Below are 113,042 nucleotides of genomic sequence, written 5' to 3' on the forward strand. Positions count from 1 at the left end.
CGCCGCAGGGTTCGGCCAGGCTCGAGGCCAAGTCGAGAATCCGGTCATTGAGCCCTTGGGTCAGTTCTTCCAGATGGGACAAATCGATGGTCGCCAGTATGCTCAACGGCTTGGGATTTGTGGCATCGATGACCAGGTGCAAGGGCGCTGGACAGTCGCGCAGCAACTGCCAGTCCAGCGGACGATGGAAGGCGCGATCGAGGGCTGATACGCGGTGGGTGTCCTTGATCACCAGGTCTGCATGAAAGTCATTCACGTACTCCAGCAGATGCGCCAGGGTTGGTCTGGCCCACACCACTTCAGTGCTCACTTGCACGCCTTCGCGTCGTTGAAACCGGGCTTGCTGCTCCAGCCATTGACGATGTACCTGCAAGTAACCCTCCCGCGCCTGGGCCATGGCGTCGTGGTCAAACAGGCCGGCCGCCGCCAGCGCCTGGACATAATCGAAAGCGACAATGTGCAGCATCGCACCGGTTGCACAGGCCAGGGCCCGCGCCCGATCGAACGCCGGGGTGCGGACCATTTCGGTCGGGGCAATCAATAGCAAACGTTGAATTTTCACCCTCACCCACCTCATCTGGATAGCTTCAGGTTGTGGCTCAAGTATCGGGGGGCTCTCGCCATGCGGCTCTGATTTTTATCAACTAATGGCCGGCCAGCGATCGGCTTACCGCGCGACGCTCGAACCCGGCTGCCTGACTGCCAGAATGCTGCCCGGTACCGAGTACAACGCCCGCTCGGTGTTGCTGCCAATCAACCGGTCGATCCCCACGCGATGGACAGTGCCCATCACCACCACATCCGCCAGGTATTGCTCGACAAACTCGCTGATCACCGGCACCGGCAGGCCCATGACAAAGTGCCGACGCTCGGGAGGAACACCGTAGCGATCCGCCAGGGTGATAAACGCCCGGTGCAGGGATTCGCGCAACTCCTCGACGAAGTCCATGCCCCAGCCACCGGCGATCAGCGGCGCATCACCATTGAACGCCGGCGACAAGTCATAGGCGTACAGCAGGTGCAGCGGTGCATCGCATTGCAGCGCCAGTGCGTTGGCCGTCTGGATGATGGTGTCGTTCAGGCCACTGATTTGCGTCGCCGGATCGAACGGGTCCACGGCGGCCACGACCCGGTGCGGCAACCCGTAACGGACCTGATTGACCAGGTGCACGGGGATCGTGCATTCGCGCAGCAGATGGCAATCGAGCGGAGTGATGAACACCCGTTTGAGCGCCGGTTCCAGGGTGACATCCTTGATCAGCAGGTCGGGCTTGAGGTCTTCGACTGCCTTCAAAATGTCCAGCAACGGATGGGTGGTGAAGACCGCTTCAACCGTCACGTCCACGCCCTGCCCGCTGAGCCGCTCGACCTCGTCGGCCACCCAACGATGACAGTGGCGCAGATAACGCTGATACCCCGCCTCGTCGATTTTTTCTTCCCATAAATGAACAATCGGTGCCGGATCGACAAAGGCCCGCACATCCAGCGCGGCCCCGCTCGCCTTGGCCAGCGCGACGGCCCGGAGCAAGGCAGGAGACTGATGCAGGGTCCGGTCGGCGATCAGTAACAAACGTTGATATTGCCCCATCTCACACCTCCGCTCGAAACCGGTCCCTTACCCGCCGGCATGGGCCAAGACTGCGCCCGTTGCCCCCTCCCCGAGGTTGATTTACATCAAATACCCGCAAATGAATGCCCTCGTGACGGGTGTCTGATCCAGATCAGATTCAAGGGCTGCCAGTGGCGTAGAAAGGAATCAACCGCGTGATGGGTGAATACGCACCGACCTTTCAAACAAGATGGAGGATCATCCATGCTCACTGTCAAAGACCATAATGATCGGGCCGCGGCCGCCTATGCCGCAGTCCCCGGAAAATACTGGATCGAAGCGCTCAAGGACGGCCGCCATGTGCTGATCCGGCCACTGCTGGAAAAGGACCGCGAACTTGAATACGCCTTCATCAAGCGCCTGTCGCCCGAGTCCCGGCACATGCGTTTTCTCGCGCAGATCAACGAGCCCGGCGCCGCCATGCTCGATCAGTTGATGGACACCGATAACAAACAGCGCATGGCTTACATTGCGCTGGTTCACGAAAACGGCAAATTGATCGAAATCGGCATCAGCCGCTACGCCGCCACGTCGGAACATGAGTGTGAGTGCGCGGTGACAGTCGCCGATGAATGGCAGCATCTGGGCCTCGGCACCGCCTTGATGGAGCATCTGATCAAGGCCGCCCGCAGAAACGGCTTTAATCAGATGTATTCGATCGATGCTGCAAGCAATACCCCCATGCGCGACCTGGCCAAAGCCATGGGTTTCGAGCGGCACAATGACCCCAACGACAGTCGTCAGGTCATCCATCGTCTGTACATGTCATAAAAGCCGATTGCCCCACGACGTACCGGCCAACGGTCCGCCGTGGGGCAAGTCTACGTTCAGGGTTACAACGACCTGTCGGGTTTGATCGCCAGCACACTGCAAGGGGCCCGGTGCAAGAGCTGTTCGGCAGTGGTCCCCAATAGCTTGTTCAACCCCGAGTGCTGCACCGTCCCCATCACAATGACATCGGTGTGATGGTCCTCGACGAACTTGCAAATACTCGGCACTGGCGCACCTTCGATGAAGTGCCGACGCTGCGACGGCACGCCGTGACGCTCGGCCAGTGCCGTGAACGCCTGGTGTTGCGCCGTGCCCATGGCTTCATAAAGACCGGAGGCCAACGGGAGTGCGCCAACGCCCATGTCCAGGGCATACACGGCTGTCCAGTCATACGCATGCACCAACTCGATCTGCGCCTCACACTGTTCAGCCAGCTTGGTGGCGGCGTCGATAATCTGGTCATTGAACACCAGGTCCTGCTCTTCGCTGCGCAGCACATCGACGATGGCCAGCACGTTACGTGGCCGCGCGTTCCGGGCGTTGGTCACCAGATGCACCGGCACCGGGCAATCGCGCAACAACTGCCAATCCAGCGGGGTGAAAAACACCCGTTTCAACGCCGACTCTTCCTGGGCATCCTTGATGATCAGACTCAGCGACATCTCGTTGACGAATTGCAGGATCTCCTCGTAAGGGTGCTGTACCCACACCACCTCGCTGGTGACCTCGACGCCGTGTTTGCTTATCAAATGGGCTTGCTCGGCAAGCCATTGCCGATGGGTTTGCAAATAGCCTTCCCGGGCCTGGGCAATTTGCTCGGGGGCGAACAGGCCGGCGACGGCCAAGGCCTGCAAGTAATCGAATGCCACGATGTGCAGCGGCGATTGCATCGCGCGGGCCAACGCGGCGGCCCGGTCGAACGCCGGAGTACGGGTCATGGAATGGGGGGCGATCAACAGTAAACGCTGAGTCTGCGACATGGGACACCTCGGCACGCGGCCATCTCGATGCAATGAGTAGAACCCTAGAGTGATCGCGGCAGATTCGGGCGACTTGATCTTTGTCAGCTACAGCGCTCGGATGCCCGTTAATGCAGCAACATGCCCACCCACATCGCCAACGTCAGCAAGACCTGGCCGGGAATGACATACGCGGCGAACCGTCGCCCACCGCTGACCCAGGCCACCAGGCATTTGCTCAGGGAGTTACTGCTGATGGCAACCAGCGTGGGCCCGGCAATGGCGTCGAACGGCAACAGTCCGGCCTTGGCCAGGGCGCCAATGGACGCCGTCGAAGAATGGGCATCGGCGAAACCGGTGAGCGTCGTCGTGACCATCACGCCCACTTCGCCAAAGTGATTGAGCACCATCGAAGACACAAAGGTAACGCCGGTCATGGTCAGTGCGATGACCAACGCCAGCTTGAGGTTGAACGCACCGCCGACCTTGACCGGCTGATTGTCGCCACTCGCAGGTTTGGGCAACATCAGGCTCAAGCCATACAGCGCCGTGGCGGCGGCACCCAACAACAGCGGCCCCCACATGTAGCGCAATAGACCGATGTCGACCGCCCCCAGGATCAGACCGACCTGAATGATGGTCGCCAGGTTGGACAGCATCGCTGCCGCACTCAAGACTTTGATGTTGCCCGGCTCCTTGGCGACAAGGTGCCCCATCGCGGCGATGGTCGCGATGCTGGAAGCAAACCCGGAGGCGATGGCGCTGACCACATAGCCGTAACGGGCACCCAGGGTACGAACGGCAATATGCCCGACCGCCCCGACGGCCATCAGCAACACCGTCAGGGTGCAAATGGTGCGCAGATTGATGGCGGCATAGGGGCCGATAAAGCGATCCGGCGCCAATGGCAACACCACCAGGGCAGCGACCAACAGCACCAGACCGTCGCGCATCTCCCTTTCAGTCAATTGGCTGCGCGCAAAATGATGCAGTTTCTGGCGATACGTCAGCAGCCCCGCCACCACCACGCCGATGGCGATGGCCAGTTCGGGCGCGCTGTTACACAACGCCCCCAGTGCCAATACCGTGAATAACGCCACTTCACTGGTGACACCAGGGTCAGTGCCCAGGCTTCGCCAGTAAGCCACAGTGACCAGCAAGGCCACCGAAACCGCCATGATGCCCACCAGCAAACCACCACCGATTTGCATCGCCACATAACCCAGCAACGCGGTGATCGCGAACGTACGCAATCCGGCACAGGCGCGACTGTCCCCCCGCCCCTTGTGCCGTTCACGTTCAAGGCCGACGAGCATGCCGATCCCCAGCGCAGCTGCCGCCCCTGTCAGGCCCAAGGTTTCGTTCATATGACTCCTGTCCGGGTATAAGCCACAACCCCAAGACTGCACCGGCATGACGCAGGAGAGATTGATAGTGGTCAATGTTTTATAGATGGACCTGGCGCCCCCCGCCACACGTCGGGCAGCAAGCTGGATCACTCGCCAGATTGATAAAGATCAATCCCGGCCCCCCGGTCAGCGGCAGGATAAAAGCCAGAGGACCACTGCCCAAACGCAGGGGTGCCAGTGAGTACAGGAATATCTACGATTATTGACGGGAGTTTGGTCATGTCTGAGCAATCACGCTTCATGCTGGTCGTCTCGCCCCTGATGGAAAACAGCCCCGCGTTCGACCGCGCCGCTGCATTGGCCAAGGCCTCGGGCGCGGCCCTGCATATCGTCGCCTTCGATTACCTGCAAGGGCTGGCAACGGCGAGCATGGTCAACGAACAAGCGCTGGAGGAGATGCGGCTGGGGTATGTCGAGCGCCATCGGCAATGGCTCGAAGAACAGGCCCGCCCCTTGCGTAAAATCGGGGTGCCCGTCACCACGGAGGTGATCTGGGTTGAACGACCTTTGCAGGAAATCCTCATTCATCTCAAAGAACAGCCGATGGCGGTACTGATCAAGGCACTGGAATACGAGTCGCTGCTGTCACGCATCATGTTCACGCCCCTGGATATCCATTTGCTGCGCGAATGCCCGGTACCGCTGCATTTTGTCAGCCACGTGAAGCACGCGCTGCCGCGCAAAATCGTCGCCGCGGTCGATCCCTTCCATAGCAATACCCAGTACAAGGATTTCAACGACAGGATTTTGCGCGAGGCCTCGAAACTGGCCAGCACCTGTAACGCTCAGCTCGACGTGATCTACGCCCACGATCTTTCATCCCTCAGTGCGGACGAGTTCGATTTCGACAGTAGCTCAGCGCTGTTTTCCCCAGGCAAAGCCAAGACACTGTTTGATGCTCAGGCCGATGCCTTCCGTGAACTGGCCGAGCGCAATGGTATTGCGCCAGAGCAACAGCACATGATCATGGGCAACCCGACCAAGGTTCTTACCCAATACGCCGATGCCTACGACATCGACGTGCTTGTCATGGGCCGGGTCGGCCACCGGGGCGTGGGTCGACTGGTGGGCAGCACGGTGGAGCATCTGCTGTACAAAATGCCGTGCAGTGTCTGGGTGGTTTCACCTGAGGAACTGTAGAGGGCTGTTTCGCACCTGGCCTACCAACCTTTCAGACAAAGGACATCACCATGAACGACTTGAGTCTGCGTCAGAGCATTATGGATGAGCTTGAATTCCAGCCTGAGATCGATGCCGCCAACATCGGTGTGACCGTGGACAATGGCGTCGTCACGCTCACCGGGCACGTTAAGAGCTACGCGCAAAAAGTCAGCGCGGAACGCGCGGTAAAAAGCATAAAAGGGGTACGGGCCGTGGCCGAAGAAATTCAGGTCAGGCCGATGAAAAGCGCGGGCACGGCGGACGACGCCATTGCCTCCCGCGCCTTGAATATCCTCACCTGGAGCTCCGACATTCCTGAGCAGGACATCAAAGTCATCGTGCAGAAAGGGTGGATCACCCTTGAAGGCGAAGTGGACTGGCAGTACCAGAAAGAAACCGCCGAGATGGCTGTGCGCAAGCTGTCGGGGGTGGTAGGCGTGGACAATCGGCTCGTCCTTCGTCCGCAAGTGAACGTGGAGGATATCCAGCGTCGTATCGAAGAAGCCCTCAAGCGCAATGCCGAAGTCGATGCCAAGGCAATTCACGTCAAGGTCGAAGGCGATGTGGTGAAGCTGGAAGGCAAGGTTCATTTGTGGCGTGAGCGTCAGATCGCCGAACGTGCCGCCTGGTCAGTACCGGGGGTGAGGCAAGTGGATGATCATCTGCGCATTGCCTGAGTCAATGAGCCCGGGGAACCTGTAATTCCCCGGGATACCAGGAGCTGCCGGCACGGCAACACAACCTGAACAGGTTTCTAAGCCGTGAAATCGTCCGCGATCACGATCTGCTGATGATGTTGGGCAACATGAACTCGGATGAGCGTCTGGCCGCCTTTCTGCTGAACCTGTCGCTACGCTTGAGCATGCGTGGCTACTCATCCAGCGAATTCATACTCAAGATGCGGCGCGACGAAATAGGCTCCTACCTGGGGTTGCGCCTGGAAACCATCTGCCGGGGTATCGCCCATCTGCGGGAACAGGAGCTGGTGGAAATAGCCGGTCGTGAGGTCAAGATCCTGAACCTGCACGGGCTCAAGCAGTTGGTCGCCGGTTGCCATTCGGTGGCCCTCCACTGACGCTGTATGGCTTTTCAACGCTTATCAAGGTAACGAAACAACTCTTCCTCCTGATCGAAGTGCAGCCGCACGAGGGTATCCAGGCGGATCAACTGATGCTGGATCTCATCGACAGAAGCTGTTGCAGGGTCGGCACTGAAATCCGTGCTCATGCGCGCCAGCAAATGGATCAGGCGAAAGATCTCGCGGTGGACGTGGCTCATCGCCGACATGGGGTCCTCGCCGGGCAGGCTTTGCGTCAACAGCGGATACAGGTTTTTTTCGTCGTCCCGTTCATGGCGGGCCAGTGATTCCTGCAGGTTTTTTACCAGCGCCAGCAAGTCGCTCTGCGCTTGCTCGAGTGGGCGCTGGGCGAAGTCGCTTGCCAGTTGATGCAGATCGCTGAGTACCGAAGCGAGCTGGTCGTGTTCGTCCTGCAGGTGATCGATATGCTCGGCGGCCAGCTTGCGTTGGCGCAAACCCGGTAACGGCCCCAATGCACGCAAGGCATTGAAGATGATCACCACGTCGATACCCTCCTGCACCACGGCACCGACCAGCGGTGGCAAGTAGCCGAAGGCGGCTACCCCCATGGCCAGCACAGACATGCCCATGCCGGCCAATACGCCTTGACGGGCGATGTGGCGAGTCTGACGGGCGATGTCCAGCGCCTCGACCAGACGGTCCAGACGATCCACCAGCAGCACCACGCCCGCCGCTTGCGCGGACGCCGTGGCACCGCTCGCCCCCATGGCCACCCCGACATTGGCCGCCGCCAGGGCGGGGGCATCGTTGATGCCATCACCGACCATCAGTGTGCTGGCATGCTGGCAGGCATCCTGTACCGCACGCACCTTGTCCCCAGGACTCAACCCGGCGCGCAACTCGTCGATCCCGGCCGACAGTGCAATCATCTCGGCGGTTTCCACGCGATCGCCCGTGAGCATGACGATCCGCTCGATGCCTCTGTTGCGCAGTCGGCGCAGGGTCAGCGGGGTTTCCCGACGCAGCTTGTCGGAGAAGATCAGCAGGCCCGCGAGAGCCCCATCCACTTCAACGAAGCTGCCGCTGCACGCCAGGTAATCCATGCGGCGCAACATGGTGGCGGCCCAGTCGCCAACCGGTGATTCATTCTGAACAAAGGACAACGTGCCGAAACGCACCCGCAGACCATCGATCAACCCGCAAAGACCGGAGCCCGGACTTTCCTCGACCGCCTGCGGCACGCTGAGCGGCAATCCACGCTGACAGGCCGCCTCGACAATGGCTTGGGAGATGGGGTGCGTCGAGGCCTGTGCCAGCGAAGCGGCGAGACACAGCAGACGCTGTGGATCGAGCGCTCCGTTGGTCTCGATCGATTGCAGACGGGCGTGGCCGCTGGTCAACGTGCCGGTCTTGTCGAGAAACACTTGCTTGACCTCGGCCAGCGCTTCCAGGGTGACGCCGTCCTTGATCAGGATCCCGCGCCGCGCTGCCCTGGAAATACCTGACATGATCGAAATCGGCACGGCCAGAATCAACGGGCAAGGCGTGGCCACCACCATAACCGCCAGCGCGCGCAACGAGTCGCCACTCAGGTACCAGGCGATGCCGGCAATCAGCAATGTCAGCGGTATGAAGAACAACGCGTAACGGTCGGCCAAACGCACAAAAGGCGCGCGCGATTGCCGTGCGGCTTCAGCCAGGCGCACGACCCCGGCGTAGGTGCTCTGCGCTGCGGTTCGAGTGGCTGTCAGCAGCATTGGCGTACCGACATTGGTCACCCCGCTGGGCAGTAGCTCTCCTTCCAGGCGGGTGACCGGCAATGACTCGCCGGTGAGCGCCGACTCGTCAAGAATCGCCGTGGGGCTGAGTAGACGGCCATCGACCGGTACCACTTCCCCCAGGCGCACAAGCAGCGTCTGATGCGGCTGGATCTGCTCGACCGGAATCTGCCGTAAATTGCCGTTCTCCTGCAGCCAGGCAACGCGTGGCGCCCGGTCGACCAGCGCACGCAGTTCGCGTTCGGCGCGCTGTTGGGTGAAGAACTCCAGGATGCGCCCCGACGCCAGCATCAAGGCAATCACCGCCGCCACCAGCGTCTGCTGAAAAAACAACGCGGCGGCAATCGACAGCAGAGCGATAAGGTCCACACCCGCTTCGCGCCGGGCCAGGCGCCTGACAATCTCGACGAGCAGCACCAGGGCCATCACCAGACTGCCCGCGGCCCAGCAAATCGAGGCCCAGTCAGACTTGTGAGCAAGCTGCGCAATGCCCCCGGCCAGCAGGGTCAGGGTGGTGAGCAGCAATAAAACCGGGTCCAGCCACTTACTGAACATCGATGTGGGTTCCTCAAGAAACGCTGCGCAGCCCTCGTTGTACAAATGCCTGCGGCTCATCGCCGTCATGGGTAGAGCTTAGGTCTGGAATGCCCGGCATGTTCGCTGCGCGCTATCAATTGAAGCCTCGTCTGGCGTTAGCGCAATGGCCGCTGCGGGACAAAATCGCTGTGTGCTTTCTTTCTGATTTAAATCAAACAGCCAGGGGCCGTTCACGTAGACATTTAGAGTCAGCGTTCACACCGCCGTGTCTGCGGTCAGCGCTCATTCTTTCGTTTCGTGGAGGCCTGACATGGCGACTCATCTGCACGGCACGCAACCGATTCTCCCGCCGACTGCCCCCCAACCCCTGGCCGGCAGTTGGCGACAACTGGAGCCTAAGCGCCTGTCCCTGAGCCTGCTGACGGCTCTGGTGATCGGCTCGATGATCGGCAGCGGCATTTTCAGCCTGCCGCAAAACATGGCCGCCAGTGCGGGTGCCGGTGCCATCCTGATTGGCTGGCTGATCACCGGCGTCGGCATGCTGTCGCTGGCACTGGTCTATCAAACCTTGTCCAGCCGTCAGCCGACCCTGGACAACGGCGTGTTTGCCTATGCCCGGGCGTTGGGCGGTGAGTTCCTCGGCTTCAACTCCGCCTGGGGCTATTGGATCAGCGCCTGGGTCGGCAACGTCAGTTACATGGTGATTCTGTTTTCCGCGCTGAGTTTTTTCTTCCCGCTGTTTGGCGAAGGCAACAACAAAGCGGCGATTGTCGGGGCGTCCGTGGTGCTCTGGTCATTGCACTGGATGATCCTGCGGGGCATGCGCACCGCGGCCAAAGCCAACGCCCTGACCACACTGGCCAAAGTCGTGCCCTTGCTGCTGTTTATCGGGCTGGTGATCGCGGCCTTCCAGCGTAAAACCTTCATGGCCGACTTCTGGGGTTCTCCCGCACTGGGCAACACGCTGGATCAGGTCAAAAGCACCATGCTGGTGACCGTCTGGGTGTTCATCGGGATCGAGGGTGCCAACGTGTTTTCCGCCCGTGCGGCCGAACGCGTCAATGTCGGCCGTGCCACCGTTATCGGTTTCGTCATTACCTTGTTGCTGCTGATTGCGGTGTCCCTGTTGTCGCTGGGCATTCTCGGACAACCGGAGCTGGCGACCCTGAAAAACCCTTCGATGGCGGGCGTACTTGAGGCAGTTGTCGGGCCGTGGGGCGCGATGCTGATCAGCATCGGTTTGATCATTTCAGTCGGTGGCGCCCTGCTCGCCTGGACGCTGCTGGCAGCCGAATCGATATTCACCCCCGCCAAGGAAAAGGTCATGCCGGGTACGCTCGCCATGGAGAGCACCCGTGGCGTGCCCGCCAATGCGCTGTGGATCACCAACGGCTGCATACAACTGTTCCTGCTGCTGACGCTGTACTCGAGCGCCACTTACCTGACCCTGATTTCCCTGGCCACTTCGATGATTCTGCTGCCGTACCTGTTCAGCGGTTTGTACGCATTGAAACTGACTTTGCAGGGCCAGACCTACGCTGGCCACCGTGGCCTGCAACTGCGTGACATGGCCATTGCCTCGGTCGCCACGCTGTATTGCCTGTGGTTGCTGTATGCCGCCGGGCCTAAATACATGTTGCTCAGTGCTTTGCTCTACGCCCCCGGCTCGTTGATTTACCTGGGCACCCTGAAGGCTCGTCAGGGACAAGCGCTCAACGGCCCCGAGACGGGACTGTTGATCATTATCTGGGTGGCGGCAGCCATCGCCGGCTGGATGTTGTGGTCCGGAACACTGGCCTTGTGAGGATGTTCTTGTTTTGTCGTGGTGGGCCGCAAAACCAATGTTTCGGTTCACCTTATTCGCCAAGAGGAGAAAAGAAAATGAGCAACTCCGTGAAGAAAGTACCCGTTCATACCGAAGCGAAAACCGCTCAGCGCCCAAAGACAACTGATCTGATGCGCCCCTTCGAAAAGCTTCGGCAACAGGTCGACCATCTGTTCGAAGACTTCAGTCTTGGCTCGGGGTTGTCGCTGTTCAACCGTGGACTGTTCGATGTCGCCCCCTTGTGGGACCGGGAATTGATCGGTCAGAGCATGCCTGCGGTAGACATCGTCGAGAAAGATAAAAGCTTCGAAATCACTGCCGAGCTTCCCGGCATGGATCAGAAAGACATTGAGATCAAACTGTCCAATGGCAGCCTGATCATCAAAGGGGAAAAGCAAGAAACGAAGGAAGAAAAAAAGAAAGGCTACCATCTCAGCGAACGTAGCTATGGCTCCTTCGAACGGATGTTCAACCTGCCCAAAGAGGTGGATGCAGAGAAGATCGAAGCCAGTTACAGCAAAGGCGTACTGAGCATCTCGTTGCCGAAAAAGCCTGAAGCCCTGAAGGCTGACAAGGTCGTGCAGATCAAAGGCAACTGAGTCCCGGGCCTGCCCCTTGTCGGGAAACCGACAAGGGGTTTTTTATGGGTACCAGACAACCTCGCCCTTCATCTCCTGAACGTTGTGGTGCTCTTAACGACCAACCAATGCCTTGAGCTCGGCCAGCGAGCGGGTATTGATCACGTTATGTTTTTCCAGCCAGCCTCGGCGTGCCTGAGCGACGCCATAACGCAAGTTGGCGAAATCAGCGGCGCGGTGTGCATCCGAATTGACGCTGATCAGCACACCTTCATCCTTGGCGTACTGGCACTGCAGGTCGAACAGATCCATGCGTTGCGGTTGCGCGTTGAGTTCCAGGCAGCAACCACGCTGAGCGGCAGCCTTGATGATTGCCGGCAGGTCCAGGTTCAGCGGGTCGCGTTCGTTGATCAGGCGACACAAGGGGTGGGCCAGGATGGTGAAGTAGCGATGGTCCATGGCCCTGAGAAGGCGTTGGGTCTGTTGACGCAGCGTCAGGCCGAAATGACTGTGGACGGCGCCCACCACCAGATCCAGACGTCCCAGGATATCGTCGGGTAGGTCCAGGTGGCCGTCTTCGAGAATGTCCACCTCGATACCCTTGAGCAACGTCATGCCCTGCAAGCGGCTGTTAAGCGCATCGATTTGGTCGATTTGCTTCAACAATTGCTCGACTCCCAGCCCATGGGCCACCCTGAGGGACTGTGAATGGTCGGTGATCGCCAGGTATTCCAGCCCAGCCTCCCGGGCCGCCAGCGCCATCTCTTCCAGGCTGTTGCCTCCATCCGAAGCGCGGGTATGCGCATGAAGGTCGCCTTTGAGGTCGGTCAACTCAATCAGCCCAGGCAAATGGCCGGCCAATGCCGCAGCGACTTCGCCACGGTCTTCGCGCAGTTCCGGCGTGATCCACGGCAAGCCCAATGCCTGATAGACCGAAACCTCGGTGGTGCTGGCCAGGCGATTTTTGGCCCGGAACACGCCATATTCATTGAGCTTGAGCCCCAGCTTCTGAGCCCTCTGACGAATCGCGATGTTATGAGCCTTGCTACCGGTGAAATACACCAGTGCAGCGCCATACACCGCCGGCTCGACGACACGCACATCCACTTGCATGCCTGAGTTCAGCATGACGCTTGCACGCGTGTGCCCCTTGACCAGTACGGTGGAAATGTCCGGATGGCTGATGAACTGCGTGGTGACATCCACCGAAGGCGCTGCCGCCACCAGAATATCGATGTCGCCGACGGTGTCGCGCATGCGTCGCAGGCTTCCGGCAGTGGTTGCTTGCTCGACTCCCGGCATCTGCTGCAGGTATTCGGTCAGTCTGCGCGCCATCGGCTCAACCAAAGCCAACGGCAAACGACGATCCTTTCCGATCCCCTTCTGCGCGGCACTCAGCAGCCGCGCTTCCATCCGCTCACCGAAGCCGGGCAAATGGCGAATGCGACCCTGTTGAGCGGCCAGACAGAGTTGCTGCGCAGTTTCGATACCCAGGTCGTGATAAAGGTTTTTGACGCGCCTGGGTCCCAACCCGGCAATGGAAAGCAGCCCGACCAGCCCGGGTGGCAATGTCGAACGCAAGCGTTGGCGTAGCGAGCAATCACCGGTGGTCACGATTTCATTGATCTTGCCGGCAAGATCAACCCCGATCCCGGTCAGTTTGGGTAGCGGCTCGCCACGAGCGAGGGTTTTCGCCACGTCAAAGGTCAGCGCCCTCAGGGTCCGTGCTGCATTGCGGTAAGCCCGGATCCGGAAGGGATTGGCGTCCTCGATGTCCAGCAGGTCAGCGATTTCATCAAAAACCGCAGCGATATGATCGTTGTCGACCACCTGACCGCCGCTGGTCGGGGGCGGCAAGGCCGACGAAGGTGCCTGGAAAGGCGCGACAGCGTGCTTCATGGCATGACTCCCATCGCACAGGCTTCATGAAATCAGCATTACCGATCCAGCCTTCCCGGCATTGATATAGGTCAGACAGCAACCGAACACTCATCGGCCATTTCGTGCACCGACTATTGATAAAACTCAAATGCTCGACAGCATTCAGGCGTAGGAATGATTGAAGAGGCGGTACAGGCCCGCGACGTCGAATGGATCGAAAACAACCCCGTGCGAGCCCTGCCCTGACAGTCGACGTGATGCCGCGCCGCATCGCACGTCGGGCAATCCACCCTTATGGGGATGACGTTCATGAACACACCTTCCCAGAACATGCTGAACCAGCTGTATGGCACGCATACCCACATTGACGAGGCCTCCATCGTCCCGCTCTTGCGCCAATACGCCGAACCCCTGCCGGAACTGAGTTCATCGACCTTTGGCGAAATGTTCGACCGCTTCGCGGACGCGCGCGTGGTGATGATCGGTGAAGCCAGCCATGGCACCAGTGACTTCTATCGGACCCGGGCGGCGATTACCCAACGGCTGATCGAGCAACACGGATTCAATATCGTGGCCGTTGAAGCAGACTGGCCGGACGCGGGCCATGTAGACCGTTATGTCAGAGGGTTGGCGCGCTCGGCGTGGACGCGGCACATTTTCAGCCGGTTCCCGACCTGGATGTGGCGCAACACCGATGTGAGAGCGTTCACCCATTGGCTGCATCAATACAACCACCAACACGCACCTGAACAGCGCGTCGAGTTTCGCGGTCTGGACGTTTACAGTTTGCGCAATTCCATCCATGAGGTGCTGAGCTATCTGGACCGTGTCGACCCGCAACTGGCACACGAAGCACGGCGTCGCTATGGCTGTTTGACCCCGTGGCAGGATGATCCTGCGCTGTACGGCCACTTCGTCGAACGCGACGGCATAATGCCCTGCGAGCATGCGGTGGTCGAACAGCTCAATGCCATGCTCGCCGAGCAACTGGCCGGGGATATCAAGGACGATGAAGCGTTCTTCGATGCGACCCAGAACGCCCGGGTCATCCTGGCGGCGGAACAATATTACCGAGCGATTTATCGAGGTTCGACGGCCTCCTGGAACCTGCGTGACAGGCACATGTTCGACACGTTACGTGTGTTGCTCGAACACCGCGGTCCGCAAGCCAAGGCCGTGGTGTGGGCGCACAACTCCCATATCGGCAATGCGGCCGCGACGGAGATGGGCTGGAAAGATCAGTTCAATATCGGTCAACTGTGCCGCAATGCCTACGGGCGCGATGTGGTTCTGATCGGCATGAGCACCGACCGTGGCCAGGTGGCCGCGGCCGACGACTGGGATTGCGAGATGCTCATCAAGGACATCCGGCCCTCCCGGCCAGACAGTTGGGAGCGCAAGTTCCTCGACGCCGGCGTCCCGGCTTCATTGACCGACTGGCGGGATCCACAGCGAAAAGAGCTGCGCCGGGCCCTGTCCAAACCGCTGCTGGAACGGGCCATCGGTGTAATTTATCGACCCGCGAGCGAACGCTTCAGCCATTACTTCGAGTCAGTGTTGACCGAACAATTCGACGCCATGGTCTGGATTGAACAGACGCAACCGGTAACAGCGTTGCCCCTGCCGAAAAGCCAGGCGCTGGAACCGGAAGACGAAACCTTTCCATTCGGCATATGACAGGCATCGGACGGTGGTCGTCTGCGTGGGATGACTACCGTCGCAAATACTGCTCGAACCAGTCGCCGGCCAGTCTGGCGACTTCTTCGAGGGCTCCTGCTTCCTCAAAAAGATGTGTCGCGCCCGCCACCACTTCCAGGCGCTGCTCGCACTGCAGGGCGCGACTGCTTTGCACATTGAGGTTGAGCACCACCGGATCCCGCTCGCCGACAATCTGCAAGGTCGGCGCCTTCACGCGGGACAGCGCCTCACCCGCCAGATCGGTCCGCCCTCCCCGGCTCACCACCGCATGCACCACGTCCGCCCGCTCGGCCGCTGCCAACAGTGCCGCCGCAGCACCGGTGCTTGCGCCGAACAATCCGATCGGTAGCGGTTGCAGTTCGGCGTCCTGACCAATCCAGTCGATCACCTTCACCAGTCGGTTGGACAGCAGCGCAATATTGAAACGCAATTCCCGGGTCTGGTTATCCAGGTATTGCTCTGGCTCCGTGAGCAGATCGAACAGCAACGTACCCAACCCCCGCTCAGCCAGCGACAGCGCAACCTGTTGATTACGCGGGCTTGAACGACCACTGCCGCTGCCATGAACGAACACCACCAGGCCGCCAGCGTGCACCGGCAGACGCAAGTCGGCAGACAGCTCCACGTTCCCCAGGTCCAGCTTTCGATAGCGAAGCTCAAACATCGGAGTTCTCCTGACCGGAAGCACTCGTGCCGGATTCTCTGCGCCAGGCCCGATGCAAAAGATCGATGACTTCTTCGTCCGAGGTCTGGGAAAAATTCAAATACCAATTGCCGATCGACATCAGCCACTCGGGGGTGAGCGGGCAGATCACCTCATCGACTTCGCTAAACAGCGCCTCTACCGTCTCCGGTGGCGCCACCGGCACGGCGACGACAATCCGCGACGGTGCTTGCAGGCGCGCCGCCTGGACCGCCGCCATCATCGAGGCCCCGGTCGCCAGGCCATCGTCGACCAGAATCACCACCTGATCCTTGAGCGCCAAGGGGGCTCGCGAGCCCCGGTACAGGCGCTCGCGACGCAACAGCTCCTGGGTTTCCCGTGCCACCACGTTATCGAGCGTGCGCTGATCGATACGGTTCGCCCGCAGCGTATCGTCATTGACGATCTGGATACCGCCACTGGCAATCGCGCCCATGGCGAACTCCTGATGGAATGGCACCCCGAGCTTGCGGACCAGCATCAGGTCCAGGCGAACCTCCAGGGCCGTGGCAATTTCATAGGCCACCGGCACGCCGCCACGGGGCAAGGCGAGAACGATGACATCGGGTCGATGAGCGTATTTGAGCAACGGCTCCACCAGCCTTCGACCGGCATCAACCCGGTCACGCAGGAGGGTTTGCGTTGAGGGACTATAAATCACTTGAAAACCTCCCCAGGCGAGCACACCTGTCGGTTCGTATCACACAGCCTTGACCTCTCCACGTCCTTGCGGGATCAAGCATCAGTTTTTATTAAAAATCCTCCGCTGGAGTCTCCTTGTCGTTGATTTTTATCAAGCTCGCGCGCCAGGCCCGCCGTGGATGCGCAATGGGTTTGGCCGTTCATTTCGCCATAGTTGATCAATATCAATCGGGTTGGGGACCGATGGGTTACGTTGCCGACATTGGACAGCGGCTCTCGACGGGAGATTGCCATGCCGACCTTACTTGCGAGCCCGCGATTGCGCTTGTACGACAGCGATGAACTCGATTCGGTGTTGCAGGCAATGGCGCGCCAGGCCGCGGCACTGTTGCCGCCCACTCAAACGGCACTGATTGGCATCCAGCGCCGCGGCGAACCTCTGGCGCAGCGTTTACAGCAGCATCTGTCACATCAGACCGGCCAGCCAGGACTGCCGCTCTACCCCTTGAAGGTCAAGCGCTATGCCGATGACCTCAAAGTGCTGCATGCCCACACCGAACTGACCGAAAACCCGCAGCTGGGCGAGCTGGACCTTGCCAGCACCACCCTGCTCGTTGTCGACGATGTGCTGTTTGAAGGCCATTCGCTCCTGCGTACCTGCGCGTATCTGGCGCAACTCGGTGCTCGTCGGGTCTACACGGCCGTATTGGTCGACCGGCACGTCTGCCAGCAGCCGATCCATGCCGATATCGTCGGCGTGCATCTGCAAGTGGCCGCCACTGACATCGTCGAATGCAACGTGCCCCCTTACGAAAGGGAGTTTTGTATTGAAGTCTGGCGGCATGGCGCCGCGCGATGACGGCGCAACATGCGTAATCGAACAGTGAGTAGCGCTTACGGTTTGCTTTTTTCGTCCTGGTCGCCTTCCATCATTCGTGGTCTGAACATGTGCATCGGCATCTGCCAACGGTCATTGCCGTAGAGCCGGTGATGCACCACCGTCCAGAACAGGTCGAAAATGGTTTTCTGCTCAGCATCCAATACCCCGTAGAAAGTTTTGGTACGCACCAGCGCAGCATCCATGCGCTCCAGATGCGCCTCCATCCACTTGGTTTGTGTGCGCAAACGCTCTATCTCTCTGGCCATTCTTTCGGGGGTCGTTTCATCCGTCGACGCCCTCTTCGTGCTCGCGCTTTCATCACGTTCGGCCTTGGCCTTTTCCTGATGCTGATTGGCGTCCGCCATGACCCCCGTGGCCCATGTGTCCCAGGCAGCCATTTGCTCCGGCTTGAGATTGAGCTTGCCCTTGAGATCGTCCAGGGTTTGTTGCGTGTATTTGACCCAGTCGAAATCCTGAAAACGATGATACATACCACCTTGCGCAGCAGACGTCGGCGGGTTGGCGAAGACGCTGGTAGAGGGCACCAGCAACACGCTTGCCGCCATCAAAATGCATTGGCCGATCAGGCTTGATCTGTTCATTTCAGTTCATCTCGATACCGTGGGTTGATTCGAGAATAGGAGTCGGCCTGGGGGCGTATCTGATCCACATCAGAAAACAGGCAGACCGTCGGGCAAGTGGATAAACGGTCGAGCTGCCCCGTAAGAGGAGCGGCCAACAATCGTTATCCACGGTGCTGTCACCCAATCCAGCGGATCACGGGTTCATTCCGGGGCACGGGCGCGGGGGCAGATTTCGGGTGACCCACGATGATTGCCACTGGCGTCCACTCGGTGGGAAGGCCAAGTGCATGCTTTCCTTGCGCAGTACCGAGAAACCCCTGGGCAAAACCGATCCAGCAACTACCCAGCCCTTCAGCGTAGGCCGCGAGCATCAGGTTCTCGGCAGCCAGTGCGCAGTCTTCGACGACCCACTGACCCGGCGCGGTTCCCGAAATCAGGATGAGTACCGGCGCGTGGTAGAAGATTTGATAGTTCTCATCATCGAGCAACGTATGGAAGTGCTCGGGCTGGGCCTCGGGGGGTATCGTCGCCAACAGGTGAGCCTTCGCTTCGCGCGAGACCCGATCCAGCAGGCTCTGGTCGCGTATGACGGTAAATGTCCACGGTTGTTGGTTCATCGCGCTGGGCGCCTGCGCAGCGGCACTGATCAAACGACGAATGATGTCTTCATCAACCGCTTCTGTCGTGTACTCCCGTGTCGAGCGACGGCCCAAGATCGCCTTATTGATGTTCATGAGGGGCATACCTCAAAAGAGTGTCATATCCTTTATAAAGTCATCCGCCCACGAGGGCTTGCTGTTGATCTAAATCAAATCAAGGCACAACCGGCCTCCCGTTTTGTCTGACGACTCGCCCCCTCGGAGCGGACCACATTGCGCGAAATTGATCTGCACCAGATAGACGATGAACGCTCAATACACACTGCAAGCGTCTGGCTCGCGCAGGAGCGCTGACATGTGCGGGAAAATCATGGCGTGTATCGGTGGGAGTGTCGCGTTCCGGCTGCTGATCCGCGTCATGCTGACAAGCGTCTGCGCACTGGCCTGGAGCACGGGCGGCGCCGCACAGAGCCCCGCACAGAACGTCGAACCACGCGTCACGATCCTCGTTTACCACCGTTTCTCGGACACGGCGGACGACTCGATGACCGTGCGCATGAGCACCTTCGAAACCCAGTTGCGCGTCCTGCGCGAGCACGGTTATCACATCGTGTCGCTGCGCGAGGTGGTCGACTGGCTGCGCAATCCCGATGCGACGTTAGCGTCGAAGCCGGTGGCGATCACCGTCGACGACGGGCATCGTTCGGTCTTCGACAAACTGCTGCCCGTCATCCAGCGCGAGCGTTTTCCGGTGACCCTGTTTATCTATCCATCGGCCATCTCCAACGCGTCCTATGCGCTGACCTGGGAGCAGTTGCGAACCCTGAAACAGACCGGGCTCTTCGACATCCAGTCGCATACGTACTGGCATCCCAATTTCAACGTCGAGCGCAGGCACCGCACGCCGGCGGATTTCCAGCAATTCGTCCGAACCCAACTGCAAAAATCACGTCAACGCATCGAGTCGCAAACCGGTGCGCAGCAGGTCGACATGCTCGCGTGGCCGTTCGGTATCTATGACGACGAGTTGATCGCACTCGCCCGCGACGAGGGTTACGCAGTGGCCTTCACACTAGACGCGCGCAAGGCTGACCGGCACGCGCGACTGCTCGCCCTGCCGCGTTTTCTGATGAGTGATGCCTACGGCGCACACGCGTTCGCGCAGTTGCTCGGTGAACCGGACACTCAGCCGACAACAGGGAACCCGCGATGACCGTTATCCGCGCATTGAGGCGCTATGCGATCCCGGCGCTATTCGTCGTCACGGCCCTGCTGACCGGGCGAAGCGCACTGGCTGTCACCGGTGTCGTGCTCGACTCGAGCACGCAGAACCCGCTCGCCGACGCAATCATCACGACCTCGGCCGGCGTGATGCGTACCGACGAAAACGGGCGGTTCGAGACGGCCGAGGCGGTCGAGAGTGTCGCCGCACGCGCCCCTGGGTATTTGCGCACCGAGGCCAAAGTGAGCGACGAAACGCCCGTGACGCTCGCACTGACCCCGTTTCGCCCCAAAGCGGTCTATCTGTCGGTGTTCGGCGTGACCAGTTCGACCCTGCGCAACAACGCTGTCAGCCTTGCTGAAAACACCGAGATCAATGCATTGGTGATCGACGTCAAGGGTGACCGTGGCCTGACGCCCTATCGCAGTGCGGCGCGCGAGGCGATCGGCGCAACGGCCCACTTGACCACACGGGCACCTCAGATGCGCGACTTGCCGGCATTGCTTGCCAAGCTGCGCGCGCAACACCCGTACCTGATCGCGCGCATCGTGGTGTTCAAGGACGATCCATTGGCCAGTGCGCATCCAGAGTGGAGCGTGCACACCGCTGACGGCCAGCCGTGGCGGGATCTCGAAAAACTGCAATGGATGGATCCGTTTTCGCACGAGGTCTGGCAGCACAATCTCGATGTCGCCGAGGAGGCCGCGCAGATGGGTTTCGACGAGATCCAGTTCGACTATGTGCGTTTTCCCGACAAGAGCGGGCTACGCTTTGCCCTCCCCAACAACCGCGCCAACCGGACCGCGGCGATCATCGGTTTTCTGCAGGCCGCACGCGCACGACTCGCCCCCTACAATGTATTTGTCTCCGCGGACATCTTCGGCTACGTCTGCTGGAACCTCGACGATACGGCGATCGGCCAGCAAATCGAACTGCTGGGCGCGGAGCTCGACTACATTTCGCCAATGCTGTACCCGTCCGGTTTCACATGGGGGCTGCCGGGCTTTACCAACCCGACAGCCGACCCCGGCCAGATTGTCAGGCGTACCCTGGCGGAGGCGATGAAGCGCACCCACCTGCCGGGCGTGCGCTTTCGTCCCTGGTTGCAGGCCTTTCGTGACTATGCCTTCGATCGTCGCCCGTTTGACGCGGCCGCGATCAGTGCTCAGGTTCACGCCGCCGACGCAGCCGGCACCGATGGATGGATGTTATGGAACCCACGCAATCACTACGAGGCCGCCGATTTGCCACAGCGCTGAAGCGCTGGGCGATGCTGCTTGGCCTGGCGATGGCGGCGCACATCGCATGCGCCGCTGATCTCGATGCGACGACGCGCCTGCAAGCCGCACAAATCGTCGAGGGCCAGATCGCCGCCGGACGCGTTCCGGGGGCGGTTGTCCTGATCGGTGACGCCACAAAGGTGTTCTATCGCCAGGCCTTTGGACAACGCACGACGACGCCCCCCCGCGAGCCGATGACGCTGGACACCGAGTTCGATCTGGCATCGCTGACCAAAGTCATCGCGACGACCACGGCCATCCTGCAACTGGCCGAAACGGGCCGCATCAACCTGGACGCCCCCGTTGCCCGGTATTGGCCGGCCTTTGGGGCGCAGGACAAAGAGGCAGTGAAGGTGCGTGACCTGCTTGCACACACGTCCGGGCTGCGCCCAGATTTGCCTGGGCGGCCACCCGGTGCGGGCCGCAAAGGTGTGTTGAGCGCCATCGCGGCGCAACGGCTGCGCAACGCGCCGGGTGCCCAAGTCATTTACAGTGACCTGAATTTCGTGGTGCTCGGCGAGCTGGTCGAACGCATCACCCACAGCTCGCTCGACGCCTATTGCCAGGCTCACATCTTCGGGCCGTTGGGCATGCGCGACACGGTTTTTCTGCCGGATACCCTGCGAGCGATACGCAGCGCACCGACACTCACCACCAAGGCCGGCACGCTCCGGGGGCACGTACACGATCCGACGGCGCAATGGATGGGCGGCGTCTCCGGCAACGCCGGGCTGTTTTCCACGGCGGACGACCTTGCGCGTTTCGCGCAGATGGTGCTGAACCAGGGGCGCGCCGGCAGCCGGCAGATTCTGCGGCCGGCGAGCATCGCCGCCCTCGCGAGCGCCGCTTCGCCGCTCGACAGCGTGCCGTGGCGCGGCCTCGGCTGGGAACTGGCCGCACCGTTCGTATCGAACCATGATCGTCTACCGCCGATTGGCGTCATCGGCCATACCGGATACACCGGCACGGGGCTGTGGATTGATCTGGTGACCCGCCAATTCATCGTCATCCTGAGCAACCGGGTGTATCCCGATGACAGCGGTGACGCGCGCCCGCTTCGTGCGCAATTGCTCGCATTGATGGCCAGTCGCGGGGCGCCTGCAAGCGGCGCGCAAATCGGCCGGTTGTTGCCCTCAGCGTTGCCGGCGCTGCGTGCCGCCGATCGCCTGCCCACCTCGACGGGCCCGGTGCAGACAGGCATTGACGTGCTTGAGGCACAGCAGTTTGCCCCGCTCGCCGGCCTGCGCGTGGGCCTGATCACCAATCGCAGCGGATTCGACGCCAAAGGCCGACGTACCGTCGACGTCCTCGCCCACGCGCCAGGTGTCAGGCTGGCGGCATTGTTCTCACCGGAGCATGGGCTGAACATCGACGTGGACGAACGAGTCGGCGACACCCGCGACCCGGCGACGGGCCTCACCGTGCACAGTCTCTACGGCGCAACCCAGCGCTTCCCGGCCGGTTCGCTCAAAGGGCTGGATGCGCTGATCTTCGATATTCAGGACGCCGGCGTGCGCTTCTTCACCTATGAGACGACACTCGGCTACGCACTCGAAGCCGCTGCGGCGCAAGGCATTGCGCTGTTCGTGCTGGACCGGCCCGACCCGCTCGGCGCACAACGTTTCGGCGGCCCGGTGATGGACAGTCGCCGTGAATCGTTTACCGGCTATTTCCCTGCACCGCTGCAGCCCGGCATGACCGTCGGCGAGCTGGCGCGTCTATTCAATCGCAACAAGCACATTGGTGCGGATCTGCGCGTTGTGCCGATGCTGGGATACCGGCGCGCGATGACCTTTGCCGACACCGGGTTGGGATGGGTGCCGCTCTCACCGAACCTGCGCACGCTCTCCCAGCTGGACCTGTACCCGGATATCGGTTTACTCGAAGGCGCAAATCTGAGTGTGGGGCGTGGCACGCCGCATCCGTTCGAGTGGGTCGGCGCGCCGTGGATCGACGCGACCCGGCTCGCAAACGCACTGAATGCGTTTGACGTCGGCGCGCATTTCGAGCCGGTCGACTTCGTCCCCACCGAATCAAACTGGCACGGTCGGCTCTGTCACGGTGTGAGCATCACCCGCCTCTCAACGCCTGCGCAACGCCCTGTAGCCAGCCTGGGGCTGACCCTGCTCGCCACCTTGCACACGCTCTATCCCCACATACTCGACCTGGCGGCTACCCGTGATTCAATCGGCTCGCAAAGCGTGTGGCAGGCGATTCGCGATGGCGCGACACCTGACGCGGCGCAAGCGCTCGACGCGGTGCCGCTTGCGCGCTTCTCGCGGCTACGGCAGGAGACTTTGTTGTATTGATGGGCAGCGTCATTGGTTGCCTATCGATGGCTGTCCAGCCTATTGGGTTTTGTCGGGCCGTCCCTAGACCGCCAGGACGCTGCATGGCACCTGATACAGAATATGTTCGGTCGTGCTGCCCACCAGTTTGTTCAATCCATGGGACTGGACTCTGCCCATCACGATCACGTCCACCTGATTTTCCTCGGCAAACTCACTCAGCGCCGAGACCGGGTGCCCCAGAATGAAATGCCGGCGGTCAGAGGCCACACCGTACCGACCGGCCAGCGCCAGGAATGATTTCTCCAGTTCCCTGCGCAACTGCTTGGTCAGCTGCGACAGAGTCAGGCCGCCGCCGCCCATATCGCCCAGATAGTCTGTCGTGTCGCAGGCATACAGCAGGTGCAACTCGGCATTGCACTGCAGCGCAAGGCCATTGGCCTGCTGGATGATCCGGTCATTCAACTCTTTGTCGGCATCGGTACCCGAAGCGTCAACGGCGGCCACGATCTTGGCGGCAAGGTATGGCCACTGCCGCCAATCAGATAGACCGGCACTGGACAGTGGCGCAGCAAGTGCCAATCCAGCGGGGTGAAGAACGCGCGCTTGAGCGCCGATTCATGCTGAACCTCCTTGATCAACAGGTCGGGCTGCATTTCCGCGACGTGATCCAGAATGTCCTGCTGCAGGTCATCGGCCCAGGCCACTTCTGCCGTCACCTCGATCCCCAGGCCACGGATATTTTTTGCCTGATACTTCAACCAGTCGCGGTGGTCCTGCAAGTAGGTCTCCCGCGCCGTTTCCCGCACGCCCTCTTCAAGCAGCGACAGAATATCCAACGACTTTATCAAGGCAGCGATATGCAAACGTGCCCCGCTGGCCTTGGCCAGGGCCGCCGCATGTTGTATCGCAGGAGACTGGCGCAGGGCCGGGTTGATGATCAATAACAACCGTTGATACTGGCTCATGATCTGACTCCAGGCAGGTGGGCTTCAACGCGCCATGGCCTGTTGCGAGGGCGCGGTCGGTGCGCCCTCGCTGGACCAGGCACCAGCGTCACCCCAGACTCCTCCGTTGGAATCGCTTTGGCGTTGATATAAATCAAATACCTTCGCCGGGCAGGTTACCGGCAGCAGCCCTCCATCATGAGTCGCTCTTGTTCATGGTTTTCAACCATTCCTGGTGGGCTTGACGGTATTTGTCATCCGCCAGTTTTTTCGCTGCAGAAAATCGTTGTATCGTCTGGGTCGAAACAGGCTCGCTCAACAACGCATAGGCTTGTTTACTCAGTCGGTCGGCTTCGGAAAAGAGCACTGCGCAACGATTGATTGATTCAGAACAGGCGGCAGATTGTGGCGTTGAATCATTGACGATCATGGCCGTACTCCTCGATCCCGACCTCCTGTCATTTCTTCAAGTTTTGTAGCGTCGAGTACACCTTCCCTCCGGTTCTACTCGTTACGCGTCCAGTCGATGTTCACCCCGAACTCGTCATCGCTGTACTGATAATCGGCGTGCCCCTTGAAGGCCGCTTTCAGTGCATGACCCAGGCGGTTCGCGAGATGGATGCCCGTGGTGGTCACAACCAGCGCCCCCTCCGAATCTGTCAGACTCATGATGCGCTCCAGGGCATGCTCCGCTTTTTCCTTTTTCTCGGTGTTTGCGATCAGGTTGATGATTTCGTTTCGATGCGCGGGCAAGAAGCTGCCCGATAGCGTGAGCGTACCCGCCGGATGATTGTCATTGGTACGCTGACAGGCTGGACAGGTCACTGATTGCGCATCATGAACCACCGTATTTTCAGGAACTTTCCAGGTCCAGTTACCTGCCTGGTAAGCGGCCCCACACTGCGGGCAGACGGCAGAGCCTTCGATTTTCGGCAAGCAATAAGGATCATGGGCCGGTGTTTTGAACAGCTGGTTTTTCTGACTCTGCTGAAACTTGTCTATGGTCTTTCCTCGCAAATGAGTTGGCTAAAAATCCCACGCGAACCGTGTTTTCATATCGCCCCCCTTCCAGTCAGGTCCACTGAAAACACGGTGGATTTGAAGATTTCATTTGGGCCCGGTTTGCTACGGCGCAGGTTGATATTTGTCAATTCGGGCCAACAACCGACGGTCGATCATCCGAACGGTACGTACTGCGACTGCACGCCTGCCTGTGTGACTTTGTTGATAAAAATCAACGCTGCACGTGCCATTTCATAGAAGCTGAAACAATGCAGAACTCTTCAGGAGAACAACCTGATGGCTCACACTAAAATCCTGTTTCGTGCTGGCGCTCGCGAGAAAATCCTCAGCGGAGCCACACAATTGGCGGACGCTGTCCGGGTGACCCTGGGACCGAAATCGAAATCGGTGTTGATTCAGAATAAATGGGGTAATCCGACGGTCTGCAACGATGGCGTGACGATTGCCAAACGGATCGACCTGCTGGACCCCGAGGAGAATCTGGGTGCGCAAATGCTGCGTCAGGCGGCGGAACGCACCGGCGAGGCCGTGGGGGACGGGACCAGCACATCGACGGTCCTGGCCCATGCAATCCTGGCCGACGGCATCCGCAACGTCGTCGCCGGTGCCAGTGCGATCGACCTCAAGCGCGGTATGGACCGGGGGCTTTCTCTGGTCATGCAATCACTGCTGGCGCAATCGCGCCCGGTCAGCACGCCCAAGGAAAAGGCCCAGGTCGCCACGCTTTCGGCCCACAACGACGCGGTCATCGGTCAGCTGGTGGCCGACGCTCTGGAAAAGGTCGGCATTGAAGGTGTTGTCAGTGTCGAAGAGTCCAAGACCACCGAAACAGTGGTCGAGGTCATGGAAGGGATGCGCCTGGATCGTGGATATGTCTCGCCCTACTTCGTGACCGATACCGAGAAGATGCAGGCCGAACTCGACGATGCCTACCTGCTGCTCTGTGACCATAAGATCGGCGTGCTCAAAGACCTGCTGCCATTGCTGGAACTGATTGCCAAAAGTGGCCAGCCACTGGTCCTGATCGCCGACGACATAGAAGGTGAAGCGTTGACCACGTTGGTGGTCAACCAGATTCGGGGAGTATTGCGCGCGGTGGCGATCAAGGCGCCAGGTTTCGGTGATCGACGCAAGGAAATGCTTCAGGACATTGCCGTTCTGACCGGCGCAACCCTGATCTCCAATGAGCTGGGGATCAACCTCGAACAGGTGGAGTTGAGCCAGTTGGGCCGGGCTCATCGCGTCGTGGTGCAAAAAGACAGCACCGCGCTGATTGGCGGCGCAGGTGCACGCGAGGCTATCGAGGCGCGCCTGCAACAGATCCGCGTGCAAATGGACAACACCACCAGCGATTACGACCGGGAAAAACTTCAGGAACGCCTGGCCAGGCTGTCTGGCGGCGTGGCAGTGATCCGCGTCGGCGCGCCTTCCGAAGCGGAAATGAAATCGCGCAAGGATGCACTCGACGATGCGATTTCCGCGACCCGGGCAGCGATCGCCGAAGGCATTGTTCCAGGTGGCGGCCTGGCGCTGCTCAAGGCTGTGCCGATGATCGCAGCCGAGGAAGCCAGCCATGAGGGCGATGTCAAAACCGGCCTGCAGATTCTGCGCCGGGCTCTGGAAGCACCGGCCAGGTTCATCGCTGAAAACTCGGCGGTGGATGCCGGCGTGGTCATTGCCCGGATGCTCGCCGAACCGGGCAACGTGGGCTTCGATGCGGCAACCAATTGTTATGTGGACATGTACGAAGCCGGCATCATCGACCCGACCAAAGTGGTACGCATTGCCCTGGAAAATGCCGTGTCGGTTGCCAGTGTCCTGCTGCTCACCGAGGCGACCATGACGGATATTCCGGAAAAGGAATCGCCTGCCCAGCCACCGTTTCCTGAATGACCGGCACGAGGTGAGGTGATCTGTGCACATCATCCGGCGCCCTGCGCGAGGGAGCAGCTGAAGCAGGCTATCTTTATTAAATGGGTTGGCCGCGGGCTTACCGATATGCGTTCCCACTCTGAGCCAAGGCCATGAAAAAGAACGACCAGTGGAACCTGTCCTACTTGGCGATCGCTTTTATCGTCATGGGCCTCATGCAGGTCTTCTTTGTCGAGCGCCAGGCCGTGCAGCCCCTGCCCTACAGCCAGTTCATGCAATTGTTGAACGAGCAAAAAGTCAGTGACTTGCAGATCGACAAAGACCGGATCAGCGGCAAATTGGTGGAACCCATCGACGGACGCGACCGGTTCTCCACGGTGCGGGTCGATCCGTCGTTGGCGACCGAACTCTCCCAATCGGGCGTCGGTTTTACCGGAGTCAACGAAAACACCTTTATGAACAGCCTGTTGGGCTGGTTGTTGCCGTTCATAATGATCATGGTGTTCTGGCATTTCCTGTTCCGCGGGATGGCAGACAAACAAGGCCTTGGCGGGTTGATGAATGTCGGCAAGTCGCGGGCCAGGATCTTTGTCGAACGCGACACCGGAGTGACCTTCGCCGATGTCGCGGGCATTGACGAAGCCAAGGCCGAACTGGTGGAAATCGTCTCGTTCCTCAAGGACAAGGCCCGATACGCACGCCTGGGCGCGCACATTCCCAAGGGCACCTTGCTGGTCGGCCCGCCAGGCACCGGCAAGACCCTGGTGGCCAAAGCCATCGCCGGTGAAGCCGGTGTGCCGTTTTTCTCGATTTCGGGGTCCGAATTTGTCGAAATGTTCGTCGGGGTCGGTGCGGCCCGCGTCCGCGACCTGTTCGAACAGGCACGCCAGGCGTCGCCCTGCATCATCTTCATCGATGAACTCGACGCACTGGGCAAGATGCGTGGCGTCGGCGTGTTAGGCGGCAATGACGAAAAAGAACAGACCCTCAACCAGTTACTGGCCGAGCTGGACGGCTTCGATCCGCGTGAGGGCGTGGTTTTGCTGGCTGCGACCAACCGGCCGGAGGTCCTTGATCCGGCGCTGTTGCGCGCAGGGCGCTTCGACCGGCAGATTCTGATCGACCGTCCCGATCGCAAAGGGCGGCAGTCGATTCTTAAGGTTCATCTGAAGAAAATCACCGTGGAACCAGGCCTCGATAGCGCACGTATCGCCGAAATCACCACTGGTTTCACCGGCGCCGACCTGGCCAACCTGGTGAACGAAGCGGCCATCGTCGCCACCCGTCGCGGCGCCGAGGCGGTCAGCCTGAACGACTTCACCGCCGCAGTGGAACGCCTTATCGCGGGGCTTGAACGCAAGAGCAGCCTGCTCGATGCCGACGAGCGCCGGGTGGTGGCCTATCACGAGATGGGGCATGCCCTGGCCGCGAGCAGCCTGCCGGCCATGGACCCGGTGCATAAAGTCTCGATCGTGCCCCGGGCCATCGGCTCGCTGGGCTATACCTTGCAGCGACCGACCGAGGATCACTTCCTGATCAGTTGCCAGACACTCAAGGACCGGATTGTCGTGCTGATGGCCGGACGCGCCGCCGAGGACCTTGTCTACGGCCAGATCTCCACCGGGGCCGCCGACGATCTGGGCCGCGCGACCGATATCGCCCGGCAACTGATCACCCGCTTCGGCATGAGCCCCGAGCTCGGGCAGTCGGTGCTGGAAAAGCAAACCCCAACGTACCTGGGAGATCGCATGGCCACGATGGGCGAAAAGGATTATTCGGAACAGACAGCCCGGGAAATCGACCTGGGTATTCGCGCCCTGCTCGATGAAGCCTACCAACGGGCCAAGGCGCTGCTTCAGAGTCGTCGGGCCGACCTGGACGAGGGCGCCCGCCTGTTACTGGAAAAGGAAACCCTCACGCCCGAGGAGTTCCCGGCGCTGATGCCATTCAAGCCCACCCCGGCATTACCAGCCCCATGACGCTGCGAACAATCGCCCGCAGACGGCGCCCTGCCCCCATCGCTGAAGGCCCATCATGTTCGCAGTCACGCTAATCAACACGTTGGTGGTGGTCATCACGGTGGTGATCCACTACGAATGCCTGCTGCGTCTGAACGATTGGCTGCCCAGGCTCAAACTCTGGAGCCGCTTTCGGATCGTCGTCGGGGTATTCGGCGCGATGGTGGCCCATGCGTTAGAGGTCTGGTGTTTCGCGCTGATCTATTACCTGCTGATCCGCTCCGGTGAATGGGGCAGCCTGAGCGGTAATTTCGATGGTTCGTTCATGGACTGCGTGTACTTTTCCTTCACCACGTTCACAACCATCGGTTTCGGCGACATTTCCCCCATGGGTAACCTCAAGTACCTGACCGGGTTGGAGGCACTGACGGGGCTGGTGCTGATTTCCTGGACCGCCTCGTTCCTGTTTCTGGAGATGCAGAAATACTGGAAGAGCAAGTAACGCCCGGCGCCGCCCATCAACCCTGATTGCCCGGCGCAGGCGTCCATTGCCACTCCATCACTTCGGGCATGTCCTGCCCGTGTTCGATGAGGTAAAGCTTGTGTTTCTCCATCGTCGCCCAGTAGCGCGCCCGGGCGGTCTGGAGCTGATCGTGCAGCCGGGGCACGCGCTCGATGACATCCAGGGCCAACTGATACCGATCCAGGTTATTGAGCACCGCCATGTCGAACGGCGTGGTGGTCGCCCCCTCGTCCTTGAAGCCGCGAACATGGAAGTTTTCATGATTGGTGCGCTTGTACAGCAGCCGGTGGATCAGCGCGGGGTAGCCGTGGAAGGCAAAGATCACCGGCCGGTCGACGGTAAACAGTTCATCGAAGACGCTGTCGGGCAAACCGTGGGGATGGTGGTACGACGGCTGCAGGACCATCAGGTCAACGACATTGATCACCCGCACCCGCAAATCCGGCACGTATTCGCGCAGCAAAGTGACCGCCGCCAGGGTTTCCAGGGTCGGAACGTCGCCGGCACAGGCCATCACCACGTCCGGATCGCTGTCATCGCGGCAGGCCCAGTCCCAGCGTCCGATACCGGCCTGGCAATGACGAATGGCGGCGTCGATGTCCAGCCACTGCCACTCCGGTTGCTTGCCGGCCACGATCACGTTGATGTAGTTGCGGCTCCTGAGGCAGTGATCGGCCACTGACAGCAGGCAATTGGTATCGGGCGGCAGGTAGATCCGCACCACGTCCGCCGTTTTGTTCGCCACCAGATCGATGAACCCCGGGTCCTGATGGGAAAAACCGTTGTGGTCCTGGCGCCAGACATGGGAGGTGAGCACATAGTTGAGCGAGGCCACCGGTTTGCGCCATGGCACTTCGGCGGCGGTTTTCAGCCATTTGGCATGCTGGTTGAACATCGAGTCGACGATGTGGATGAACGCCTCGTAACAGGAAAACACCCCATGCCGGCCGGTCAGCAAATAACCTTCAAGCCAGCCTTCGCACACCTGTTCGCTCAGAATCTCCATCACCCGGCCATCGGCCGACAGATTGACGTCATCAGGCCCCAGCGGCTCCATCCACGCCTTGGCACTGACTTCATACACCGCATCCAGCCGGTTCGAGGCGGTTTCGTCCGGGCCGAACAGGCGAAAATTGCTCGACGTCAGATTGCATTTCATCACATCGCGCAAAAACCGGCCCAGCACCCGCGTGGCCTCTGCCCGCAGGCCACCGGGCGTCTCGACGTTCACCGCGTACTGGGTGAACCGTGGCAGATCCAGCGCGCGCAACAGCAGCCCACCGTTGGCGTGGGGGTTGGCGCTCATTCGCCGATGGCCGGTCGGCGCCAACGCCGCGATTTCGGGCAACAGGGTGCCATTGGCGTCAAACAATTCGTCAGGGCGGTAACTGCGGAGCCATTCCTCCAGTTGCCGCAGATGCTGCGGCTGCTGGAAGTCGGCCAAGGGCACTTGATGCGCCCGCCAGGTGCCTTCGACCCGCTGGCCATCGACAAATGTCGGCCCCGTCCAGCCCTTGGGCGTGCGCAAGATCAGCATCGGCCACAGGGGCCGCTCCAGCGTCCGGGACGACGATCGTTGACGCGCGCCCCGCTGAATGTCGCGAATCTCCTGCACGATGGTGTCCAGCGTTCTGGCCAGGGTTTGATGAACCTCTGCCGGGTCATCGCCTTCGACGAAATATGGGTCGTAGCCATAGCCGTACATCAACGCCGACAACTCCTCCTCGCTGATGCTGGAGAGCACCGTCGGGTTGGCGATTTTGTATCCGTTCAAATGCAGAATCGGCAGCACCGCCCCGTCACGCGCCGGGTTGAGGAACTTATTGGAATGCCAACTGGCCGCCAACGCCCCGGTTTCCGCCTCGCCGTCGCCAATCACACACGCCACGATCAGGTCCGGGTTGTCGAACGCGGCGCCATAGGCATGGGCCAGGCTGTAGCCCAGCTCGCCGCCTTCATGGATCGACCCCGGAATCTGCGCCGACACATGGCTGGAAATGCCATAAGGCCAGGAAAACTGCCGAAACAGTCGGGCCAGGCCATTGGTATTGCGCCCCACCGACGGGTTGCACTCGGTGTACGTGCCTTCCAGGTAGGTCTGGGCCACGACGGCCGGCCCGCCGTGCCCGGGACCGGCGATGAAGATCATGTTCAGGTCGTGGGTCGTGATCAGGCGATTGAGGTGCGTATAGATCAGGTTCAACCCCGGCGTCGTGCCCCAGTGCCCCAGTAACCGTGGCTTTACATCCGCCAGCGTCAGCGGCACCGCCATCAGCGGATTGTCCTTGAGGTAGATCTGCCCGACCGCCAGGTAATTGGACGCCCGCCAGTAGGCATCCAGCCCTTCCAGCTGCTCGGCACTCAGAAAATCGCTCATGACGTCCTCCGCCTGGGCTTCGGTTTAAACCGCAAGACATGCGTCGATTCTGGGTGCCTGCACGGCCTAAGACTTGATTTACATCAAATCTTAGGCCGTCTATCCCGGCTCAACAGGAACAAGCTTTTCCCCCGCTCATCGACTCTATCTGTAAACGCCCGATTGAAACGGGGGATCCGAACTATGCTTTAAGCTCCTGTCAGGGGGGGAACTTTTGCAATGCCTGAAACCCGGCCATATCAACATCACTATCTGAAAGCCGCGTGCTCCAATTGCAGTGTTCTGGAGTTGTGTCTGCCGATTGGCCTGACCAGCAACGAAGTCGAACGACTGGATACCCTGATCATTCAGCGTGTAAAGGTTAAAAAAGGTGCAGCCCTGTACCGGGCCGGCGATCCGTTGCGCTCGCTCTACGCGGTGCGGATCGGTTCATTCAAGACCAGCATGCTGTCGGTCGACGGCCGCGAGCAGGTCACCGGGTTTCAGATCCCCGGCGAGATGCTCGGTCTGGACGCTATCAGCGACGATCATCACACTTGCAGTGCCTTTGCCCTGGAGGACAGCGAAGTCTGCCCCTTCAACTTCGCCCAACTGGAGAAACTCGCCCTGGAGCTGCCCTCGTTGCAGCACAACATGAACAAGATCCTGAGCCGGGAAATCGTCCGGGAGCACAACCTGCTGATGATGATGGGCAACATGAACTCCGATGAACGCCTGGCCGCCTTCCTCCTGAACCTGTCGCAACGGTTGAGCATTCGGGGTTACTCGTCCAGAGACTTTGTACTGAAAATGCGTCGCGAAGAGATCGGCTCCTATCTGGGCCTGCGCCTGGAAACCATCTGTCGGGGCATCGCTCATCTACGGGACTCGGAACTGGTCGAGATTTCCGGGCGTAACGTCAAAGTGCTGAATCTGGACGGGCTCAAGCAACTGGTCGCCGGCTGCCACCGGGAATCCCCCCTGTAACGCCTTGCGGTGCATCGGCTTTTGGAGAATCGTCATGCGCGCCATGGTTCTGCATGCCCCCGGCCAGCCGCTGCAACGGGAAGAACGTCCCGTGCCGCAGCCCGGCGCGCAGCAACTGTTGATCAAGGTGTTGGCCTGTGGCGTGTGCCGCACCGACCTGCATTTAGTGGACGGTGAACTGCCGCAAGCAGTGCTGCCGCGGGTGCCGGGCCATGAAATCGTCGGTGAAGTGACAGCGGTGGGTAGCGACGTTTCGCCCGACTGGGTCGGCAAGCGCGTCGGCGTTCCCTGGCTTGGCTGGACGTGCGGTGAGTGCACGTTTTGCTGCTCGGGCCGTGAAAACCTCTGCGACCGGGCACAGTTCACCGGCTGTCATCGGGATGGCGGTTATGCCGACTACACGGTTGCCGATGCCCACTTCTGTTTCCCCCTCCCGGACGCGCTCTCGACCACCGAAGCCGCACCGCTGCTGTGTGCCGGGCTGATCGGTTTTCGCGCCTTGCAAATGGCCAAAGGCGCACGCCACCTGGGCCTCTATGGCTTCGGCGCGGCAGCGCATCTGGCGATTCAGGTGGCGCGGGGCCGAGGACAGCAGGTGTACGCCTTCACTCGACCGGGCGACAGCGAGGGCCAGGCTTATGCCAGGACGCTGGGCGCCGTGTGGGCAGGTTCCTCGGATCAGCCGCCACCGCATCCGCTCGATGCCAGCCTGATCTTCGCCCCCGTCGGTGCGCTGGTGCCGCTGGCGCTGGAGGCCAGCGTCAAGGGCGGTTGTGTGATTTGCGCCGGCATCCACATGAGCGACATCCCCAGCTTCCCCTATCGACTGTTGTGGGGCGAACGCAGCGTCCGCTCGGTGGCGAACCTGACCCGCGAAGACGGCACGGCGTTTTTTGCAGAGCTGCGTCATACGCCCGTGCACAGCGACGTCACCTGTTTTGCCCTGGACGATGCCAATCAGGCGCTGGCAAGCCTGCGGGCCGGTCAGGTCAAAGGGGCGATCGTGCTCGTCCCCTGACGCTCGCCCCTGCCGTTCGGTGTTTTTTCCGGCACCGTCCACCAACAACGCTAGGCTTACGGATGACGTGGCGATGCCTCGTCATTCTGCAGGGAGCGCAAAAAATGGAATTAATTGACCGTTGGCAGCCTCTCTCTCTCAGGACAGCCTGTATCAGGGAGGAATGCCGCCATGCAGATTTCTAATCATTACAAATGGTCTGCCTTGGCAGCCATTGCACTGACCCTCTTCAGCGTACTGATATTTTTGCTGATCAAATCCTACTCGTACGACACATCGACCTACTTCGAATCGCGCGACTTCGTGCGTCAACTCAAGCAATACGATGCCAATTGGAACGTGAAGCTCCTGCGAGCCAAAATCGGCATGAACAACAACCTGTTGCTGGCGGCGCCGCCTGAAGCGGAAGAGCGCTGGCAACAGCTCGATAGCCTCAACGCTGTCGGCCCGCTCCCGACCCTTTGGCAAACCCGACGCCAGGGTTATCTGGAGGCGGTAGAAAACAAAGCCCGGTTGGTTGAGCAATTCAAACAGCACAACACGGCCTTGCGAACAGCATTTGAGGCCCTGCCTACGCTGGAAGATGCCATTCGGGTGTTGCAGGAAGATTCCAACGACAAACTCTCGTCGGTGGATGCTCGGGCGGCGTCAGTGGTGTTCGATCTTACCTTGGACACCCTTGAATACGCCCTCTATGTCAGCAGCGAACGGGCCGAAGAAATCTCCGGGCATCTGGAATATCTGAATGAGTACATCAATCAACTGCCGCCTGAACGGCGCCCGACTTTCACTGCACTTGTAGACGCTGTGAATGCCATTGTGCGAGAGCAGCCCATCGTCAATGACCTGGTTGATCGCATCAGTGTCATTCCGGTCGCACAGCAACTGGACAGCATCAACGAGTTATTGAACGAGACACAACGGCGCACAGCCGCGACAGATCGCCAATACCACCTTTACCTGGGGATCTGCGCCGGCATCATGGCGCTACTGCTGCTGTACTTGGCCGCCCGTCTGATTCGCAGTTATGCGCTGATCAATAAGATGAACAACCAATTGCAGACAGCGAACGAGCGGCTGGAGCAACGCGTCGAGGAACGCACCCATGAACTGTTGGAAGCCGAGCGCGAACTGATCGACGCCGCGCGGATGGCCGGTATGGCAGAGATCGCGACCAACGTGCTGCACAACGTCGGTAATGTGTTGAATAGCGTTAACGTCTCCGCGGAATTGATCACCCGCAAATTGTCGACCAGCAAAACCCTCGGCCTGGGAAAAGCGGTAAAAATGATCAATGAACATGCCGAAGACCTGGGGCAGTTCATGACGCACGATGAAAAAGGCAAACTGCTGCCCCTTTACTTCAATCAACTGGTCGATTCCATCGCGACCGAGCAATCGAGCATCGTTGACGAGCTGGCGCAACTCACCAAGAGCATCGATCACATCAAGGATATTGTTGCCACCCAACAGGCCTATGCCGGCGCCGCCCGGCTGGTCGAGCCGTTGAATGTCGTCGATCTGTTCGAAGATGCGTTACGCATGAATTCCGGCGCCTTGAGCCGGCACCATGTCACCGTCATCAAAGACTACCAGGCCACACCGACCATCATCGGCGACAAACACCGACTGTTGTTGATCCTGATCAACCTGATCAGCAATGCCAAATATGCGATGTCCAGGGTCAGCGATCATCAGCGCCGTATGACGCTGGGCGTCAGGATTATCGATAACGCAACGCTGCGCTTCAGCGTAGAGGATCAGGGCGAAGGGATCGCCGCCGAGAACATGGCCCGCATCTTCAATCACGGCTTTACCACGCGCAAGGAAGGTCATGGTTTTGGCCTGCACAGTTGCGCACTCGCGGCGGTGGAAATGAACGGGCACCTTCGCGTCCATAGCGATGGACCCGGCCAGGGAGCGATTTTTACCCTGGAAATTCCGCTGGAGATGGCGCAAGTAATGCCAGCCGCCGTAAGCCTGTAGCAGCTGCCGAGCAGCGGCTGCGTTCGCTGGTAGCAGCTGTCGAGCCTGCGAGGCTGCGTTCGGCGGCGAAGCCGTCGTCAAACCAGAGCTTGCGGTGCATTAGGCAGACCGCGTCAGTCGGACTCACGACTGCTGCGCAGCCGAACGCAGCCTCGCGCTGCTCGGCAGCTGCTACAAGGTAGCCGTCACCCCACCAGCGCAATCAACTGCTGGCGCTGTGCATCCGTGAGCATCGGGCCGAAACCTGCACCGGCGTTTTCCGCCATGTAGCGTGGATTGCCGGTGCCGGGGATGACGCAGGTCACCGCCGGATGAGCCAGCAGGAACTTGAGCGCCAGTTGCGCCCAGCTGTTGATCCCCACTTGCGCAGCCCACCCCGGTAGCGGTTTGCCTTTCAATCGAGCGATCAGGCCGCCGCCACCGAAGGGCCGATTGCAGATCACCGCCACACCGCGCTCACGACACAGCGGCAGGATTCGCTTTTCGACAGCGCGGTCGTCCAGGGCATAGTTGATCTGCAAAAAATCCATCGGCTCGCCTTTCAACACCGCCTCCACTTCGTCGTAGGCCGACGCCGTGTAATGGCTGATGCCGATGTAGCGGATGCGCCCTTCTGCCTTCCATTGACGCAAGGTCGGCAAATGGGTTTTCCAGTCCAGCAGGTTGTGAATCTGCATCAGGTCGATCCGGTCGGTCTGCAACAGTTTGAACGACTGCTCCATCTGCGCGATGCCTTCTTCGCGGCCACGGGTCCAGACCTTGGTGGCCAGGAAGGCCGGCGAGCGAGGGCGATGGATCGACAGCAGCTCACCGGTGGTCTGCTCGGCGCGACCGTACATGGGCGAACTGTCGATCACCTTTCCACCCTTCTCGAACAACGCGCTGAGCACCGCCTGCAGTTGCTTGTAAGCAGCGTCGGCTGGCGTGACATCAAAACCGCGATAAGTACCCAGGCCGACGATGGGCAACGGCTCGTTGCTGGAAGGAATAGCTCGGGTCAGCATGTTCTTGCCTCCGTGTGGCGAGGGGGCTTGCCCCCGTTCGGCTGCGCAGCAGTCGTAAACCATTGCATGTGGTGTACCGCGATTGCAGGTTTTGGGGCCGCTTCGCGACCCAACGGGGGCGAGCCCCCTCGCCACAGGTGCTCGCACCCACACGGGCATTGGGCGGCGCTTCTGCACAGCTGAAATTGCTGGACTACACTCTGGCGACGCTCCAGCAATAGCTGTCTCAAGGCCCGAAGCAGTCCATGCCGTCCACTAAACTTAGCCGAATGTCGCGAACCCTGGTGTCTCTCTTCGCTTTCATTGCCGTTGCATACCTGCTGCTCTGCGTCGCGCTGTTCGTGTTTCAACGGGCCCTCATCTACTACCCGCAACCTCGCGCCATCGACACACCCGAATCGCTTCTTACCTTGTCAGTCGCCGACGCGCAGGTGCTGGTGACCGTCAGGCCGCACGACGGGCCGAAGGCGTTGATCTACTTTGGTGGCAATGCCGAGGACGTTTCCCGCAGCCTGCCCGGGTTTTCGCAAGCGTTTGCGGATCATGCGATCTACTTGCTGCATTACCGAGGCTACGGTGGCAGTACCGGGTCGCCGTCCGAGGAGGCGATTCAGCGTGACGCCATGGCCTTGTTCGACTATGTCTACAACAGCCATCCCGATATTGCAGTGATCGGACGCAGCCTGGGTTCAGGCGTTGCCGTGCGCCTGGCCAGCCAGCGCCCGGCGTCGCGGCTGATCCTGATCACGCCCTACAACAGCCTTGAAGACCTCGCCGCCCGCCAGTTTCCCTGGTTCCCGGTGAAATGGCTGTTGCAGGACAAGTTCGAATCCTGGAAATACGCCGCTCACATCACCGTCCCGACGCTGTTGGTTGCGGCCGAGCACGACGAAGTCATACCGCGCGCAAGCACAGACCGGCTCTACACCCATTTCGCCAAAGGCGTGGCCTCGCTGCAGGTCATACCGGACACGGGCCACAACTCGATCTCCGAGAGCCCCAACTACCTGAAAATGCTAGGCGCCGCGTTGTGAGCACCCTCATACCAGCACGCCTTTAAGCAGGCGGTCAGAAAAACGAAGTAATTACTTAACGTTTTTTTTACAATCCAACTGGCAGGGTATACGGCTGCCATTTCTGCGGCTCATGATGTGCACTGCACAGAACTTTACCAATACAATGGAGCAAGGCATGGAGCCAATGGTGGCAAAAAGCCCAAAAAATATACTGATCAGCGAGTACTTACAGGGGATTGTGATGCAAAAGCGCCCTTTGCGCAGAATCGGAATCAGTCACGCACAGGCGCAGGCCTCATGACGGTTCTGGTTACTGGCGCCGCCGGTTTTATTGGGTATCACACCGTCAAGCGTTTGTGTCAAGAAGGCCTTGAAGTCGTCGGTATCGACAATCTCAACGACTATTACAGCGTAGAACTCAAACACGCACGGCTCAAAGAGCTTGAATCCTTGCCGGGCTTTCGTTTCCAGGCCTTGGACATCGTCGACAAACCGGCCTTGATGGCCTTGTTCAAAGAACATGCTTTCACCGAGGTTGTGCACCTGGCCGCCCAGGCGGGTGTTCGCTATTCACTGGACAACCCGGATGTCTATGCGCAGTCCAATCTGGTGGGCTTTCTGAATGTGCTGGAAGCTTGCCGGCACCATCGCCCCGCGCATTTGATCTATGCCTCGAGCAGCTCGGTGTATGGCACCAACAGCAAAATGCCGTTCTGTGTCGAAGATGCCGTCGATCACCCCATTTCGCTGTACGCCGCCAGCAAACGCGCCAATGAACTGCTGGCGCACAGCTATTGCCACCTTTATGGCCTGAAGGCCAGCGGCCTGCGCTTTTTCACCGTTTACGGACCTTGGGGGCGCCCCGACATGGCGCTGTTCAAGTTTACCGAGGCGATCCTGAAAGGCTTGCCGATCGACATCTATAACCATGGCCAGATGTCGCGCGATTTCACCTATGTCGACGACATCGTTGAAAGCGTCGCCCGCCTGCGCTCCAAGCCACCGGTGCCGAACGAGCCGGGCGCTGGCGTAAACCGGATTTTCAACATCGGCCGTGGCCAACCCGTGCCACTGCTGGAGTTTGTCGACTGCCTGGAATCGGCGCTGGGCATCAAGGCCCAACGCAATTTCATGCCGCTACAGGCAGGCGATGTGATCAAGACCTGGGCCGACATTTCGGCGCTGGCCGAGTGGGTCGATTTCCGCCCTCAAGTGGCGGTTGAAACTGGCGTAGCGGAATTTGTGAAGTGGTATCGCCACTTCTATCAGATATAAAACGTTAGCCCTTGATAAAAATAGACCAGGGAGCAAGGGAGAGGACTCTATGAGCCAAGACATTTTTGTATCTGTATTGATTCCAGCAAAGAATGAAGCAAACAACCTCAAGCCGTTACTTGAGGAAGTCCACGCCGCATTGAACGGTGAGGCCTACGAAATCATTGTGGTGGACGATGGCAGCACCGACTCCACCCTGCATGAGCTGCGGCAGCTGAAAAACAATGGCCTGGACGCGTTGCGCATCCTGCGCCATGAGCGCTCGCTGGGGCAAAGCACCTCCCTCTACCACGCGGCAATCGCCGCCCGGGGGCAATGGCTGGCCACGCTTGATGGCGACGGTCAAAACGACCCCGCGGACATCCCCGGGATGTTGGCGCTGGTGCGCGGTGAAAAGGGTCTGGTCGACGTTCAGCTGGTAGCCGGGCACCGGGTCAACCGCCGCGATACCGCAAGCAAACGCTGGGCTTCGCGTTTTGCCAACGGGCTGCGTCGCCGCCTGCTCAATGACGATACCCCGGACACCGGCTGCGGGCTGAAGCTGATCGAACGCGCGGCGTTTCTGCGCCTGCCGTACTTCGACCACATGCATCGGTACATTCCCGCGCTGATCCAGCGTCATAACGGCCGAATGATCGTCCACCCGGTCAACCACCGGCCCCGCACCGCGGGCGTGTCCAAATACGGCAACATCGACCGCGCCCTGGTGGGTATTCTTGACCTGTTCGGTGTGTGGTGGCTGATCAAGCGCACGCGGTTGAACACCAACGCGCAGGAGATCGAAGGATGAACCTCTCCCGCGAAACCCTGTGGCTGGTGGTCGGCTTCGCTGGCCAGATCGCCTTTACCGGTCGCTTCATCCTGCAGTGGCTGTATAGCGAGTACAAAAAACGCAGCGTGATCCCGGTGAGTTTCTGGTACCTGAGCATTGTCGGCAGCGCCCTGCTGCTCGCTTATGCCATTTACCGGGCAGACCCGGTGTTCATCGCTGGCCAGGCCTTTGGTTCCATCGTCTATCTGCGCAATTTGCAATTGATTGCCCGCACCAAACACCTGAAGGACTGAGCCATGCGTAAAACCCTGTCGCCCAGCATCGAATGCCTGGGCCTGGTGCTGCTTGCCTTGCTGTTGATCGGCGCTGGCCTGGGGCTGCGTCAACCGCAAAACGTCGACGAGGAACGTTTCCTCGGCGTAGCGCTGGAGATGCTGCACAACGGGTCATGGTTCATCCCTCACCGCGCTGCGGAGATCTACGGCGATAAACCGCCGGTCTTCATGTGGATGGTGGCGTTCTTCGCGTGGCTCACCGGCCTGCCCGCCCTCGCCCTGTATATTCCGGGGATGTTGTCGGCGGCGACGGTCACGGCCGTGGTCTACGACCTGGGCCGCCGGCTGTGGAATCAGCGCATCGGTCGAATAGCCGCGCTGTTGTACCTGGCCACCTATCAGACTTACAGCATCCTGCGTACCGGCCAGATCGACAGCCTGTTGATTCTGTTCACCTCCCTGGGCCTGTACGGACTGGCGCGGCACCTGCTGCTCGGGCCAGCCTGGCGCTGGTTTTACGTGGGCTGCGCCGCCATGGGCATTGGCATAATCACCAAAGGGGTCGGCTTCGTCCCGGCCTTGATGCTGATTCCGTATGCCTACGCGGTGCGCAAAAACTGGTCCGGCGTGGTGGCCATGCCCGGCCAGAAGCGCAAATGGTTCCTGGGCTTTCTGGTGGCGCTCGGGGCTATCGCGATCTGGCTGCTGCCTCTGGCACTGTCCATTGTGCTCAATGGCACCGCGGAAGAAGTCGCCTATGCGCGAGAAATCCTGCTGCGCCAGACAGCGGGACGCTATGCCGCCGCGTGGGACCATCGCGAACCGTTCTGGTACTTCTTCGTCAACGTGATCCCGCAATACTGGCTGCCGCTGGTGCTGGCCCTGCCGTGGCTGGTTCCGGCCTGGCGCAAGCAACTGCGCAAGCACGACGGTCGAGTGCTGGTGCTGTTGAGCTGGGTCGTGCTGGTGGTGCTGTTTTTCTGCCTGAGCACCGGCAAGCGCAAGTTGTACATCTATCCAGCGTTGCCCGGTCTGGTGCTGGTGGCGGCGCCGCTGATTCCCTGGCTGCTCAAGCGCTGGTTCGGAAAGCGTCCGCGCGGTATGCGGGTATTCCAGGCGCTGGTGGTGAGCTGGTTCGTTCTGTGGTTCGCCCGCGGGTTCATCGAGCCGATCAAGGAAGGTCCCAACCCCCACGAAGCGATCATGTCGCAGGCGGCGACCATGACCCACGGTGCCGAGCTGGTGCTGGTCGACTGGCGCGAGGGCCACTGGTTATTCGCCCGGCAGCCGATCGTGCATTTCGGGATGAGCAGTTCCTCGGTCGAACAAGCGGCGCAATGGCTACGCGAACACCGTGATGCCTACGCCCTGGTCCCGGACGAAGAGCTGAGCAAGTGTTTCAATCCCGAGGCCGCTCATGAGCTCGGCGAAACGTCTCGCGCGCAATGGTCGATCGTCGGCGCCGATGCCGATAACGGCCAATGCCAGCCCGGACAACCCAAAAAGGTCTATCGCTTCAGCTGGGACAAGGACAAGTCATGAGCAAGAGAGGGAAGCTGGGGATATTGTTCATTGTTGTATTGCTTGGCGCCTACGTGGTTTCTGCACATTTCATGGTTCACCAGCAGCTGTATGCGTACTGGAAAACTCTTTGGCATGGTAATCAGGCGCCCGATAAAAATATCTGGCTGCCGGACTATAAAGCTGTGATCCAGGCCAAGCCTGTCGCGGACATCACCAATCTGTCCGGCATCGCCTATGACCCGGACCATGATCGACTGCTGGGCATCACCAATGGTGGGCCCATGCAGATTGTGGCCATGAACCGCAACGGCGATCTGCTTGAACGTTACCCGCTGATCGGCTTCCAGGACACCGAAGGCCTTGCTTACCTGGGTAACGGACGCGTAGTGATCGCCGATGAACAGTTGCAGCGACTGTACGTCATCACCTTGCCGGACAGCCCTGGCCCGATCCATGTCGAGAACGCCCCGTTCGTTGCCATCGAGATCAACCTGAGCGAACACAACAAGGGCTTTGAAGGCGTGACCTATGATGCGGCCAATGACCGTATCTTCGCGATCAAGGAACGCGATCCGCGGCAGCTGTTTACGGTCACGGGCATGCTGGCATCCATCGGCAGCCCGTTGCAGGTGCACATCCAGGACTTGACCCACTGGATTGACCGTAGCGTCTTCGGCCTGGATCTTTCCGAGGGTTACTACGACCCGCGGACCGGTCACTTGCTGTTATTGAGCGAGCAATCCAGCAACGTGACCGAACTGGACCAGGACGGCAACTTCGTCAGCTTCCGCTCCCTGCTCGGCCTGAATGACCTGAAAAAAACCATACCGCAAGCCGAAGGCATGACCATGGATACTTCCGGCGAGCTCTACATTGTGAGCGAGCCCAACCTGTTCTATCGGTTCTCCAAGTCCAAAGCTGCTGTGGCGGAGAATCAGCAGAAGCCTTAATGGGTTTTGCACCGGATGGGCCGGCCCTACCCGTAGCAGCTGCCGAGCCTGCGAGGCTGCGTTCGGCTGCTTAGCAGCCGTAAACCCGGCTGATGCGGTCTGCCTGATGCATCGCAAACTCTGGTTTACGACTGCTTCGCAGCCGAACGCAGCCTCGCAAGCTCGGCAGCTGCTACGGATCGCATCACGGCTGAACTGACCACCTATCGGACAACTTCCCGCCCCTTGCGCCATTAAGCCGATTCCGGGTCTTTAATGGTTGCAGGATTCCAAGCCAGCCCCCCCACCCCGACCAGAAATACGACGTCCAAGCGGGGCTGACACCTCGCACCCCACTGCGCACGCATCGGGAGACTCGTCATGAAAATCGTCGTGATTGGCGGTACCGGGCTGATCGGCAGGCAGCTCTGCAAAAACCTGCAAGACCTGGGGCATGAAACCCTGGCCGCGTCACCGAGCACCGGCGTCAACGTCCTCACCGGCGAGGGCTTGCAAAACGCCTTGCAAGGCGCCGATGTGGTGGTCGACGTGGCCAACTCGCCCTCCTTCAAAGATGCCGCCGTGCTCGAGTTTTTCGAAACCTCCGGGCGCAACCTGCTCGCCGCCGAGAAGGCCGCCGGGGTCAAACACCATGTCGCGCTTTCGGTGGTAGGCACCGAGCGCATGCTCGACAGCGGCTATTTCCGGGCAAAAATGGCCCAGGAACAACTCATCAAGAACTCAGGCATTCCTTACACAATCCTGCGGGCCACGCAGTTCTTCGAGTTCATCGGGGCCATTTCCCACTCGGGCGTACAGGAAGGCGACACCGTGCGCTTAACCTCCGCCGCGTTGCAGCCGATTGCCGCAACCGATGTCGCGATGGCGCTGGCGAAAGTCGCGGTGCAAGCGCCGAGCAATAACACCCTGGAAGTGGCCGGGCCTGAGCGCTGGCCGCTGGTGGAGTTCGTGCGCTTGTTTTTGCAACATACCAACGACCCGCGCCAGGCCCAACCGGACGACACGATCCCCTACTTCGGCGCGCCGATCGATGACCACTCGCTGACGCCGGGAGAGCACCCCATCGTCGGGCCGACGCGCTTCGAAACCTGGCTCAAGAGCAATAGTTGAGGGACCGTCGAGGGCCTAGGGGGCGTTCTCCATTAGTTTCCCGGCCCTTCGGGTTGTGCCTTAAAGCGAGCCAGCCTGCGTTGCAGGCCTTGGAAAGGGAACAACCATTCCCAGCAGCCTGCGCCTTGCCTGGCTCGCTTTAAGGCGACAACGCGGCGGGGAAACTAATGGAGAACGCCCCCTAGACCAACCGCTCGATCTTCTGATGCTGCCAGACCATTTTGTAGTACAGCGTCTGCAGCATCAGCATGCCCAGATACGCCACCGGAAACGCCATCCACACCCCTGGCAGCCCGAAGCGCGTATCCAGCAGATACGCCACCGGCAACTGCACCCCGACCACGCAAACGATCGACACCGCTACCGGCACCAATACCGTGCCGCTGGCGCGCATGATGCCGCCGACAATCGCCTGAAAACCAAATACCAACAGGCTCCAGAGCATGATGTGCAACAAGTGCTCGGCCATTGCCCGGGTGGAATCATCCGTAAGAAACAACCCCAGCAACCAGTGCGACAGCAGATAACCCAACAGCACCAGGCCACCGGTCAGGCACACGTTGATCAACAACCCGGTGCGCAAAATCTCCCCCATGCGCTCAAGGCGCCCTGCCCCGATCGCCTGCGCGCCAAGGATCGACGCCGTGATCGCAATCGACAGCGCCGGGAACTGCACGTAGTTGACGATCTGCGTCACCGCCCCGTACGCCGCCGTCGCCTGGGAACCGTGCTGGTTCACCAGCGCCAGAATCACCAGCTCCGACAACGACAGCACCACCATCTGCAACCCGGTCGGCAGCCCGATGCGCAACACCTTGCCGAGGATGACCCTGTCGAGCCGCATCGCCGCAAACATCTCCCGATCCGGCGCCAACGGATGTCCCTTGCGAATCAACCGCCACGCCAGCCACCCCATCGCCGACAGGTTACCCGCCAAACCCGCCCACGCCGCACTCTGAATCCCCATCGGCGGCAACCCCAACCACCCGAGAATCAACGCCGGCGTCAGCGCCAGCCCGACACACGTCGACACCACCAGCGCCAACAACGGCGACAGCGTATCGCTCACCCCGCGCAGTAACTGCGTGAACAACACAAACACCAACAGCGACGGCAAAATCCACATCATCACATGGGCATACGCCACCGCATCGTCCAGCACATCCCCCGGAGTGCCCAACCCCTGCAACGCCGGCCGGGCAAACACACTGCCCAACACCGCCGCCACCAACCCTATCATCGCCCCCAACAGCAACGTCGAACCGGCGATGGCCTTCACCAGATGCGGCTCACGGGCGCCCCAGGCCTGGCCGATCAACACCCCAGCGCCCGCACCGAGGCCGATAACCAGGGCGATGAAAAAGAACACCACGGGGAACATGCCGGACACCGCCGCTAACGCCTGGGTGCCGAGCAATTGGCCAATGTAGATGCTGTTGACGGTGCCGGACATGGCCTGGAGGAAGTTGGAGAGGACCATGGGGGCGAGGAACAGGAGGTAGGTTTGCCAGAGGGGGTGTTGGGGTTTGGCTGGGGTTTGCATGGGTGAGTCTCGGGGGGGGGGGGCAGGTGATCGCAGTTGGTGGAGTCTACGTCATGAGGAAATGTGGTCGCATCGTAAAAAACGGGTTTTCTGTTTCTCGTTTATTTGCAGGCCAACATCACGTTTTGCGACTACTTTTATAGTGGTTCACAGAACCATGTTTTCAGGAAGGTTAGATTTTCAATACAGGTCAAAGGGACGAAAAATGACTGACAGAAGACCAATAAACAAAGACGTAACTGTTCCAAAACCAGGTGGTGGCGAACAACCTCGATCGAGGAATGATGACGGCACAATCCGCAAGAAGCGTGACGATGCTGGAAAGCACAAAGGAAAGTAATCGAGTCCAGCAAGGACAGGCCGCTGTGTGTTTTGAGGTCTGTCCACTCGGTAGAGAACTGCTAGCACAGATCTAACAGCGGCATTTCACGCAAGAGCCTCATGCTAGACCACGCCTTTTCAGGAGCAATCGCTTGAGCAATGGATCTGTCATTCGTAGCCTTGTGATGCTGGCAATATTGCTAGCACCGTTAACAAGCGCACTGGCCGAAAACATGCAGTGGGTGATCACTGACCGAACAAATCGCCACACCTGCCCGTCTACGAAATGTGGCGTAGCCGGGTATCTCATGTTTCGGGAAAGCGCTGAGATTATGGAAACCAGGAATGGCTGGAGTCGAATAACTAAGGCCTATTCAGCATCATGTGAGGGAGGGAAAAGCCAATACGTGAAGGAAGGCAATAGCGCCTGCACCAGCAGGAATGGCATCCAGGATGGAAAGTTTGCTGAATGGGTAAAAAATAAAGATCTGAGCCCGAACCAGCCTGAAGATCCGGGTAAAGGCGCAACTGGCGACTATTCACTAGTCAGCGGCTCCGACGATTATCGCATCTACAAAAACCAGTTCGCCAAGGCCGCTCGCGAACTGATCAATGACGGTACCTGTACAGAAGATGATTTCAAGGAGATGGGTGGTTGGATGGCTTCTACCAATAGAGGTAAAGGTGTGTATTTCACCTACTGTGGTGGGATGACGCTGAGTAACAAAATTTATTTTGACGCAATTTCAGGAAATGTCAGTAGATAGTGCATTAACTAAAAATTTCGGCCGAGCCTCTTGTATCCGCTCCATGCATCTAGAAATACACAAGCTGGATTAAGATCACATGAACCAATTTCCAATTCTATTGCAATCAATTATTAACCTCAGAAAAAAGTGGTGTTCTTACCAGTTAGAAATCGTATTTTCAGGTAGCTTTTCATTTCGTATGTACTGCATTCTCTACAACGTATCTACTCTCCGCCTAAGCAAAGTATCAGAACTCCATGAATGATAAGACGACATTAGATCTCGCGGCGACTAGGGCTCATCACCAATTCGCCCCTCCCATCGATAAGACTTCAGATGGTAACTCCCCCCTCACGACTTCGCTCATGAAGGGAGAGCTACATGTCCATTTGAATGGCCTTATAAATCCTAGCGTCATTCAGGAGGTGTTAATAGACGAAAGGGTCGAGTTACCGGAAGGATTCGATCCAAGTCGTGATCTTGTACATCGTTCGGCCTGCGATACTCTTGCTTCCTATCTCACCCCTTGGCAAGTTTTGCGGCGAATCCCCGCAAATAAAGAAAATCTTCAAAAAATGGTTGACAGCGCCTTTGAGAGACTCGCAGCAAATAATGTTCGTTTCGTCGAGTTACGTAGCAGTATTCTCTACTTAGCAATGTTGCAAAATTGTTCGGTCATCGAAGCATTCGAACGATTAATTGAATGCACTGAAATCTCCGCAAAGAGACACTCCATTAGAAGAGCATTGATAATGACAGTAACTCGTGGCGACTATAGTTCGGTTCAACTCAACACACTGATTAGTGCGTATAAGACTCTCGGAGAACCGCAGGATATAGTGGGAGTTGACTTAGCCGGAGACGAAGAAATCTCATGTCCAGCAGACCTACCAGAGTTGTTCAAGGAGGCTAAACAGCAATACGGATTAGGGGTAACGATTCATGCCGGAGAAACGGGTAGACCCGAAAACATTCGGATTGCCGTAGAGAGGTTCGACGCTGACCGGATCGGGCATGGAACAGCCGCAGGGAAGAATCCTTGGTTGATGGATCTACTGTCGAAGCGAGACATTTGTGTAGAAGTGTGTCCTATAAGTAATCGGCTTACTGGTGCTGTTTCTGCATCCGACGCCCATCCTTTACAGCAGTTCCGAGAGCATGGTGTTCCGTTTGTAATTTGCTCGGACAACCCCGCAATTCACGAGAAGGGGCTTGATGACGACTATGCGGCAGCACTTACCGAAGGTGTATCACTTCAGGAGCTTCGAGCGCAGTACGAGGTTGCCCAGCGTTATTCTTTTATCAAGGACTTTGTATGAAAATTCGCTTCCTTTCAGGTAATAAATACAAGCTCGCAGAGGTCAATCAGATCCTGAGTCCCATTGGGGTTGAAGTGATTTCTGTTGAACAAAAAATTGAGGAGTTACAGACAGAGGATGTGGAACGACTTGTTCGCGACAAACTAATAAAAGCCTTCGAACGCATCGGACGCCCTCTTTTTGTTGAGCATACCGGCCTTTATTTGGATGGACTGAACGGCTTGCCGGCAGGACTCACTCAGATTTTTTGGGATAAACTTGAAGCTGATAATTTTTGTTCCTTAGTTAACGGGCTATCGAGTCCATCTGTGATAGCGAAGACCGTGCTTGGTTACTGCGACGGCAAGCAGATTCGCCTGTTTGAAGGCGCGATTAATGGAACCGTATCGGCAAAACCAATAGGTCCTCGAGGATTTCAATGGGACTGCGTATTTGTGCCAAATGGCGAAACAGAAACATTCGCAGAGATGGGGGATAGGAAAAATGAACTATCTATGCGACGTAAAGCCCTTGATGCTTTTGCGACATTCCTAAAACAGAACAAGTGAACGCCATGAATACAGAATTAAAGGATGCATACCGCGCAGGTAGAGTTGTACTTTTTGCTGGAGCGGGAGTTTCTGCCAACTTAGGACTACCTACTTGGAGCCAGCTAATCGAACACATTTCCAACGAGCTTGGATACGACCCAAAAGTATTTTCCTCTTACGGGGGATCTTTAGCACTGGCGGAGTATTATAAAAGGAAAACGGGGACGCTAGGACCACTACGTAGCTGGATGGACAGGGAATGGCATAAATCCGATATTAATATCGGCGAGTCAGAGATACATCAACTTATTGTTCGAGGCGGATTCTCTCGCATCTACACGACCAACTACGATCGATGGCTTGAACTAGCGCACGACCACTACAAAACCCCTTACATAAAAGTTGCCAGCGTTGCAGATCTAGTGAAAGCTTTTGATGAACAACGACAAATAATAAAATTTCATGGAGACTTTGATGACGACGCCTCGATCGTTCTTGACGAAACTAGTTATTACGAACGACTGAGCTTCGAGTCACCTCTTGACATTAAATTGAGCCACGACGTGCTAGGGAACTCGGTACTATTTATTGGCTATAGCATCTCAGACATTAATATTCGCCTTCTTTTTTATCGGCTGACTAAAATGTGGGGGAAACACGCGCTAGCCTCAGCGCGCCCCAAGTCATATTTGTTCACCAATCGCCCCAATCCTGTGGCTAAGGAAGTATTGGGGCACTGGGGCATTGAAATGATTGTTTCTGACGAAGACGACCCAAAAAATGCGCTCACAAACTTCCTTAAAAAACTTGTAGACTGACATTACCCAATGCCATGTAGTTAATAAAATATCGTGCGACTTACCGAGCACTGCGATAGTCAACGGTGCTCGGCCATACCATAAAGAGAGAAAGAGAGAAAGAGAGAAAATAGATTCAATCCTAAAAACAACCTACTCACTCATTCTAAAGTCGCGTAAGGTTTTTAAAGTCACGAACCCGACAGCAAAGCAATGCTAGTTCTTGTTATAGCCATACTCTCCTTGAGTAAGCAGCGATTTCTTCCAAAAACATTCCCGATCAATGATAATTTTGTCATCTGCTTTCATTGGACGGTGTTCAAGCAAAGTAAAAACCAAATTTTTCCTAGCATACGCAAGCCCATTCTTTTTTATTATGCTCATAAGCTCGTCATTATTTCCATGCCCAGTTTTGATATAGCATGACCAGCGTGACCAAATACCTGTAACGCCGTAAGCGGAACCAACATATTTCTTTCCATTGCTCTTATCTGCAATGAGATAAACACCTTTTATACTAGATAAGGCGGACCGCCAATCACTCCGACTTTGATTGATCACGGCCTCCAGCTTTTTAAAAGGCAAGTAAACATCTTCATACCCTGGAAACTCTTCTCCGGAGTATGGCTCTCTAAGAACCTCGAAAACGGTCATTTCCTGGAAATATCTATCAGGCGACACTGATCTCACTCGACCATTACGCTTAAAGCGTACCTTTAAACGCCCGATTAAGTTAGAATTTTTTCTCTCCAGTAAAACCTCATAACGATCAGTGTGTCGGGCCACCACTCTAAAAATACCGCCAAAAAGCCAAACATTCGGCTCACTGTAAAACTTTATCAGCGAAAAAATATACTTTTTATTGAAATCATTCCGATGACCACGATATTCATTCCATTCATTCCATTGATCCCGATCGTTCACGAACACATCTAAAGGATGATTCTTGCCATCCCAGCTAGCGAGATGCACTTTACAGTCATCAAGTTCATTACAATCAATCAACTCACACAATTCTATTTCACCCATCCCCCCTCCCTGAAAGCTTTTATATTTTATTTGCAATTCCAAATGGAATATGAACCATTGGAATATCGCCTGCCGCGGACTCCAAATGACTCCGTTGATCGTCGAAAAACATATGAGGCTTCAGGATACTCAAAACCCTTGACTTTTCCATACCGCCCAAGAAAAATGACTCATCAGCCGAAACCCCCCATTCTTTAAGCGTAGTGACAACCCGCTCATGAGCAGGTGCATTCCTTGCGGTAACGATAGATATTCTAAGTATCTTTTTATACTCTGGATCATCCTTAAGTCGCTTCTCCTCTAGCTTTTGCATAAAAGAGAGCTTTTTAAACAAATCAGCAAGCGGCCCCGGCTGATGCGGAATATCTTGTTTTTCCTTTTCGTGCGCTTGAAACTCGTCCAAATTGTAGTTCCTCTTAAATACCGATTCTGCCTCATCATCAGCAATTACCCCATCAAAGTCAAAAGCAACTCTCAACTCCGCATCCACTTCATCATCATAGACTTTTGAGGGAAGAACCACACCAGCAGGATAGTTAGCATCAATGGCCTTCTGTACATCACCTTCATTTGCACTTAAAAAAAGAGAAGCATTAAATGCAGGCACGTACTCATGGGGGGAGCGACCTGTCATAAACGCCGCACGGGTAATATCAAGATTGTAATGCTTTATAGATCGAAACACTCTCATCCCCGTCTCCGGAGAGTTCCTAGACAGGAGAACCACCTCTACCGGCGACTGCTTAGGAAACGATTTGTTTATGCTAAGAAATCGACGAATAAAAGGAAACGCGACCCCCTTCTGAAAGGGCACATCAAGATTTTTCTCTTGATGAATACGATACTCCTCGACCCCATTATTTAAATATATCTGATGAGACTCTGACAGATCAAATAGCGCGCTAGAGGCGACACCCACTACTAGTTTTCTTTCAATAGGGTATGGCATAAGTACCCACCATTAATTAAAGTTAATATGCCGCCTCATAAGTAACTAATGACGGCTTGTAGCTTTGTGCGTGAGCCTGACGTTTCTCAAGAGGAGGAGACTAAAGAGAATTATGTCGCTCATAATTATCATTTTAGCATTACTCTCGGAATCCGGCGCGGTATGGGCCAAAAGCAAAAAAACATTGTGCGACATAGATTGGGACTGCAATTATCTCAACAAAATTATCAACCATGCTTGCTCATACGAGTCCCACAGCAATATCAGAAATTGCTCCCTGTCCTCACCGAGGAAGCCGATAGTCCTCCCCGTCACCCACCCAGCGACCAGGTTTGGCGACCTGCAGATCGGATCAGTCCCTTTAAATCTGATTCGGAGTTTCACCTGTGGATAGATACATACCACTCACCGGAATCGACCTGATCCCGGCCTCCCTGCTCATCGACACCCAAGCCCCACTCGACGTCCTGCAAGCCATGGCCGACTACCGCATCCGCACGGTCACGCAGGTGCTGGAAAACATCGCCTTCCGCGCCGAGATCGGTTGCGACACGGTGGTGCTGTCGGATTTTGCCAAACTGCTGGCCATTCCCCTGCGCGACGGCTGTGATTTGATGGATGCGATTGGTAGACGCTTGCGGGCGCAAGCAGCGGAGTAAATGAAAACGGGCGCCTGACTGGCGCCCGTTTTTTTGTGCCCGCAAATCGTGATGCATCAGCCGCCACCAGACACCTGACCTTTAACCAATCTGCTCGAACCGCCGCCGCTTCATGAACAATCCCATCCCTATCGCCACGGCAAAAACCGACAGCAACCCCAGATCAAACCCCAACAAGCGGATCTGACCTGCCACAACGCAGCCAACCGCACCCGCCGCCACCAACACCACTCCTAGCCACTTGCGTAGCAGATACGGTTTGAGGAATTGATCAAGCAGAAAGGACAACACCAAGGCAATGACCAATTGAGTAATTACGGACATGTACGTCTCCAGTCAGGTCTTGATGATCAATGTCGAAAGGGTGCGTTGCGGGCCGATACCGCCGTTGACCTGCGCCTCGATGCTGACCAGTACGTCGCCCGCATGGTAGGTGGGTAGGATTTCATTGGCATACGTGCGCACACCGGCGCCTACAGGTATTGCCACGTAAGAGGGGGCCACGGCCTTGGTGGCGGCAGTGAAAAATGCAACTCGCGCAGGCGTCCACGTTCGCTGTCGGTGAGGGTGATCTGCGAGACGTTGAAGACGATCCCGTGAGTGCCCATGTATTGGAAAGTCCCTTCGAACTTCATCGCCCGCATCCTTTCGAGGCAAAGACGGCGATTCTCTACAAGGAGCGCATTGGATTCAAATCATTTCACCCTGCTGGCAACGTGTGTACTCGGTTTGTCAGTACTTGAATGATGCCAGCGCCTTGTCAGGCACCCGTTTTGTTTTTTTCGAACCCGGCCAACACGCAGAGGTCGAAACCAGTGATGGCATCGCTACTGATCACAGGCCGCTGGCCTGCTTCATTCAAGGGCGACGCCAGTAGCTCACACACTTTAGGGTGCGCCGGATAATTTCAGCAGGCCCGGATTCTGCCGAGGGCAGGTGCTGACTGCTGCTCACATCCAATGCTCCCGTATCGGAGTACTAACATGACTCAGTCAATGCGGTTCTTCCTATCGATCGTCCTTGCGACAGCCTCACTGGCATCGGCAAGTTTCCTGAACACTGCTGGTGCGGCAACCGCCGAGGATCTGAATGTCGACTCTCGGCAAGCGTTGCAAACGCTCTACAAGGCCAGACCAGTTGCCGAAAAAATCTCACACGACGCTAAAGCGATTCTTGTCTTCCCGAAAATCATCAAGGCGGGCCTGGTGTTTGGCGGCAGCTATGGCGAAGGCGAATTGTTGATGGGTAAGAAAGTCGAGGACTATTACAACTCCGTAACCGGGTCCTGGGGGTTGCAGGCAGGCGCCCAGTCATATGGCTATGTGGTGTTCCTGATGACCGATAAAGCCGTGAACTATTTACGTGAAACCAAGGGTTGGGAAATTGGCGTAGGCCCCACTGTTGTTGTGGTTGATGAAGGGGTGGCGAAGAATCTGTCCAGCTCCACGCTGAAGGACGATGCTTACGCGTTCATTTTCGACCAGCAGGGATTAATGGCTGGGGTCAGCATCGAAGGAACCAAGATTTCCCGGATCAAGCGCTGAAACCGGTCGTTTGGCGCTTGCGGGCGCAAGCGGTGAAGTGAAATGAAAGCGGGCAGCCGAGTGGCGCCCGCTTTTTTATGTCCGCGATTCGTGATGCGTCAGGCCCCCTGGAGCGTTACTGCATGCTTTCGATCAAGACTTTCACCAAAACCACGGATCATCTCCAGCAACGACTTCACCCGCTGCGGCAGATTCCCGGCCGGGTACACCGCGTGCATCTGCGGGCTCTCACCACTGCTGGAGGTGAGTTTGTACTCGGGACAGACCCGCAGCAGGCGCCCCGCTTGCACTTCGGGCTCTGCCAGCCAGTCCGCCAGGCGGGCAATACCGAGGCCTGCCAGGGCCGCCTGGAACACCGCCGAACCGGAGTTGAAGCGAAATTTGGGATGAGCCCGAACGCTGATGGCCTGCGCCTCACTGCGAAAATTCCACTCTTTGAGAATCCGCGGCGCCGTGTGCAGGATCAGCGAGTGCGCCTCCAGCGCCTCGATGGAGTCGGGCATCCCGTGCCGCTCCAGATACTCGGGGCTGGCGTACAGATAACGTGAATAACTCCAGAGTGGAAAGCCGATCAGGTCACTGGATTGCGGATACCCGCCGCGAATCGAGAAGTCCAGTTTGCTCTTGGCCGGGTCGATGGTTTCATCGGTGAAAATCCCATCGACGTTCACGTCCGGATAACGCTCGGCGTACTGCGCGATCAGCCGGGGCAATACCCCGTGCCCGAGAAACTCGGGGGCGGAAAAGCGGACCCAGCCGTAGGCCTGGCCACTGATGCCGGCCAGGTCTTCATCCGCCTCACGTTGCAGATCCAGCATTTTGTAAGCGTGAGGCAACAAGCGCTCACCCGCCTCGGTCAAGCTCACGGCATTGGAGGAGCGATTGAACAACTTGACCCCGACACTTTCCTCCAAGGCCTGAACTGCACGGGTCAGCGCGCTGGGAGAGCGCCCCAGAGTTCGTGCTGCCGCGACGAAGCTGCGCTTGCGAGCCACCGTCGCGAAGGCTTCAAGTTCCCCCAACATATCCAATGCCATGCGCCACCTCGTTGCACTTTTCACAACGTGGTATTGCAACACAAAAAAAACGCTTTGGTTAACCTTCCGTTCAACCCCGGACTCTCACCCACCTTTCACCGTCAGAGCCTGATTCCATGATCGATATTGTCATCCTTTGCGTATTCGCCTTCTCTGCCGGCCTGATCGATGCGGCGGTGGGCGGCGGTGGACTGATCCAGATTCCCGCGCTGTTCAACGTGCTGCCCACGGCACAACCGGCGGCGCTGCTGGGGACCAACAAAGTTGCGGCAGCCTGCGGCACTGCATTCGCGGCCCGATCCTTCGTGCGCAAGGTGGTGATCAACTGGAGTCTGGTGATCCCCGCCGCCAGTGCGGCGTTTGTCATGTCCTTCTTCGGAGCGGCCACGGTGTCGTTCGTGCCCCAGTCGGTGATCCGGCCAGCGGTGCTGGTGTTGATCGTGCTGATGGCGATCTACACCTTCTGGAAAAAGGACTTCGGCGCCCTGCACAAGCCCATGCACATCGGCACCAAGGAAAAACTGCTGGCGATCGTCATCGGCGGCGCCATCGGCTTCTACGACGGACTGTTCGGGCCCGGCACTGGCAGCTTCCTGATCTTCCTGTTTATCCGCTGCTTCGCCTTCGACTTCCTGCATGCCTCGGCGTCGGCCAAGCTGGTGAACATCGCCACCAACGTAGCAGCGCTGATGTTCTTCATTCCGACGGGGAACGTGCTCTACCTGATCGCCATCCCCATGGCTGCATTCAACATCCTCGGCGCACTGACCGGCACCTGGCTGGCGGTACATAAAGGCGCGCCCTTTGTCCGGGCGCTGTTCCTGGTGTTGCTGCTGATCCTGATCGGCAAACTGTCTTATGACCTGTTCGTGTAGGCGCGCTTTCTGCCGCTACACTCAAGCGGAGCAAGGCATTTCACATAGGCATTACGCCATTTCCATCGTCTATTGAGAGTGAGTCGTTCATGAACCGTCGATTGCTCACCGTTTTCATCGCGATTTCTCTTTCATGGACCAGTGCACAGGCCGGCTACTGGAAGGATTCAAACGGCAATCCAATCCCGGACTCTGAATCAAGACGAACCATCGGAGAGTTTGGTGGCTCGCTGTTAATCACTTCCGATCCCGACTGGGAGAAAAAGTGGAATACGCCGGCCGAAACCACTCCAGTATTTACCGAAGCCCAAATAGTCAGCCGAGGTGAAAGGATCTTCGCGCTTACGTTTTTTGCAAACCCGAAGCTCAATGCCAATCACGAAGCCAACATCACGTGCGATTTGAAAGCCACAAGGCCGAACGGTACAGAATCAATCAATCAGCGAGATGCCGTTTGTTTTCAAGGGCGTCTTAAAGGGGATCCGAACAACATGTATCTCGCCGCCCCCGTGATCGGTTTCATCGGTGAGCCTGACGATCCCGTAGGCGTCTGGACGCTGGAAATCACCCTCAAAGACAACTTGCGCAAGGTAGTCATGCCGCTCAAAGCAACATTCACGCTGAAGTAAGTGGTTCTTTACACCGCTGACCACCGTTGTCAGCCTGGCTGTAGCGGCATAGAGCATCACTCCCAGCACCGCCAGATTGGCTGGGGTTGCCCACCACGTTTCAACCATTGTTGACGTCGATAGTCACCATCACGTCAATGAAGTTCTCATAAAAAATCCCCGGCGTAACATCCGCTCCATACCCAACCAATAACACCCCGGAGCACACCATCATGAAACGCCAAACCCTTCTCAGCATCGCTTTCTCGGTTTTTGCAGTAAACGCTTTCGCCGCTTCCCCTGCTCACCCGGTCGTCGCTGAAGGCGGCTCGGATCGCCTGATTGAAAGCCGCGTCGCTGAAGGTGGTTCGGATCGTCTGATCGAGAATCGCGTCGCTGAAGGCGGCTCGGATCGTCTGATCGAAAACCGCGTCGCTGAAGGTGGTTCGGATCGTCTGATCGAGAATCGCGTCGCTGAAGGCGGCTCGGATCGTCTGATCGAAAACCGCGTCGCTGAAGGTGGTTCGGATCGCCTGATTGAAAGCCGTGTGGCTGAAGGTGGCTCGGATCGTCTGATCGAAAACCGCGTCGCTGAAGGTGGTTCGGATCGTCTGATCGAAAACCGCGTCGCTGAAGGTGGTTCGGATCGTCTGATCGAAAACCGTGCAGCATGAATGAGTGGCTTTACCGCAACACTCGACCAAAGAACCCGGCCTCATCAGCCGGGTTTTTTCATGCTTTTTTTAGTACCCGACTACATCGATGCTCGCCCGAAGCAGTATAGATGCGGGTTTCAGCGAATTAGCGCCCGCGCTGAATCATCAACAACGACCGTCCGTAACCCCGCCCCGACGCCCTCTCACCCTTCGCTATTCTTAACCACACACACCGCGGGCACGGCTTGCGGCATCAAAACCAGGAGTAAGGATCCGGGTAAGGAGTGCGCCACTTCAAACTGAGTATCAAATAATGAAAATGCTACTGATGGTCGAGTTTCCCCATGAGCCTTTCAACGCGTTTGTCAGGTCGGGGAAGGTCGGCGAAATCATGAACCGTATCCTGGACACCATTAAGCCCGAGGCGACTTATTTCACTGAGCAAGATGGCATGCGAAATGGGATTTTTTTGATCGATATCGTGGATCCCTCCGAAATACCCGGGTATGCGGAACCCTTCTTCCTCAACTTCCAGGCCAACTGCAAATTCCGTGTGGTCATGAACCCGCAGGACCTGCAAAACGCCGGTCTGGAGGAACTCGGAAAAGCGTGGGCGTGAGGTTCGATCAATGAGCCGGGTGATGGCATCTGGATGTGCCTCACCCCGGTCGATGTCCTAAGCCGTAATGCGATCTGTAGCAGCTGCCGAGCTCGCGAGGCTGCGTTCGGCTGCACAGCAGTCGTAAGATCAGAACTTGCGGTGCATCAGGCAGACCGCGTCAGTCGGATTCACGACTGCTTCGCAGCCGAACGCAGCCTCGCGAGCTCGGCAGCTGCTACAAGGAGTGCGCCGCAGCTGAAATGACTGAAGGCGCACTGCACTTACTGAACGGTTTTCAGCTTGACCACATCACCGGAGATTTTGGTGGTGTAGCCGGTCAGGACCCAAGCCCAGAACCAGTTTTCCTGCACTTGGGTGTTGATCATGGCATCGCCGCCCTTGGCTTTGATGGCCGCGTCCTGAGCGCGGATGAAGCGGTTGTTCTGCTGGATCGGGATGACGCCGAACAGCAGCAGGCCAGTGGCGGTCGCTTCACTGTGGCCGACAATGGTGTACTGGCTGCTGTCGTATTGCTGGGTCTTCATCGGGGTGCCGGTGCAACCCGCCAGAACCAGGCCAAACAGGGCTACGGCAACCGCTTTGCTGAGGTAATTCACTGTGTCACTCCATTAGAAATACCCGGGATCCATCTCTCGGGCGGCGCATACTCTAACGGATGAAGTGGCCTATTGATATCACTCGGCACTGAAAAAAGCGGATCGATAAGGCTCCGATCATTGCGGCTGAAACGTCTGCAGATAGGCCAACAGGTTTTCGATCTTTTCCGGATCGCTGAGGCCCCAGAAAATCATGCGGGTGCCGGGGACCACTGTTTTTGGCGCTTCGATGTAGGCGGTGAGAGTTTCGCGGGTCCAGACGACGCCTGATGATTTCATCGCGTCTGAGTACTGGTAGTCCGCCGTGCTGCCCGCAGGGCGCCCGAAAATCGCATTGAGTTGCGGACCAAAAAAACCTCGCGCTGAACTCCCTACCTGATGGCAGCCGCCGCAGATTCGCTTGAACAGTTTCTCGCCCGCCTCAGCATCGCCAGCCGCTACTGCTTGCGTACTGAACAACCCCATGTTGAGCATCAAGGCCAAGGTGAGTACGACGGCGTTTTTCATGTTCGGCTCCAAATCAGGTGCGGCTGACAGCAAAAGCGGGTGGCTATTTCATCATGACTGGCGCCCACATCGAAGCCTTGAAGCTAATCTATAACTCTCTTTGCTCCATTAACGCCGCTGCAGGAGAGCCAGAATGAAATCCATCGTACTGGCGCTGGCTCCCCGTGATGATAATTAGAGTGCAAACGATGTCCGTCATACCTGTTGAAAGTCCTCTAGTAATGTTGGTTCCGGCTCACCCCGCCGACCTGGACAATCTTGTGGCCATTCGAATTGAGGCCATGCGCGAAAGTCTTGAACGGATTGGGCGATTTGATCCGATACGTGCACGTGAGCGTTTTATCAACGGTTTTGATTGTCGCAACACGCGTCACATTGAGCTGGCCGGTGAGCGAGTCGGTTTTATTGTGGTCAAGCCTCAGCTGAACGAACTGCTACTTGACCACTTGTACGTGCGACCGAATGCCCAGGGAACAGGTGTAGGCTCTGCTGTCCTCGAACAGATTTTCAAAGAAGCGGATGCCGCCGCGCTCTCTGTCAGAGTGGGCGCGCTCAAAGAGAGCGCTTCGAATCGGTTTTACATCCGTCATGGCTTCCAATTCGTCGAAAGCGGCGAGTTCGACAATTACTATGTTCGTCCGAGCGCTGCGGCTCGATAAAAAGCGGATGCCACTCAACTCCCACTCGCTTGAAACTTCTTCCGGTAAGCCGCCGGCAGCAGGCCCACGCGCTGCTGGAAAAGCCTGCGAAATGAGTTGCTGTCCTCGTAGCCGACTTTGTAGGTGATGCTGTCCAGGGTCATTCGTGTGGATTCGAGCAACTGCTTTGCCTTTTCCAGACGCAGTGTTTGCAGATAGGTCAGCGGCGTGTAACCGGTGGCTTCCTTGAAACGCCTTTTGAAGTTCCTGACGCCGAATCCGAATCGCTCGGCCATGTCATTGATCAGCAGCGGCTGATGGAAGTGATCTTCCAGCCACGCTTGAACCTGCAGGATTTCGCCATCCCCATGGTTCTTCGGCATCGACCACATGACATAGACCGATTGCTCGCTGCGCGCATTGTCGACCAGCAAGTATTTGCCGCACTTCTGCGCCAGCTCCAGTGATGCGAAGCGGCGGATCAGATGCAGCAACAGGTCCATTGCAGCCGTCGCGCCGCCGCTGGTGATTACGCGATTGTCCTCGCAGAGGATCTGCGCCGCCTCCAGACAGGCGTCTGCATACCGGCGACGAAAAAGATCGGCAAAGGCCCAGTGCGTGGTGGCACGAACGCCGTCCAGCATTCCCGCCTCTGCGAGCATGAACGTCGCCGTACACATGGAAGCCACGACGGCACCCTGCGCGTGCTGTTGACGCAGCCACGGCCCATAACCGGAAAATGCCGGCAAGGCGTCTTTCAGGGTAAAGAGAAACCCCGGGATCAGCACCAGATCGGTTCGGGTGATGTCGGCGATGGATCGGTCCACGCGCAGCGTTTGCCCTCCCCATGCGGCGACATCAGTGCCATCCAGCGAGGCGGCAACCACCTCAAACGGCGCACTGGCGGTATCGGCGAACAGGTTGGCGGCACTGAGCACTTCCAGCGCCAGGGTGGCGCTGGCGGCGGAGCATTGATCAGCCAGTAGCAGGGTGACGTGCATGAATCATCCAGATTGCGCTTTTCGCATGAAAAAAGTCATTTGTGCACCTACCTTATCCGATTTCCGCCCCCTACAGTTCACCGGTCATCCAATCCTCGGCGTACTTATGAATCTCTGGTTTCGACTTATCCTCATGCTGTTCCGTCGCCCATGGCGCAAACCGGTGGACGGTCTGGCCACCACCGTCATCCGCCTGCGCGTCTGGCCGCTCGACCTCGACCTCAACCGCCACGTCACCAATGGCCGCTATTTCACCCTGGCCGACGTAGGCCGCATGGATTTCACGCTGCGCAGCGGCGCCTTTCGAGTAGCCTTGCGCAACAAGGCTGTACCGATCGTTGGCGATACCTGGGGCAAGTTTCGGCGTGAACTGAAGCTGTTCGAATCGTTCGAGATTCATACCCGCATACTCGGCTGGGACGATAAATGGAGCTTTATGGAGCACCGCTTCGTGAGCAAAGGACGGGTAATCGGCGTCGTCATCATGCGGGGTCTGTTCCGCTCGGCCAAAGGCACGGTTGCACCGGTCGAGTTCGTCCGCGAGCTGGGGTTGGCCGAACAGTCTCCCGAGATGTCGATGTGGCTGACGGCCTGGTCGCAAAGCTGCGATGACATGAGCCGTCAGCTGCGAGGGGAAGAAGCTAGTTGCTCAACCGCCCTGCTGTCATCGATGAAGGAACAGCAATAACGTCCGCCTGAACCATCTCGGGCTTTGCCTCCGCGCCCTCCCTGTTCAGCGCCTTGTTCATCTTCACCGTATCCAACGCGCCGCCCCATTTGGCAATGGCCATGGTGCCGACGCCGTTGCCAATGGTGTTGGTAATCGCGCGTGCTTCCGACATGAATCGGTCCACCCCCAGCAACAGCACCATGCCCGCCACCGGAATGGTGCCGAGGGACGACAACGTCGCCGCCAGGATGATGAACCCAGAACCGGTCACCCCCGCCGAGCCTTTGGAGGTGAACATCAGCACCGCCAGCACGATCAACTGGTCCATGAGGGTCAGCGGCGTGTTGGTCGCCTGGGCGATGAAGATCGCGGCGATGGTGTAGTAGATCGCCTGGCCGTCCGGGTTGAAGGTCCGAACACTTTTGCGCGCGGCCCGACATGCGCCAGGGCAACACCCAGCAGAATGGAGAACAGCAAGATTGGCAGGACGTTGCCTTTGGCGAAGGCATCCACGATGGTGTCGGGGATGATGTTCATCACAAAGTCCATGAACGACGCATGTTTCACCGCCGTGGTGTAGGTCGCCAGGCTGGCGTGCCGCAACGCCTGGCGGATTTACAACAACACAACTGCATCTTCCTGCGGCAAAACGAAACGCCCTACGGCGTATGGAGCTTTACCAATGGCGGGCGCACGCAAAACGTCAAAGTGCGTGGCGCGTTAGGCTGCAACGACGGTGAAGTGGCCCTCAATTGGGCGCTGGAAGGTCATGGGATTCTGCTGCGGGCCGAATGGGACATCGCCCGCTACGTGCGCAGTGGCCGTTTGCGCCTGGTGCTGGAGGACCAGACACCGACCCGCGCCGATGTCTATGCCATCTACCCGCAACAGTTGCACCTGTCGGCGCGAGTGCGCAGCCTGATCGATTTTCTGGTCGAGCGTTTCAAGCACATCGATCACTTGGATGAACCGGAATCTGTGCTCGACTGAACGGCGCTACGACAGATTGAGTGCCACGGCGGCGCGGATCAGCGCCTTCAAGGCTGTTTCATCAATCCGGTCGCCCTCATGAATATCGATGGCACGCCGGGTGTTGCCATCGAGGCTGGCGTTGAACAGTCCTGAAGGGTCTTCCAGCGAGGCGCCCTTGGCGAACGTCATCTTCACGGCATTCTTGTACGTCTCGCCGGTGCAGATGATGCCGGCATGGGACCACACACTGAACGCCCCGCCACTTCAACTCCTCGACCACATCGGGGTCGGCCTGTTTGATGAGCGCTCGAACCCGAGCGAGCGTCTCGCCCCGCCAATCATCCAGTGCCTTGATTTTCGCCTCGATCAGCGCAGAGGCAGAGCCTTGCCCCTCAGTGTCCTTTGAACCGGCCGTCTCCTTGCTCATGGTGGTTATCCCTCTTCATAATGATTGTCGCTCGCCTGCCTCTGGAGTATCGCTGACAGAACTACAACGCAGGCATTGCAGTTTGACCCACAACGGGGCGTTTGCCTTCAAATCTCCGATGGGTGCAACCGCTCACGGAATAGCAAAACAAGGACGTAGCAACAGTGGAAAAGGAAATCATCTTGATGCGTCATGGCCAGCCAGATCTGGCCGTGCAAGACAAAGTTTCAGCGCGCGATATGAAACGCTGGATCGAGCAATACGACCTGTCAGAAATCATCGACCAACCCGCCCCGCAATCGAGTGTGGCGCTGGCGCGTACCGCCAGAATGATCGTGTCGAGCAGTGCGCCCCGGGCGCTGACGTCGGTTCGAGCGCTAGGCCTTCAAGCCAGCGTTGTCGATGATATGTTCTGCGAAGCGCAACTGCCCCATGGACGATGGACACTGCCGCGCCTTTCACCGTTTACGTGGGCATTTATTCTTCGTGTTTTATGGTTGTGCGGTTTCTCGGGGAAGGTCGAGTCAGCCAGTAAGGCCAGAATGCGCGCCAATACGGCAGCTCAACGGCTTCAATCCCTTGCCGACGAAGGGCCTGTTTTACTGCTCGGTCATGGAATAATGAATCGAATGATTGCCAAGCATCTGGAGGCTACCGGATGGATTCGCCATACCAGCAATGGTAACCGGTACTGGAGCGCGACGGCCTATCGAATGAAACCGCGTTAAGGTACGACGACAGCCACAGACTGAATCCTGGCGCCCTGGCTGGTGGTCAAATTGGAGCTAATATTCATCTGTATTCCTCTGCAAAGGACTGCAATCAGGAGCCGGCTCAAGTTACTGACCAAATGGAGTCGCATGATCGTGCGGTTGCAGATCGAGCACGAAATCAGTGCCCGGGATTTCGAGAAGTTCAGCCGGAAACTGGGCATCCCTTGAGGAGACTGGGTGATGTTCGCATCCACCCGGAGACACAGCCAGAGGAGCAGGAGATCGTCCCGGCTTGAATAGAGGCCCGATGCCGGTCCGCGACATCGTGACAGGAGGCGTTTGAGATGCAACTCATCACGTTGAAAATCGACAAACCGGAAGCGACGAATTTCATCTTTGGTCAGACGCACTTCATCAAGTCCGTTGAAGACCTCCACGAAGCGTTGATAAACGCCGTGCCAGGTATCCAGTTTGGCGTGGCTTTTTGTGAAGCCTCCGGCAAATGCCTGGTGCGATGGTCTGGCACCAATACCGCCATGATCGAGCTTGCGCAGAAAAACGCGCAAGCCATCGCCGCCGGCCATAGCTTCATCATTTTCCTCGGCGACGGTTTCTATCCGCTGAGCGTGTTGAACGCCGTCAAAATGGTGCCAGAGGTGTGCCGCATTTTTTGTGCAACAGCCAATCCAACCGAAGTGATTCTTGCCGAGACGGAGCAGGGACGCGCGATCCTGGGCGTCGTGGATGGCTTCTGTGCCGATGGCATTGAAGGCGACGAAGACATCCTGTGGCGCAAGAATTTGTTGCGGCAGATTGGCTACAAGCTGTGAAACACGTTTCGCGGCTGAGCTAACGACGGGCTGCCGCCGTCGACAGCCTCACCTGCCGGAATTATGCACGAGTTGCTCAACGAAGAACTCCACGTGCCCTCTCGGATGAGTCGGCAATGGCCAGCTGTCGACGTTGTGAGCAAGGGCCTGGAAAGCTTGAGCGCACCTGGAACGCGGAAAGGCTTCAAACACTGCGCGTCCCTTCTGCACGGCTTTGTGCGCACTTTCGTCGTTCGGCACCGCGCCGACGTATTGCAGCGAGACATCCAGGAACATTTCGGTAATCTTTTCCAGCTTGGCAAACAGATTGCGGCCTTCCGCCGGACTGCCCGTCATGTTGGCCAGCACGCGAAAACGCTGCAGACCGTAGTTCAGGTTGAGCAACTTGATCAGCCCGTAGGCGCCGCTGATCGAGGTGGGTTCATCGCACACCACCACCAGCACTTCCTGAGACGCGCGGATGAAATTGATCACTGAACCACCGATACCGGCGGCCGTATCGATGATCAGCACATCCAGTTTGTCGCCGATATCGCTAAAGGCCTGGATCAGCGCGCGGTATTGCGCAGGCTCCAGATGAGTCATGTTCTGCAAACCAGAAGAGGCCGGGGCCACACGAATGCCTCCAGGCCCAGGCATGAGTGCCTCGGACAGCTCGCAACGCCCTTCGAGAACATCGGCCAGTGTGTAGCGCGGAGTCAGCCCCAGCAGAATATCGATATTCGCCAGGCCAAGATCGGCATCCAGCAATACGACGCGCCGCCCCATTTTTGCCAACGCCAACGAGAGGTTAACCGCTACCGTTGTCTTGCCCACGCCCCCTTTACCGCCAGTCACAGCGATAACTTGCACGCAATGCACATCATCCATTTGTCTTTCCCTTCCCTGCGCATCGTGTGCCAGCAAGTAATGGCACCCTCCAGATGCCGCAAGAATAGCTGAAAAGCGCGCAATAGCTGCTTTATCTCCCGACGAGAGGCATTTTGCCGGCCTCCATCGAATCGTTTCAACGAAAAGGCCGGCAAAAACCACCAAAACGTCTAGATCCACACATCATTCATTGCGGTTCTTTCCCCGGCTTGATCACCGGTATTCAGCACACCTCGCGGCTCGATCAGCAACAGTTTCACCTCGCGTTCTGCATAAGGCTTGTGTTCGACGCCCTTGGGGACGACGTACATTTCTCCCCGCCCAACCACGACGGCCCGCTCCCGAAGATCGATGCGAAGCTCGCCTTCAAGGACGATGAAGGCTTCATCGGTATCAGCATGGGAATGCCAGACAAAGTCGCCTTCGATTTTCACCACCTTGAACTGATAGTCGTTCATTTCGGCAATCACCTTTGGCGCCCATTGCTCGCTGAACAAGGCATATTTTTCGGCAAAGTTAATCGCGGTGCAGGCCTGGGAATTCATTTAAGTCACCCTCATTGGACAAGATATCGAGCCCTGACTCTAGGGATGATCTAACGCTGCGTATTGCATGATTGTGCAAGTTGGCCGGGACCCTGCTCAATCAAGGCCCAACCTCTTCAGCCACCGGCCGGGGGAGACGCCGTAGGTCTGGACGAATTGACGCGTCATGTGGCTTTGGTCGAAAAAACCTGCGCATACGGCCGCCTCTGCCATCGAGTGGCCCCCAATCATCAATGCTCTTGCCAGGTCGAGCCGGCGTTGGGTCATGTACCGATAGGGGCTCGTACCGTACAGCGCCCGAAAATCACGGCTCAGGCTCCAGCGATCCCGGCCACTCGCTTGCGATAACTCATCCAGGGTAATGACTCGATCCAGCGAGTCATGAATCAGCGCACGCGCGCGCTCGGCCGCTGCAAAATCAAATGACTTGCGCCGCCCACGCTGACCAGAGAGCGTATCCAGCGCCTGCGCGAGATCGTAAATGGCATCGTCTTCTTCCAGGGGGTCGATGCAAGCGTCGAGGTTTTGCAGCAGTACCTGGGTTGCGGCACCCAGCCGTGGGTCGCTCGATAAGCCACCCTCGATAAATGGCAACGGCTTGCCGCCCAGCATCTGCTGAATCAGGGCAGGTTCGATGTAGATCATCCGGTAATGAAAACCCGCTTCGGTACCGGCCTCACCGTCATGCACCTCGTCCGGGTGCAAGACGATGGTTTTACCGGGCAGGCTGTGGCGCTGGGATTTGCGGTACTGGAAACTTTGTACACCCGACAGCGTTCGCCCGATGGCGTAAGTATCGTGGCGATGCGGCGTAAAGCCATGGCCGCCAAAAAAGGCTTCGATGCGCTCCATCTTCAACGGCTGCGCCGAGCGCTTGACCCAATCCTTGTTGCCCTTGGTCTTAGTCATGTCCCTGTACCACTCGAATGATGTCAGTACGTTACCAGTGCGAGCGTCTGCTGTCCCAGGCTCGTGCCCCGTCTGAATCGGCCCTCTCAGCGTAGCCGTCAAATTTGTCTGTTCCCCTCGTGAACCAGTTTTGAGACCCGCAGTCATAGCCGTGCCGTAAAAGACGCTCGCCCAATGAAGCGCTCATGCGGTTATTGCTCATCTTTATCCCACCCTTATCGTCGTCAACTCATCAGAGCTGTCTGTTCATGCGCCCGACTGTTCGCTGCTGCCGCTTTATTTCGCTGTGCCTGATGCCTTTGTTTCCGCTGTTCGCCAGCCCCGCCCATGCCAGCGGGGAACGGCAATTGGTGGAAGTCATCAACGATTACCGCGCCGATCCCGACCGCTGCGCGGGGCGTGCGGTCAGGCCGTTACGGCCACTGGCGCTGAAATCGGACTTGTCCTTGCCGATCGGCTATGGCGGTGGCTTGCGGGAGGGGTTGAAGGCTAACGGCTATCAGGCTGTAACGGTGCGGACCATCCGCCTGGTCGGCGCGCAAGACGCCGATGAGGCGTTCGACATGCTTCAGAGCGATTACTGTGGGGCGCTGCTCGATACCCAATACGCCGACATCGGTGTCACTCGTGCCCGCAGCGAATGGCGGGTGGTGCTGGCGCAACCGGTGCTCGATGGGCGTATCGGCGATTCGCGCGCTGCGGGCAAGACATTGCTGGCGCAGGTCAACGCGGCAAGAGCCAGGCCACGCATGTGTGGGCGCCAACGCTTCGCCGCCGCACGGCCATTAACCTGGAACGCCGCCCTGGGCGCCGCCGCGCAAGGGCACAGCAAGGCAATGGCCTACGGCAACTACTTCGCCCACCAGGACCCCGACGGTGATATGCCGGCGGATCGCGCCAGAGCCGCCGGTTACCGCGGCCGGCAGATCGGCGAGAACATCGCCGCCGGGCAAGGCTCGCCCAGCCAGGCGATGTCCGGCTGGCTGGCCAGCCCCGGGCATTGCGCCAACCTGATGAACCCGATGTTTACCCAGGTCGGCGCCGCGTATGCCAGCGATTCGCGCAGCAACAAAGGGGTTTATTGGACGATGCTGTTTGGCGCGCCTTGAGCGAGGGTTTCGAACCGTCCATAGAAAATGGCTGGCGCTGGGGTCAGTCAGTTAGGGGCTTGAACACCGCAGACTTGTGTGGCGAGGGGGCTTGCCCCCATTGGGTTGCGAAGCGGCCCCAAAACCTGCAATCGCGGTATATCAGGTACACCGCATGCAATGGTTTTACGACTGCTACGCAGCCGAACGGGGGCAAGCCCCCTCGCCACACAGGCTCGTTTCCACAAGTTTGCGCCTACTTCAAGTCGAGACAGTAGGTGTAGTAACCCGTATCGCGCACATAGCCCAATGATTCATACAACCGTTGCGCGAGGTGATTGTCCGTGGCCGTTTCCAGCACCATGCCCTTGGCGCCGGTCAACAGCGCAAAGGCTCGGGCGGTGTTCATCAGCAACGTCCCTACCCCTCTGCCGCGGGCGGCAGGTGTGGTGAAGAGGTCGTTGAGCAGCCAGGTGCGGTGGGCGTCGATGGAGGAGAACGTCGGGTACAACTGGACAAAGCCGAGCGCTTCGCCCGTGGAGTCCTCGGCGAAGAAAATCACCGATTCGTCCCTGGCGATGCGCTCTGCGATGAAAGCGCGAGACTGCATCAGGTTCGAGGGCTGGCCGTAAAAGCCTCGATAGGCGTCGAAGAGGCTGGCGACTTTATCGATGTGGGTTGCATCAACGCGCAGGACCTGGACGGCCATGTGGGTGGTCTCCGAACGGATGAGTTACTTCGGTTGCGCCACGGTGCGCAAATAAGGTTTCAGCGTCTTGAAGCCATCCGGGTATTTCTTCCTGGCATCCTCATCGGAGACCGAAGTGGGAATGATGACGTCCTCGCCCGGACGCCAGTTCACCGGCGTGGCAACGGTGTGCTTGGCATTCAGTTGCAGAGAGTCGAGCAGACGCAGCACTTCATCGAAGTTGCGCCCGGCACTCATCGGGTAGATCAGCATCGCCTTGACCTTTTTGTCCGGGCCGATAATGAACACCGAACGCACCGTGGCATTGTCCACGGCAGTCCGTGCGCCGCCACTGGCATTCGGATGAATCATGTCGTAGAGCTTCGCCACCACCAGGTTCTCGTCGCCGATCATGGGGTAGTTGACCGCATGCCCCTGGGTCTCTTCGATGTCTTTGGCCCAGGTCTTATGGTTACTGACAGGGTCGACACTGAGCCCGACGATTTTGGTGTTGCGCTTATCGAACTCCGGTTTTAGCCCTGCCATGTAGCCAAGCTCAGTGGTGCACACCGGAGTAAAGTCTTTGGGGTGCGAGAACAGAATCGCCCACTTGTCACCGATCCACTCATGGAAATGCAGCGGGCCCTCGGTGCTTTCAGCGGTAAAGTCCGGTGCTTCGTCGCCAATACGGATTGCCATGTTCGTTCTCCTTACTGTTGAGTCGTAGGGAAGTCGCCGGAGCGCTGGCTGCTGTTCCGGCGGCATTCGGTGTCTGTGTTGAACCGTCAACGCGGATCAGTATAGGAGACGCTCGAGGACCCGGTAGTTAGCCCCGCGCCCGCCCTGCCCCCTTTGATGACCGGGCATTCAAGCCTGCGAACTGCGCTCGACCGACACCGCAAGCGCAGATGTCCTGGCCAGCCAGTAATAGAGCATGCCCGGCACCACCAGCCCGACGATCCAGGAAATATCGACACCACCGAGCTGCGCGACCATTGGTCCGGAGTAGAAGTGAGTGTCGACAAAAGGCAGCTGGACCAACACACCGAGCACATACACGCTGATCCCCAACACATTCCAACGGCCATAACGCCCCGCCGGGTCGGACAACGCCGGGATGTCATAGCGCTCCTTGTTGATGAAGTAGTAATCCACCAGGTTGATCGCGCTCCACGGCGTGAAAAACGTCAGCAGGAAGAGGATGAAGTACTTGAACGTGCTCAGGAACGAGTACTGCCCCAGCAGCGCCAGCGTGGTGGACGCGCCGACAATCACCAGCACAAACAGCATGCGTTTACCGGCGGATATTTCGAAGCCACGACGAAAGCCACTGATGATGGTGGCTACGCACATGAAGCTGCCATAAGCGTTGAGGGTCGACACCGTGACCTTGCCGAACACCACGCTCAAGTACAGCAGGGAGGCCATCACCCCGGTACTGCCCAACCCGACGATGGTGGCGACTTCATGCCCACGAAAATTCGCGCCCGCCAACGCAGCGGCGAACACCCCCAGCACCATGGAAGCCTGGGCCCCCACCACCGTCCCCAGGCCGACGGCGGTGAACGTCTTCCAGGATGAGGTCTTGCTCGGCAGGTAGCGTGAGTAGTCGGCCACATAAGGGCCGAACGCGATCTGCCAGGATGCGGAAAGAGACACCGCCAGCAAGAAAGTACTCCAGCCGAAATGGCGGTTTTCCAGCAACAGACCGATATCGTTGAGCGTCATCAACCGGGTAAACAGATAGACGAAGGCGATGATGCCCAGCACGCTCGCCACCCTGCCCACCAGGTGGATGACCCGATAACCGAAGAGGGTCAAAAACGCGATGCAGGAGGCGAAAATCAGGATGCCGGCGCTGTCACTGACATGGACCAATTGAGCAATTGCCTGCCCCGACAGTACCGCGCCGGTGGCGCTGAAGCCGAGGTACATCAGACACACCAGCACAATCGGAATCGCCGCCCCATAGACCCCGAACTGCACGCGACTGGAGATCATCTGTGGCAGCCCGAGCTTGGGTCCTTGAGCAGCGTGCAGCGCCACCACCGCGCCGCCGAGCAACTGGCCGACCAGCAAACCAATGAGTGACCAGAACACATCGCCACCCAGCACCACGGCCAGCGCGCCGGTCACAATCGCCGTGATCTGCAGATTGGCGCCGAGCCACAGGGTGAACTGGCTGTAGAGGCTGCCATGGCGCTCGGCCTCGGGGATGTAATCGATCGAGCGTGTCTCGATCAGGGGACTTCGCTGCTGGGTATCGCTGACCTTGGTCATTTTTGTGTTCTCTTCTTATTGAGGTAGACGCTAATGCCAGTGAGCCAAAGTGCAGAACCTGTGGGAGCGAGGCTTTCGTCGCTCAAATTTCTTAACTTACCGGCATTGGGGCGTGCTTTTATTTCTGTTGTTCCGTTACCGCCCACTTCTATCGAGCCAACAACCGAGTCTAGACATAACTACTCGTCAGCGTCGCATTAGCGCGGTCGCCAACGAGATTGCATTAAGGCATCAGATCCAACGGCATCACCTGCCCTTTCGTTCGCTCGTCATACCAATGCTGCAGCACATCGGGTAAGCGGCCTTTCCAATCCGACGCGTTGGTGTAGTAACGGGCTCGGGAATTGTTCTGCTCATCGAACACCAGCAGCACTAGCCAAAATCGAACGTCCGCTGTACGCATGAGGATGGCGGCGTTGGTATTGCCCAGCCCGCGTACCCACATTTCAGTCACTTCGGCGCCCGGCAGGTCATTCGACTCATCGCCGATCAGCCTGGAACTGCTGCTGTCCACCAGCGTCTGGTAATCGTCCTTGAGCAATTGCCGCAATGCATCGTCTTCTTGCTGTGTACGCGCCAACCCCAGACTCAGCAAATCGTTGTCCAGAGCCAAGGGCTGTTCCGACGCGACATAGCGCCCGGCATAGAACACGCCCATGCCCGCACCGCAATCGGCATCGGCGCCGTCCTGGGTGACATCAAGCACGCCGTTGATGGCTTGGAAGGTCAACGCGCATGCACCTTCGACGTAATGCGCCTGAGTGCCATCCAGTTTGGCGACGCCATCCAGGTCGCCAGAGTTGGCGCCGCTCGCGGCAGAAACTTCGAAGACGAGATGAGTCGAATCCCGACGCTTTGTCTTCAACTCAGCTCCCGTCGAAACGCCCCAGGGAATGCGCTGCCAAGTCGCGTCCCAGGTAAACGGAATGGCCGCGTGTTCGAGTTCAGTGATGCGCATCAAGTACTGTTGGCGCAGGCAATCGATTTGGTCTGCGCAGCGGTTACGTTGTTTCAACCACTGACGCTGGTCTGCTTTTAACGCTTTAGGGGCGGTGACTTTTTCCAGCGTCGAGCGCCAGACCGCTCCCAGTTTTTGATCCAGCTTCGACGTGTAAGCGTCGGCGCAAATGGCTTTTTCACTGGAGCTGGCGGCGCTGGTGCAATCGAAGCTACTGGCATGGGCTGCGGCAGAGAATGCGAGAAACCCCAGCAGTAAAGCGCGGCGAGCGTTAGAGCAGAACAAGGTCGGGGGCATGGGCAGATTCCATTCTTTGAGCGCGCCAGTATGCCGAGACAAACGTGAAAAGGCGCTTGTTTTGGTATGGCTCGCTCGCCACAAATCCAGCAGGAAGCGTAAAGTCATGCTCATTCTCAAGGAGCAAAACATGACTGATCCGTCGCCCCCGCCACCACGGGAAATTTATCTCTCGCAGACATCCGACCGGGATCTGTTCAATCGCATCGCCAGTGAATTGGCACGAGGGCTGGGCGGGACCTGGACGGCACAGATCAATGGGTTGGACCAGCGTTATTGGGACCTGGCCGTCGAAGGGCAGACGATTACGCTGCATCTGGAACACTACCTGGGGATCATGCTGCTGGTGGAGGACGCGGATCCGGACTGGATTGCGTCGGAGCGTTTTCAGGCGGTGGTGCGGCGGCTACAGACGGATTGAACAAAAAACGGGCGCCATGATCGGCGCCCGTTTTATTTGAAGCGAGAGAGAAATACATCCAGGAACCACCGATGCTTTCAGATATTGATTTCGCTGGCCGGCACGACATCGATCCGCGCCACGGAACCGGTCAGGTGCGCCAGATCCTTGTTGTGTTCGGTGATGATGTCTTCGGCGCTCATCGTGCCATTGTCGATCGTGGAATGAGCATCGGACGCCAGCACCACGTCGTAGCCTCGCGATAATGCCTCACGGACCGTGGCGTTGACGCAGTAGTCGGTTTGCAGGCCGCAGATAATCAGGCGTTCGACGTCCAGCTCTTGCAGATGTTCATGCAGGTGGGTCTGGTAGAACGAATCCGGGGTGGTTTTGCGCACGCGCAGGTCTTGGGGTGACGTCTTCAGGCCGTCTGCCAGTTGCCAGCCTTCGGCGCCGTATTGCAGCAGGTCGCCCTCTTCTTCGTGCTGGATCAGGATGACCGGAATATTGGCGACTCGGGCTTTGGTGCTGAGGCCGTTGATGGTGTCGATGACGCGCTGGATGTCGAAGCATTCATACTCGCCGGTGCACAGCGCGCGTTGGACATCGATGATCAGGAGTGCGGTGCTCATGGCTTCCTTCCTTAGACAGGTCGCTGGAACGATGGATTTCAACTCCCTTCTAGCCTGTAGCAACTTGCGAGGCTAAGTTTTGCGAGGATACGTTCAAGGGTCGGGGATCGAGGCCACCCAGGGAGTCGGGGTGGCCGATGATCGCCTGTTTCAGTAACCGAGCGACAGCCCGGTATTGCGCCGTGGATCGTTCGCCCCATAGAAGCGGTTCTTGCCCACGGGTTTGCCTTCCAGCGAAGGCGCACCTACCAGAATAGCTGCAATATGGTTGGGGTCCTGCGGGCCGGCAAACTTGTGGCCCCAACTTTCGAGCATCTTCTTGGTGTCCGGGCTGGTGGCGAAGTTCTCCAGGTTGGTTTCTTCCGGCAACCACTGCTGGTGGAAACGCGGCGCATCCACCGCTTCCTGGATGTTCATGCCGTAGTCGATCACGTTGAGCATGGTCAGCAGGGTCGCGGTGATGATGCGGCTGCCACCGGGAGTGCCGACGACCATGACGACTTTGCCATCTTTGGTGACGATGGTCGGGCTCATGGACGACAGCGGTGCCTTGCCGGGGGCGATGGCGTTGGCCTCCCCTTGTACAAGGCCGTACATGTTCGGCACGCCGATTTTCGAGGTGAAGTCGTCCATTTCATCATTGAGGATGACCCCGGTTTTGCTCGCCATCACGCCGGCGCCGAACCAGTCGTTGAGGGTGTAGGTCACCGATACCGCGTTGCCCCATTTGTCGACGATCGAGTAATGGGTGGTGTTACTGCCTTCGTGGGGCGCTACGCCAGGTTTGAGCTCGCGGGACACGCCGGCCTTTTGCGGATCGATGGCGGCGCGGATTTTGGTCGCGTAGTTTTTATCCAGCAAATGGGCGATCGGGTTTTTCACGAAGTCCGGGTCGCCGAGGTAGCTGTTGCGGTCCACATACGCGTGGCGCATCGCTTCGATCTGGTAGTGCATGGCCTGGGCCGAGCGGTAGCCGAGGTCTTTCATCGGGTAGCCGTCGAGGATGTTCATGATCTCGCAGATCACCACACCGCCGGAGCTTGGCGGCGGCGCCGAGACCACGTGGTAGCCGCGGTAGTCGCACTCGATGGGTGCCAGTTCGCGGGTCTGGTATTTATCGAGGTCGGCCTGGGTGATGATGCCCTTGTTGGCCTGGCTGGAGGTGACGATGGCGTCGGCCACCCAGCCTTTATAGAAACCGTCGGCGCCCTTCTCGGAAATTTCCCGCAGGGTTTTGCTCAAGTCTTTTTGCACGAGTTTCTGCCCGACCTGCATCGGCTCGCCATTGCTCAGGAAGATCGAGCCCGAGTCGCGCATGTCTTTCTTGAAGACGTCTGTGGCGTACTCCAGCAAATCGACATCGCCCTGCTCCAGCACAAAACCGTCTTCGGCAAGCTTGATCGCAGGGGCGATCACTTCCTTGCGGGGTTTGGTGCCGAATTTCTTCAGCGCCAGCTCCATGCCAGACACAGTGCCCGGCACGCCGACGGCCAAGTGGCCGCGGGTGCTGAGATCAGGGATGACGTTGCCCTGTTTGTCGAGGTACATGTCGGCCGTGGCGGCCAGGGGCGCTTTTTCACGGAAGTCGAGGAAGGTCTTGCGCCCGTCCGCCAATTGAATCGTCATGAAGCCGCCGCCGCCCAGGTTGCCTGCAGCGGGGTACACCACCGCCAGCGCATAACCCACCGCAACTGCTGCATCGACGGCGTTGCCGCCATTCTTGAGGACATCGACGCCGACGTGGCTGGCCAGATGCTGGGCGGTGACGACCATGCCATTTTCGGCAGCGACCGGGGCAACGGAGGCCGCGTGAGCCGTCAGGCAGCTCAACGCCAATGAGGTCGCCATGAGCGATTTGGCAAAAGGTTCAAACTTCATGGGTCGGTCTCTTTTTTGTTTTTAGGCTCTGTGCAGAAGACAGAGGGAACGGTTCAAAAGCAGTAGGCAAGTATGGCTGCTATTGCGTATTGCGCCTCCCCGGCGAGGCAGTATGCTGGGCCCCTGTTCAGCACGTGTGCGGAGTCCGCCGGCATGACCTACACCTTCACCACCCTGGCGTCGCCGGTCGGCGAGTTGAAGCTGGTCGCGAAAGGCACGCGTCTGGCGGCCATCCTCTGGGAAAACGACAAACCCGGCCGGGTAAGACTGGGGCCGATGAGTGAAGCGGCGGACAACCCGATCCTGATACGCGCCGCACAGCAGTTGCGGGAATACTTTGCCGGCACGCGTAATCAGTTCGAGCTGGAACTGGACTTTGCCGGGACGGACTTTCAGAAGCAGGTGTGGCAGGCATTGCTGACGATTCCGTTTGGCGAGACGCGCAGCTACAGCGAGATAGCCCGGCAGATCGGCAATCCCAGCGCGGTTCGGGCAGTGGGCGCGGCCAACGGCAAAAATCCGATATCGATTGTCGCACCGTGTCATCGGGTGATTGGGGCGTCGGGGAAATTGACGGGGTTTGCCGGGGGGCTTGAGGCGAAAGAACGGTTGCTGACGCTGGAAGGCTGTGAATGGTCGGGGGCCGGCAGGATAGGTGATTTGTTTTGACTGAATGGGCTCTCTTGTGGCGAGGGGGCTTGCCCCCGTTGGGCTGCGAAGCGGCCCTAAACCCGATCACCACGGTAAATCAGGCATACCGCATTCACAGGCTTGGCGACTGCTGCGCAGCCGAACGGGGGCAAGCCCCCTCGCCACAATAATCCGCGCGGCCCGACCGACACGAGCAGCCTGACTTATTCATTCTCCAGTGCAAACGCCTCGACAATCTGCTCAATCACCGCCCGCACCCGCGCGGTGTGGCGCAGGTCCGCATGGGTCACCAGCCATACTTCATACGGCAGCGGGCGCGTGCGTTCCGGCCAGAGCCTGACCAGCCCATCGCGCTCGCCCATGTACACCGGGATCTCCCCCACCCCGAGACCTGCGGCAATCGAGCGACGCACCAGCAGGCTGGAACTCAGGCTGGCGACAATCCGCCCACGGCTCAGGGGTTCCGAGACCAGGGTCATGTTCTTGTTGCCCTGCAAGTACGGCTGATACACCACCAGATCATGCCCCTCGAAGGCCGAGCCCGGTTGCGGCATGCCGTTGGCCTCGACATAACTTCGCGAGGCGAACAGCCCCACCGGCCAGCGCGCGATGCGCCGGGCGATCAGGTCGGGGTTGTCCGGCCGGGTGTTGCGCACGGCGATGTCGGCTTCACGCTTGGCCAGGCTGAGGATTTGCGTGGAGGCGTCCAACTGCACCCGCACGTCGGGGTGCACCGCATGCAAACGAGCGATGGCCGGGATCAGAAAATCGATGGCCAGAGAATCGGTAGTGCTGACGCGCACATTGCCGATCAATCGTTCGTCGAGGCCCTGAATCTGTCGCTCCAACTCAAATGCCGAGTGTTCCATCTTCTCCACGGATTGCAACGCCGCTTCGCCGACCGCTGTCAGCGCATAGCCCTCGGAGGTGCGCAGAAACAAAGTCGCATTCAACGATTTTTCCAGCGCGGCGATTCGCCGGCCGACGGTTGCCTGATCGACCTTCAGCACCCGCGCTGCACCGCGTAATGTCGATTCGCGACAAACCGCCAAAAACACTCGCGCATCATCCCAATTCATGGCGTTTCCCGTAGTGATGCATATACGCATCATCGTAGCGCGAAATCGCAGCAATATTGCATCAGCTTTCCTCGATATGCTGGAGGCCAAGCACAAATTCACAGGACCGCTCCCATGCACAGCACCTCCCTCGACACTGGGCGCAGCGCGATCTGGCTGCCGATCTTCGCCGGCCTCTGCGCCAGCCTGGTCAGTATTGGTCTGGCGCGTTTTGCCTACACGCCGTTGATACCATCGTTGATTCAGGCCCAGTGGTTTTCCGCCAGCGACGTGGTGTACCTCGGCGCCGCCAATCTGGTGGGCTACTTGATCGGCGCACTGATCGGCCATCCGCTGGCCCGTCGCACATCCAACAAAGCCGCTTTGCGGATGATGATGCTGGCGGTGACACTGGCCTTTTTTGCCTGTGCCTTTCCGTTATCGGTGAGTTGGTTCTTCGGTTGGCGATTGCTGTCGGGGATTGCCGGTGGCGCGATCATGGTGCTGGTGGCGGCGACCGTGTTGCCCCATGTGCCCGCCTCGCGCCGGGGCCTGGCCAGCGGTGCGATTTTCCTGGGCATCGGCTTGGGCATCGCCGGCTCAGGCACCCTCGTTCCGCCGCTGCTGAGCCTTGGCTTACAGAACACTTGGCTTGGGCTCGGCGCCTTGGCCTTGATTCTGACTGCCGCCAGCTGGTTTGGCTGGCCGTCATCCGTTGCCAATGAAACGGCTGCACCACACGCTCAGCACACCAAATCGCCGTTTGATCCCAACCTTTATCTGCTGTTTGCACAGTACGCGTTCATGGCTGCCGGGCTGGTGCCAGCCATGGTGTTTCTGGTGGATTACGTGGCACGCGGCCTCGGTGCCGGGCCCCACGTCGGTGCACTGATCTGGGTGATGTACGGCCTCGGCGCGATAGTCGGGCCGGTGAGTTATGGCTTTCTGGCCGATCAACTGGGGGCGAAGCTGAGCATCCGCGTGGTCCTGGTGGTGCAGGCGATTGCCGTCGGCTTGCTGGCGATATCGAGTTCGTTCACCGCCCTGGCCCTGCTGGCAGTCATCCTCGGTTCGTTCCCGCCGGGCATCGTGCCGCTGGCGCTGGCCCGGGTGCATGAGCTGGTGCCACAACACCATCAGCAGCAAGTGGCCTGGAGCCGCGCCACGGTTTCATTTGCAACCTTTCAGGCCATCGCCGGGTTTGCCTACTCGGCGCTGTTCAACGCCAGCGGCGGTCATCACGGGTTACTGTTCGTCATCGCGGCCGGGGCCATCGTCGTCGCGCTCTTGCTGGAACAGGCCTTGCGCTTGCTGAACCTGCGCGACCGGATGATGCCGGTGGGTTGTTCATGATCGCGCAACCCAAGTTTGCGGCTATCGATAACCACGCGCCTGCACGTTGAACAACTGCGCATAGCGCCCACCCGCCGCGACGAGGCTGTCGTGATCGCCTCGCTCAAGGATCGACCCCTGGTCCAGCACGATGATGTGGTCGGCATTGCGCACGCTGGAGAAGCGGTGAGAAATCAGCAACGTCATGCGCCCTTCGGTGTGTTGGCTGAAATGCTCGAACACCGCAGCCTCCGCCGCCGGATCCAGGGCCGAGGTCGGTTCGTCCAGGATCAGGATATCGGCGTCGCGGCGCATGTAGGCGCGAGACAAGGCGATCTTCTGCCATTGCCCACCGGACAGTTCCTGCCCACCGGCAAACCACCGTCCCAATTGCGTGGCGTAACCACGATCCAGACGCTCGATGAAAGGCGCGGCCATGCCTTCGGCGGCCGCTTGCTGCCAACGGGTTTCATCGTTGAACGCCAGGGTGTCGCCCACACCAATGTTCTCGCCGACGGAGAACTGGTAGCGAATGTAGTCCTGGAAAATCACGCCGATGCGCCGTCTCAGCGCCTCTTCTTCCCAGGCCTGCAAATCACTGCCGTCCAACAAAATGCGGCCCTGATCAGGGCGATACAACCGCGTCAGCAACTTGATCAGCGTGGTTTTACCCGAGCCGTTTTCCCCCACCAGCGCGACACTGTGTCCGGGCAACAGATGCAGATCGATGCCCTGCAAAGCAGCGCGGCTCGCCCCCGGATAACGGAAACCGACACTCTCGAAACGCAACCCATCGCCGGGCACCGCACCCACTGTAAGGCTTCCGGCATCGGCCACCACCGGTTCGGCCAGATACTCATAGAGGCTCGACAGGTAAAGACCATCCTCATAGAGACCGCTGATCGCGCTCAAGCTGCTGCTCACCGCCGTCTGCCCCTGCTTGAACAGCACCAGGTACATGGTCATTTGCCCGAGGCTGATGCTGCCGTGAACGGTATCGACCACGACCCACGCATAGGCCAGATAAAACGCCGCGGTGCCCAGCAGTCCCAGCACAAACCCCCAGCCATCGCGACGCAACGTCAGGCGCCGGTCTTCGGCGTAGAGACGAGCAAACGTGTCCCGATAACGCTGCAACAACAGCGGCGCGAAGCCAAACAGCTTCACCTCTTTGATGTAGCCCTCATGGGAGAGCAGTGTCTCGATGTAGTTCTGCTGCCGACTCTCCGGCGCCCGGCGCGTGAACAGCCGAAAGGCATCCCCGGAAAAGTGCGCTTCGGCAAAGAACACCGGCAATGCCCCGACCACCAGCAGTACCAGCGCCCAGGGCGAAAAATGCACCAGCAACACGCCAAAGCTGATCAACACGATCAGGTTCTGGATCAGCCCCAGCGACTTCATCACCAGCGCCAATGGCCGGGTCGATGCCTCGCGCCGCACCCGAACCAGCTTGTCGTAGAACTCGGAGTTCTCGAACTGCACCAACGATAACGTCTGGGCCTTCTCCAGAATCATCGTGTTGACCTTCTGCCCCAACTGCACCCGCAACAGCGACTGCTGCACCGACAGCGCACGCTGCGTCCCGGACAGCAACGCAAGCACGCCCGCTTCAAACAGCACATAACGCACGACCGGCCACAACGGTGCGCTGCCCTGTTGCGCGTGCAACTGCATCGCGGTAACTACCGCGTCGACAATCCGCTGCCCCAACCAGGCTGCCAGTGCTGGCAGCACACCAGCGATCAGCGTCGCCAGCACCAACCCCAGAAACAGCCCGCGGGACGTACCCCAGACCAGCAACAAGGCACGCCTCGCCTGGTCGAGCAAAGAGGCGAAACGGGTAAGGACAGGCATGGGCGATGGACTCGGTGGCGGATGTAAAGGGGCGCTGCAGGCCATACTGTATGGGGAATGAGCGACGCCCGCTTTACGTGGATATGAGGCGATAAGCCTCGCCTCGCCCATAGGAAAAACATCTAAAAAAGTATCGTCGCTCACCACGTTTTAGCGCTTTGCTATGAGGAGTCAATGCCTATCGGGATTGGAAGACGAACCTGAACGTCCAACCGATGTGCCCCACTCCATCACCGGGAGCAGAACATGAAAATCACCCCCTACCTGATCTTCAACGGCGACTGCCAGGATGCCTTCAACTTCTACGCCAAAAGCCTGCCTGGCCAGATCGAAGTCATGATGACCTTCGGCGAAACTCCGGCTCGCGACCATGTGCCAGCGGACTGCCACAACCTGATCATTCATACGCGCCTGTTGGTCGGGGATCAGTCGATCATGGGGTCGGATACCACACCCGATCGCCCCAGCGCCGGCATGAGCGGTTGTTCGGTGTCATTGAATGTCGACCGTGTGGTTGAGGCAGAGCGAGTGTTTGCGGCATTGGCGCAAGGCGGGAGTATTCAAATGCCATTGGAGACGACGTTCTGGGCGGCACGCTTCGGGATGCTGGTCGATCGGTTTGGCGTGTCATGGATGATTAATTGCGAAAAAGACCAATGACCGGCTCTCCCCTTAGACTAATACTTAAGTATAATGGCCATCTGATATCATTCTTAGCTTTTTGTATTCAGTAACTAGGTAGAATAACTACACTGCTCACAAATTCAGCTCTTGACATAAAATATTACAAATATAATGCAAAAGGAGTAAATTAATATACCCCCGCTCTCATTTGCCCTAAAAAGAGGCGACAGTTGAACTGGCGCCTTTCGAGCGCGCACCAAAACTGCCATAGAAGACCGTGGAATATCCTTATAAATCAACTCCAGAAATCAAAAATGCGGACTTCCGCACAGTTTATACGCAAGACTTCTCTGTGATGCCTCGTTCTGTAGCCCGATCCGCGGATCAGCCACGCTTCAGTGTTGATCATAGAAAAGTCAACCTAGAGGGCCTAGTCCGACGCAAAGGCGCTCACCAACTAAATCGGATATCAAAAAATCAAATTGGCTAAAGCCTCCACAGTTGGCTATGTCATTGATTCAACTGAAACTACTGGCAATGGAATGGCACCTGCTGACAAGCTCAAAATGTTATAAAAAGTCAGATAATTTCAGTATTATGTGTATTAAGATTGCAGCGCCAGCACATATGAGTAATTTGCACGATGAGTACTGAGAGCAAAATCGAAAATAGCCAGAGGGGTATTCTCGCTATTGGGCGCACTTGGCGCTCGGCAGAGAAACTTCGACAGTTATTTGCACCCAATCTCACGCATATATATACATTAGATTACACAAACCCATTAAATCCAGATAGCGAAGCTCAAGCCCACGATGCCGTACTAATCGACATTGAAAGTCCTTCCATTCTTAATGACTGCCTGGCGCTCATCAAGAAATTACGTACGAGCCCAACAGAACTGTCCATTATCGTTGCAATCAATTTTCGCGCTCCGCAAACCAAAATTGAATGTTACCTGGCCGGTGCAGATCATTGTATCAATGTACCTAACGACCAGGATGAAAAAGCCAGGTTAATTTCAGAGTTGCTCGAAACACCTGAATGGCAGCCTGCCATTAAGTTGACCTTGGACCAAACATGCCTGCACTTATACAACGATGAGCTCAAACTGGATCTGGCTTATCAGGAAATGAAAGCCCTGGATGCGCTTATCAATGCAGAAGGTAATATCCTGCACCATGACTCCATGGCCGAATCCATGGGTTTGAATATCAAACTCTATGACTCGCGTGTTCTGGAGAAATCCATAAGCCGCCTTCGAAACAAAATCAAAAAGCACTTCGGCATTAACATCATTCATAGTGTTCGCGGTTATGGCTATCGATTGCTTCGAGGGGTCGTCTCAGTAAAGCAAGCAAACTTTCATTCTTAAAGGGACTAAACAATGGAGTCCAGCAGGCAATATACCGTGCAAGATAACTTCGCATTGGTTTTCTTCAGGCAATCAATCCTCAAGCGAAACGATGAATTGTTCGGCAGTGAGATTTATGCCAAGGCGACCAAACAACAGACACCTCTGAACAAGGGGTATCAGCCATTGCATCCCGATCACCCACTGGCGATTTATCGTGAAGTACTGATGCGGATCCAATTAAATGCCCTTTCACAGATCGAGGCCACGTCGTCCCCATCCGTACAGACACCCAATAAATTATTCGTGACCATGAACCAATCCGCGTTATTGGATAAAGCGTTCATCCGAGAACTGAACGACGCTCAAACGACACTCAAGAAGCATGAACAACAGCTAATCCCCAGCATTAATGGCAGTTCGCTCCTTTCGTTCAACCTCAAAGAAAAAAGAACCATTATCAATCACATTCATTTATTGAAGGACAACGGGATCGAGATCGCTTTCGATGGCTATGACTTAAGCGATGACAGCGCTGAAAAACTGATCAGCCCGAAGCTGTTCGATTACATAAAAGTGGACCTGACCCGATCCAATTTCGACATCATGGTCGATAACAGTCAGGACTTTTTCAACAGGTCTTACGACTGCCTGAGCAGCATGATCCATGACAGCAAGATCAGGTTCATTGCGGACCGGGTCGACCACAAAGCACTGCACACACTGGCCCGCAGCATGCCTTTCGATTTTTTCCAGGGGAGGTACTACTCGCCGACCGAGGTTATTTAAGCTTAAAAAATTTCACCAAGCTAGGAAGGAGCCTTATTGTGAATACATCAAACAACAGCTTTCTAATTTTCACCCGAGATCAACTGGCACGACAAGCTATAGAATCGCTTCTCGCACAACGCCTGCATCTATCTTTTGAAATCGAATCTGGCAAACTCAGCAGCGAACGCATCCGAAAGAGTCGATTCACGCACATCCTGCTCGACCAGGCCGATATCTCGCTGAGCGATGTCAGCTTTATCCGCAAAAATCAAAAAGATGCGGAAATCATACTCATAACTCCCAACTCGGAGCATTCAGAACTTCATCACTTCTCGCACTTCGGGGTTGATGGATTTCTCAAGAAACCGGTGGCAGACGAAGAGTTCATCTCTGCAGTCAGCCGGGTTAAAGAGTCGCAGGGTAACCCCGACATCTGGTGGTTTAATGCCGACGACAGAACATTAATCAAGGAAGATATAACCATCCCATTGACCGGCACCGAATCGTTAATGCTCACCCAACTGGTCATCAGTGATCGACGGGTACTCAGCAAGAACGATCTTATTCTACGCATCGATAAAGACCCGGAGAATTACAGCGGCCTTGAAATGTGCTTGAGCCGACTGCAGAAAAAATTCAAGACTGCCGCCAACGGGGAACGCCTGATTCGCTCGGTCAGAAACCGTGGTTATTGCCTGGCACAAAGGATCAGAATCGCATACTGATTGAAATCGCAAAAACAATAACAATAAATGCGATTTCCCGCTCAACCCGATACCGCTTGACTGCCTAACCACCTCACCTCGTACTTCCCGCCGCCTGTCCCTCGCACATATTTCTCTCCATAGTTCCTGCCGGATCCCTCCCCATGGCGGGCAAGCGCTTATCGGAATGCTGCAATTTTATAGACGATTTAGTGATGCCCTCCTAATAAAAGAGCACGACCTTTTATAACATGAGCCCTGGAAGTGGTGTCCGTTATAATTCGTCAGACACCCACAAAGATTAAGGTACTAGTATAAAAACCGGACACTGAGACAACCGTATCAGCTGACTTGAAAACAACATTCGGATGGCCAGCCATAGCCCGCGTTATTCCCTTCCAATAATAAAAATAATCTCTGACCGAACTGCGCTCGCTCAGCCTTTGCGCGCGGCTGCCATTTATTAACCGTCGACTGATACACAACGTGGCGCACGCCCGAGGGACACCGCGATGGTACATAATCGTATTAATCGAAACAGCATATCCAAAGGACTGACCTTCTGGGGGCAATGGATAATTGCCATCACTTCGGTCAATGCGTTGTTATTTGCTCTGGCGTTGTACCAGACAGGAGAAATCGAAGCTCATTATCGTGTGCTTGCCGTGCTGACTTTCCTGGGCTCGGTCCCTTCTTACTCCCTGCTGCTGGTCTATCACAAGCAGCAGGGATACCTCTCGGGCCTGGGCCGACTGCTGCTGGGGTGGCTGCTGACACTGACCGGCCTGACCAGCATCGGCTTTCTCAGCAAGACCAGCGAATTGTTCTCCCGGGAAATCATCATGGTCTGGGCTGTGGCAGGTTATTGCGTGCAGGCCTTGCTGTACCTGCCTCTGCATAGTTTTTCCAGACACTACCACCGGCAATTGCACAGCCAAAATAACACCCTGATCATCGGCACCGACCAACTGGCGGTGAATCTGGCGGACAAACTGGCCAAAACCGAGTATCCGCCGCTGGTCGGCCTGATCAGCTCAAAACCCAACGAGCTGTCGACCAACGTCAATACCCACCGGATCGTGGGCCAGTTGCAGGAGCTGCGCGAGCTGATCCGGGTGCACGATGTCCGGCGGTTGTACATCGCGCTGCCCTTGAGCGAAGCCAAGCAGGTCGAAGCGCTGTACATCGACCTTCTCGACTCGAATGTGGATGTGGTCTGGGTTCCCGACCTGGGCAGCATGACGTTGCTCAATCATTCCGTCAGCGAGCTGGATGGCCTGCCCGCCATCCACCTCAATGAAAGCCCGCTGACCAGTTACCCGACAGCGGCACTCAGCAAGACCCTGCTGGACAGAGGTCTCGCCGCCCTGGCGCTGATCGCCTTCAGTCCACTGCTGCTGGTGATTGCCGTCGCAGTGAAGATCTCCTCCCCGGGGCCGATCATTTTCAAACAGGAACGGCACGGCTGGAACGGCAAGATCATCAAGGTCTGGAAGTTCCGCTCCATGCGCCTGCACGACGACCATCAAGTCCGCCAGGCCGGCCGTGAAGATCCACGCATTACCCCGGTTGGCCGTTTCATTCGACGCACGTCCATCGACGAACTGCCGCAGTTCTTCAACGTACTGCAAGGCCATATGGCGCTGGTCGGACCGCGGCCGCATGCGATTGCCCATAACGACTACTACACCGGCAAGATCCAGGCCTACATGGCCCGTCATCGAATCAAACCGGGCATCACCGGGCTGGCCCAGATCAGTGGCTGCCGTGGCGAAACCGAGACCCTCGACAAGATGCAAAAGCGCGTGGAGATCGACCTCAACTACATCAACAACTGGTCGTTGTGGCTCGACATCAAGATCCTGATCAAGACGCCCTTTACGCTGTTTTCCAAGGACATCTATTAATCGCTGCGATCCCCCCCCTTGTGATTAAAAAGACCGCAGTCCGGGCAGTCAGATCTCTGACTACCCGGAGCCCCTCCATCTCATCTCATTCGCACTCTTTTTTGTAACAGTTGCAAAAGGCTGCGTTCGGACGAAGCAGTCGTGAATGTGGCTAACGCGTTGTGCCTGACGAGCCGCAAGTTCTGGTTTGACGACTGCTGCGCAACATCGCATGTTCGATAGCCGCTACAAGTATTAGCCTGTATGAGGTGGCAAGAGAGGCCCTAGACTCCACATCGTATGCGGCGTAGTTCGCACGGCCGGTGATCTGGATCAAGCCCGGACTCGATACTTCCAGCCGTCACCGGGCTGACCGTTGTCGAGGTTCTTTCCCCCAGTCCCCGCTGTGAACGCAATTGGCGATTGCCGCTGATTTGCCACTTGCATCGAGGTACACCCCATAGGCCGTAGCATCTGCTTCGCTGATATGGTGGTACCCAAACGCCGACAACAATGCACTAACGCTGTAACTCAGGCTCTCGACTAGGTTACGCAAGTGGCCAGACTCACGACCGACCCGAGCCAGAAACTTAGCTTGGCCCACCCAACTGTCGATCTTTTAGTGGGCCACGGCCTGGTTCAGTGCAGGCAAAATAATGCCCGCGACTGGACGGGTCCTTGAAAGGATCTGCAGAATTTTCTATTCAATTAACGACATTGAAAACTCCTTGCAGTAAACGATTTAAGACCCATGAGCAACAAACCGGACAAAACCACTTATAACAATTGTTAAATTTTGTCGGCACAAATATCGACACAACCCATAAAACCCGTGAAATAATTAGCGATGGTATAAATCAACCCCCAAAATATAAAAGCCCTCCAGATACCTATTCGAGCAGAATAATTGACATGGAAAAATCAACATGCTTATAGGAATTCATTATATGCGAGGGATAGCGGCCCTCATGGTTGTTATATTTCACGCCATAAGCTTCATGGCCATTTACAAAAACTATGACTCACCGATACCTCACCACGTTCTAGCCACCGGCGTAGATATTTTTTTTGTAATCAGTGGCTACCTCATGGTTAAAACCACTCAAAAATTCAAGGACAGCAGGCTCGAATGGAAGTTATTCCTGTATAAGCGACTAACTAGAATTGCTCCTATGTACTGGCTTATCACCATCGCGATTTCGATCGCTATACTATACAAACCAAGCCTTTCAGAAAAGCAAGTAGACATCGAACTTATTGTAAAAAGCTTGCTATTCATCCCTACGCACATACCTGGCAGCGATGTGCAGTCGACCATCCTTCCAGTTGGATGGACTCTTGTCTATGAAATGTTCTTCTATATTATATTTGCAGCACTAACATCAATAAACTATAGAGCTGGACTGGTAGCGCTAATCTCATTTTTTGCTTTTCTATCTGCTTTTCACGGGATGACGGACAACTATTACTACTCCCTCTATAGCAACCCTATAATCTTAGAATTTATTTTTGGCGCAATAATAGCTAAGCTCCCAACCCCACCGCACAGAAAAGGTTTGGCTATAGCGTTCGTCGGATTTGTGGCTTTGTTTGTCGGCTCGTATATAGACGGACCAGATCTGGGCATGAGAGTAATAAGCGCCGGACTAGGGGCAGCGCTCATTATTTACGGCGCAAGCGGCTTAACAATAGGCCGACCTTTGAAAATCCCAAGCGCACTCGGTGATGCCTCCTACTCAATTTATCTCACACACATGTATATTATTAAAGCAGGTGCGAAGGCGCTCCCACCGTCGCTGCTTTCATGCACCGTACTATCACTGCTATCCGTATTGATCGGCTACGCAATCTACCGAGCAGTGGAACTCCCAATCCAGAACCTGTTCACAAACCAGAAAAAGCCAATCCGTAATATAGTCCAAAACGCAAACAGCTAAATAGAACACATCAAATGGTATATGCACCAGCTTTTTTTAAAAAAATGGCAATAGCAACCATGTTCAGACCAACCACATCCCACTCATACGACTTAAATACTGATGCAAACTATATAATTAAAGCAGTCAAATGCTCCTACCCATACTGCTTTCATGCCTTCCACTTATTCTTATACCCATATCGACAGGGTATGTGATTTACAAAATAATTGAAAAACCCATGCAACTGTTTACCAGCAAAAAAAAGCCGAAGACCGATCTCGCAATGACGACCAGGATTTAATTTACTGCAAGGAGTCACACCAAGCCATGATTCAGCTCTTAATACTTTTCCTAAGCGTTGCCACAGCCTTACTGGTATTCACAAAAAAATACAAACTAATACCCATATATATGCTCTTTGTGTTTCTATTCACCATTGACTATGCAAATTATTACCTAAAAATAGATTCCTCACTCTCCGGCTATTTGGTAAAAATGTACACGGAAATCCTTTTCGTATTCACCACACTTTATTTTATAGCGAGCTCCCTCAAGTCAAACAAAACAAACAAAATAGCATTTTACACACTACTATTCTTAGTATTAACACTTGCAATAGGTATAAATAAAAATGGCGCCCTTAGCGCAATACTAGATTGGAAAAGTTCAATCTTACCAATAGCACTACCTCTACTCCTAATTTATAGCAAGATTGTCGACTCAAATACCATAAAGAAGCTAATGGGGTTCGTCTGCCTACTAACATTGCTTAATACAACAATAGCACTCTTCCAATACTCCACATTTAACGGAGACCCACAATCCTCTTGGCGATATGACTTTCTTGTTAACGCCCGCCAAAACAACGAGACAGAAAACGAAGAGCGATTCGTAACCTACCAAATAGTTCGCAATGATAAATTACGCGCCTCGGGAATTTTTGTAAGCGCCCTGCAATATTCTTACTTAGCAGCCTTTTCAGCATTTTATATATTCTTACAAATACTATCAGTAAAGAAGAACAAATTTGTCCTCTATCTAGGGTATTCAACTCTCCTTCTTACCTTCATCCTAGGAATGTTAGCCAGTCAAGTTAGAGCGTCTTTTATAATTTTTTTAGTAGCCATTGCGACCTACTACACCTGTACCAAGAGAAGCCCTACTGGTATAACACTGCTTACAAAAAGAGCTCTCACTCTAATCCTAGTAAACTACTCGATACTATTACTGACCCTATTCATATTCGGAGCTGACTCGCTTGATGCCTCGGCTGCTGGCCGAGCACCGCAATATCTAAAAGCAATATCTGAATTCTCCATAATTGGTGCTGGGCTTGGAAAATACCGAGGGCAGTTTGATTCCGATCTCGTATATGGATCATTGACATTAGGCCTTATATTTTTATTTATACCGCTTCTATTCGTAACAATGCTCAGAAAAACATCTTCAAAGCAAGCACTTTACTCAGACGAAAATGCCTATACAGTCACACTTGCTTTCTGCATAGCCACCTCAGTAGCAACAGTCTCTTTATTTCAGCACCTTTCAGGAACAGTGTTGTACTACGTGACATGGTTGCTACTCATTGCATCAGCGACCAGAGTATCTAGTCCAATTCACAAGCCAAGCATAGCTAAAAACAAAACATATAAAATGTATCATGAAGTAAATACGATAGTAGGGAAAGCCAGAAATTGATTTTGATATTTCTAGCATTACTAATCACCAGTTTTTTCTTCCCTCCGGCTTGGTTGACTCCCGCGGAACGTGATGCCGGGAGCAAAAAAAGTCGAAAAATGAAAAACTTTCCAATTTTTGCTTTGGTGAGTTACAAAAGGCGGTTGCAGGAACTGAGTGCAGCGCAATTATTGAGTTGAAGCTGGAGCATGGCGGGATCGACGCAAGTATCCGCACCGCTGTCCGGCCCGCTAGCTGCAAGATGGAACCCTGGGGTATGAAATTGAACGGCCGGATGAGATAGGCGCCGACTACATCAAGCGGGTCGACGACGCTTGTGCCATCGGCAAAAGAGGTGTTGCTGGAGGGGTATAGAGAGGATCAACGGTACAACATGCCGACAAACTGCTTAGTGCTTCAACCCTTTTCAGCGCAGCCAGTATCTCGAAACCAGCAAACCCATCAACACGCCGATACTATTTGCCAGCATGTCGTAGGGCGAAGCCGTGCGTAACGGCATCAAACCCTGCGCGGCCTCGATGATTACGCCAGTGAGCAAACAGCCCACGGCGACCCACCGAAATTTCACATTGGGAAAGGCCAGCCGGCAGCTGCATGTAAATACCAGAAAGCCGATCCAGTGATGGAGCTTGTCCTCTTCGACGAACAGTTCCGGGATCGGCTGAGCGCGCAATCCCGCGAACAGCAGAATCGCCGTCACCATGGCAAAGGCCAGGCCCCGGAGCCAGAACGGCAATTCGATCAAGCCTTTGAGCCATGTGATCATTCGGTAATTTTCTCGAAGTTGTTGTAGAACAGGCTGCTGTCACGCCCGTCGGTCATGGTTTGCAATGAGTAGGCACGGCTCAGGCGCGCACCACCATCGCGAGTCAGTGGCGTCCAAATGATATTGGCACGACGCATGGTCGAGGTACTCAACAGCTCGTCGAACGGGATGGAAATGTAGATGCCTTTGTCAAAGCTGCCCTCGCCATATTCCGCCTTCGACGCCGTGGTCAGGGTGACCCAGCCGCCAAACTTCACGCCATTCTTGAACTCCCGTGACAAGTCGACAGTGGTGCCCCAGTCCCGTGCCAGGTAACGCCCGACGCTGACCGCTGCCAGCATGTCATTGGGCAATTCAGTATAGCTGGTGACATGACCCGTTATGGTCTGGTAATCGCGCAGGCCGAAGCCCTGATCAAAGTCCCGCTGGCGCACAAAGTTCAGATCGGCGCCCAATGACCAGCGTTTCCCCGTGGGTCGATACAGCACTTCGCTGCCGACCCCGGCATACATGGATTCCAGATAGCCGCCATAGACCATGCCATACCAGTCCCGATCCAGCTGCGCCGCGTGGTTGAATTGGAACGTCGGCATCGTCACGTCGGAGGTGGTCAGGTATTGACGCAAATCGGTGCGCACTCGCGGCAACCCGCTCGGTGCGTCGTAGGTGAACTTGTCGTAGTTGTTCAGCAGGTTGACGCTGAGCAGGCCGCTCCACCAGGTGTTGCGGGTGAAACGGTACTCCGCATCGGCATCAGCGGTGAACTGATAGAGCAAGCCATTGGGGCCGCCAATATTCTGTTTGTAGCCCAGGCCCAAGCCATAGCTGAACGGTTCCAGCGCCTGGGTATAGAGCGTGGTTTCCCGGTGTGCAGTCGCCGGGTTAACCTCGGTCGTACGGTGCAGATCCTTCAGCGGCTGGTCGTTGTTCACCACCGCGCGGAAGGTTTCTCGCGGCACGCTGGTTTCTTCGATAGACATGTCATAACGCTGATTCACCAGGGTGAACCAGTCGATGTCCTGATTGACGCTGTTATCGAGAATCCGGCTGGCCCGCCCGACAGCCTTGGCCGAATAAAAATAGCGAGACTGCTCGCCATACACCATCAACTCCGAACCGCGTTGGGTAATGCGTTTGACCTTATAGCCAGCATTTTGCTGTAACCGATTGGAGACATCGGCCCAGTTGACCTGGTCGGCCGGAGTCGACGGTGCCTGCGCCGGCAGCGGCTCGGCGGGAGGGTCATAGGTCTTCACCGGTGCCTTGCGGCTGACAAAGTTGGTGTGCAGGGTGATGCCGAACATCGCCGTATTGCCACGCTCCCAACCGGCGCTCAGGTCGACGCTGTCGGCCAGCTTGTAGACCACGCCGACGTTGATCGGCAGGTCTTGCTTGAGCGGGTTGTCCAGTGGCTCGTTCTTGTAATCGTTGCCCTCGTACTCGATCTTCAGTCTCAGTGGTTCCCAGGGCGTTTGATAGGCAATCCCGCCAAACAACGAAGGGCGGCCCCTGAAGTACGCGTTGGTGTTCACGTCCCCTGCCCTGGCCACAGCCGCCGTGCTCTGTGGCCGGTCGTTGAATTGGCTGCCCAATACCGACAGCGGGTTACTGAAATCCCCACGATTACCCAGATAACCCCAGGCAATGCCGAGGCTGAAATCCAGGTCGCCATAACGCTTGTTGGCGACGAAATACTCGCTGGAAAACAGCCCGGTACCACCGATATCCCGGGCGCCGATAGCGACCTGCGGGGCCCAGTGAGTTTCTTCCCAAAGCCGCGCTTTCAAGTCGATGGCCTTGTCTTTGAAGCTCTGGCCGTCGCTAAAGTCCTCGGGGCCGTAATTACGGTTGGTGATCGCGGTGTAACGAAACGAGCCCTCCAGCCAATCGAGTGGCTGCAAGGAAAAACTGTAGCGCGAATAAGGGTCGGTACGACTGGCCGTGACGCTCAACTCCCCCGCCGGGGCCATGCGCGCAGTGGGGGTCTGTAACAGACCGACGCCACCAAAATCACTCTGGGTGTAGCGCGGTTCACCGTGAGCCAATCCGCAGGGCAGGAGCAATGCAGCAGCAAAACGTAACTTCAACGGGCACTTCAAGGGGCCACCTCAGCCAGCGGTTGAGTGGCGAGAAACTCGGCCAGTTGTTGATTGAGCTCAGGGGTCGGCGTCTCGAGATCGTCGCTCCTGATCGGCACCAGGATCTTGCTGCCGGGCGCCACAACGATGCCGTCCTCACGATTCCACGCCGCCACGCCCAGGCGCCGCACCTGGCCGTCAGGCTGGATCAGCCACAAATAATCACCCTCGGCGTCGCCAAGAATGGCGCAGTCACGGGCATAGGCACGCACTTCCTGCAGGGCTCGGTAAGGCACCTGACAAGGCTGCGCGACCGCCCCGAAAACTTCCACGGTGGACGGCCGCTGGGGGTAAATCAGATGGTCGCCATCATCCAGCAACGCGTTGCGGGCGAACCCCGTTTCCACAGCGATCGGATCGAGCACCGCGACCTGACGTCCGGTGACCGGCAGTTGCGCGACCTGCTCATATAGGCGCGCGCTCAACTCTGCTCGCGTGCCTTTGCCATCGAGCAAGGCCCCCCGTTGCAGCAGTTTCAGATCGAACAGGACACCCGCCTTCAAGCGCGTCTGCTTGTCCACTAATGAACGGTGCAGCCACGCCGCGCCCAGCCAGTAACTTTCGGCATTGGGTTGGGCGTTACGAATGACATCCAGCAAGCGCGCACCGGGCTTGATTTCGAATTGACCAGGGCTGCGCACGTCACCGCTGACCGTGACGGCCGCCTGGCCCACGCCCGGGCCGATCAACAGCAGACCAAGCAAGAAAAGGTTTGAACACTTCACCGGGCAGCTCCCCGATCACGGCGCACCTGCACGATTTTCAGAAACAGTTGCGGCGTCAAATGCTGCTCGCTGCGCAGGATGAAACCGTCCTGGGGGTCGACCCAGTAGCGGTTGGTGGCGCGGAAATTCAGGGTGGGTGCATCCACCTGCTCGTCAATGCGCAGCAAGGCGTAATCCTTGTCCAGAATGCTGATGGTCTCGATGCCATGGGGACTGAAACGGCTGTTGACCGCGATACCGATGCGGTTGCCGTTATAGATGTCGATCCAGCGCGTGCTGGTATAGCCGTCGGGCAAATGCTGAAGGCCGCGTTTGAAGGGCGACTCTTCATTGAAGCGAGTGCCATCCAGGGAAACGCCCAGCCCGACAGTGCGCACCACCAGGCCGTCGCGCATCAGCAGCACTTGCTTGCCGGAAGCGACCCAGAACTGCAGGTCGCCCCGCCGACGAGCCATGGCCATCACGCCCTCACTGGAGGGGGTGGTGACCATGATCTGCGGATATGGCACAGCGTCGACCTGAGCACGGGTCAAATTGATGGAGGCAGGCCCCGCGACAGATGTTTCAAGGGTGTCCCAGGAGGCCTTCATCAACGGGTTACACCCGCACAGCAAGAGCGCCATCGTCAGACTGGCGCAGGTAGGCAAAGTTTTCACGGCGGGATTGAGCCTTATCTGCTGTTGGCTTCGCTGAGATCGTTAAGTGAGCTGGCACCGGTCCCCAGGACAGAGGCCGTAGGCAGAAGCTGGCTGATCAGACGGTTCCAGCGCGTCACGCCGGCCGGGCCGACATAGACGATGTCTTGCGGTTGCAAGTCGAAACGGGTGGCCAGTACCAGGGCCGAAGGGGATTCTGCGTCGAGCTGGAACACCTTGGCCGGTTCGGTTTCCAGGTGGTCGGCGCCGCGAATCACGTACACCGCATTGCCGTTGGAGGTGGTCTGGTTCAAGCCCCCCACTGTGCCCAGCGCATCGGTCAGGTTGATCGACTTGCCTTTGAAGCTCAGTGCGCGAGGCAAATTGACCTCACCCATGACATAGATCCGCTTTTGGTCGTTATAGGGCAGGTACAGCCGGTCGCCGCCCTTGAGGTAAACGCCTTGCAACTGTGAGTCCTGGCGATTGAGGGTGTCCAGATCGAGCTTGTATTCGCGCCCGTCCCGAGTCAGCGTCAGGCCTGACAGGTCTGCGTTCGAGGGGTCCACACCGGCCGCGCCAACGGCCTCCACCACGCTCAACGGTGTGGTAGTGATCGGCTGTTGGCCAGCCTTGAGCACCGCACCGGAAATCACCACGGTCTGGCTGGCGAAGCGCAATACGCTGACGTCGACCTGGGGGCTTTCGACAAATTGCGACAAGCGCTCGGCAATAAAGGCCCGCAACTCTTCGATGGTTTTACCGGCCGCCGGGATATTACCGATGTAGGGATAAAACAACGTGCCGTCCGGACGCACCAGACGCCCGTTGGCATCGAGTTGCTGTTGCGGTCCCGAAGGCGCCGTCAACTCGGGGTGATCCCAGACCGTGATAAACAACAGGTCGTTGGCACCCACGCGATAACCGCCTGGAACGTAGGACAACAACGCTGGGGGAACGGATTCGCGAACTTGCGTGGCCGCATCCATGGCAATCAATTTAGGCGTGATGGGAATAAGCTCCACCCGGCTACTTTCCGGAGAGCCGTCACTGACCATTTGACTGGTGTCCATATGTTGACCAGGCGAAAACATACAGCCGTGCAAGCTGATACTTGCCAGCATAACAACAGATAATCTACGGATCATAAGGGCACTACGCTAGTCGAGGGCAAATCTAAAACAAGATCACCCAGAAAGTTCTGAGTGATCTTGAACAACATACTTCGCGGGGTTTAGTTGGTACCCGTCGTACCACTAGTACCGGTTGTGCCACCCGTTCCAGAGGTACCGCCATTGGAACTGCCTCCAGAGTTTGAAGCGGCCGCCGCAGCGCCGACAATGGCCGCGCCGATCACCACGGTTTCTGCGACCGTCACTCCCCCAACCAGCGGGGTACTCAAGGACAATGGCTCGCTCACCTCTTCGCTCACTGCTTCGCTCGCCGTTTTGCTCGCCGGCTCATCCGCCGCCAACGCTGCAGTGCTCATGACAGCCAGCAAGCCGGCCGTAAGTAGTTTCTTCATATCAGACTCCTTCTCGACATCAACTCTGCATTAGATTTGAGACTAAGGGACCGGGAATGGAACAGCAGGTGAATGAACTGACACCCGTCAATTGAACGAGACAATTCATGCACATTGCCTCCTTTGGAGAATGTCATTTATAGGGAGTGCATGCCATACGCCAAACCTCGTCACATCATGGACAAAAGCGCTTTCACCGAGCAGGACTTATTGACGGAAAAAGGCAATTTTCCAAGATGTTTGCTACATGAGAAGGCATTTTCGGCACAAACTCCCGAGCAAAAGTCACTCCCCCTTCACGCCTATTGTTATTATTAGTCAGGATTTTCCCGGCATCCTGTCCCGCTAGGTTCTATTGTGACTGAACATTCAAGGCTAAATAACATCAGGTCATAAATAGTTAATGTTAACTATAGACCAATATTAACCCGTCATTCCCCGTTCAACACCGCGCGCAAGCGGGGGTTGCGCAAGTCTTTTTCCGAGAGTTGAGGCGATTCAATGGGCCAGGTAATGCCCAGATCCGGGTCATTCCAGAGCAGTCCACCCTCATCCTCGGGGAAATACAGATCGGTGCATTTGTATTGAAAATCAGCGGTATCGCTGAGCACGCAGAAGCCGTGGGCATAACCCGGCGGCACCCATAGCTGCAGATGGTTGTCGGCGGACAACTTGACCCCTACATGTTCACCGCAAGTGGCCGATTCGGGATTGATGTCCACCACCACGTCGTACACCGCACCTTGGGTAACCCGCACCAACTTGCCCTGGGGCCGGGTCCGCTGGAAGTGCAAACCGCGCAATACGCCATACTGCGAGCGTGAGTGATTGTCCTGGACGAAAGGCAACTCGATGCCGGCGTCGCGATAACGCTGTTCGTGATAACTCTCGAGAAAGAACCCACGGGCATCGCCAAACACCTTGGGCTCGATAATCAGTACGCCGGGCAACCGGGTGTTGATGACATTCATTTCGAAGGCTCCGTCGTCAGTACGCGTGCCAGGTATTGTCCGTAACCGGTTTTGTGTAACGCGGTGGCTTGTTTATCCAGTTCCGCAGCCGACAACCAACCCTGGTGATAGGCCACCTCTTCAAGGCAGGCCACCTTCAAGCCCTGCCGCGCTTCGATGGTCTGGACGAAATGCCCGGCCTCCATCAACGAATCATGGGTGCCGGTGTCCAGCCAGGCAAAACCACGCCCCAGCACACTGACGTGCAGATCCCCGCGTTGTAGATAAGCATTGTTCACGTCGGTGATTTCAAGCTCACCGCGCACCGAAGGCTTGACTTGCTTGGCGATGCTCACCACGTCTTTGTCGTAGAAATACAAACCGGTGACAGCATGGTCGGACTTCGGATGTGCAGGCTTCTCTTCGATCGAGATCGCCTTGCCGCTCTCGTCGAACTCGACAACGCCAAAACGATCCGGGTCGCTGACTCGATATCCAAAAACAGTGGCACCGGTCTGTCGTTGTGACGCTTCGCGCAACAAGGCGCTGAAGCCATAACCGTAGAAAATGTTGTCGCCCAGAATCAGCGCCACATTGCTGTCGCCGATGAACTCCTCGCCGATCAGAAAGGCTTGCGCCAGGCCATCAGGAGAAGGCTGTTCTGCATAACTGAGTTCAATGCCGAAAGAAGAACCATCACCCAGCAAGTTCTGGAAGTTGGGCAAGTCCTGGGGCGTGGAAATAATCAATATCTCGCGAATGCCCGCCAGCATTAATACCGACAGCGGATAATAAATCATCGGTTTGTCGTAGACCGGCAGCAGCTGTTTGGACACACCACGGGTAATGGGATGCAAGCGGGTGCCGGAGCCTCCCGCCAGAATGATACCTTTCATAGGGGATTCCCTTCGAAGTTAAATAGAGGCAGGTTTTGAATGTTTCAGCCAACGTGGCCAAGACGCTCGGACCGGTATTGGCCGTTGAGTATCCGTTGCCACCAATCTTGATTATCCAGATACCACTGAACCGTTTTGCGTATACCGCTTTCAAAGGTTTCCTGTGGTCGCCAACCAAGTTCACGCTCAATCTTGCCTGCATCGATGGCGTAACGACGATCATGCCCAGGGCGGTCGGTGACGAAGGTGATCAACTCCTTGTAAGAGCCCTGCCCTTCATCGCGGGGGCGCAACTCATCGAGCAGCTCACAGATGGTTTCCACCACTTGCAGGTTGCGCTTCTCGTTGTGTCCGCCGATGTTGTAGGTTTCGCCCACGATACCGCGCGACACCACTTCGACCAGCGCTCGAGCATGGTCTTCAACAAACAACCAGTCGCGGATCTGCGAGCCATCGCCATACACCGGCAACGGCTTGCCGTGGATGGCATTGAGAATCACATGAGGGATCAACTTCTCGGGGAAGTGGAAAGGCCCGTAGTTGTTCGAGCAGTTGGTGACCAGCACCGGCAGGCCATACGTGCGGTGCCAGGCGCGCACCAGATGGTCGGAGCCGGCCTTGGACGCCGAGTACGGCGAGCTCGGCTCGTAGGGCGTAGTCTCGGTGAACAGATCGTCGGTGCCTTCCAGGTCGCCATAAACTTCATCGGTGGAGATATGGTGGAAGCGAAAGCCCTGTTTCTGCTCCGCCGCCAGCCCTGACCAGTAGCGGCGGCTGGCCTCCAGCATGCTGTAGGTGCCGACGATGTTGGTCTGGATGAAATCCGATGGGCTGTCGATGGAACGGTCCACATGGGACTCGGCCGCCAGGTGCATTACCGCATCGGGCTGGAAACGCGCGAACAGCTCGTGCAGCGCCGCTGTGTCGCAGATATCCACCTGCTGGAATTCATACCGGGGGCTACCCGCCACCGACGCCAGGGACTCGGTATTGCCGGCGTAGGTGAGCTTGTCGATATTGAGCACGCTCACATCGGTGTTGTCGATCAGATGGCGAACGACGGCGGAGCCGATAAAACCAGCACCGCCGGTGACGATAATACGTTGGGTCACTTGCTGTACTCCTTGGGATACCACTGGATCAGTAATTTTTCGTACTGGGAAAGGATGTTTTCCCAAGTGAATTTTTCGTTGAAGCGGCGGGTGCTTTCAGCCTTCATCGCCGCGATCAAATGGCTGTGGTCATCGCGCAGGTACTTCTCGAACAACTTGGCGCAGTCGTGCTCGTCATCGAAGTACACCGCCGCATCACCGGCGACCCAACGGTTGAAATGGTTGTTATGGGCAATCACCGAGCAGCCGGCGCCCAATGCCTCCACCAGCGAAGGGTTGGTGCCCCCGACTTGATGGCCGTGGATGTAAAAGCGGCTGAAAAACCGCAGCGCCCGAACCACCGCCGCCTCATAGATGGCGCCGGGGAAGATCACTTCCTTGCCGGCCGCGTCCATCACCCGCTTGTGGTACTCGTTCTTCTCTGGGGTGAAGTTGCCCAGCACCACCAACTTATGGTTACGGCGCTTGCTGCTGAAAGCCTTGACGACCTGCAGAAAGGAGTTCTCCGGCTCCGGCCGGGCGATAACCACCGAGAAACCATGGGGCTCCAGGCCATAATCAGCCAGGGCGGTCGGGTCTGCTTCGTTCACCCGGTCCCCGCCATAAGGGATCATGGTGATCTTCGAATCCTTGACCCGGGTGGCCAGGTGATCCTTGATTTTCGGGTGGTCGGCCACCAGGTGGTTGCCGATCCAGCAACCTGCTCGCTCGTTCAACCAGAACCAGGTCTTCGCCACCAACCCCCACTTCTCCCGTCGCCATTCAATGCCATCCATATTGATGACATTGGTCTGGCCCTTGACCCGCTGCAGAATATTGAACGCCGCCGTGTTATAGCCGAGGGTCAGAAACAATCCCTTCTGGCCCAGCGCATGGACGGTAGCCTTCCAGTCGAAAAACACCGTGCCCGCCACGCCGGTGTTGGCGATCGGGATATGAATGCGATGAACCCCCTTCCATTCACTGGTCGATATACCGCCGGAACCGTCTTCCTGGCAGTAGACAGTGACTTTCCAGCCCTGCTTGACCAAGTAGAGGGAGAGCTTTTCGGCGAAGGTTTCAAAACCGCCGTGTTTGGCGGGAACGCCGCGGATGCCGAGGATATAGAGGTTTTTCATAGAGGCTTTTTGGTTCTTTCAATGTGAGGGGTTTTCAGAGCTATCTGAAGTTTTGAAAGTGTTTTTAATCTGTTCTAAATATTGAAATTTATATTTTTTGGTTGGCTCAATATATGAACCCTCGCCGTATTCATTCCAACAACATATGACAACGGTGCTTAGTGTCTTCTTGGGCTCTGAGGTAATAAGCGATTTTGCTGACTCCAAGTGCAATCTAAATTGCTCTGGTGTGCTGCTCGAATTATCATGATTGGGGGATTCGCTTCCACCCCATGGAGTTTTGTCCCAGCCCGAAGTGACGGGAATTAAATAGGGCAACTTGCTAGTACTTAAAGCCGAATTCCAAGCTTGTTCGTATCCATCTGAAAGTTCTTTGTAACTTGCGGACGGGCGCCTTTCGCTCAATTTCTCGGCTGCATTAAGTTGATAATTATAAGCGGACAATGCGTCGTAATTCTGAAGCGGCAAAATCTCTTGAGAAAATCTGTCACCAGCCTTTATTGATCCAACAAAATATATTCCAGGCAATCCTTCCTGGATCGCTCGATCCCGTGCCCTTTCCAATAGTTCATTGGCATTACTGCCAAAGTTTCTGGCGTCCCTTTCAAGTAATTCAGATGAAAATATAAAAACGACGGGTTTACCATCTATTTTTTTATAGCCAGGCGCTCTGAAATAATGATCTATCCAGTACTGCACTATATCATCGAATTGCTTAAGGCTCGAGGGTGTCCCGGTATGGTTGGCCCAGAGAAGGGTAAACTTGATATCATGTGTATCTTTTAGTCTGGAGAAAGAGTCTATAGCGTGCGTCCGATTAACACCGTGAATATTGTCCCAGTACCAATCATAGATAACGAAATTTATTCCATACTGATGCATCCAGTCGATCTGTATTTTTGTGTTTTCTGCAGATCCTTCTTTATACCACCCCAGTAGAGGCTCTCTATCCTTAAATGGCTTTATCTTCTGCCAGGGGTCATTCGGCTGATCCCAACCCGGGTAGTAGTAAACGCCTATATCAAATGAAGGGCTCGCACTTGCAGTTAGATGAAACAAGGAAAGCATGAGTAGCATGATAAGTTTCATGGTATTCCCGATAGTATGGATTGCTCTGCTTTTAATTTGTGTTTTCCAGCATTGAGTTTATGTGCTCTTTATAGCTTTTTATTGAGAATTTTTTGTAATAAGTATCAAGCGCGCACTTACTCAGTTTTTCGTACAGAGGACTGCCCGGCGAAGGAAGTCCTAGCAGGACATCCTCAAGGCTGCTTTGATTGGCAGGAATGAAAAGGAAACCATCTTTTTCATGGTTAACGATCTCTACCAAACCACCATGGCCCGCAGCTATCACTGGTTTTCCGACAGAGTACGCTTCTATCGCTACTCGACCGAACGGCTCCGGCTTCGTAGAGGGGACAACAACATAGCTTGCCCATTGAAAGTGCTCGGTTGGGTCCGAGCAAAAAGGGAAAAATTCGACGTTGTCGGAGATCCCATATGATTTTACTTTTTCGATTAAATCCTTTTCCAGATATTCGTACCCCTCAAAAGGGCTACCCACTATCCTTATGCGAAAGTCATTTCTTGCGTTATTGGCCAATTTTCCAATGACATCAATGAAAAAGTCTTGCCCTTTCCAGGTGTTTATCCTGCCGATCAGAAGTAGATTCTTACAGTCTCTTTCAGTACACAGCGATGGGACGTTGTAAAGGGGGGCTACACCATTATAAATTACTGTTCCCGGAAGATTAAAAGCGGATTTCGTAGCCTCGGAATTGAATATTAGTTTTGCACCTGAGAACCGTAGGAGTAAACGGAAGATCCCAATGAGTTTTTTGTCGGGAATTTCTCTGATATGGCAAAAGAAACTTTTCTTGGAAAATCTATAAAATCCGGCAGCGACCAGCGCGGACAACATAACGGTCGTATTTATGTATATTGCATTAAACGCCTTATATTTTTTTGCATAATACAAGGTCGCCTTGATGAGCTCCATGCTATAGCTGAATGGTTTTTTTAGCTTCTGCTTTCTCAGTATTCCATAGGGGTAATACTCTATTTCGGCCCCCATGCTATTAACTAGCGGAGAGAGGTCCCCAAGAAAAGGCAGAATGCAGTAAATTCTCTTTTTTACGGAGATCGACTCAATTGCCGTAAGGAAACTTCGATCTGAACCGTACAGCTCGGAGCTTTGATGAAGGCAAAGTATTTCATCTCGCATATGATTTCCTTGGGCTCAGCACGTGTAGTGCAAGTAACATCAGGGATAAATACCTGATATTTCTTTCTTTAAGGCATGTATTCAGGCTAAACAACAGCACATATAATGATATTTTAAATTTATGATATTTTACGTAATCGAAAACCAATGGCCTCGACAGTATGAGGTTTCGGAATCGCTGAACCTTTTTGGCATAAGCTTGTCCGCCCTCTCTGAGTGCCGAGCTATGGGGAATTGATGTCTTGAGAATAAATATTTCGTTATAGCAGTTCGCGTAGTCGATGAAAAATCGTGTATCAACCCCATAGAAACTCAAGCGCTCATCAAACTTTAGGCCCCGCGACAGCGCTTCTTTAGATATGACAGTCCCGCTCATCATTGCCACTATATTTTTAGATGGGACGGGACCTGTCGCCAAACTCTGTAAGTTCAATGCTCTGCCACGAACCCCCTTTATGGTTCCAGGTGATATAAGGCTGTGATTGAACAAAATTTGAGGCACCGCCACTGGCACACGGCTCCTGAAAAACAAATCCAAACTTGATATATAATCATTAGTTATGCTGGAGTCGTCATCCAAAACTATAAAATAGTCCGAGCCTGCACTATTGGAGATCAGAGTGTTGTATACCTTCGAAAGGTGCTCGTTTTTTCCACTGTGGTGATACGTTATTTGGCCAGGCAATGTTGGGATTGATGCCTCTCCGAATCCCTGCTCAGAATTATCCCAAATTGAAAACTTTGGGATAATTCCTGCCGACTGAAAATCCAGGGTAGCTAGCGATTTGAGCGTAGTGGTTAAACTAGGGTTGGTAGAGTAAACCACAACAAGGAAGTTAACTTGTACAAGCTGGCTCTGTGTGAGTGTCATGACAAACCTGAAGGTTTAGCTACGATTGAGTTGAACTAATGACATTTGTCGATGTGCGCCGATTAAGGTCTAGTGTTGCTAGAGGGAATAAGATTACATTAACGCATGCAATGGTACTCCCGATGGCAACTGCTGCACCCAACGTGCCCCAGCCCCCTAAAAGCCAATAAGTCACGAACGGAGATAGTGCGACAGTCAGATACAGCGCCACGTTAAGATGGTAAATATTTGAAGCGTTCTGGTAATAATATCCGCACACTGATGTAGAGCAATTTACAAAAAAGCCTAACAATACGATGTAGCATGCGACGTGGAAGCTTTCCGGTATTTGTTCACTAAACCTGACTAACGCCAGCAGCGAAACCAAATAAATGCAGGAGAAGGAAGTCAACTTCTTTGTATTGGACCAAAATATTTTTTTTATGGCTCGATAGTCTGATCGACTGGCAAGCTCTGAAAATCGAGGCGCAGATATAGAATTTATTGATACCGATATGAAGGTTGAAAGCATTGCCAGTCTTTGGAGTATGTTGAAGACGGAAGCAAATGAAGCTCCTAAAAGCAAGGAGGCCAACAGATATGGCAACCAACCTACTAGCTGCGTTCCTATTGTTGCGGATGCATACTTCAATTGTGAAGCTAGAATTTTATTGAGTGGCTTTTTAGATAGCGCAGATATCGGAGCCCACGTCATATTTGCTTTTCTTGCAAACACAACAGATATAATCAGGTAAATTAAAATGGAGGCGTAGAAGGAGGCTACAATGGTTGTGTCGGGAGCTAACGATAGAAAATCAAGGTGGGTTGCGAGCTTAATCGCCAGATAAAAAGCCAAAAAAGCCCAGGGCTGAATGACATTTATACCCAGGATTTGGGTGACGGTCTTATGCCTGGCTTGATATATAAAAAAAACAGTATTAGCGGCGGAAAATACAGGAATCAGTATAAAAATAAGAAGTATTGACGAGTGATTACTACTAGCGCTTGATAGGCTACTCCAGTGCTGGACATAGAAATCTCCAAGGAAATATGTAATAGGGCTCAGTATTGACCCCATCAGAAGGCTAACTACTACTGATTGATTGAAGCAGTCCTGTACTGCCTCGCTTGACTGCTTATAATAATTTCTTACCAGGTGGATGTCCGATCCGAAGCGCGCTATAACTGCGGAAATCTGAAATATAGTATAAGCAACAAGAAACAAGCCCGCCAAATCACTGCTTTCTATTTTCAGAATAACAATATTTGCAAGCAGCACGGCTACGGCGCCGATAATTCGAACGCATAGCAAGTGAAGTGATTTCGATTTCAGTATGTTCATTGTGGTCTTGGTAGCCAATTGTTTAAGCAGTTGACTTCAATAGCTTGATCGCTTTTGTGTCTGACCAAGTTGGCTGAGACAACCAGCAAGATCCAGGTCATATAGCAGCATATGGGTCCGGGTAGATGCTGGAACAGGGACATTATTGCGATGGGATTTGTTTGAAGCGGAGGCCAAAGCCCCCACTTCAACTTGTAATATTACTGGCGGCCTATGGAGTAATATTTAATACCTTTATCTTTAAGCTTTTGAGGGTCGAAAAGGTTTCTTCCATCAAATATTATAGGCTCGCTAAGTTGGCTTGCAATTTGATCCAGATCGGGTGCCTTGAAGGCTTGCCATTCAGTTATTATGATTAAGGCATCGCTTTCTTTTAAAGTTTCTTCTTTGGTTCCGCACAAACTCAAGTCATCACGATTGTTGTAAATTCGCTGAGTTTCTTCCATCGCCTCCGGATCATACGCTCTCACCTTGGCGCCGTTTTTCCACAGTGCCTCCATCAGTACTCGACTGGGTGCTTCACGCATATCATCAGTATTGGGTTTAAAGCTCAAACCCCAAAGAGCGAATGTTTTTCCTGCGATATCCCCATTGTAGTGATTAATTATTTTCTTGAAAATTACACTCTTTTGCTCATTATTTCTTGCCTCTACGGACTTCAGAATTACTGCATCAAAGTCCAGTTGCTCGGATGTCTTAATGAGGGCTTGTACATCTTTAGGAAAACAAGAGCCACCATACCCGGATCCTGCATAGATGAAGTGGTAACCAATCCTGGGATCTGAACCTATGCCCTTTCGCACCATTTCGATATCAGCACCGAGCATTTCTGACAAGTTAGAAATCTCATTCATGAAGCTGATTTTTGTTGCAAGCATGCAGTTGGCTGCATATTTCGTCAGCTCAGCGCTGCGAACGTCCATGACAATTATTTTTTCGTGATTACGGTTGAAAGGAGCATAGAGGTCACGAATGACTTCTTCTGTACTCGCCTGTTCCGTACCAATAACTATCCGATCCGGACGCATGCAGTCCGATACTGCAGAACCTTCCTTTAAAAATTCTGGATTCGATGCAACGTCAAATGAGAGATCAGTACGGCCGCGTTGAGCCAGTACGCTCGCAACTCGATCCCTCACTTTATCGGCTGTTCCAACAGGAACGGTAGACTTGTTAATGATAATGCAATTGCTTTCAATATTATTTGCTATCGTTTCGGCAACAGCCAGCACATATTTTAGATCCGCGGATCCGTCCTCATCAGGCGGTGTGCCTACCGCAATGAATTGAACCTTCCCATGCTTCACTGCTGATGCCGCGTCCGTCGTGAACTTCAACCTTCCGGCGGTGTAGTTCTCTTTGACTAAAACTTCCAGTCCAGGCTCATAGATTGGAATAATCCCCTGCTCCAGATTTCTTACTTTTTGCTCATCTACGTCCACACAAATTACATCGTGGCCAATCTCGGCTAGCACCGCCCCTTGAACAAGGCCTACGTAGCCAATTCCGAATACAGTGACTTTCATGATGATTACCTTGGTACAAATGTTGGTTTTTGGCTCACGCCACCCACTTGGAAACCCAAGGAATCCTGGATTCCTTGCTAGCCTTCAAGTCCGGCGGCAAGAATGGCCGGTGAGGAAGGACGTGGCATTAAGCACGCTACCGCCCCAGGATTTTTCGTCATCTTCCTCAGGACGTGGTGCTTTCATGAACTATCGGTTTGATCATGCCTATTGGCTAGTGATCCAGCGCAGCAATAAACGACAAAAACTCAAGAACAACAGCAATACCGTAAAAATCTGAACGGATGACGCGACCTGTTCAATACCCTTTAGTTTTTGTCGGAGGCGTAGGCATAGTGGTAATAACCATAATCACTGTAGCCATACTTGTTGGAAGCCTTTCTCTCTACGCCATTAAAAATCGCACCTTTAATGGCAACTCCGTTCTGGGTGAACCGGCGCACTGTCAACTCGATTTCTTTCGCCGGGTTCAGGCCATAGCGCGTCACGATCAGATTGGTCCCGGACAGACGCCCGACGATCGCCGCATCTGTCACTGCCAATAGTGGCGGTGTATCGAGAATCACCAGATCGTAAAGCTCACTCACCTGCTCCAATAGCGCACTGAAATTGGCATGCATCAGTAACTCGGAAGGATTGGGAGGAATCTGGCCTCGACTGACAAAATCGAAATTGTCGATTGCGGTCTTGTGGATGGCGGTGGCCACATCACAGCGTCGGGCCAGAACATCGGAGAGCCCATTGTCTGAAGAAACACCTAACACTTTGTGCAAATAGCCTTTACGCATGTCGACATCGATCAATAATACCCGCAGCCCGGTCTGTGCTATCACCACCGCGAGGTTGACCGAGACAAACGTTTTACCCACCTGAGGGCTGGGCCCGGAAATCATCAGGCGGTTGTTGTCGGCCTCATGCATGGCGAAGTGCAGACTGGTACGCAAACTGCGCAATGCCTCGATTGCCAGATCGGTAGGATGAGTGACGGCCAGCAATGAAGCCCCATTGGAACGCCCTCGTCCTCGGGAGATTTTATCTTCTTCGGCTTTTTGCAGAATGCTGTAGGGAATCGACGCATAGACCGGCAACCCAAGTTGCTCGATGGCTTCCGGACTCTCCAGCCCCCGGTTCAGTGCCTTGCGTACCAGCACCAGGGCCACCGCCAGGAAGCCGCCAAGAAGAGTGGCGATCAATACAATCAGGATTTTTTTCGGCTTGACCGGTTTGAGGAAGTTGACGTCCGCGGTGTCGATCAGGCGTACGTTACCGACAGTGCCCGCGCGCATCACATCCAGTTCCTGAGACTTATTCAGCAGCTGGGTGTAAATGGCCGTACCGACCTCTACATCCCGGGTAAGGCTCAGCAATTCTTGTTGGGTAGAGGGAAGGCTCTCTACTTTGGACGCCAAATTTTTCTGCTTGCTGGTCAACTCACCGATCTGGGTCAACAATGCGCGATAGGCAGGATGTTGACGGGTGAACTTGCGGTCCATCTCGGCTTGCTGCAACTTCAACTCGGAAATATTGGTATCGAGCCCGACTATCTGATCAAGAATGGCTTTGGTTTCGAGCGTGATATCCACGGACTTGCTGCGCGTCTGGTATTCATTCAACGCATTTCCGGCTTTTTCCAGATCCTTCTTGACCTCAGGAAGTTGCTCTTTGAGAAACGCCAGGCTCTGCGCAGCCTCTGCTGAAGTGCGCTCTACGTTTTGCCGTACATATATAGCGGCGATTTCATTGAGTATTTTAATCGCCTGGTCCGGATCTGTGCTTTCCAGCGCCAGACCGATCATGCCCGACTCTTTTCCGCGCTCAACTACATCCAGGGCCTCTTGATAGTCGAGGATACTGGTCAGGCGGGAGTTACGGATAATGCGGAAGCGGGTACCAGGATTGGCGTGCAGTTCCTCTATTTGAAACGTTACGCCATTTTTTTCGAAAAGCTCTCCGGCCCGGCTGGCCGCCAATAGGTTGTCATCTTCATCCACCAACGTGAAATGACCATTTTCACCCGCAGTCAGGGTCAATTTCTTGCCCAGTTGCGAATCGGGGAGATCCAGTTTGAAGATCTTCAGCGACTCCCCTCCCCAGGCGAAACTGTTCAACCCCAACAAGGGTTCGGCTATTTCACCGGGATTATTATTCTGGAATCGACGCGCCAGGAACTCACCGAAAACCGGGAAATACTTCGGCTGTATGACAATATCAAGTTTCAAGTTATCGACAGTTTTACCAATCACGGAGCGGGACTGGATCAACTCGATTTCGGTGGCCGAAGGAGACTCCTTGCCCAGCATGCTGCCGATATCCGAGAAGCCCAATAAGTCGTTCTTCTTCGCTTCGACCTGCAACAGCGCATTCGCCTGAAATACCGGTGTCGCCAGCACTGCGTACGCGGCCCCTGCGACCATGAAGGCGCCGGTAACCGCGGCAATCAGCCATTTATGGTCGATGAGTGTTCCAAACAGGCCGAGAAGATCAATCTCGTCATTGTCGTCGTCCCGCACGTTGACTACCGGTGCTTGCTGCATAAGTCGGATTCTTTGCCTTGATTACGATTCAAAAAGGAAGTGGCCATCAGCGTGCCAGACGCTGTGCCCATGCGTGTACGGCTTCTTCGATCAACGCATAAGCGTGCACAAAAGCAGGTTTGCCTTGACGGTAGGGGTCGCTGATCTCTCGATCGTCCTGCCATTTGCCCAACAGCAACACTTTGCCCCGCGCTTCAGGGGCAATGTTGAGCACGCCACTGACATGTCGCCGCTCCATCACCAGAATCAAGTCCGCCTCACTGACGGCTTGAGAAGTGAGCTGAACGGCCTGGTGCTCATGGGGCAGATGACCATGCTCTGTGAGCACGGCGTGTGCTGTCGGCTCGATGGGCTTGCCCGTCAGGGCGGCAAGGCCGGCTGAACTGACCTGAATATCGGAATGGACGAGTGCCCCACGCAGCAAATGCTCCGCGGTGGGACTGCGGCATATATTGCCAACACAGACAATCAAAACCCTTTTAAGCAAGATGACCTTCCCCGTCTTGTCAACATTGGCGGTGACCTAGCACTTGCCGAACATAAGAGCTTTAAATTACGAATGAGCCCGGGCATTTATAACGACCAGGAACTGCGACTGAAACTTTCAAACAATCAATGCGTATTTATTACCATGACGCTTGAACAGCCCTCAACTTTTTATCCGGACAAAAAATAACATCGCACTCTGCAGAGTACGAAAATAACAGTTAGTGAATTTATTCAGACAATTTCTAACGGTTGTCGTTTTCTGGCGACTGTTCAATCTAAATTATACTGAAATAGCGAATGACTAATGTATAGCCGTTCCGCTACTGCATTGCCAGGGTGTCGAACATTTGGTTAGTAGTTGGGTAAGGGACGCCTTGGGCAATAACTCTATTTACAGCGGGTTACGTCACGAGCATGCCGTGAAACAACCGGGCATGCTCGCCGGCCAATCGGCTGCTCGATGTCTCCCCTGCCCGCGCCTGGCGAGAAGCATGGCGTGCAGACCATTCGCAGCCCCTGGCGCGTTGCGAACATTGTTCTTGAGTGACCGGGCCGCTTCGAGCCCGCACTCCCCAGCGTGACCGGTTCGGCCAGCCTGGATCGAATCTTTCCTACTGCCATCAGCTATTCCATCAGTCTACTTTCAAGGACGCTTCCATGATTCGTAAATGCCTGTTCCCCGCCGCCGGTTATGGGACCCGCTTTTTACCCGCCACCAAGGCCATGCCGAAGGAGATGCTGCCGATCGTCAGTAAGCCGCTGATCCAGTATGCCGTCGAGGAAGCGCGTGACGCCGGCCTGCAACACATGGCCATCGTGACCGGTCGCGGCAAGCGCGCGCTGGAGGATCATTTCGATACCAGCTACGAGCTGGAGCACCAGATTCGTGGCACCGATAAGGAAAAGTTCCTGCACGGCACTCGCGAGCTGATCGATACCTGCAGCTTTTCCTACACCCGTCAGGTGGAAATGAAAGGCCTGGGGCACGCCATTCTCAGCGGCCGCTCGTTGATCGGTGATGAGCCATTCGCCGTGGTGCTGGCCGACGACCTGTGCCTGAACCTGGAGGGGGATGGAGTTCTGGCGCAAATGCTCAAACTTTATGAGCAGTTCCGCTGTTCGATCGTGGCGATCCAGGAAGTACCCCGCGAGCAGACTCAGAAGTACGGCGTGATTGCCGGCGAGTTGATTCGCGAGGGGATTTACCGGGTCAACAGCATGGTCGAAAAACCCCGTCCGGAAGACGCTCCGTCCAACCTGGCGATCATCGGTCGATACATTCTGACCCCCGACATCTTCGACCTGATCGCTGACACCGAACCTGGCAAGGGCGGTGAAATCCAGATCACCGATGCGCTGATGAAGCAGGCCCAGAACGGTTGCGTACTGGCTTACAAGTTCGAGGGTCGACGCTTCGACTGTGGCGGTGCCGAAGGTTATATCGAAGCCACCAACTTCTGCTTCGAGCATCTGCATCAAAACGCCCTGTGATGTTGCTGTCCCCCGATATGGTCTTTATCACCTTATGGACGAAGCCTCTATGAATACGTTGAGCGGTTTCAAGGCAGATGACAGTCGCCACCCGTATAGCGCTGACCTTAAGCACAACCTCGCGTACCGCATCGTGCGCGCCTATGCGTCGGAACTGATTTTCCCCCGCGTGCGAAAACCACCGGTACTGCTGGTGGAACGCATCGGCGCGTTCCCCTCCTCCGGGGAGATCCGCCGCCAAGTCAAGGATGGTCCGGCGCTGCTGGCGAGCATCAAGCAGCGTTATGCCCGCGACGCCCTTGACCTCAACGAAAGCAGCGGGCTGAACCTGGTCTTTGCCGACTGGCGCTTCAGCTTGCGCCTCTCGGGCGAGGGTTGCGTAGCTTGCCTGACCGTGGAAAGTCGGGGCGACAGCTCGCTCCTGCAGCGCAAAACCGCCGAGCTGCTGGGGCAGATCGATGCAGGGAGGGCATTTGAATGAACGCGATTGCCGAACACGCCACCAAAGCCTGGTACCTGGTCCAGTGCAAGCCCAAACAAGATGAGCGCGCCGAAGAACATTTGCAGCGCCAAGGCTATGCATGCTTTCGCAAGACCTACAGACGTGAGCGCATGTTGCGCGGGCAACGTCGAGTGATCAGCGAGTCGCTGTTTCCGGGCTACCTGTTTATTCAACTGAGCCTTCAGGACAGCTGGGGTCCACTGCGCTCGACCCGCGGCGTTTCGCGGGTCGTCGGGTTTGGCGGTCAGCCATTGCCGATCCGCGATGCGCTGATCGACGAACTCCAGGAACCAGACAGCCAGGCGATCGTGACCACGCTGTTGAAACACGGAGATGCGGTGCGCATCACTGAAGGTCCGTTCTGCGATCTCGAAGCGGTGTTCCTGGCCATGGACGGTGAAGAACGGGTACTGCTGATGATGAATTTGCTGCAGCGTGAACAGCAAATCAGCCTGCCACTGGCGCGGGTCAACAAGCTTTAGACGCTTTTAGCTGCTTACACAAAAACGCCGCTCAACAACAAGCGGCGTTTTTTATCAACACAGGAAAACCTACGCCCCTTCCGAGAGGTGATTCCAGTCCACCCAACCCAAAAACCACGTCGCCAGAATCAGTAAACCGAAGGCGATCCGGTACCAGGCAAACACCGCATAACTATGGTTGGCGATGAACTTGAGCAACCCGCGCACGGCAATCATCGCAAAGACGAAAGCGGCGACAAATCCCAGGGCAAACACCGGCAAATCTGCGGCCTGGAACAGGTCGCGATATTTATAGCCCGAGTACACCGCGGCCCCCACCATTGTCGGCATCGCCAGGAAGAACGAAAACTCGGTGGCCGTCTTGCGTGACAGGCCAAACAGCAACCCGCCGATAATCGTCGATCCCGAACGCGAAGTGCCGGGAATCATCGCCAGGCATTGTGCACATCCGACTTTCAAGGCATCGGTCCAGCGCATCTCGTCAACGTGATCGACCACTACCACGTGCTCACGCTGTTCAGCCCACAACATGATGATCCCGCCGATCACCAGCGCCACGGCCACGGTGATCGGGTTGAACAGATATTGATGGATTTTGTCGGCAAACATCACCCCCAGCACCACCGCCGGCAAGAAACCGATCAGCAAATTCAGAGTAAAACGTTGCGCATTACGCTGGGTCGGCAAACCCGTGGTGATGTCCAGAATCTTGCGACGGAACTCCCAGACGACCGCCAGAATAGCGCCCAACTGAATAATGATATTGAACGCCATGGCTCGCTCACCGCCAAAGTCGAGCAAGTCCGCGGCAATAATCTGGTGGCCTGTACTGGAGATCGGCAAAAACTCTGTGAGTCCTTCAACCAGCCCTAGAATCGATACTTGCGTGGTGGTCCAGAAGTCCATTAATCCCCCGTTAACCCCTTTCGGCTGAAAGGTCTGTTGTTGGTTCCGAGCAGCTGTCGGGTCAACGGAGAATTAAAACGCATTACCCGCCGGCTTGAAGCAAACGTTATAAAACGTCCATGACCAGGGCTATGACCACCTCGACGGCCCTACCCGCCTGCTACGCTTTGCGTTCATGACTGGAGGAATAACCATGCCGGACGATCCTCCCCCCGCCCTGCTCGACGCCGGATGGGCGCCTGAAGATGAAATTGACCTGGAAGACTGACACTTGTGTATCGCAAATCCATGGCTGCCACTCATCGTCAGCTCGTTGACGTTTTGAGTTTGGGCGCGCGCAATGTCTACCCCCAAAATGATCGCCCAAGAGAACATTCCACATGGCAAAGATCATAGTGCTCGCTGGTGACTTCCCGCAGTGCGACGGGGAATATCACTCGGGTACCATCACGCTCAAAACGGCCCTTAAGCCACGACTGGGGAAAAGCTTCCCGGTCTCGGAATTTAAAGATCTAACGATCCAGAACACGGACTCCAACAAGAATATAAAGAGCGCCATCGGCCTGGGCATTGCGGGCGCGATGTTGTTGGGGCCGGTCGGTGCCATCGCTGGCTATCTGCTCGCGGGCAACAACACGGAAGTGACCTTCATGGCCACCCTGAAGGACGGTGGCAAGCTCCTGGCGGCAACCGATAGCGATACCTTCGAGGACATCTCGGCACGTGCCCACAAAAAAAACCGCCCCGGTCGCCGAGGCGTCCCTCGCGAATCATTTAACAACGACTCCATTCACTGATCCGCTGCCCCCGTGACCGCGAAGATGTTGCAGGGCACTCGATACAGAACATGCTCCGTCGTACCGCCCACCCACTTGCCCAACCCCTTGCGATGCGCATTGCCCATGACGATCACATCGGCCCGGTGATGCGCTGCAAAGTCAGCCAGCGCTTTGCCGGGCGGGCCCGCAACGAAGTGTTGTCGCTCGGTGGGCACGCCAAAGTGGTCGGCCAATGCGATGAATGACTGATGCAGAGACTTGCGCACGTCACTGTTGAAGCCTGGCATCGTCACTGCACCCGCGCCTGCGTCGGCTATATGCGTCAGCGACAGATCATAGGCATGCAGCAAATGCAGTTCTGCGTTGCATTGCATGGCCAGTCCGTTCGCTGCCTGGATGATGCGGTCGTTGATGCCGGTGATCTGCGTCTCGGGGTGCGACGGATCGACCGCCGCCACGATCACCCGCGGCAGCGGACACCTGACTTCGCTGACCAGATGCACAGGCACCGGACATTCGCGCAACAGGTGCCAATCCAGAGGCGTAACGAAAACACGCTTGAGTGCAGACTCGTGCTGCACGTCCTTGATCACCAGATCCGGCTGCATTTCTGCCACGTGCCGAAGGATTTCTTGCAACGCGCTGCGGGTTATAAGCACTTCGGTGCTCACCGTGACCCCGCGCCCGCGTATCAGATCTGCTTCATCCTTCAGCCACTTTTCGTTCTCTTGCTGACAGGCCTCACGAAACCGCGCACCGGCGCTCATCAACCCCAAAAGGTGAGAGTCTTCGATAAACACCGTGATGTGCAGCGCTGCGCCAGTGGCTTCGGCGATGGCGACAGCTCGTTCCAACGCCGGGGTGTGACGCATGGCTGGGCCGGCTATCAGAAAGAGTCGTTGATATTGGCTCATGTAACACCTCCAAACGTTCCGGGATATCTAACTCCCCCCAACGCTCTCGCCTGTCAAACCACCGACGATTGGCTATCGCCTCAACTAACGGGATCGACACTATCAATATACGCCTTGATTGAATAAGCGAGTGATAGACGCGCCACGTCACACCGAATCCGATGTTCCGGATTCGGTGATGACCCAACACTACTTCTGCGCGTATTTCGTGCCGTGCGAATCGTTAAGCTGTGCCTGCATCAGCCCCCACTCACGTTGAATGATCGAGTAAGGAATAAAGATACTGATCCGCTCAGCGCCCTTTACCCCAGGGTGAAAACTCACATCGTGAAGTGTGGTGGAGAAGAATCCGACATTAATACCGACAATGCTGCCGTCATTGGCGATAACCGGCCCACCCGACATCCCCTTGATCATCGGGGCATCATGGATGGCATAGCGTTCGCCGCTGCCTTCATCACTGTTGATGAAAGGCGCCGGATACACCTTGCCTTGCCCGCTGACCGTTGTCATATACGGGCTCGTTCCCACGGCAGTGATGTGCTCACCCACGCGCGGTGCGCGCCATGACGGATAATGGCCGTCAGCCTTGTGCTTGATGAAGACCAGGTCGCAACCGGTGCTGCAGCTGTATATCACGTTGCGAATGAGTGGGGTGTGGCGGGTGGTGACGGCGTAATCCTCGTTCCATTGCACGGCCGAGGCGGTGTACAGATAGGGCAAGGGAAAGCCTGAGAAGACTGAGAAATATGAATCGTTGGCAGGTCCCGACAAGTCGGGTTTTACCATACCGTTGCATCCTGCAATACCAGCTCCTATTAAAAAGTAGGCCATGATTTTAATCATGATGTTCACCGACTTATAAGGAGATTTTAGTTTTTGTTGTGTCAGGTTTTAGTGATCGGGTTGTTGTAGTTGTTCCTCGCTGCCTGTTCTGGTGGGTAATGTATGGCTTAGGTTGTAAGCGTGTGTATGAATTTATTGCGCTAAGAACAATCGCTTTTCGTTACATATAAAAAACTTCAAATATTTGGCGCCTGAAAAATGTCACATGCACCAAAATAAATATAAATGGAAGTTGCACTTAATAAGTGTAAAACGCGTGAAACAGTAC

At 56.4% G+C, this 113,042-nt stretch carries 108 protein-coding genes and 6 pseudogenes (1 of these 114 only partly in view); 56 read left to right on the forward strand and 58 right to left on the reverse strand.

The features are described 5' to 3' along the window. Positions 1–562, reverse strand: partial view of a universal stress protein gene (locus AC1DQM_RS07715; RefSeq protein WP_477745959.1) — the 5' portion only. It extends 374 nt beyond the left edge of the window; 562 of the gene's 936 nt are visible here — the first part of the coding sequence; its start codon is at positions 560–562; its stop codon lies beyond the left edge, outside the window. 105 nt (positions 563–667) lie between these two features. Next, positions 668–1,588, reverse strand: coding sequence for a universal stress protein (locus AC1DQM_RS07720; RefSeq protein WP_096480723.1), 921 nt, complete (start codon positions 1,586–1,588; stop codon positions 668–670). A 225-nt stretch (positions 1,589–1,813) separates the two neighbouring features. On the opposite strand from AC1DQM_RS07720, the gene AC1DQM_RS07725 reads away from it, so the two are divergent. Beyond that, positions 1,814–2,380, forward strand: coding sequence for a GNAT family N-acetyltransferase (locus AC1DQM_RS07725; RefSeq protein ID WP_086945372.1), 567 nt, complete (start codon positions 1,814–1,816; stop codon positions 2,378–2,380). Between the two features lie 62 nt (positions 2,381–2,442). On the opposite strand, the gene AC1DQM_RS07730 is transcribed toward AC1DQM_RS07725, so the two are convergent. Next, complete coding sequence (locus tag AC1DQM_RS07730) at positions 2,443–3,360, reverse strand: universal stress protein (protein WP_018928182.1); 918 nt, start codon at positions 3,358–3,360, stop codon at positions 2,443–2,445. 107 nt (positions 3,361–3,467) lie between these two features. After that, on the reverse strand, positions 3,468–4,706 hold the full coding sequence (locus AC1DQM_RS07735) for an MgtC/SapB family protein (protein ID WP_086945371.1): 1,239 nt from the start codon (positions 4,704–4,706) through the stop codon (positions 3,468–3,470). Between the two features lie 261 nt (positions 4,707–4,967). Here AC1DQM_RS07735 and AC1DQM_RS07740 point away from each other — a divergent pair, with 261 nt between their 5' ends. The 3 genes and pseudogenes from AC1DQM_RS07740 to AC1DQM_RS07750 all read left to right on the forward strand — a co-directional run. Then, positions 4,968–5,888, forward strand: coding sequence for a universal stress protein (locus tag AC1DQM_RS07740; protein WP_018928184.1), 921 nt, complete (start codon positions 4,968–4,970; stop codon positions 5,886–5,888). Between the two features lie 50 nt (positions 5,889–5,938). Then, positions 5,939–6,586 (forward strand): BON domain-containing protein, encoded by a 648-nt coding sequence (locus AC1DQM_RS07745; protein WP_477745960.1) that lies wholly within the window; start codon positions 5,939–5,941, stop codon positions 6,584–6,586. Between the two features lie 38 nt (positions 6,587–6,624). After that, a pseudogene (locus AC1DQM_RS07750) lies at positions 6,625–6,984 on the forward strand (helix-turn-helix domain-containing protein); the annotation flags it as partial. 14 nt (positions 6,985–6,998) lie between these two features. On the opposite strand, the gene AC1DQM_RS07755 reads toward AC1DQM_RS07750, so the two are convergent. Next, the gene (locus tag AC1DQM_RS07755) at positions 6,999–9,281 is read right to left on the reverse strand and encodes a heavy metal translocating P-type ATPase (protein ID WP_477745961.1); all 2,283 of its coding nucleotides are present in this window, start codon (positions 9,279–9,281) and stop codon (positions 6,999–7,001) included. A gap of 292 nt (positions 9,282–9,573) precedes the next feature. Here AC1DQM_RS07755 and arcD point away from each other — a divergent pair, with 292 nt between their 5' ends. Together arcD and AC1DQM_RS07765 are read left to right on the forward strand one after the other, a co-directional pair. Continuing rightward, on the forward strand, positions 9,574–11,067 hold the full coding sequence (gene arcD, locus AC1DQM_RS07760) for an arginine-ornithine antiporter (protein ID WP_477745962.1): 1,494 nt from the start codon (positions 9,574–9,576) through the stop codon (positions 11,065–11,067). 77 nt (positions 11,068–11,144) lie between these two features. Continuing rightward, a complete protein-coding gene (locus AC1DQM_RS07765) occupies positions 11,145–11,687 on the forward strand; it encodes an Hsp20/alpha crystallin family protein (protein ID WP_477744299.1) in 543 nt (180 codons plus the stop codon). Between the two features lie 93 nt (positions 11,688–11,780). Here AC1DQM_RS07765 and polX read toward each other — a convergent pair whose 3' ends face one another. Beyond that, positions 11,781–13,565 carry a DNA polymerase/3'-5' exonuclease PolX gene (gene polX / locus AC1DQM_RS07770; protein WP_086945365.1) on the reverse strand — a complete coding sequence of 595 codons (1,785 nt, stop codon included), beginning with the start codon at positions 13,563–13,565 and terminating at the stop codon, positions 11,781–11,783. Positions 13,566–13,856: 291 nt separating this feature from the next. Between polX and AC1DQM_RS07775 the strand changes: the two genes are divergently transcribed. Further along, the gene (locus tag AC1DQM_RS07775; RefSeq protein ID WP_477745963.1) at positions 13,857–15,224 is read left to right on the forward strand and encodes an erythromycin esterase family protein; all 1,368 of its coding nucleotides are present in this window, start codon (positions 13,857–13,859) and stop codon (positions 15,222–15,224) included. 34 nt (positions 15,225–15,258) lie between these two features. Here the strand turns inward: AC1DQM_RS07775 and AC1DQM_RS07780 are convergent, their stop codons facing one another. Both AC1DQM_RS07780 and AC1DQM_RS07785 read right to left on the reverse strand, forming a co-directional pair. Beyond that, positions 15,259–15,909, reverse strand: coding sequence for a dienelactone hydrolase family protein (locus AC1DQM_RS07780; protein ID WP_477744302.1), 651 nt, complete (start codon positions 15,907–15,909; stop codon positions 15,259–15,261). Next, positions 15,902–16,606, reverse strand: a complete 705-nt coding sequence (locus tag AC1DQM_RS07785) for a phosphoribosyltransferase (RefSeq protein WP_032834042.1) — start codon at positions 16,604–16,606, stop codon at positions 15,902–15,904. Before AC1DQM_RS07785 ends, AC1DQM_RS07780 begins: the two co-directional genes overlap by 8 nt. Positions 16,607–16,882: 276 nt before the next feature. Here AC1DQM_RS07785 and AC1DQM_RS07790 point away from each other — a divergent pair, with 276 nt between their 5' ends. Beyond that, a complete protein-coding gene (locus AC1DQM_RS07790) occupies positions 16,883–17,449 on the forward strand; it encodes a phosphoribosyltransferase family protein (protein ID WP_477745964.1) in 567 nt (188 codons plus the stop codon). Between the two features lie 35 nt (positions 17,450–17,484). Here AC1DQM_RS07790 and AC1DQM_RS07795 read toward each other — a convergent pair whose 3' ends face one another. Both AC1DQM_RS07795 and AC1DQM_RS07800 read right to left on the reverse strand, forming a co-directional pair. Then, the gene (locus AC1DQM_RS07795) at positions 17,485–18,072 is read right to left on the reverse strand and encodes a Spy/CpxP family protein refolding chaperone (protein WP_477744304.1); all 588 of its coding nucleotides are present in this window, start codon (positions 18,070–18,072) and stop codon (positions 17,485–17,487) included. Positions 18,073–18,230: 158 nt separating this feature from the next. Further along, complete coding sequence (locus AC1DQM_RS07800) at positions 18,231–18,788, reverse strand: nitroreductase family protein (RefSeq protein WP_477745965.1); 558 nt, start codon at positions 18,786–18,788, stop codon at positions 18,231–18,233. A 220-nt stretch (positions 18,789–19,008) separates the two neighbouring features. Here AC1DQM_RS07800 and AC1DQM_RS07805 point away from each other — a divergent pair, with 220 nt between their 5' ends. From AC1DQM_RS07805 to AC1DQM_RS07815, 3 genes are read left to right on the forward strand one after another with little or no spacing between them, the layout of a single operon-like run. Then, a complete protein-coding gene (locus tag AC1DQM_RS07805; RefSeq protein WP_477745966.1) occupies positions 19,009–19,866 on the forward strand; it encodes a polysaccharide deacetylase family protein in 858 nt (285 codons plus the stop codon). Further along, a complete protein-coding gene (locus AC1DQM_RS07810; RefSeq protein WP_086945361.1) occupies positions 19,863–21,134 on the forward strand; it encodes a putative glycoside hydrolase in 1,272 nt (423 codons plus the stop codon). Before AC1DQM_RS07805 ends, AC1DQM_RS07810 begins: the two co-directional genes overlap by 4 nt. After that, on the forward strand, positions 21,086–23,464 hold the full coding sequence (locus tag AC1DQM_RS07815) for an exo-beta-N-acetylmuramidase NamZ domain-containing protein (protein ID WP_477745967.1): 2,379 nt from the start codon (positions 21,086–21,088) through the stop codon (positions 23,462–23,464). The genes AC1DQM_RS07810 and AC1DQM_RS07815 overlap by 49 nt, the downstream gene beginning before the upstream one ends. Before the next feature lie 63 nt (positions 23,465–23,527). On the opposite strand, the pseudogene AC1DQM_RS07820 reads toward AC1DQM_RS07815, so the two are convergent. The 3 genes and pseudogenes from AC1DQM_RS07820 to AC1DQM_RS07830 form a co-directional block, all read right to left on the reverse strand. After that, positions 23,528–24,411, reverse strand: a pseudogene (locus tag AC1DQM_RS07820) (universal stress protein). Between the two features lie 175 nt (positions 24,412–24,586). Continuing rightward, positions 24,587–24,820 (reverse strand): hypothetical protein, encoded by a 234-nt coding sequence (locus AC1DQM_RS07825; protein WP_477745968.1) that lies wholly within the window; start codon positions 24,818–24,820, stop codon positions 24,587–24,589. Positions 24,821–24,894: 74 nt separating this feature from the next. Beyond that, complete coding sequence (locus tag AC1DQM_RS07830) at positions 24,895–25,392, reverse strand: BCAM0308 family protein (protein ID WP_477746018.1); 498 nt, start codon at positions 25,390–25,392, stop codon at positions 24,895–24,897. Positions 25,393–25,689: 297 nt separating this feature from the next. On the opposite strand from AC1DQM_RS07830, the gene groL reads away from it, so the two are divergent. The 3 genes from groL to AC1DQM_RS07845 all read left to right on the forward strand — a co-directional run bounded on the left by groL (position 25,690) and on the right by AC1DQM_RS07845 (position 29,745). Then, complete coding sequence (gene groL, locus AC1DQM_RS07835) at positions 25,690–27,306, forward strand: chaperonin GroEL (RefSeq protein ID WP_477745969.1); 1,617 nt, start codon at positions 25,690–25,692, stop codon at positions 27,304–27,306. 131 nt (positions 27,307–27,437) lie between these two features. Then, the gene (gene ftsH, locus AC1DQM_RS07840; protein ID WP_477745970.1) at positions 27,438–29,264 is read left to right on the forward strand and encodes an ATP-dependent zinc metalloprotease FtsH; all 1,827 of its coding nucleotides are present in this window, start codon (positions 27,438–27,440) and stop codon (positions 29,262–29,264) included. A 55-nt stretch (positions 29,265–29,319) separates the two neighbouring features. Next, entirely contained in the window at positions 29,320–29,745 is a 426-nt protein-coding gene (locus AC1DQM_RS07845) for a potassium channel family protein (protein WP_477745971.1), read from the forward strand. A gap of 16 nt (positions 29,746–29,761) precedes the next feature. Here the strand turns inward: AC1DQM_RS07845 and AC1DQM_RS07850 are convergent. Further along, positions 29,762–32,146, reverse strand: a pseudogene (locus AC1DQM_RS07850) (phosphoketolase family protein); the annotation flags it as partial. 216 nt (positions 32,147–32,362) lie between these two features. Here AC1DQM_RS07850 and AC1DQM_RS07855 point away from each other — a divergent pair. The 3 genes from AC1DQM_RS07855 (at position 32,363) to AC1DQM_RS07865 (ending at position 36,113) form a co-directional block, all read left to right on the forward strand. Further along, positions 32,363–33,109: a cyclic nucleotide-binding domain-containing protein gene (locus AC1DQM_RS07855; protein ID WP_111453726.1), complete on the forward strand. Its 747-nt coding sequence runs from the start codon at positions 32,363–32,365 to the stop codon at positions 33,107–33,109. 34 nt (positions 33,110–33,143) lie between these two features. Then, complete coding sequence (locus AC1DQM_RS07860) at positions 33,144–34,127, forward strand: zinc-dependent alcohol dehydrogenase family protein (protein WP_477745972.1); 984 nt, start codon at positions 33,144–33,146, stop codon at positions 34,125–34,127. A 171-nt stretch (positions 34,128–34,298) separates the two neighbouring features. Continuing rightward, the gene (locus AC1DQM_RS07865) at positions 34,299–36,113 is read left to right on the forward strand and encodes a DAHL domain-containing protein (RefSeq protein ID WP_477745973.1); all 1,815 of its coding nucleotides are present in this window, start codon (positions 34,299–34,301) and stop codon (positions 36,111–36,113) included. Between the two features lie 185 nt (positions 36,114–36,298). Here AC1DQM_RS07865 and AC1DQM_RS07870 read toward each other — a convergent pair whose 3' ends face one another. Further along, positions 36,299–37,117, reverse strand: coding sequence for an aldo/keto reductase (locus AC1DQM_RS07870; protein WP_018928215.1), 819 nt, complete (start codon positions 37,115–37,117; stop codon positions 36,299–36,301). Between the two features lie 245 nt (positions 37,118–37,362). Between AC1DQM_RS07870 and AC1DQM_RS07875 the strand changes: the two genes are divergently transcribed. From AC1DQM_RS07875 to AC1DQM_RS07905, 7 genes are all read left to right on the forward strand, one after another. Further along, positions 37,363–38,151, forward strand: a complete 789-nt coding sequence (locus AC1DQM_RS07875; protein ID WP_138867147.1) for an alpha/beta hydrolase — start codon at positions 37,363–37,365, stop codon at positions 38,149–38,151. A gap of 279 nt (positions 38,152–38,430) precedes the next feature. After that, the gene (locus tag AC1DQM_RS07880; RefSeq protein ID WP_086945350.1) at positions 38,431–39,408 is read left to right on the forward strand and encodes an NAD-dependent epimerase; all 978 of its coding nucleotides are present in this window, start codon (positions 38,431–38,433) and stop codon (positions 39,406–39,408) included. A gap of 49 nt (positions 39,409–39,457) precedes the next feature. Then, on the forward strand, positions 39,458–40,198 hold the full coding sequence (locus AC1DQM_RS07885; protein WP_018928219.1) for a glycosyltransferase family 2 protein: 741 nt from the start codon (positions 39,458–39,460) through the stop codon (positions 40,196–40,198). Further along, complete coding sequence (locus AC1DQM_RS07890) at positions 40,195–40,473, forward strand: lipid-A-disaccharide synthase N-terminal domain-containing protein (RefSeq protein WP_018928220.1); 279 nt, start codon at positions 40,195–40,197, stop codon at positions 40,471–40,473. Before AC1DQM_RS07885 ends, AC1DQM_RS07890 begins: the two co-directional genes overlap by 4 nt. 3 nt (positions 40,474–40,476) lie before the next feature. Beyond that, on the forward strand, positions 40,477–41,997 hold the full coding sequence (locus tag AC1DQM_RS07895) for an ArnT family glycosyltransferase (protein WP_477745974.1): 1,521 nt from the start codon (positions 40,477–40,479) through the stop codon (positions 41,995–41,997). Beyond that, positions 41,994–42,929 carry an SdiA-regulated domain-containing protein gene (locus AC1DQM_RS07900; RefSeq protein WP_064616900.1) on the forward strand — a complete coding sequence of 312 codons (936 nt, stop codon included), beginning with the start codon at positions 41,994–41,996 and terminating at the stop codon, positions 42,927–42,929. The genes AC1DQM_RS07895 and AC1DQM_RS07900 overlap by 4 nt, the downstream gene beginning before the upstream one ends. 360 nt (positions 42,930–43,289) lie before the next feature. Continuing rightward, positions 43,290–44,039, forward strand: coding sequence for an SDR family oxidoreductase (locus AC1DQM_RS07905; protein ID WP_477745975.1), 750 nt, complete (start codon positions 43,290–43,292; stop codon positions 44,037–44,039). A 181-nt stretch (positions 44,040–44,220) separates the two neighbouring features. Here AC1DQM_RS07905 and AC1DQM_RS07910 read toward each other — a convergent pair whose 3' ends face one another. Then, positions 44,221–45,582, reverse strand: coding sequence for an MATE family efflux transporter (locus AC1DQM_RS07910; protein WP_064616898.1), 1,362 nt, complete (start codon positions 45,580–45,582; stop codon positions 44,221–44,223). Between the two features lie 473 nt (positions 45,583–46,055). Here AC1DQM_RS07910 and AC1DQM_RS07915 point away from each other — a divergent pair, with 473 nt between their 5' ends. The 4 genes from AC1DQM_RS07915 (at position 46,056) to AC1DQM_RS07930 (ending at position 49,319) form a co-directional block, all read left to right on the forward strand. Continuing rightward, positions 46,056–46,670: a hypothetical protein gene (locus AC1DQM_RS07915; RefSeq protein ID WP_477745976.1), complete on the forward strand. Its 615-nt coding sequence runs from the start codon at positions 46,056–46,058 to the stop codon at positions 46,668–46,670. Between the two features lie 239 nt (positions 46,671–46,909). Further along, positions 46,910–47,971 (forward strand): adenosine deaminase family protein, encoded by a 1,062-nt coding sequence (locus tag AC1DQM_RS07920; RefSeq protein WP_477745977.1) that lies wholly within the window; start codon positions 46,910–46,912, stop codon positions 47,969–47,971. After that, positions 47,968–48,519 carry a non-canonical purine NTP pyrophosphatase gene (locus AC1DQM_RS07925; RefSeq protein ID WP_477745978.1) on the forward strand — a complete coding sequence of 184 codons (552 nt, stop codon included), beginning with the start codon at positions 47,968–47,970 and terminating at the stop codon, positions 48,517–48,519. The genes AC1DQM_RS07920 and AC1DQM_RS07925 overlap by 4 nt, the downstream gene beginning before the upstream one ends. 5 nt (positions 48,520–48,524) lie before the next feature. Beyond that, positions 48,525–49,319, forward strand: coding sequence for an SIR2 family protein (locus AC1DQM_RS07930; RefSeq protein ID WP_477745979.1), 795 nt, complete (start codon positions 48,525–48,527; stop codon positions 49,317–49,319). A gap of 195 nt (positions 49,320–49,514) precedes the next feature. Here AC1DQM_RS07930 and AC1DQM_RS07935 read toward each other — a convergent pair whose 3' ends face one another. After that, entirely contained in the window at positions 49,515–50,327 is an 813-nt protein-coding gene (locus AC1DQM_RS07935) for a GIY-YIG nuclease family protein (RefSeq protein ID WP_477745980.1), read from the reverse strand. 19 nt (positions 50,328–50,346) lie between these two features. Further along, a complete protein-coding gene (locus tag AC1DQM_RS07940) occupies positions 50,347–51,276 on the reverse strand; it encodes a 5'-nucleotidase (protein WP_477745981.1) in 930 nt (309 codons plus the stop codon). Between the two features lie 386 nt (positions 51,277–51,662). Between AC1DQM_RS07940 and AC1DQM_RS07945 the strand changes: the two genes are divergently transcribed. Next, positions 51,663–51,935, forward strand: a complete 273-nt coding sequence (locus AC1DQM_RS07945; protein ID WP_477745982.1) for a hypothetical protein — start codon at positions 51,663–51,665, stop codon at positions 51,933–51,935. Positions 51,936–52,016: 81 nt separating this feature from the next. Here the strand turns inward: AC1DQM_RS07945 and AC1DQM_RS07950 are convergent, their stop codons facing one another. From AC1DQM_RS07950 to AC1DQM_RS07960, 3 genes are read right to left on the reverse strand one after another with little or no spacing between them, the layout of a single operon-like run. Next, entirely contained in the window at positions 52,017–52,259 is a 243-nt protein-coding gene (locus tag AC1DQM_RS07950) for a hypothetical protein (RefSeq protein WP_064616894.1), read from the reverse strand. 12 nt (positions 52,260–52,271) lie between these two features. Further along, on the reverse strand, positions 52,272–52,424 hold the full coding sequence (locus AC1DQM_RS07955; RefSeq protein WP_477745983.1) for a hypothetical protein: 153 nt from the start codon (positions 52,422–52,424) through the stop codon (positions 52,272–52,274). Beyond that, positions 52,409–52,570 (reverse strand): hypothetical protein, encoded by a 162-nt coding sequence (locus AC1DQM_RS07960; RefSeq protein WP_237229592.1) that lies wholly within the window; start codon positions 52,568–52,570, stop codon positions 52,409–52,411. Before AC1DQM_RS07960 ends, AC1DQM_RS07955 begins: the two co-directional genes overlap by 16 nt. Positions 52,571–52,918: 348 nt before the next feature. On the opposite strand from AC1DQM_RS07960, the gene AC1DQM_RS07965 reads away from it, so the two are divergent. Continuing rightward, the gene (locus AC1DQM_RS07965) at positions 52,919–53,479 is read left to right on the forward strand and encodes a lipid-binding SYLF domain-containing protein (protein WP_086945340.1); all 561 of its coding nucleotides are present in this window, start codon (positions 52,919–52,921) and stop codon (positions 53,477–53,479) included. A gap of 98 nt (positions 53,480–53,577) precedes the next feature. Here the strand turns inward: AC1DQM_RS07965 and AC1DQM_RS07970 are convergent, their stop codons facing one another. Then, positions 53,578–54,516: a LysR family transcriptional regulator gene (locus AC1DQM_RS07970; protein ID WP_192351389.1), complete on the reverse strand. Its 939-nt coding sequence runs from the start codon at positions 54,514–54,516 to the stop codon at positions 53,578–53,580. A gap of 116 nt (positions 54,517–54,632) precedes the next feature. Between AC1DQM_RS07970 and AC1DQM_RS07975 the strand changes: the two genes are divergently transcribed. From AC1DQM_RS07975 to AC1DQM_RS07990, 4 genes are all read left to right on the forward strand, one after another. Further along, complete coding sequence (locus AC1DQM_RS07975) at positions 54,633–55,391, forward strand: sulfite exporter TauE/SafE family protein (protein ID WP_018928231.1); 759 nt, start codon at positions 54,633–54,635, stop codon at positions 55,389–55,391. Between the two features lie 89 nt (positions 55,392–55,480). Then, the gene (locus AC1DQM_RS07980; protein ID WP_177431097.1) at positions 55,481–56,020 is read left to right on the forward strand and encodes a hypothetical protein; all 540 of its coding nucleotides are present in this window, start codon (positions 55,481–55,483) and stop codon (positions 56,018–56,020) included. A 212-nt stretch (positions 56,021–56,232) separates the two neighbouring features. Beyond that, positions 56,233–56,673 carry a phage infection protein gene (locus tag AC1DQM_RS07985; protein WP_138867141.1) on the forward strand — a complete coding sequence of 147 codons (441 nt, stop codon included), beginning with the start codon at positions 56,233–56,235 and terminating at the stop codon, positions 56,671–56,673. Positions 56,674–56,968: 295 nt separating this feature from the next. After that, on the forward strand, positions 56,969–57,274 hold the full coding sequence (locus tag AC1DQM_RS07990) for a hypothetical protein (RefSeq protein ID WP_018928234.1): 306 nt from the start codon (positions 56,969–56,971) through the stop codon (positions 57,272–57,274). A 263-nt stretch (positions 57,275–57,537) separates the two neighbouring features. Here the strand turns inward: AC1DQM_RS07990 and AC1DQM_RS07995 are convergent, their stop codons facing one another. Together AC1DQM_RS07995 and AC1DQM_RS08000 are read right to left on the reverse strand one after the other, a co-directional pair. Then, a complete protein-coding gene (locus AC1DQM_RS07995) occupies positions 57,538–57,873 on the reverse strand; it encodes a hypothetical protein (RefSeq protein ID WP_477744323.1) in 336 nt (111 codons plus the stop codon). Between the two features lie 117 nt (positions 57,874–57,990). Continuing rightward, on the reverse strand, positions 57,991–58,380 hold the full coding sequence (locus AC1DQM_RS08000; protein ID WP_477745984.1) for a c-type cytochrome: 390 nt from the start codon (positions 58,378–58,380) through the stop codon (positions 57,991–57,993). Positions 58,381–58,568: 188 nt separating this feature from the next. Between AC1DQM_RS08000 and AC1DQM_RS08005 the strand changes: the two genes are divergently transcribed. Next, entirely contained in the window at positions 58,569–59,039 is a 471-nt protein-coding gene (locus AC1DQM_RS08005) for a GNAT family N-acetyltransferase (protein ID WP_192351395.1), read from the forward strand. A gap of 14 nt (positions 59,040–59,053) precedes the next feature. Here the strand turns inward: AC1DQM_RS08005 and AC1DQM_RS08010 are convergent, their stop codons facing one another. Then, on the reverse strand, positions 59,054–60,019 hold the full coding sequence (locus AC1DQM_RS08010) for a GlxA family transcriptional regulator (protein WP_477745985.1): 966 nt from the start codon (positions 60,017–60,019) through the stop codon (positions 59,054–59,056). Between the two features lie 106 nt (positions 60,020–60,125). Here AC1DQM_RS08010 and AC1DQM_RS08015 point away from each other — a divergent pair, with 106 nt between their 5' ends. Then, on the forward strand, positions 60,126–60,707 hold the full coding sequence (locus AC1DQM_RS08015; protein ID WP_050438300.1) for a thioesterase family protein: 582 nt from the start codon (positions 60,126–60,128) through the stop codon (positions 60,705–60,707). Here AC1DQM_RS08015 and AC1DQM_RS08020 read toward each other — a convergent pair. Then, positions 60,661–61,295 (reverse strand): annotated as a pseudogene (locus AC1DQM_RS08020) (cation:dicarboxylate symporter family transporter); the annotation flags it as partial. The gene AC1DQM_RS08015 and the pseudogene AC1DQM_RS08020 sit on opposite strands and share 47 nt — an antisense overlap. Here AC1DQM_RS08020 and AC1DQM_RS08025 point away from each other — a divergent pair. Further along, positions 61,281–61,679 (forward strand): annotated as a pseudogene (locus AC1DQM_RS08025) (LysR substrate-binding domain-containing protein); the annotation flags it as partial. The pseudogenes AC1DQM_RS08020 and AC1DQM_RS08025 sit on opposite strands and share 15 nt — an antisense overlap. Before the next feature lie 6 nt (positions 61,680–61,685). Here the strand turns inward: AC1DQM_RS08025 and AC1DQM_RS08030 are convergent. Next, a pseudogene (locus AC1DQM_RS08030) lies at positions 61,686–62,088 on the reverse strand (DUF1801 domain-containing protein). Between the two features lie 164 nt (positions 62,089–62,252). On the opposite strand from AC1DQM_RS08030, the gene AC1DQM_RS08035 reads away from it, so the two are divergent. Continuing rightward, positions 62,253–62,816: a histidine phosphatase family protein gene (locus tag AC1DQM_RS08035; protein ID WP_018928242.1), complete on the forward strand. Its 564-nt coding sequence runs from the start codon at positions 62,253–62,255 to the stop codon at positions 62,814–62,816. A gap of 329 nt (positions 62,817–63,145) precedes the next feature. Continuing rightward, positions 63,146–63,631, forward strand: coding sequence for an adenosine-specific kinase (locus tag AC1DQM_RS08040; RefSeq protein ID WP_477745986.1), 486 nt, complete (start codon positions 63,146–63,148; stop codon positions 63,629–63,631). Positions 63,632–63,679: 48 nt separating this feature from the next. Here AC1DQM_RS08040 and AC1DQM_RS08045 read toward each other — a convergent pair whose 3' ends face one another. From AC1DQM_RS08045 to AC1DQM_RS08055, 3 genes are all read right to left on the reverse strand, one after another. Next, the gene (locus tag AC1DQM_RS08045) at positions 63,680–64,501 is read right to left on the reverse strand and encodes a MinD/ParA family ATP-binding protein (protein WP_457327006.1); all 822 of its coding nucleotides are present in this window, start codon (positions 64,499–64,501) and stop codon (positions 63,680–63,682) included. Positions 64,502–64,671: 170 nt separating this feature from the next. Then, a complete protein-coding gene (locus tag AC1DQM_RS08050; RefSeq protein ID WP_064616884.1) occupies positions 64,672–65,046 on the reverse strand; it encodes a cupin domain-containing protein in 375 nt (124 codons plus the stop codon). 96 nt (positions 65,047–65,142) lie between these two features. Then, positions 65,143–65,955, reverse strand: coding sequence for an AraC family transcriptional regulator (locus tag AC1DQM_RS08055; RefSeq protein WP_477745987.1), 813 nt, complete (start codon positions 65,953–65,955; stop codon positions 65,143–65,145). Between the two features lie 248 nt (positions 65,956–66,203). On the opposite strand from AC1DQM_RS08055, the gene AC1DQM_RS08060 reads away from it, so the two are divergent. Beyond that, on the forward strand, positions 66,204–67,064 hold the full coding sequence (locus AC1DQM_RS08060) for a CAP domain-containing protein (RefSeq protein WP_018928247.1): 861 nt from the start codon (positions 66,204–66,206) through the stop codon (positions 67,062–67,064). Positions 67,065–67,299: 235 nt separating this feature from the next. Here AC1DQM_RS08060 and AC1DQM_RS08065 read toward each other — a convergent pair whose 3' ends face one another. The 4 genes from AC1DQM_RS08065 to AC1DQM_RS08080 form a co-directional block, all read right to left on the reverse strand. After that, positions 67,300–67,752, reverse strand: a complete 453-nt coding sequence (locus AC1DQM_RS08065) for a GNAT family N-acetyltransferase (RefSeq protein ID WP_018928248.1) — start codon at positions 67,750–67,752, stop codon at positions 67,300–67,302. A 24-nt stretch (positions 67,753–67,776) separates the two neighbouring features. After that, positions 67,777–68,430 (reverse strand): peroxiredoxin, encoded by a 654-nt coding sequence (locus AC1DQM_RS08070; RefSeq protein ID WP_018928249.1) that lies wholly within the window; start codon positions 68,428–68,430, stop codon positions 67,777–67,779. 168 nt (positions 68,431–68,598) lie between these two features. Continuing rightward, positions 68,599–70,011: a purine-cytosine permease family protein gene (locus tag AC1DQM_RS08075; RefSeq protein WP_086945331.1), complete on the reverse strand. Its 1,413-nt coding sequence runs from the start codon at positions 70,009–70,011 to the stop codon at positions 68,599–68,601. A 223-nt stretch (positions 70,012–70,234) separates the two neighbouring features. Then, on the reverse strand, positions 70,235–71,266 hold the full coding sequence (locus tag AC1DQM_RS08080; RefSeq protein ID WP_018928251.1) for a lysozyme inhibitor LprI family protein: 1,032 nt from the start codon (positions 71,264–71,266) through the stop codon (positions 70,235–70,237). A gap of 130 nt (positions 71,267–71,396) precedes the next feature. Between AC1DQM_RS08080 and AC1DQM_RS08085 the strand changes: the two genes are divergently transcribed. Continuing rightward, positions 71,397–71,687: a DUF3630 family protein gene (locus AC1DQM_RS08085; RefSeq protein WP_019582000.1), complete on the forward strand. Its 291-nt coding sequence runs from the start codon at positions 71,397–71,399 to the stop codon at positions 71,685–71,687. A gap of 77 nt (positions 71,688–71,764) precedes the next feature. Here the strand turns inward: AC1DQM_RS08085 and AC1DQM_RS08090 are convergent, their stop codons facing one another. Both AC1DQM_RS08090 and ggt read right to left on the reverse strand, forming a co-directional pair. Beyond that, entirely contained in the window at positions 71,765–72,298 is a 534-nt protein-coding gene (locus AC1DQM_RS08090) for a cysteine hydrolase family protein (RefSeq protein ID WP_018928252.1), read from the reverse strand. Between the two features lie 150 nt (positions 72,299–72,448). After that, a complete protein-coding gene (gene ggt / locus AC1DQM_RS08095) occupies positions 72,449–74,176 on the reverse strand; it encodes a gamma-glutamyltransferase (protein ID WP_477745988.1) in 1,728 nt (575 codons plus the stop codon). A gap of 153 nt (positions 74,177–74,329) precedes the next feature. On the opposite strand from ggt, the gene AC1DQM_RS08100 reads away from it, so the two are divergent. Then, entirely contained in the window at positions 74,330–74,845 is a 516-nt protein-coding gene (locus AC1DQM_RS08100) for a methylated-DNA--[protein]-cysteine S-methyltransferase (protein ID WP_477745989.1), read from the forward strand. A 185-nt stretch (positions 74,846–75,030) separates the two neighbouring features. Here the strand turns inward: AC1DQM_RS08100 and AC1DQM_RS08105 are convergent, their stop codons facing one another. Further along, on the reverse strand, positions 75,031–75,906 hold the full coding sequence (locus tag AC1DQM_RS08105) for a LysR family transcriptional regulator (protein ID WP_019581995.1): 876 nt from the start codon (positions 75,904–75,906) through the stop codon (positions 75,031–75,033). Between the two features lie 114 nt (positions 75,907–76,020). Between AC1DQM_RS08105 and AC1DQM_RS08110 the strand changes: the two genes are divergently transcribed. After that, positions 76,021–77,238: a YbfB/YjiJ family MFS transporter gene (locus tag AC1DQM_RS08110; protein ID WP_477745990.1), complete on the forward strand. Its 1,218-nt coding sequence runs from the start codon at positions 76,021–76,023 to the stop codon at positions 77,236–77,238. 21 nt (positions 77,239–77,259) lie between these two features. On the opposite strand, the gene AC1DQM_RS08115 is transcribed toward AC1DQM_RS08110, so the two are convergent. Next, a complete protein-coding gene (locus tag AC1DQM_RS08115) occupies positions 77,260–79,071 on the reverse strand; it encodes an ABC transporter ATP-binding protein (RefSeq protein WP_018928257.1) in 1,812 nt (603 codons plus the stop codon). A 246-nt stretch (positions 79,072–79,317) separates the two neighbouring features. On the opposite strand from AC1DQM_RS08115, the gene AC1DQM_RS08120 reads away from it, so the two are divergent. The 7 genes from AC1DQM_RS08120 to AC1DQM_RS08150 all read left to right on the forward strand — a co-directional run bounded on the left by AC1DQM_RS08120 (position 79,318) and on the right by AC1DQM_RS08150 (position 88,024). Continuing rightward, entirely contained in the window at positions 79,318–79,731 is a 414-nt protein-coding gene (locus AC1DQM_RS08120; RefSeq protein ID WP_018928258.1) for a VOC family protein, read from the forward strand. 607 nt (positions 79,732–80,338) lie between these two features. After that, positions 80,339–81,067 (forward strand): winged helix-turn-helix domain-containing protein, encoded by a 729-nt coding sequence (locus AC1DQM_RS08125; RefSeq protein ID WP_018928259.1) that lies wholly within the window; start codon positions 80,339–80,341, stop codon positions 81,065–81,067. 12 nt (positions 81,068–81,079) lie between these two features. Continuing rightward, on the forward strand, positions 81,080–81,835 hold the full coding sequence (locus tag AC1DQM_RS08130; protein ID WP_477745991.1) for an EAL domain-containing protein: 756 nt from the start codon (positions 81,080–81,082) through the stop codon (positions 81,833–81,835). Between the two features lie 38 nt (positions 81,836–81,873). Continuing rightward, positions 81,874–82,542 (forward strand): winged helix-turn-helix domain-containing protein, encoded by a 669-nt coding sequence (locus AC1DQM_RS08135; RefSeq protein WP_477745992.1) that lies wholly within the window; start codon positions 81,874–81,876, stop codon positions 82,540–82,542. Between the two features lie 491 nt (positions 82,543–83,033). Next, on the forward strand, positions 83,034–84,428 hold the full coding sequence (locus AC1DQM_RS08140; RefSeq protein ID WP_086945325.1) for an undecaprenyl-phosphate glucose phosphotransferase: 1,395 nt from the start codon (positions 83,034–83,036) through the stop codon (positions 84,426–84,428). A gap of 905 nt (positions 84,429–85,333) precedes the next feature. Next, the gene (locus AC1DQM_RS08145; protein ID WP_477745993.1) at positions 85,334–86,344 is read left to right on the forward strand and encodes an acyltransferase family protein; all 1,011 of its coding nucleotides are present in this window, start codon (positions 85,334–85,336) and stop codon (positions 86,342–86,344) included. 309 nt (positions 86,345–86,653) lie between these two features. Next, positions 86,654–88,024 (forward strand): hypothetical protein, encoded by a 1,371-nt coding sequence (locus AC1DQM_RS08150; protein WP_477745994.1) that lies wholly within the window; start codon positions 86,654–86,656, stop codon positions 88,022–88,024. 406 nt (positions 88,025–88,430) lie between these two features. Here AC1DQM_RS08150 and AC1DQM_RS08155 read toward each other — a convergent pair whose 3' ends face one another. The 15 genes from AC1DQM_RS08155 to AC1DQM_RS08225 form a co-directional block, all read right to left on the reverse strand. Next, on the reverse strand, positions 88,431–88,790 hold the full coding sequence (locus AC1DQM_RS08155) for a VanZ family protein (protein ID WP_457326902.1): 360 nt from the start codon (positions 88,788–88,790) through the stop codon (positions 88,431–88,433). Beyond that, positions 88,787–90,877, reverse strand: a complete 2,091-nt coding sequence (locus AC1DQM_RS08160; protein ID WP_457326901.1) for a YjbH domain-containing protein — start codon at positions 90,875–90,877, stop codon at positions 88,787–88,789. The genes AC1DQM_RS08155 and AC1DQM_RS08160 overlap by 4 nt, the downstream gene beginning before the upstream one ends. A gap of 8 nt (positions 90,878–90,885) precedes the next feature. Further along, positions 90,886–91,653, reverse strand: coding sequence for a capsule biosynthesis GfcC family protein (locus AC1DQM_RS08165; RefSeq protein ID WP_477745995.1), 768 nt, complete (start codon positions 91,651–91,653; stop codon positions 90,886–90,888). Then, positions 91,650–92,309, reverse strand: coding sequence for a YjbF family lipoprotein (locus tag AC1DQM_RS08170; protein ID WP_086945318.1), 660 nt, complete (start codon positions 92,307–92,309; stop codon positions 91,650–91,652). The genes AC1DQM_RS08165 and AC1DQM_RS08170 overlap by 4 nt, the downstream gene beginning before the upstream one ends. A gap of 14 nt (positions 92,310–92,323) precedes the next feature. Further along, complete coding sequence (locus AC1DQM_RS08175) at positions 92,324–93,436, reverse strand: polysaccharide biosynthesis/export family protein (protein ID WP_177343076.1); 1,113 nt, start codon at positions 93,434–93,436, stop codon at positions 92,324–92,326. An 86-nt stretch (positions 93,437–93,522) separates the two neighbouring features. After that, complete coding sequence (locus tag AC1DQM_RS08180; RefSeq protein WP_064616872.1) at positions 93,523–93,813, reverse strand: hypothetical protein; 291 nt, start codon at positions 93,811–93,813, stop codon at positions 93,523–93,525. A gap of 431 nt (positions 93,814–94,244) precedes the next feature. Next, positions 94,245–94,784 (reverse strand): dTDP-4-dehydrorhamnose 3,5-epimerase, encoded by a 540-nt coding sequence (gene rfbC, locus AC1DQM_RS08185; RefSeq protein ID WP_477745996.1) that lies wholly within the window; start codon positions 94,782–94,784, stop codon positions 94,245–94,247. Beyond that, on the reverse strand, positions 94,781–95,659 hold the full coding sequence (gene rfbA / locus AC1DQM_RS08190; RefSeq protein WP_064616870.1) for a glucose-1-phosphate thymidylyltransferase RfbA: 879 nt from the start codon (positions 95,657–95,659) through the stop codon (positions 94,781–94,783). Before rfbA ends, rfbC begins: the two co-directional genes overlap by 4 nt. A 44-nt stretch (positions 95,660–95,703) precedes the next feature. Beyond that, a complete protein-coding gene (gene rfbB / locus AC1DQM_RS08195; protein ID WP_064616869.1) occupies positions 95,704–96,771 on the reverse strand; it encodes a dTDP-glucose 4,6-dehydratase in 1,068 nt (355 codons plus the stop codon). Next, positions 96,768–97,889 (reverse strand): DUF1972 domain-containing protein, encoded by a 1,122-nt coding sequence (locus AC1DQM_RS08200; RefSeq protein WP_064616868.1) that lies wholly within the window; start codon positions 97,887–97,889, stop codon positions 96,768–96,770. Before AC1DQM_RS08200 ends, rfbB begins: the two co-directional genes overlap by 4 nt. A gap of 18 nt (positions 97,890–97,907) precedes the next feature. Beyond that, a complete protein-coding gene (locus tag AC1DQM_RS08205) occupies positions 97,908–98,978 on the reverse strand; it encodes a glycoside hydrolase family 99-like domain-containing protein (RefSeq protein ID WP_245846277.1) in 1,071 nt (356 codons plus the stop codon). Positions 98,979–99,009: 31 nt separating this feature from the next. Beyond that, positions 99,010–100,113, reverse strand: a complete 1,104-nt coding sequence (locus tag AC1DQM_RS08210; protein ID WP_477745997.1) for a glycosyltransferase family 4 protein — start codon at positions 100,111–100,113, stop codon at positions 99,010–99,012. Continuing rightward, positions 100,103–100,984 (reverse strand): glycosyltransferase family protein, encoded by an 882-nt coding sequence (locus AC1DQM_RS08215; RefSeq protein ID WP_064616866.1) that lies wholly within the window; start codon positions 100,982–100,984, stop codon positions 100,103–100,105. Before AC1DQM_RS08215 ends, AC1DQM_RS08210 begins: the two co-directional genes overlap by 11 nt. Before the next feature lie 19 nt (positions 100,985–101,003). Continuing rightward, positions 101,004–102,305, reverse strand: coding sequence for a lipopolysaccharide biosynthesis protein (locus tag AC1DQM_RS08220; RefSeq protein ID WP_477745998.1), 1,302 nt, complete (start codon positions 102,303–102,305; stop codon positions 101,004–101,006). 200 nt (positions 102,306–102,505) lie between these two features. Then, positions 102,506–103,831 carry a UDP-glucose dehydrogenase family protein gene (locus AC1DQM_RS08225; RefSeq protein ID WP_086945314.1) on the reverse strand — a complete coding sequence of 442 codons (1,326 nt, stop codon included), beginning with the start codon at positions 103,829–103,831 and terminating at the stop codon, positions 102,506–102,508. On the opposite strand from AC1DQM_RS08225, the gene AC1DQM_RS08230 reads away from it, so the two are divergent. Further along, complete coding sequence (locus tag AC1DQM_RS08230; protein WP_140393619.1) at positions 103,830–104,111, forward strand: hypothetical protein; 282 nt, start codon at positions 103,830–103,832, stop codon at positions 104,109–104,111. The genes AC1DQM_RS08225 and AC1DQM_RS08230 overlap by 2 nt on opposite strands. A 28-nt stretch (positions 104,112–104,139) precedes the next feature. Here AC1DQM_RS08230 and AC1DQM_RS08235 read toward each other — a convergent pair whose 3' ends face one another. After that, on the reverse strand, positions 104,140–106,365 hold the full coding sequence (locus tag AC1DQM_RS08235) for a polysaccharide biosynthesis tyrosine autokinase (RefSeq protein WP_477745999.1): 2,226 nt from the start codon (positions 106,363–106,365) through the stop codon (positions 104,140–104,142). A 46-nt stretch (positions 106,366–106,411) separates the two neighbouring features. After that, on the reverse strand, positions 106,412–106,852 hold the full coding sequence (locus tag AC1DQM_RS08240; protein ID WP_172901207.1) for a low molecular weight protein-tyrosine-phosphatase: 441 nt from the start codon (positions 106,850–106,852) through the stop codon (positions 106,412–106,414). Here AC1DQM_RS08240 and AC1DQM_RS08245 point away from each other — a divergent pair. The 4 genes from AC1DQM_RS08245 to rfaH all read left to right on the forward strand — a co-directional run bounded on the left by AC1DQM_RS08245 (position 106,766) and on the right by rfaH (position 109,329). Beyond that, complete coding sequence (locus AC1DQM_RS08245) at positions 106,766–107,041, forward strand: hypothetical protein (RefSeq protein WP_064621216.1); 276 nt, start codon at positions 106,766–106,768, stop codon at positions 107,039–107,041. The genes AC1DQM_RS08240 and AC1DQM_RS08245 overlap by 87 nt on opposite strands. 470 nt (positions 107,042–107,511) lie before the next feature. Further along, positions 107,512–108,345, forward strand: coding sequence for a UTP--glucose-1-phosphate uridylyltransferase GalU (gene galU / locus AC1DQM_RS08250; RefSeq protein WP_018928284.1), 834 nt, complete (start codon positions 107,512–107,514; stop codon positions 108,343–108,345). A 49-nt stretch (positions 108,346–108,394) separates the two neighbouring features. After that, positions 108,395–108,826: a hypothetical protein gene (locus AC1DQM_RS08255; protein ID WP_018928285.1), complete on the forward strand. Its 432-nt coding sequence runs from the start codon at positions 108,395–108,397 to the stop codon at positions 108,824–108,826. Continuing rightward, positions 108,823–109,329 (forward strand): transcription/translation regulatory transformer protein RfaH, encoded by a 507-nt coding sequence (gene rfaH, locus AC1DQM_RS08260; RefSeq protein ID WP_019581966.1) that lies wholly within the window; start codon positions 108,823–108,825, stop codon positions 109,327–109,329. The genes AC1DQM_RS08255 and rfaH overlap by 4 nt, the downstream gene beginning before the upstream one ends. A 69-nt stretch (positions 109,330–109,398) precedes the next feature. Here the strand turns inward: rfaH and AC1DQM_RS08265 are convergent, their stop codons facing one another. Further along, entirely contained in the window at positions 109,399–110,235 is an 837-nt protein-coding gene (locus tag AC1DQM_RS08265; RefSeq protein WP_019581965.1) for an undecaprenyl-diphosphate phosphatase, read from the reverse strand. A 380-nt stretch (positions 110,236–110,615) separates the two neighbouring features. Between AC1DQM_RS08265 and AC1DQM_RS08270 the strand changes: the two genes are divergently transcribed. Further along, the gene (locus tag AC1DQM_RS08270; RefSeq protein ID WP_018928288.1) at positions 110,616–111,032 is read left to right on the forward strand and encodes a hypothetical protein; all 417 of its coding nucleotides are present in this window, start codon (positions 110,616–110,618) and stop codon (positions 111,030–111,032) included. Here AC1DQM_RS08270 and AC1DQM_RS08275 read toward each other — a convergent pair. Together AC1DQM_RS08275 and AC1DQM_RS08280 are read right to left on the reverse strand one after the other, a co-directional pair. Further along, entirely contained in the window at positions 111,026–111,928 is a 903-nt protein-coding gene (locus AC1DQM_RS08275; protein WP_477746000.1) for a universal stress protein, read from the reverse strand. The two genes, AC1DQM_RS08270 and AC1DQM_RS08275, sit on opposite strands and share 7 nt — an antisense overlap. A gap of 189 nt (positions 111,929–112,117) precedes the next feature. Further along, the gene (locus tag AC1DQM_RS08280) at positions 112,118–112,717 is read right to left on the reverse strand and encodes a trypsin-like peptidase domain-containing protein (RefSeq protein WP_018928290.1); all 600 of its coding nucleotides are present in this window, start codon (positions 112,715–112,717) and stop codon (positions 112,118–112,120) included. Positions 112,718–113,042 lie beyond the last annotated feature (325 nt).

The organism is Pseudomonas sp. 01L34, assembly GCF_056400265.1.

Coding starts and splice junctions, on each gene's coding strand:
- AC1DQM_RS08050 (WP_064616884.1), bottom strand. CDS start 65,046: ATGAATTCCCAGGCCTGCACCGCGATTAACTTTGCCGAAAAATATGCC.
- AC1DQM_RS08140 (WP_086945325.1), top strand. CDS start 83,034: ATGGTACATAATCGTATTAATCGAAACAGCATATCCAAAGGACTGACC.
- AC1DQM_RS07930 (WP_477745979.1), top strand. CDS start 48,525: ATGAATACAGAATTAAAGGATGCATACCGCGCAGGTAGAGTTGTACTT.
- AC1DQM_RS07975 (WP_018928231.1), top strand. CDS start 54,633: ATGATCGATATTGTCATCCTTTGCGTATTCGCCTTCTCTGCCGGCCTG.
- AC1DQM_RS08120 (WP_018928258.1), top strand. CDS start 79,318: ATGAAAATCACCCCCTACCTGATCTTCAACGGCGACTGCCAGGATGCC.
- AC1DQM_RS07885 (WP_018928219.1), top strand. CDS start 39,458: ATGAGCCAAGACATTTTTGTATCTGTATTGATTCCAGCAAAGAATGAA.
- AC1DQM_RS08225 (WP_086945314.1), bottom strand. CDS start 103,831: ATGAAAGTCACTGTATTCGGAATTGGCTACGTAGGCCTTGTTCAAGGG.
- AC1DQM_RS08150 (WP_477745994.1), top strand. CDS start 86,654: ATGATTCAGCTCTTAATACTTTTCCTAAGCGTTGCCACAGCCTTACTG.
- AC1DQM_RS07940 (WP_477745981.1), bottom strand. CDS start 51,276: ATGCCATACCCTATTGAAAGAAAACTAGTAGTGGGTGTCGCCTCTAGC.
- AC1DQM_RS07900 (WP_064616900.1), top strand. CDS start 41,994: ATGAGCAAGAGAGGGAAGCTGGGGATATTGTTCATTGTTGTATTGCTT.
- AC1DQM_RS07980 (WP_177431097.1), top strand. CDS start 55,481: ATGAACCGTCGATTGCTCACCGTTTTCATCGCGATTTCTCTTTCATGG.
- AC1DQM_RS07845 (WP_477745971.1), top strand. CDS start 29,320: ATGTTCGCAGTCACGCTAATCAACACGTTGGTGGTGGTCATCACGGTG.
- AC1DQM_RS08000 (WP_477745984.1), bottom strand. CDS start 58,380: ATGAAAAACGCCGTCGTACTCACCTTGGCCTTGATGCTCAACATGGGG.
- AC1DQM_RS08245 (WP_064621216.1), top strand. CDS start 106,766: ATGGACGAGTGCCCCACGCAGCAAATGCTCCGCGGTGGGACTGCGGCA.
- AC1DQM_RS07855 (WP_111453726.1), top strand. CDS start 32,363: ATGCCTGAAACCCGGCCATATCAACATCACTATCTGAAAGCCGCGTGC.
- AC1DQM_RS07990 (WP_018928234.1), top strand. CDS start 56,969: ATGAAAATGCTACTGATGGTCGAGTTTCCCCATGAGCCTTTCAACGCG.
- AC1DQM_RS07795 (WP_477744304.1), bottom strand. CDS start 18,072: ATGAACAGATCAAGCCTGATCGGCCAATGCATTTTGATGGCGGCAAGC.
- AC1DQM_RS08215 (WP_064616866.1), bottom strand. CDS start 100,984: ATGACACTCACACAGAGCCAGCTTGTACAAGTTAACTTCCTTGTTGTG.
- AC1DQM_RS08015 (WP_050438300.1), top strand. CDS start 60,126: ATGAATCTCTGGTTTCGACTTATCCTCATGCTGTTCCGTCGCCCATGG.
- AC1DQM_RS08065 (WP_018928248.1), bottom strand. CDS start 67,752: ATGGCCGTCCAGGTCCTGCGCGTTGATGCAACCCACATCGATAAAGTC.
- AC1DQM_RS08070 (WP_018928249.1), bottom strand. CDS start 68,430: ATGGCAATCCGTATTGGCGACGAAGCACCGGACTTTACCGCTGAAAGC.
- AC1DQM_RS08265 (WP_019581965.1), bottom strand. CDS start 110,235: ATGGACTTCTGGACCACCACGCAAGTATCGATTCTAGGGCTGGTTGAA.
- galU (WP_018928284.1), top strand. CDS start 107,512: ATGATTCGTAAATGCCTGTTCCCCGCCGCCGGTTATGGGACCCGCTTT.
- AC1DQM_RS07880 (WP_086945350.1), top strand. CDS start 38,431: ATGACGGTTCTGGTTACTGGCGCCGCCGGTTTTATTGGGTATCACACC.
- AC1DQM_RS07815 (WP_477745967.1), top strand. CDS start 21,086: ATGGAACCCACGCAATCACTACGAGGCCGCCGATTTGCCACAGCGCTG.
- AC1DQM_RS08080 (WP_018928251.1), bottom strand. CDS start 71,266: ATGCCCCCGACCTTGTTCTGCTCTAACGCTCGCCGCGCTTTACTGCTG.
- AC1DQM_RS07730 (WP_018928182.1), bottom strand. CDS start 3,360: ATGTCGCAGACTCAGCGTTTACTGTTGATCGCCCCCCATTCCATGACC.
- AC1DQM_RS07920 (WP_477745977.1), top strand. CDS start 46,910: ATGAATGATAAGACGACATTAGATCTCGCGGCGACTAGGGCTCATCAC.
- AC1DQM_RS08045 (WP_457327006.1), bottom strand. CDS start 64,501: ATGGATGATGTGCATTGCGTGCAAGTTATCGCTGTGACTGGCGGTAAA.
- AC1DQM_RS07960 (WP_237229592.1), bottom strand. CDS start 52,570: ATGAAGTTCGAAGGGACTTTCCAATACATGGGCACTCACGGGATCGTC.
- AC1DQM_RS07925 (WP_477745978.1), top strand. CDS start 47,968: ATGAAAATTCGCTTCCTTTCAGGTAATAAATACAAGCTCGCAGAGGTC.
- AC1DQM_RS08105 (WP_019581995.1), bottom strand. CDS start 75,906: ATGAATTGGGATGATGCGCGAGTGTTTTTGGCGGTTTGTCGCGAATCG.
- AC1DQM_RS07800 (WP_477745965.1), bottom strand. CDS start 18,788: ATGAACATCAATAAGGCGATCTTGGGCCGTCGCTCGACACGGGAGTAC.
- AC1DQM_RS08085 (WP_019582000.1), top strand. CDS start 71,397: ATGACTGATCCGTCGCCCCCGCCACCACGGGAAATTTATCTCTCGCAG.
- AC1DQM_RS07725 (WP_086945372.1), top strand. CDS start 1,814: ATGCTCACTGTCAAAGACCATAATGATCGGGCCGCGGCCGCCTATGCC.
- AC1DQM_RS07875 (WP_138867147.1), top strand. CDS start 37,363: ATGCCGTCCACTAAACTTAGCCGAATGTCGCGAACCCTGGTGTCTCTC.
- AC1DQM_RS08005 (WP_192351395.1), top strand. CDS start 58,569: ATGTCCGTCATACCTGTTGAAAGTCCTCTAGTAATGTTGGTTCCGGCT.
- AC1DQM_RS08210 (WP_477745997.1), bottom strand. CDS start 100,113: ATGCGAGATGAAATACTTTGCCTTCATCAAAGCTCCGAGCTGTACGGT.
- ggt (WP_477745988.1), bottom strand. CDS start 74,176: ATGAAGTTTGAACCTTTTGCCAAATCGCTCATGGCGACCTCATTGGCG.
- polX (WP_086945365.1), bottom strand. CDS start 13,565: ATGAAGCACGCTGTCGCGCCTTTCCAGGCACCTTCGTCGGCCTTGCCG.
- groL (WP_477745969.1), top strand. CDS start 25,690: ATGGCTCACACTAAAATCCTGTTTCGTGCTGGCGCTCGCGAGAAAATC.
- rfbA (WP_064616870.1), bottom strand. CDS start 95,659: ATGAAAGGTATCATTCTGGCGGGAGGCTCCGGCACCCGCTTGCATCCC.
- AC1DQM_RS08145 (WP_477745993.1), top strand. CDS start 85,334: ATGCTTATAGGAATTCATTATATGCGAGGGATAGCGGCCCTCATGGTT.
- AC1DQM_RS07755 (WP_477745961.1), bottom strand. CDS start 9,281: ATGTTCAGTAAGTGGCTGGACCCGGTTTTATTGCTGCTCACCACCCTG.
- AC1DQM_RS08110 (WP_477745990.1), top strand. CDS start 76,021: ATGCACAGCACCTCCCTCGACACTGGGCGCAGCGCGATCTGGCTGCCG.
- AC1DQM_RS08060 (WP_018928247.1), top strand. CDS start 66,204: ATGCGCCCGACTGTTCGCTGCTGCCGCTTTATTTCGCTGTGCCTGATG.
- AC1DQM_RS07865 (WP_477745973.1), top strand. CDS start 34,299: ATGCAGATTTCTAATCATTACAAATGGTCTGCCTTGGCAGCCATTGCA.
- AC1DQM_RS08090 (WP_018928252.1), bottom strand. CDS start 72,298: ATGAGCACCGCACTCCTGATCATCGATGTCCAACGCGCGCTGTGCACC.
- AC1DQM_RS08055 (WP_477745987.1), bottom strand. CDS start 65,955: ATGACTAAGACCAAGGGCAACAAGGATTGGGTCAAGCGCTCGGCGCAG.
- arcD (WP_477745962.1), top strand. CDS start 9,574: ATGGCGACTCATCTGCACGGCACGCAACCGATTCTCCCGCCGACTGCC.
- AC1DQM_RS07905 (WP_477745975.1), top strand. CDS start 43,290: ATGAAAATCGTCGTGATTGGCGGTACCGGGCTGATCGGCAGGCAGCTC.
- AC1DQM_RS07895 (WP_477745974.1), top strand. CDS start 40,477: ATGCGTAAAACCCTGTCGCCCAGCATCGAATGCCTGGGCCTGGTGCTG.
- AC1DQM_RS08230 (WP_140393619.1), top strand. CDS start 103,830: ATGATGATTACCTTGGTACAAATGTTGGTTTTTGGCTCACGCCACCCA.
- AC1DQM_RS08235 (WP_477745999.1), bottom strand. CDS start 106,365: ATGCAGCAAGCACCGGTAGTCAACGTGCGGGACGACGACAATGACGAG.
- AC1DQM_RS07790 (WP_477745964.1), top strand. CDS start 16,883: ATGCCGACCTTACTTGCGAGCCCGCGATTGCGCTTGTACGACAGCGAT.
- AC1DQM_RS07890 (WP_018928220.1), top strand. CDS start 40,195: ATGAACCTCTCCCGCGAAACCCTGTGGCTGGTGGTCGGCTTCGCTGGC.
- AC1DQM_RS08115 (WP_018928257.1), bottom strand. CDS start 79,071: ATGCCTGTCCTTACCCGTTTCGCCTCTTTGCTCGACCAGGCGAGGCGT.
- AC1DQM_RS07870 (WP_018928215.1), bottom strand. CDS start 37,117: ATGCTGACCCGAGCTATTCCTTCCAGCAACGAGCCGTTGCCCATCGTC.
- AC1DQM_RS07740 (WP_018928184.1), top strand. CDS start 4,968: ATGTCTGAGCAATCACGCTTCATGCTGGTCGTCTCGCCCCTGATGGAA.
- AC1DQM_RS07765 (WP_477744299.1), top strand. CDS start 11,145: ATGAGCAACTCCGTGAAGAAAGTACCCGTTCATACCGAAGCGAAAACC.
- AC1DQM_RS08255 (WP_018928285.1), top strand. CDS start 108,395: ATGAATACGTTGAGCGGTTTCAAGGCAGATGACAGTCGCCACCCGTAT.
- AC1DQM_RS08180 (WP_064616872.1), bottom strand. CDS start 93,813: ATGAAGAAACTACTTACGGCCGGCTTGCTGGCTGTCATGAGCACTGCA.
- AC1DQM_RS07745 (WP_477745960.1), top strand. CDS start 5,939: ATGAACGACTTGAGTCTGCGTCAGAGCATTATGGATGAGCTTGAATTC.
- AC1DQM_RS08200 (WP_064616868.1), bottom strand. CDS start 97,889: ATGAAAAACCTCTATATCCTCGGCATCCGCGGCGTTCCCGCCAAACAC.
- AC1DQM_RS08130 (WP_477745991.1), top strand. CDS start 81,080: ATGGAGTCCAGCAGGCAATATACCGTGCAAGATAACTTCGCATTGGTT.
- AC1DQM_RS08075 (WP_086945331.1), bottom strand. CDS start 70,011: ATGACCAAGGTCAGCGATACCCAGCAGCGAAGTCCCCTGATCGAGACA.
- AC1DQM_RS07825 (WP_477745968.1), bottom strand. CDS start 24,820: ATGATCGTCAATGATTCAACGCCACAATCTGCCGCCTGTTCTGAATCA.
- AC1DQM_RS08220 (WP_477745998.1), bottom strand. CDS start 102,305: ATGAACATACTGAAATCGAAATCACTTCACTTGCTATGCGTTCGAATT.
- AC1DQM_RS08275 (WP_477746000.1), bottom strand. CDS start 111,928: ATGAGCCAATATCAACGACTCTTTCTGATAGCCGGCCCAGCCATGCGT.
- AC1DQM_RS08280 (WP_018928290.1), bottom strand. CDS start 112,717: ATGGTAAAACCCGACTTGTCGGGACCTGCCAACGATTCATATTTCTCA.
- AC1DQM_RS07970 (WP_192351389.1), bottom strand. CDS start 54,516: ATGGCATTGGATATGTTGGGGGAACTTGAAGCCTTCGCGACGGTGGCT.
- AC1DQM_RS07720 (WP_096480723.1), bottom strand. CDS start 1,588: ATGGGGCAATATCAACGTTTGTTACTGATCGCCGACCGGACCCTGCAT.
- AC1DQM_RS07810 (WP_086945361.1), top strand. CDS start 19,863: ATGACCGTTATCCGCGCATTGAGGCGCTATGCGATCCCGGCGCTATTC.
- AC1DQM_RS07935 (WP_477745980.1), bottom strand. CDS start 50,327: ATGGGTGAAATAGAATTGTGTGAGTTGATTGATTGTAATGAACTTGAT.
- AC1DQM_RS08125 (WP_018928259.1), top strand. CDS start 80,339: ATGAGTACTGAGAGCAAAATCGAAAATAGCCAGAGGGGTATTCTCGCT.
- AC1DQM_RS07965 (WP_086945340.1), top strand. CDS start 52,919: ATGACTCAGTCAATGCGGTTCTTCCTATCGATCGTCCTTGCGACAGCC.
- AC1DQM_RS08270 (WP_018928288.1), top strand. CDS start 110,616: ATGGCAAAGATCATAGTGCTCGCTGGTGACTTCCCGCAGTGCGACGGG.
- AC1DQM_RS08010 (WP_477745985.1), bottom strand. CDS start 60,019: ATGCACGTCACCCTGCTACTGGCTGATCAATGCTCCGCCGCCAGCGCC.
- AC1DQM_RS08205 (WP_245846277.1), bottom strand. CDS start 98,978: ATGAAACTTATCATGCTACTCATGCTTTCCTTGTTTCATCTAACTGCA.
- AC1DQM_RS07775 (WP_477745963.1), top strand. CDS start 13,857: ATGAACACACCTTCCCAGAACATGCTGAACCAGCTGTATGGCACGCAT.
- ftsH (WP_477745970.1), top strand. CDS start 27,438: ATGAAAAAGAACGACCAGTGGAACCTGTCCTACTTGGCGATCGCTTTT.
- rfaH (WP_019581966.1), top strand. CDS start 108,823: ATGAACGCGATTGCCGAACACGCCACCAAAGCCTGGTACCTGGTCCAG.
- AC1DQM_RS07780 (WP_477744302.1), bottom strand. CDS start 15,909: ATGTTTGAGCTTCGCTATCGAAAGCTGGACCTGGGGAACGTGGAGCTG.
- AC1DQM_RS07950 (WP_064616894.1), bottom strand. CDS start 52,259: ATGTCCGTAATTACTCAATTGGTCATTGCCTTGGTGTTGTCCTTTCTG.
- AC1DQM_RS07805 (WP_477745966.1), top strand. CDS start 19,009: ATGTGCGGGAAAATCATGGCGTGTATCGGTGGGAGTGTCGCGTTCCGG.
- AC1DQM_RS08155 (WP_457326902.1), bottom strand. CDS start 88,790: ATGATCACATGGCTCAAAGGCTTGATCGAATTGCCGTTCTGGCTCCGG.
- AC1DQM_RS08175 (WP_177343076.1), bottom strand. CDS start 93,436: ATGATCCGTAGATTATCTGTTGTTATGCTGGCAAGTATCAGCTTGCAC.
- AC1DQM_RS07985 (WP_138867141.1), top strand. CDS start 56,233: ATGAAACGCCAAACCCTTCTCAGCATCGCTTTCTCGGTTTTTGCAGTA.
- AC1DQM_RS07735 (WP_086945371.1), bottom strand. CDS start 4,706: ATGAACGAAACCTTGGGCCTGACAGGGGCGGCAGCTGCGCTGGGGATC.
- AC1DQM_RS07860 (WP_477745972.1), top strand. CDS start 33,144: ATGCGCGCCATGGTTCTGCATGCCCCCGGCCAGCCGCTGCAACGGGAA.
- AC1DQM_RS07910 (WP_064616898.1), bottom strand. CDS start 45,582: ATGCAAACCCCAGCCAAACCCCAACACCCCCTCTGGCAAACCTACCTC.
- rfbC (WP_477745996.1), bottom strand. CDS start 94,784: ATGAATGTCATCAACACCCGGTTGCCCGGCGTACTGATTATCGAGCCC.
- AC1DQM_RS08040 (WP_477745986.1), top strand. CDS start 63,146: ATGCAACTCATCACGTTGAAAATCGACAAACCGGAAGCGACGAATTTC.
- AC1DQM_RS08100 (WP_477745989.1), top strand. CDS start 74,330: ATGACCTACACCTTCACCACCCTGGCGTCGCCGGTCGGCGAGTTGAAG.